The following is a 115343-nucleotide window of genomic DNA, read 5'->3' as shown; positions in this document are numbered from 1 at the left end:
TTTTATGGTGCTCTTTATCAATTATTTCAAAGCGTAAATCGATTTAATCCTGAAAATGTTTTGTTTATATCACATGCTAAAATAGGTAATGAATTTTTTGAAGAAGTTAATTCACTTGGACTTCATCAAATTGACTATGAAAAAGCTATACACAAGATGACATGTGGATTCCATATAAACCACTTGAGCCTGTACGACAAATTGATTTCGGTGGTAATGATAGTAGTTTATCTGATGATAGCTTACATCCGAATGATAAAGGACAGAGATTTATTTATGGAGAGATATTGAATTATTTGAACGTGGTTATGCAATTTAAAAATGGGGTGGTCGAAAATGAAAGAAAAAATTGATTTAAACTATCAGAATACACAATTTGAAATAGATGGTTATTGGCTGGATGATGCTGATAATGATGCTCTTGAAGAAGTTAATTTAAGTAAGAAGCCATTGGTCATAATATGCCCTGGTGGTGGATTTACTTATTTATCAGATTTTGAATCACAACCCGTAGCTATGCGATACGCAGCTGAAGGAATGCATTCGTTGGTATTCAATTATCAATTGACCGATGATGAAAATTCTACATATCCTTTAGCAATGCAAGAATTAGCTGTAACATTGAACTGGGTATATGATCATGCAGAAGAAAAGAATATTGATATATCTAAGGTTGTATTGTTAGGATTTTCTGCAGGAGGTCACGTTGTTGCTAACTTTAATTCATATATGATGGACAAAAATTTACGTGAAGTAATTTTTGATCAAGAGCTTAAACTAGAACCAGCAGGTATAATGTTGTCATATCCTGTTGTTGATATGGGACTTGGTTGGCCTAATGATGAAAATTTAGCAAAAAAAATAGACCCAACAGAAAAATTCTATCAAGCTCAAAAAAATATCAATAGTAACTCAAAACCTACGTATTTGTGGACAACTATGACAGATAGTCTAGTTCCTGCTAAGAATCCTCTTGTTTATGTGGATGAACTTGATAAAAACGCAATACCTTATGAGGTTCATGCATTTGGTATTGGATAACATGGAATGTCTCTAGCAGATAGATCCACAATTAATGTTAAAGCAGGTAATTACGGAAATACTCATGTAGCTAAATGGGTCGATTTATCTGTTGATTGGTTGAATATTATTGGTGTACTTAAATAAAGATTATTAGGATGATTCCGCTTGCCAGTGTTATATAGGGGATGAATCCAAATGATCTTTTTTTATTTGTCAAAAAATGTAGTATACACAAACCGCAACTAATTAATAAGATGAATAAACAAATTCTGTATCCAAAGAATAAAGCTAATATTGCACACAGTTCTACATCTCCCAGACCTAAGCCATTAGATATAATACTGAACAATAGAAGAAAAATATAAACCAAAATACAATCCAACATATATTTATGATTATTTGAAAATAATGCTGGAATAAATCCTAAATAGTAAATTGTGTAGATGTGTTTGTAGAAAAAGTCAGAATAAGATAGCAAAATAAGTGTTAGAAGAATAGGGATGTACATCAAAGTATCCATGTGTTTGTAAAATATAATAAAAAGGAACACACCACTAAAGATTTCACCTATAATAGTGTTATATGGAATTCTTACTTTACTGTTTGAACATTTCCCCAATAGAAATAGATAGCTGAAAACGGGAATTAAATCTAATATTGATAAAGTTTTATTACAATTAGAGCAAGATGAACGACGAGTCAAACTTACATTTGGAAAATCTTGTGCGGTGACAGCTAAAAAAGAAGCACAGCATGCACCGAGAAAAAAGATAATCACATAAAATAAAAAAAGTATCATATATAGTACCTCCTAATTTATATTACGATAATCAATGGACAAAAATTTCCTATCGGAATTGTTGGAAACTTGATTGACAATAGATTTTTAGGATGATATGCTTAAGGACGTGCTTTTATTAGCAGCAAGATTATTTGTTATTAAATACAAGCCAATGTGTACACCACATTTAGTGGTTTATTATTTTTCGAAAAAAATGAACCACCTGGATGTGTGTACTTAAATAATCAGGAGGAACCTTGAATGCCTACAATTAATCAATTAGTTCGTAAAGGTCGTAAGAGCTTGACATCAAAATCAAATGCTCCTGCCTTGAACTTTGGATACAACAGTATGAAGAAAGAAACAACTAACAATCCAGCACCTCAAAAACGTGGTGTTGCTACTCGTGTTGGTACTATGACACCTAAGAAACCTAACTCTGCCCTACGTAAGTATGCCCGTGTTAGATTGTCAAACCTTATCGAAGTTACTGCATATATTCCTGGTGAAGGACATAATCTACAAGAACATAGTGTTGTTCTTGTTCGTGGTGGTCGTGTAAAAGATCTACCCGGTGTTCGTTATCACGTTGTCCGTGGTGCTTTGGATACAGCCGGTGTTGATGGCCGTATGAAGAGCCGTTCAAAATATGGTACAAAGAGACCTAAATAATCTTAATAAATTAATATATAAAATAAACATGACATATAGTCACAATATCTACGGAGGAAATAAATATGCCTAGAAAAGGTCCAGCTCCAAAACGCGAAGTTTTGCCTGATCCAATTTACAACTCAAAAATCGTTACTCGTCTAATTAACCACTTAATGTATGACGGTAAAAGAGGTACTGCCTCAACAATTCTATATAGTGCCTTTGACATTATTAGAGAACAAACAGGAAACGAACCTATTGAAGTCTTTGAAGAAGCAATGAACAATGTTATGCCTGTTCTTGAAGTTAAAGCTCGCCGTATCGGTGGTTCTAACTACCAAATTCCTATCGAAGTTCGTCCAGATCGTCGTACAACACTAGGTTTACGTTGGATCGTAAGTTATTCACGTATGCGTGGTGAACACACAATGGATCAAAGATTAGCTAACGAAATCATGGAAGCTGCTCAAAACACTGGTGCAGCTGTTAAGAAACGTGAAGATACACATAAGATGGCTGATGCCAACCGTGCTTTCGCTCACTATCGCTGGTAATCAATGGATAGAAAAATCAAAGGAGAACATTTTTAATGGCTAACAAACGTGAATTTCCATTAGAAGAAACTCGTAATATCGGTATCATGGCTCATATTGATGCTGGTAAAACAACAACTACAGAACGTATCTTGTACTATACTGGTAAAATCCACAAAATCGGTGAAACACATGATGGTGCTTCACAAATGGACTGGATGGAACAAGAACAAGAACGTGGTATTACAATCACATCAGCTGCTACAACAGCTGAATGGAAAGATCACCGTATCAATATTATTGATACACCAGGACACGTGGATTTCACTATTGAAGTTGAACGTTCACTTCGTGTTCTTGATGGTGCTATCACAGTTCTTGATGCACAATCAGGTGTTGAACCACAAACTGAAAATGTTTGGCGTCAAGCTACAACATACTCAGTTCCTCGTATCGTATTCGTAAACAAGATGGATAAAATTGGTGCTGACTTTGACTTCTCTGTAAGTACATTACACGATCGTCTACAAGCTAACGCCCATGCTATCCAAATGCCTATTGGTGCAGAAGACAATTTCGAAGGTGTTATTGACCTTATCGAAATGAAAGCTGATATTTACGATGAAGATGAATTAGGTTCAAAATGGGATACAGTTGATGTTCCAGAAGAATACCGTGAGGAAGCTCAAGCTAAGCGTGTAGAACTTATTGAAGCACTTGCTGAAGTTGATGATGCAATCATGGACAAATATCTTGATGGTGAAGAAGTAAGCAATGATGAAATCAAAGCTGCTATTCGTCAATCAACAATCGACTTGAAGTTCTTCCCAGTTCTTGCTGGTTCAGCCTTCAAAAACAAAGGTGTTCAAATGTTAATGGATGCCGTTGTAGATTACCTACCATCTCCATTAGATGTTAAACCTTACAACGCTACTGATCCTAAAGACGATAGTGAAATTGAAATCAAAGCTGACGATAGCAAACCATTTGCTGGTCTAGCATTTAAGATTGCAACAGATCCATTCGTTGGACGTCTAACATACATCCGTGTATATAGAGGTATTCTAGAATCAGGTTCATACGTATTGAACTCAACAAAAGACAAACGTGAACGTGTTGGACGTTTGCTACAAATGCACTCTAATCACCGTAATGAAATTCCTGAAGTTTTCTCTGGTGATATTGCTGCTGTTATCGGACTTAAGAATACAACAACAGGTGATTCTCTAACAGATCCTGATCACCCACTTATTCTTGAATCACTTGATATTCCAGAACCAGTTATCCAAGTTTCTGTTGAACCAGAATCTAAAGAAGATAGAAACAAGATGGATGAAGCTATCCAAAAACTATCTGAAGAAGATCCTACTTTCCAAGCAGAAACAAACCCTGAAACAGGTGAAACATTGATCTCAGGAATGGGAGAACTTCACTTGGATATCATGGTTGACCGTATGAAACGTGAATTTAAAGTTTCAGCTAAAGTTGGTGAACCACAAGTTGCTTACCGTGAAACATTCACTAAGTCAACACAAGCTCAAGGTAAGTTCGTTCGTCAATCTGGTGGTAAAGGTCAATATGGTGACGTTTGGGTTGAATTTACTCCTAATGAAGAGGGTAAAGGATTCGAATTCGAAGACGCTATCGTCGGTGGTGTAGTTCCTCGTGAATACATTCCTTCAGTTGAACAAGGACTAGAAGAAGCAATGGAAAATGGTGTTCTTGCTGGATATCCATTGATCGATGTTAAGGCAAAACTATATGATGGTTCATACCATGATGTCGATTCTAATGAATCAGCCTTTAAGATTGCTGCTTCAATGTCTCTACGTAATGCTGCTAAGAGTGCTGGTGCTGTTATTCTTGAACCTATCATGAAGGTTGAAGTTGTTGCTCCAGAAGATTACCTTGGTGATGTTATGGGACAAATCAATGCTCGTCGTGGACGTGTTGATGGAATGGAAGCTCGTGGTAATGCACAAGTTGTTAATGCATATGTTCCTCTATCAGAAATGTTTGGATATGCAACAACACTTCGTTCAGCAACACAAGGACGTGGTACATTTACAATGACATTTGATCACTACGAAAAAGTACCTAAGGGTATTCAAGAAGAAATTATTGCTAAAAATGGTGGAAAGCCAGTTGAAGATTAATTTTTGAATTAAAACAGACAACTTTAAAGAGTTGTCTGTTTTTTTGTTTTCAAAATTATAATAGATAAAAGTATAAAAAAGCCTTGATATGAAAGCTGAATTCGGGTAATATGATAGGAGTGTTATTTCTCAGGGAGAAGTACGCGCTTTTGGTATTAAAATAATACCGACGGCAACGAAATGAGAGGTTGCGACACGCCCGGCCGCTTTGCCACGGCAGAGCGTGACGGATATTTTCATTGAGCCGGTCATCTTGAAAGAGACAAAAAGGAGGTAACCCCATGGCAAGTCAAAAAATTCGCATTCGCTTGAAAGCTTACGAACATCGTATCTTAGATCAATCAGCTGACAAGATTGTGGAAACAGCAAAGAGAACTGGAGCAAAAATTTCAGGTCCAATTCCATTGCCAACAGAACGTTCACTATATACAGTGTTGAGTTCACCACATAAGCATAAAGATTCTAGAGAACAATTCGAAATGCGTACACATAAGAGACTTATCGACATCGTTGATCCATCACCTAAGACAGTTGATTCATTGATGAAGTTAGATCTACCATCTGGTGTGGACATCGAAATTAAATTGTAATAAATAAATATTTAAAAAAATTATTGGAGGTGCAAACATGGCCAGAAAAGGAATTCTTGGTAAAAAAGTCGGAATGACACAAATTTTCACTGACAACGGCGAACTAGTTCCCGTAACAGTTGTTGAAGTAACACCTAATGTTGTTATGCAACTGAAAACAGTTGAAAATGATGGTTACGAAGCCGTACAACTTGGTTTGGAAGACCGTCGTGAAGTTCTAACAAACAAACCTGCCAAAGGTCATGCTGAGAAAGCAAATACAACTCCTAAGCACTACATTCGCGAGTTCCGCGATGTAGAAATGGGAGACTACGAAATGGGTGGCGAAGTTAAAGTAGATATCTTTAACGAAGGCGACATCGTAGATGTAACAGGAACAAGTAAGGGACATGGTTTCCAAGGTAACATTAAGAGACATGGTCAATCACGTGGACCTGAAACTCACGGTTCAAGATATCACAGAAGACCTGGTTCAATGGGTGCTGTTATCAACCGTGTATTCAAAGGTAAAGCATTACCTGGACGTATGGGTAACGATCGTATTACTACACAAAACCTTACAGTTGTAAAAGTTGATGCAGAACGCAACGCTATTATGATCAAGGGTAATGTGCCTGGTGCAAACAAGTCACTAGTTAAAATTCAATCAACAATTAAAGTTAAAAAAGAAAAATAGGAAGGGAGGACATTAGTTATGACTAAAGTCACAGCTTACAAAGACAGTGGCGCTAAAGGCGCTGAAGTTGAAGTAAATGACGCAGTTTTTGGTATTGAACCAAATAACAGTGTTGTTACAGATGCAGTTATCATGCAACGTGCAGCATTACGTCAAGGAACACATGCAGTTAAGAACCGTTCAGCTGTTCGTGGTGGTGGTAGAAAACCATGGCGTCAAAAGGGTACAGGTCGTGCTCGTCAAGGTTCTATCAGATCACCACAATGGGTTGGTGGTGGAGTGGTATTTGGTCCTACACCAAGATCATACGCATACCACATTCCAAAGAAAGTTAGTCGTTTAGCATTGAAGTCAGTTCTTTCACAAAAAGCAGCTGATAATAACCTAGTTGTTATTGATTCAATTTCTTACGACAAACCAAGTACAAAATCATTCAAACAACTTCTTGAAAAAGTAGGTGTTGGTAAAAAAGTACTTGTAGTTATAGAAGATGGAAATGATAACGTTGCTTTATCAGCAAGAAATATTGAAAACGTTCAAGTGATCTCACCAGAAGGTGTTAACCCACTAGATGTTATCAATGCAAAAACACTTGTTGTAACTCAAGCAGCACTTTCTAAGATTGAGGAGGTACTTGGATAATGAACGCAAGAGACGTAATTATTCGACCTGTAATCACTGAAAGTTCAATGGACGCAATGGCAGACAAGAAATATACTTTCGAAGTTGCTGTTGATGCCAACAAAGTGCTTGTAAGACAAGCAATTGAAGAAGTATTCGGTGTTCAAGTTAAAAAAGTAAATATCATGAATATTGCTGGTAAGAAGAAACGTGTTGGTCGTTATGTTGGATTAACTAACAAACGCCGTAAAGCAATCATTACTCTTACAGAAGATTCAGACGAAATTAAGATTTTCGACGAAGAATAAATTAAGGAGGATCACATAAATGGCGATTATCAAGTATAAACCAACCACAAATGGTCGTCGTAATATGACGGGTTCTGATTTTTCAGAGATTACAAAAACTACTCCTGAAAAAACATTATTAGAATCACAAAGCCATACAGCTGGTCGTAACTCATACGGTCATATTACTGTTCGTCACCGTGGTGGTGGTCACAAACAAAAATATCGTGTAATCGATTTTAAACGTAATAAAGATGGTGTTAAAGCTTTAGTTAAAGCTATTGAATACGATCCAAATCGTACAGCAAATATTGCATTGCTACACTATACTGATGGTGTTAAAGCATACATCCTAGCACCTAAAGGTCTAGAAGTAGGACAAACTGTTGAATCAGGTGTTGGTGCAGATATCAAACCTGGTAATGCATTACCACTAGAAAATATTCCAGTTGGTACAGTTATCCATAATGTTGAAATGAAACCTGGTAAAGGTGGACAACTTGGACGTTCTGCTGGTACATCAATTCAACTACTTGGTAGAGACGGTAAGTATTCATTGCTTCGTCTTCCATCAGGTGAAGTACGTATGATTCTTTCAACATGTCGTGCTACTGTTGGTGCTATCGGTAATGAACAACATGATCTAATCAAGATTGGTAAAGCTGGACGTAAACGTTGGTTGGGTATTAGACCTACAGTTCGTGGATCAGTTATGAACCCTAACGATCACCCACACGGTGGTGGTGAAGGTAAAGCTCCTATCGGACACCCATCACCAATGTCTCCATGGGGTAAGAAAACTCTTGGTAAGAAGACTCGTTCATCACATGCCAAATCTGAAAAACTTATCGTTCGTCACAGAAAAGGTAAGTAATTATTTATTAAAAATAATAAGAAGGAGAACATAAGATGAGTCGTAGTTTAAAAAAGGGACCATTTGCTGACGCACATCTTCTAAAAAAGATTGAAGCACAAGCAGATACTGAAAATAAATCAGTTATCAAAACTTGGTCAAGACGTTCAACAATCTTCCCTACATTCGTAGGATATACAATCGCTGTTCATGACGGACGTAAACATGTCCCAGTTTATATTCAAGAAGATATGGTTGGACACAAGTTGGGCGAATTCGTACCAACACGTACTTTCCGTGGTCATGGCGGAGACGATAAGAAAACTAAGTAATAAGAAGGGAGACTAAATTATGGCAGAACAAATTACATCAGCAACTGCAGTTGTAAAAAATGTTCGTATTGCACCTCGCAAGGCTCGTATGGTCATTGACTTAGTCAGAGGCAGAAATGCAGCCGAAGCACTTGCAATTTTGCAATTCACACCTAGAGCAGGCTCTCCAATTGTTGCCAAAGCTCTTAAATCTGCTATTGCAAACGCAGAACATAACTTTGATTTAGATGCTCAAAACCTATACGTTAGTGAAGCTTTCGTAGACGAAGGACCAACTCTAAAACGTTTCCGTCCTCGTGCTAAGGGTTCAGCATCACCAATTAACAAAAGAACTAGTCATATTACAGTAGTAGTAAAAGAAAAATAAGTATTGGAGGTAATTTGAGTGGGTCAAAAAATTAATCCAATTGGATTCCGTGTCGGAGTTATCCGCGATTGGGATTCAAAATGGTACGCAGAAAAAGATTTTTCAACATTTTTACACGAAGACCTTAAGATCCGTAAGTATATTGAAGACAAACTTTCAAGTGCTTCTGTATCAAGAATCGAAATCGAACGTACTGCAAAGAACGTTACAGTTTCAATTCATACCGCAAAACCTGGATTGGTTATCGGTAAAGGTGGTTCTGAAGTTGAAAAATTACGTAATGAACTAAATAGACTTGTTAATAGAAATATTCATATTAACATTATTGAAATCAAGAAACCTGATTTAGATGCAAAACTAGTAGGTGAAAGTATTGCTCGTCAACTAGAAGCTCGTATTGCTTTTAGACGTGCACAACGCCAAGCAGTTACTCGTTCAAGAAGAGCTGGTGCTAAAGGTGTTAAAGTTCAACTATCTGGTCGTCTAAACGGTGCAGATATGGCTCGTAAAGAATGGCATACAGAAGGAACTGTTCCTTTGCACACTCTTAGAGCAGATATCGATTATGCATGGGTTGAAGCAGTTACAACTTACGGTAATATCGGTGTTAAAACATGGATTTATCGTGGAGAAGTTCTACCTGCTAAACCAGTTGCAAATGATGCTAAAACTGAAGGGAAAGGAGAATAATCTATGCTAGTACCAAAACGTGTAAAACACCGTCGTGAATTCCGTGGAAAGATGCGTGGAGAAGCTAAAGGTGGAAAGAATGTTGATTTTGGAGAATTTGGTTTGAAAGCAACAACATCAAGCTGGATCTCAAATAGACAAATCGAAGCAGCTCGTGTTGCTATGACTCGTTACATGAAGCGTGGTGGTAAGGTTTGGATTAAAATCTTCCCTCATAAATCATACACTGCAAAAGGTGTAGGTGTTCGTATGGGTAACGGTAAAGGTGCTCCTGCAGGTTGGGTAGCCCCAGTTAAACGCGAAAAAGTAATGTTTGAAGTAGCTGGTGTTCCTGAAGAAGTCGCTCGTGAAGCACTAAGACTTGCAGCACACAAGTTACCAGTTAAAACAAAAATTGTTAAACGTGAGGTAGGTGGCGATAATGAAGGCTAATGAAATGACAAAGCTAACTGCTACTGAACTACAAGACAAAGTTAATACATATAAAGAAGAATTGTTTAACTTACGTTTCCAACAAGCTACTGGCCAATTGGAAAATACTGCTCGCCTAAGAACAGTTCGTAAGAACATCGCAAGATTAAAAACAGTTCAAATTCAAATGAATAACGAAAAATAATAAACGTGAAGGGAGATATCAAGTTGAGCGAAGAAACTCGTAACCGTCGTAAAGTATATCAAGGCCGTGTTGTTTCAGATAAAATGGATCAAACAATTGTAGTAGTTGTTGAAACATATAAGAAACACCCAGTTTATGGAAAACGTGTAAGATATTCTAAAAAGTACTACGTTCAAGATACTAACAACGAAGCTAAGATTGGCGATATTGTCCGTATCATGGAAACTCGACCTTTGTCTAAGACAAAGCGCTTCCGTTTATTAGAAATCGTCGAAAAAGCAGTTATTATCTAAAAATTAATTATCGATGAGAGGAGGACCAACAAGTGATTCAACAAGAAAGTCGTTTAAAAGTTGCAGATAACTCTGGAGCTCGTGAAATTCTAACAATTAAAGTTCTTGGTGGTTCAGGTCGCAAGACAGCTAATATCGGTGACATTATCGTTGCTACTGTCAAACAAGCAACACCCGGTGGCGTTGTTAAAAAAGGTGATGTTGTAAAAGCTGTTATCGTAAGAACAGTTTCAGGAGCACATCGTCCAGATGGTTCATACATCAGATTTGACGAAAATGCTGCGGTAATTATCAATGCTGATAAAACACCTAGAGGAACTCGTATCTTTGGACCAGTTGCTCGTGAGCTACGTGATAGTGATTTTATGAAGATCGTATCTCTAGCACCAGAAGTACTATAAAACCTAACAAATCAGGAGGTGCTGAATAGTGTTCGTAAAAACTGGAGACAATGTTCAAATCCTAGCCGGTGATGACAAGGGTAAACAAGGTTTAGTTAAAAAAGCTATGCCAAGTACAAACCAAGTTATTGTTGCGGGTATGAATATCGTTAAAAAACACTCAAAGCCAAGTAACACACAGCCTCAAGGCGGAATCATTGATGTTGAAATGCCAATTTCAGCAACAAATGTAAAAGTAGTTAAAGGTTCAGCAAAAGCTGCAACTAAAGAAACAGAAGATAAATAGTGAAAGGAGAAAACTAAATGGTTAACGCACTAAAAACAAGATATGTAGATGAAATCACACCAGCATTGGTAGAAAAATTCAACTATACATCAGTTATGCAAACACCTAAGATCGAAAAAATCGTTCTAAACATGGGTGTTGGTGATGCTATTTCTAACTCAAAGAATTTAGACGAAGCCGTTGAAGAATTAGGACTAATTTCTGGTCAAAAACCATTAATTACAAAAGCTAAGAAATCAATCGCTGGATTTAGACTTCGTGAAGGAATGTCAATCGGTGCTAAAGTTACCCTACGTGGTGACCGTATGTATGATTTTCTTGACAAACTAATCAATGTTGCATTGCCTCGTGTTCGTGATTTCCGTGGTGTTGGTACTCGCTCATTTGATGGACGTGGTAACTATACATTAGGTATCAAAGAACAATTGGTTTTCCCAGAAATTGATTACGATAAAGTAAACAAAATTCGTGGCTTGGACATCGTTATTGTTACAACAGCAAACACAGATGAAGAATCTCGTGAACTATTGTCACAATTCGGAATGCCATTTACAAAATAAATTAGGAGGACAATTCATTGGCTAAGACATCACAAGTAGTACGGAATCATAGACCAGCAAAATTCTCATCACAAGAATACACAAGATGCCAACGTTGTGGTCGTCCACATTCTGTATATCGTAAGTTCAAACTTTGCCGTGTTTGCCTTCGCGAATTGGCTCACAAAGGTCAAATCCCTGGCATGAAGAAAGCTAGTTGGTAAAATATAACAACTTTAAGGAGGTAAAATAAATGGTAATGACTGATCCTATTGCAGATTACTTAACACGTATTCGTAATGCAAATATGGTAAGACATGATTCTCTAGAAGTGCCTGCATCAAACATGAAAAAAAGCATTTCAGAAATCTTAAAGAACGAAGGATTTATCAAAGATTACGAAGTTATTGAAGATAACAAACAAGGCGTAATCCGTATTTACATGAAGTACGGAAGAGATCAACAACGTGTTATTTCTGGTTTGAAACGTATTTCAAAACCAGGTCTACGTAGCTATGTTGACTCTGACAATGTACCTAAGGTTCTTAATGGATTAGGTATCGCTCTTCTATCAACTTCAAAAGGTGTAATTACAGACAAAGAAGCTCGTGCTCAACACGTAGGTGGCGAAGTACTAGCATACATCTGGTAATTAATTTAAAAGAATAAGGAGGTGCACAAATGAGTCGTATTGGTTATAAAGTGATTGAAATTCCAGCAGGAGTAGAAATTACACAAAAAGATAACGATATTACTGTTAAAGGCCCAAAGGGTGAATTAACAAGAACTTTTAGCGATAAGATTAAGTTAGTTATCGAAGGTAACGAAGCTAAATTTGAACGTGAAAGTGACAATGACAAAGCTATGCACGGAACAATGCGTGCTAACTTAAATAACATGGTTGTTGGTGTAACAGAAGGTTTCGAAAAGAAACTTGAACTACGTGGTGTTGGTTACCGTGCACAAGTTAAAGGTAACACTCTAACACTTAACGTTGGTTACTCACACCCTGTTGACATGGACGCACCAGAAGGTGTATCAATCGAAGCTCCATCAACTACAGAATTAACTATCTCAGGAATCAGTAAGCAACTTGTTGGTCAATTTGCTGCTGTTATCCGCGATGTACGTCCACCAGAACCTTATAAAGGTAAAGGTATTCGTTATGTTGACGAATATGTACGTCGTAAAGAAGGTAAAACTGGTAAATAATTAAAGTAAAAAATTTATGAGGTGAAAATTGTGATCACAAAACCAGACAAGAACAAAGCACGTCAAAAACGTCAAAGACGTGTACGTGGAAAAATCTCTGGTACTGCTGAGCGCCCACGCTTAAACGTATTCCGTTCTAATAAAAACATTTACGCTCAAGTAATTGATGACGTAAAGGGTGTAACGCTAGCAAGTGCCTCAACTCTTGATAAAGAAGTTAAAGACAGTTCAAAAGTTGAACAAGCAGCGGCTGTTGGTGCATTAGTTGCCCAAAGAGCCAAAGCAGCAAAAGTTGAAGACGTAGTCTTTGATCGTGGTGGATACATTTATCATGGTCGTGTACAAAGTCTTGCCGAAGCAGCTCGTGAAAACGGACTAAAATTCTAAAAGGAGGAAACCAAACATATGACTTATATCGATCCAAATCAATTCGAATTAGAAGATCGCGTTGTTTCTATCAACCGTGTTACAAAAGTTGTTAAAGGTGGACGTCGTCTACGTTTTGCTGCAATTGTAATTGTTGGTGATAAAAATGGTCACGTAGGTTTCGGAACTGGTAAAGCTCAAGAAGTTCCTGAAGCTATTCGTAAAGCGGTTGAAGATGCTAAGAAGAACCTAATCGAAGTACCAATGGTTGGTTCAACTATTCCGCATGAAATTATCGGTAAATATGGTGCTGGTAACATCCTACTTAAACCTGCTATCGAAGGTTCAGGAATTGCCGCTGGTGGTTCAGTTCGTGCCGTATTAGAATTAGCTGGTGTTGGTGATATTACAAGTAAATCACTTGGAAGAAATACACCAATTAACGTTATCCGTGCTACAATCGATGGATTAAAGAATCTAAAAACAGCTGAAGGTGTTTCTGAAATGCGTGGAATCCCAGCTGAAAACTTGCTTAACTAGAAGAAAGGTGTGTAATAATGGCTAAACTTAAAGTTACTCTTATCAGAAGTGCAGCTCACCGCCTTCCTGCTCAACGTAAAATTGTTAAAGAACTAGGACTTGGAAGAGTTAATAGTTCAGTTGTTAAGCCGGATGATCCAGCAACACGCGGTGCTGTATTGAAAATTGCTCATTTAGTGAGCGTTGAAGAAGTAAAAGATTAATATTTAAAAGATTAGGAGGTGCAATCAATGGAACTTCATGAACTTAAACCAACCGCAGGTTCAAGACATTCAAGAAAACGTCTAGGACGTGGAACTTCAAGTGGTACAGGTAAGACTGCTGGTCGTGGTCAAAAAGGTCAACTAGCAAGATCTGGTGGTAAAACACGTATAGGTTTTGAAGGTGGACAAATGCCATTGTTCCGTCGTATGCCAAAACGTGGATTTAATAACATTAACCGCAAGGAATACGCAATTGTAAATCTAAGTGATTTAAGTACTTTTAAAGATGGCTCTGAAATTAATGTACAAACATTAAAAGAAGCAGGCATCATTAAGAAAGAACTAAACGGTGTAAAATTACTTGCTAACGGCGAAGTTAAAGCTAAGCTAACTGTTAAAGTTGCTAAGAGCTCTGATGCTGCTACAAAAGCAATCGAAGCTGCTGGTGGAACTGTAGAGGTTATCTAATATGTTTAAAACTCTTAGAGAGGCATTCAAAGTAAAAGAAATTCGATCAAAGATGCTATTTACTTTAATGCTACTAGTTATTTATAGATTAGGTACACAAATAACAGTGCCCGGTATTAATGCCTCAGCTTTATCAAGTGTTGCTAACACTGGTTTGGTATCATTTCTTGATACTGTTACCGGTGGTGGACTTGCAAGTTACTCAATCTTTTCTATGGGTGTTTCACCATTCATTACTGCACAGATTGTTGTTCAACTTTTACAAATGGACATTGTTCCTAAGTTTGTAGAGTGGAGTAAACAAGGCGAAGTAGGACGTAGAAAACTTAATCAAGTAACTCGTTATCTAACAATTGTGTTAGGACTTGTTCAGGCCATCGGTATTACAGCTGGATTTAACCAACTTAGTGGTTTAGGTCTAGTTAAATCACCAAATGTCTCTGCTTATGTTTCTATCAGTATTATTCTTACTGGTGGTACAATGCTTCTAACTTGGATCGGTGAACAAATCACTGATAAGGGTCTTGGTAATGGTGTCTCAGTAATTATCTTTGCTGGTATCATTTCAAGACTTCCAAACCAAATTCAAGGCTTGTATCAAACATATATTGGACAAGCTAATCAATCAGATTTAGCTAAAAATATTGGTTGGATGATTCTTCTTGTAATTGTTATATTACTTGTAATTCAATTCGTTACTTATGTACAACAAGCAAGTAGAAGAATTCCAATTCAATACACAAGACGTGCAGCTGGAAGTGGTAGCGAAAGTTTCCTACCATTGAAAGTTAACGTTGCTGGTGTTATTCCTGTTATCTTTGCCAGTTCGTTTATTGTTACACCTCAAACAATTTTGATGGCGTTCCAAAACTCACATGGTACAGAAACATGGTATAAAGTATTAGCAGAAATTTTTAGTTTGACTACATATACAGGTATTGCAATTTATACATTGTTAATTGTTCTATTTACATTCTTTTACGCTTTTGTTCAAGTTAACCCTGAAAAACTTTCAGAAAACTTGCAAAAGCAAGGGGCATATATCCCTGGTATATGGCCTGGTAATGAAACTATTAGTTTTATGAACGGTGTTCTAATGAGACTTTCAACAGTCGGTTCAGTATTCTTAGGTATTGTTGCTCTTATTCCATTATTAGCAACTAAATTATTCTCACTACCTCAATCCATCGGATTAGGTGGTACAAGTTTACTAATCGTTGTTGGTGTTACTCTAGAAATGGACCGTCAACTAAAAGGATTATTGAAGAAACGTGAATACGTTGGCTTCATTAGATAATGGGAGATTAAACCATGAATATTGTATTGATGGGGTTACCCGGTGCCGGTAAAGGTACACAAGCTGAAAGAATCGTTGAAGATTTTAGTGTTATTCACATCTCAACAGGTGATATGTTTAGACAAGCAATGTCTGAAAAGACAGAAGTTGGACTAAACGCCAAAAGTTTTATTGATAAAGGTGAACTAGTTCCTGATGAAGTCACTGAAGCTGTTGTTCAAGAACGACTAGCAAAAGATGACGTGCAAAAGAATGGATATATGCTAGATGGTTTTCCAAGAACTATTGCGCAGGCTGAAGCTTTACAGACAATTGCAAAGAATGTAAACAAGCCAATCGATGGTGTAATATTAATTGATGTTAAACCTGAAGTACTAGTTGAAAGATTATCTGGAAGATATATTTGTTCAAATTGTGGAGCAACTTATCATAAGATGTTTAAGCCAACTAAGGTTGAAGGTACTTGTGATGTCTGTGGATCTCACGATTTCTATCAACGTGAAGATGATAAACCAGAAACTGTTAAAAACAGATTGAAAGTTAACATCGAAATGAATACACCATTAATCGATTTTTATAGTGACTTAGGTCTTCTATATAAAGTCGATGGTGAACAAGAAATTGATGAAGTTTATAGCAAAGTTAAATCAATATTACAAAATCTATAATAGTTACTGATTTGGATTTGTTTACAATACCAGAGAAATATTATATAATTTTGCGATATGGTGATGAATTTCATCCCGATGGAGGTCAAATCTTTGGCAAAAGAAGATGTCATTGAAGTAGAAGGTACAATTTCAGAAACAATGCCTAATGCAATGTTTAAGGTAGAACTTGAAAATGGAGCAACAATTCTTGCTCATGTTTCAGGTAAGATTCGTATGCACTATATTAAAATCTTGCCTGGTGATAAAGTTACCGTGGAATTATCCCCTTATGATTTAACCAAGGGAAGAATTACATATAGATATAGATAAAAAGTAATTTAATGGAATGGAGGTTCCGACATGAAAGTAAGACCATCCGTTAAACCTATGTGTGAGCACTGCAAAGTAATCAAGAGACGTGGACGCGTTATGGTTATTTGTTCTGCAGATCCAAAGCACAAACAAAGACAAGGATAATTTTAATAGGAGGTAGTGTTCAATGGCTCGTATAGCAGGTATAGATTTACCTCGTGATAAGAGAATAGTTGTTGCACTTACATACATTTTTGGTATTGGTGATACAACTGCTCGTAAAGTACTTAGTGCAGCTAATGTTTCAGAAGATATTCGTACAAGAGATTTAACTCCTGAACAAGAAGATGCTATTCGTTCACAAGTCGATTCAATTCGTGTTGAAGGTGACTTGCGTCGTGAAGTAAGTATGGATATTAAGAGACTTCAAGAAATTGGTTCATACCGTGGAATGAGACATAGACGTGGTTTGCCAGTTAGAGGTCAAAATACCAAGAACAATGCAAGAACTCGTAAGGGTAAAAAAGTTGCAATTGCTGGTAAGAAGAAGTAATAAGAATACGATAGGAGGTTAATTCATGGCACAAAATAAAGGTCGCAAACGCCGTGTTAAGAAACATATCGAATCTGGTGTTGCCCACATTCACTCAACATTTAATAACACTTTAGTTATGATCACAGATGTTAACGGAAACGCTATTTCATGGTCATCAGCTGGTGCTCTTGGATTCAAAGGTAGCCGTAAGTCAACACCATTTGCCGCACAAATGGCTGGTGAAGCAGCTGCTAAGGATGCAATGGAACATGGTATGAAGACTGTTGAAGTTTCAGTAAAAGGACCTGGTTCAGGTCGTGAAGCTGCAATCCGTTCATTACAAGCAACAGGTTTGGAAATTACAGCTATTCGTGATGTGACTCCAGTTCCACATAACGGATCTCGTCCTCCAAAGCGTCGTCGTGTATAGAATGGTTTTTTATACCCGTATGAAATTTACTACGCACAGTTCGTTTTGAAAGGGGAAATAACCGTATGATCGAATTTGAAAAACCAACAATTACCGCAGTTGAAGAATCTAAAGACTTCGGTAAATATATTATCGAACCGCTAGAAAGAGGTTATGGTACAACACTAGGTAATTCATTACGTCGTGTTCTATTAACATCTCTTCCAGGTACAGCGGTATCAGATATTCAAATTGATGGTGTACTACATGAATTTTCAGCAGTTGAAGGTGTAATTGAAGATGTTACACAAATTGTGCTTAACATTAAAAAATTAGACTTAAAGTCATTTGCTGAAGATGACATAAAAGCTGAAATCGATGTAGTTGGTCCAGCTGTAGTTACTGCAAAAGATATTAAAGCAGACGCTGATTTGGAAATCCTTGACCCTGAACAATATATTTGTACAGTGGCTGATGGTGGACACTTCAACATGCAAATATCAGTTAAAAATGGTCGTGGATATAATCCTGCAGAACAAAATAAATCTGAAAGTTCACCTATTGGTGTACTACCAGTTGACTCAATTTTCACTCCGGTAGATAAAGTAAACTACCAAGTTGAAAATACTCGTGTGGGTAAGAGAAACGACTTCGATAAACTTACAATCGATATCTGGACTAATGGTTCAATTGGCCCTAGAGAAGCTATTAGTTTATCTGCAAAGATCCTTACAGAACATCTAACTAGTTTTGTAAATCTTACAGAAGAAGCTAAATCTGCTGATATGATGATTGAAAAAGAGGAAACTCAAAAAGAGAAGAAGCTAGAAATGACAATTGAAGAACTTGACCTTTCAGTTCGTTCATATAATTGTCTAAAACGTGCAGGAATTAATACTGTGCAAGAACTTACAGAGAAATCTGAAGCAGACATGATGCGCGTGCGTAATCTAGGTCGTAAATCACTTGTCGAAGTTCGTGAAAAGCTAGCTGATCTTGGATTATCATTGAAACAAGAAGATTAATAACTTATTCCAACAGGAGGTAAAAACATGGGTTACCGTAAATTAGGACGTAACAGCTCTCAAAGAAAAGCTATGTTACGTGATTTAACTACTGATTTAATTATTAATGAACGCATTATTACTACTGAAACACGTGCAAAAGAAATCAGACGTACTACTGAGAAAATGATTACTCTTGGTAAACGTGGAGATCTTCATGCTCGTCGTCAAGCTGCTACATATGTTAGAAACGAAGTTGCTAACATTGTTGAAGATGGCGATTCAGTTGTAGTACAATCTGCATTACAAAAACTATTCAGTGATGTTGCACCTCGTTATGCAGAACGTAATGGTGGTTACACACGCATTATGAAGACTGCACCTCGTCGTGGAGACGCAGCACCAATGGTTATTATTGAATTAGTTTAATAAATAAGTTTCATTAAAAATCAGTCATTCTGATATATTAGTGAGTGTTAAGATGTTGGCTATTTGCTAGCTAAGTCTATCTCTGAGATCTCTTGAGAAAGGGACACTAATATATCGAATGATTTTTTTTTTGCCCAAAATTAAAGTTTTAGTTATTATATAGTGTAATAACTTTTGAGGAGCAACAGATTATGGCTAATATTATTTCTATAGAAAATTTAAGTTATACCTATCCAGAAAGCAAATCATCCGCTGTTGATAATGTTAGTTTAGAAATTAATAAAGGTGAGTGGATATCTATTGTCGGGAAAAACGGAAGTGGAAAATCTACTCTTACTAGATTGATAGATGGATTGTTAGAAGCCAGTTCTGGAACAATATCTGTTGCTGGTCAAAAGTTGACTGAAGAAAGTCTTTGGGATATAAGGGAAAAAATTGGAATCGTATTTCAAAATCCTGACCATCAATTCGTGGGAGCAACTGTTGAAGATGATGTTGCTTTTGGATTGGAAAATCAAGGAATTGAAAGAGACCAGATGGTAAAAGAAGTCGATCAAGCATTGAAACTTGTCGACATGCAAGATTTTAAAAATAGAGATCCCCAATCTTTGTCTGGTGGTCAAAAACAGAGAGTAGCTATTGCAGGGGTGTTAGCTGTAAATCCTGAAATTATTATTTTAGATGAATCAACTAGTATGTTGGATCCTGAAGGACGCGAGACAGTACTTAGTTTGGTGAAGGACCTTTGGCAAAATAAAGGAATGACTATTATATCTATCACTCATGATATTCAGGAAACTGCTTTATCGCAGAGAGTTGTTATTATGAAAAACGGTCACTTAGTAGAAGATGTCACTCCAGCACAATTATTTGTAATGGATGATCTTAAACAATATGGGCTGGATAAGCCTTTTACTACACTGTTAAAAGAGAAATTGAATTTTGATCCTGAATATCAAGATGAGGAGGAACTTATTAGTAAATTATGGAAATTAAACTAAATAATGTATCTCACTCTTATGAGTCACAAAATCCTGATGTAGGGTTGGGATTAGATGATGTCTCTCTCACGATAAGAGACAAATCCTTTACAGCGTTGATAGGAAAAACTGGTAGTGGAAAATCTACATTAGTAAAACATATCAATGCACTCCTTAAACCGACTTCAGGAACTATTAAAATTGGAGATCGAGAAATTGATTCCAAGACCAATAATAAAAACCTAAAACCTTTGCGACAAAAAATAGGCATGGTTTTTCAATTTCCTGAGAGTCAATTATTTGAGGAAACTGTGGAAAAGGATATTATGTTCGGACCTATGAATTTTGGTGCAACTGAAGAAGAAGCACGAGAATCTGCAAAAGATGCACTCAAATTGGTAGGAATTGAAGAGAGTTATCTACAACAGTCTCCATTTGACCTTTCTGGTGGGCAGATGCGTCGTGTAGCGATTGCTGGTGTACTTGCCAGTAATCCTGAAACAATCATCTTAGATGAGCCAACAGCAGGCTTAGATCCAGTGGGAAGAATTGAAATTATGGATTTATTTAAGAAGTTGAATAAACAAGGAAAAACAATTATTTTGGTCACACACAATATGGATGACGTTGCTGACTATGCCGAGTATACTTATGTTATGCAAAATTCCAAGTTAGTTGGCCAAGGTACGCCTAAAGAAATTTTCAACAATAAAGAATTGGTAGATAGTGGGATTGTAAGTTTACCCCAAAGTGCCAGTTTTGCTAAAAAGTTAGCAGAGAAAAAGTATGTATTTGATCAATTACCAATTACTATAGATGAACTTTCAAATATGATTAAAGAGCAATTGGAGAATAATGGATAAATTAATTTTCGGAAGATATTTACCTGGGGATTCGATTATTTATCGATTAGACCCTCGTGGTAAATTTTTAATTACATTTTATTTTATAGGTATCGTTTTTTTAGCAAATAACGTTGCAAGTTATGCCTTATTGCTCGCATTTGTTTTATTTAGTGTGTATTTATCTGAAATTAATATTGGCTTTTTCATAAAGGGTCTTAGACCGATGCTGTTCTTAATCGTATTCACGGTGTTATTGCAGATGTTCTTTACTCCATCGACAGATCCACTATGGAAATTTGGAGTATTGCAATTGTCCACGGATGGTATGGTTATTGCAGGATATATCTTATTAAGATTTGTTGTAATTATTTTTATCTCAACGCTATTAACTTTAACTACTACTCCGATTGAAATATCTGATTCAATTGAGAGTATTTTGAAACCATTGAGATATGTGAAGTTTCCTGTCACTCAGGTGGCACTTAGTTTATCCATAGCGCTTAGATTTGTTCCGTTGCTAATAGATGAAACTGTCAAAATTATGGACGCTCAGAGAGCTCGTGGTGTCGATTTTGGTGAAGGTGGTCTTTTGAAAAGAATTAAGTCATTTGTTCCAATTTTGATTCCACTATTTGTAAGCAGTTTTTCTATTGCTTACGATTTAGCAATAGCTATGGAGTCACGTGGTTACAAAGATGGTGAAGGTAGAACAAAGTATCGTCAACTTCACTGGAAAAAAATCGATAACTATACAGTGTTAGTAATAGCTTTATTGACGGTATGTTTATTACTAGTTAGGAGTTATTAGATGACTAGATATAAATTAAAAATATCGTATGATGGAACAAGATTTCATGGTTTCCAACGACAGACAGATTTAAGAACTGTGCAGGGAGTCATTGAACAATCTCTAGAAAAGATGACTAAGGGACAACATGTTGATATATTTGGCTCTGGGAGAACTGATGCAGGAGTTCATGCTCTCGGTCAGATAATTCACTTTGATTATCCAGGTGAAATTCCTGCGGAGAATATGTTGCGTGCGATGAATTCTCTAATGCCACTGGATATATTGATCTTAGAATCTGAAATAGTCGATGAAGAATTCCATGCAAGATTTGGAGTTAAGAAGAAGACCTACCAGTATCGAGTAGATTGTGGACATTATACTGATCCGTTTAAGAGATTTTATACTGGTCACTATCCATATCCATTTGAGCTAGAGAAAATTGAGACTGCTATCAAGGATTTGATAGGAACACATGACTTTACTAGTTTTGCAGCTAGTGGTGGTGTGATAGAAGATAAGGTCAGAACCATCTATGAAGCAACGGTTAGATTTGATGAAAAATCCAGTGAACTAGTATTTGAGTTCACTGGAAATGGATTCTTGTATAACATGGTTAGGATACTAGTTGCGACGTTGCTAGAAATAGGTAATGGACGCCGAGATGTACATGATTTGTTAAGGCTGTATGAGGTTAAAGATCGTGAACAGGCGAGGGGATGTGCTCCTGCTAGTGGACTGTATTTAAAAGAAGTTTTTTATTAAAAAATAAGACAAATACCATTGACTAGAAGGTCAAATCCATGTAATATGGACGTTGGTATTGTTTGCCCCACGATAAGCCCCGGAAACTTATTGTAGTCAAACAAAGATCATGGAGGAAATTGTAATGCGTACAACACCATTAGCAAAAGCAAGTGAAGTTGAACGTAAGTGGTATGTTATTGATGCTACTGATGTAGTTCTTGGTAGACTATCATCTGTAGTTGCTTCAATCCTAAGAGGAAAGAACAAACCTACATACACACCAAACGTTGATACAGGTGATAATGTTATTATCATCAATGCAGAAAAAATTAAACTAACAGGTAAAAAAGCTAAGGATAAGATTTATTATCATCATACAAATCATCCTGGTGGAATCAAGAGTATTTCAGCTGGTGAAAAATTAGCTACAAAACCTGAAATGTTTATCGAAGATTCAATCCGTGGAATGCTTCCACATAACAGTCTTGGTCGTAAGCAAATCATGAAATTGCATGTATATGCAGGTTCAGAACACAACAACCAAGCACAAAATCCAGAAATGTTGGATATCAACAAACTAATCTAAGGAGGAAAACAATTTGGCACAAGTAGCATACGCTGGAACAGGCCGTCGCAAAGATTCAGTTGCACGTGTTAGACTAGTTCCAGGAAACGGTAAAATTACTATTAATGACCGCGACGTCAAAGATTATATTCCTTTCGACAATTTGATTGCTGATATGAAACAACCTTTGGACGTAACAGAAACAGGATCAAGCTATGACATTTTAGTTAATGTTAATGGTGGTGGATTCTCAGGACAAGCAGGAGCTATCAGACATGGTATCTCTCGTGCACTACTAGAAGTAGATCCTGACTTTAGATCAGCTCTTAAATCAGCTGGTTTATTGACACGTGACCCTCGTATGAAGGAACGTAAGAAACCAGGTCTTAAGAAAGCCCGTAAAGCTTCACAATTCTCAAAACGTTAATATATACTTATATATCAACACTTCTAAGCACTTCACAGTCAGCCCTGTGAGGTGTTTTTTTGTGGATTTGACACCATTGTTGACACCACTTTGACACCATTGTTTTTTGATAATTCATTTAATGTTAGTTGGCCTGCTGTCATTTGGATAACATCGGGTGTATTAACATAAGTTTTTGTTGTTTCTGTATCGCTATGTGTGAGTGCATTAGATATTGCTTCTAATGATGCACCAGACTGTTTGGCAAGAGTAGCCCCAGTGTGTCGTAATTTATGTGGAGTGGCATGTGCGAGCTCTGGATGTCTTCTTTCAATTGATTTCATACGATAGTTTAAGTAATCAGTGTGTAGAGGCTGATTAATATTGCCTTTTCTATCACAATACGAAAATAATAATTGTTCGTTTGTTTGGTTAATATTGAAAGTTGATAACTCTACTTGTTGCAATTTTTTATATTCACGCAAAGATGACAACAAATCCTCTGAGAGTCTAAAAATCGTAATCTTGTTTGCCTTTGTGGATTTTTCATCTCCGTAGCGATTTAAAGCTTTTTCTATAGTGACCTGTTTATTGTCAAAATCAATGTTCTTCCACTTTAAAGCATATGTTTCAGACTTCCTATCTGATAAAAATAGAGTTAGTTGAAATAGAAGATAATCCTGAAAAGAAAGTAGATTATTTGATAAATCTGAATTAACCGCATTTATCCAATCTTTTAACTGTTCAAAAGAAAGAAATAAGTCTTCCTCATTCTTTGATGATTGTAATTGAATCTTCTTGACTGGTTTAATACGTTTAAGTGACTTATTCAACTTATTATGGTCAATGTACTCAAGTTCCTCTGCCCAATCGAATATCGAATTAACATAACTTCTTAAAGTTTTGAAGTTAGCATACTCAGAGGCTTTTTTCGCCATCAATCGTAATACGATATTCTTATTATTATTTAAATAGTTAAGAGTATAGTTACTAAACATTGGAAGAATATGTAAACGAAACATTTTTGTAGTATTATCGATTGTCGCTCTTGTTGGTGGAGTCGGATAGAACGATGTTAAACCAGATTTGTAGTCATTAAGCCAAGTTTCTTCATAGAAATCTTTTATCGTAGAATCGCCTTTAAGTTCCAGACTATTCATTTCTTTCTTATCACGAATTTCCTTGATTTTAAGGTGAAAGTCAAGGTCGTCTGCCTTTGCCTCCTTTTGTGTTTTAAACGTCTTAGAATATAATTTTGAAACTCCTAAAGTGTCCTGTATATCCTTTGGGTAATACAGCCGAAGACGATAAGTATTGCTTTTTGTTTTAGTAATTGTCATAGTAAATGACCTCCTGATTGCGAACCGAAATCAAATACTATAACTTGATTATAGTGGGCCTACGATATTTTTGCTATATCATTCATCCATTTGTCTATTGCGAATACATCAAATCTAATGGAATTATTTAACTCTATCTTTGGTAATCCCTGTTTGATCCACTTATCCAAGGTATTATTAGTGACGTTTAAATAGGAACAGGTCTGCTTTTTGTTCAGATATCGGTTCTTTTTGAATGTTTGGTTTCTTATTGTGTCTATTTCTTCTGAAATTAATTTAAATATTTGCTTTCTTAAATACTCAAGTTGAGTATCACTTAACATAATTTCAATTTTGTCCATGAATTACTATTCCTTTCTTGTTATTAGAGATTGAAGACTCACATGATTATTGGTTTGGTTCATTGAGAAAGTATTCTTTTCTTTTTCATCGTAGTTCTTTGTAAAAATTGAATTTTCAACACTATAAGTGGTGGGAAATATAAAGTCGGCTTGTACTTCTAATATCAGTGATAGTCTGCGTAGTAGTTGATTGAATGAATCAATTTTGTTGTTAAAGATACGTTGGTAGAACTGAAGAGGATTATACGGTGTAGTAACAATAATAATGTCTGCCATTAAATGCATATTTTTATATCGAGCACTAGTCATTGAGTCATATGCCCAAGGGTCTAACATTCTTAATAAATCCTCGTAATTAAATGTAGTAGGACGTAATTCATCTAATATTACGCAAGACTGGCCTTCATATCCTTGAAACGGGTCGTTTGATGAGCCTGATATAAAACTGTCGCTTGAGTTCATTGAGGCAATATTTCTTGCAAGCTTAGTTTTACCAGTGCCGGATTTTCCATAAATCCAAATAATTTCAATAGGTTCTTTTTGTTCGATTTTATTAGATATCCATTCTTCGTATTTAATGTTAGATAACTCTTTGAATAATCTATCTATTTTTAAACTATATTGAGCCAAAGTCTTAGCGGATATATTTAACAATTCTTGTCTTGTTTGATTAATTGATAATAATCCTACTCCGGCTTTTTGAAATATATCATTAACTTGTTGAGATTCTCTAATTCGAGAGCCTTTCTTAGATGAAGACACTTCGTTTTCAATTTTTTTAAGTTCTTTAATGTAATCAAAGTTGGCAATTACTTCTGCTGGATCATATTGATATTTATCAATTGAACCAGTTGAATGATGAACTAAATACGAAATAGAATTATTAAAGCCATTACTACCATATTTTGACATGTTAGTAATTTGTGTTTCTCTATCGTTTAATTTTTTCGCAATACTTGATAATGAACGTGGATTTTTGAAATTCATGATTAAGTGAATGTGTGGTTCAGATTTTATACCATCTTTTAAATCCTTGTCATGAATAATATATGCATACTTATCAGACATAAGTTCTGCTTGGTGTTTTAATTCATTAATAGGATACGGTAGCCTATTTAGTTGTTGAACGTACATTATATTTCGAGATTTCATGGAACACCTACCTTAACTAAGTGGAACAGTACTTTTTATAAAAGACCACAACATAGGTAATTGATTATCTTTTGGAACACCAATACTGGAGGTGATAACAAGCCCCACCTCCAGTAAATAAACAGTTTTGTGAAGAAATGGAACATTTCTTCATTCAAATTCATTTTTAATATCTTCGCCATCGTCAGAAAATGAATTTTCTTCCTCATACTCATCAATTATCATGAATTTGAATATTAATTTTTAACTAGTATTAACTGATTCGGTTGTTATACCACAGTATTTTGAATAATCATTTATTAGTCTTTTTAAAAGAACTATCTAGTTAATAAGCACTTCCATATATTCGATATAATTCCCATATAGTAACTACAGGATTATATCCAAATTGGATAGCATTACCATATTTTTTTAAAACGAAGTCCTTATAAATGGAGTCGTTGAATTCGGTCTTAAGTAACAAACGTAATTCATCAATAACCACATGTGATACAGGAACACTATCTTGGTCTACATTCAGATTGATATAACCTGAATACGATTTTAATGTTTTTAAAAATTTATCTCTCAAAGCACCTTTTTCGATGTCAGCTATCATTTTTTTATAGGAAGATTTCTGTAAATAGTTCGTTGCTGTGAAGTGTTGGTCTTCCCAATCATGGATAAGGCCATTCAACACATTCTCTTTGACTGATATCATGTGAAATTGAGTCTTAAGTTCTTCAGACTTTGTTTGAATATTGTTTTTATCAAGTAATAAAAGTTTTCTCCGCTCCTTAAAATCGCGTTCAGCTTCTGATATTTGTAATTCTCTTTCATTCATTGATTTAATCTTGAAAATCCAATGTTCGCCTATTGTTTCCCTGAAGTAGTTATTAATTCCAATATATGTACCGACTAACAAGCATCCAACTCCCCCATAAATGGGAATTGCTATCATCCAATGTAAGATTGTTAATATGATATTCCACATATTAATTACCTCCTTTTTCAGAAAGTAGGGCGATTGAGCCAGTTAGGCTTAACTCTACAGTGGCGAATTCAGTATTTCTCTGGCTACGTGCATATACTTTGGAATCTTCTATCTTTAATTTGGCCTTGTTACCAACGTTGATATTATTCGCAGAATCTACTTTAATAGAAATTTCTTTTCCTGCTAATTCTCCATCAATAATAATTCCTCGAACAGAAAATCCGTCTGTCTTATCTGTCCTATTACCATCTTCATACACTACTTTTTCACGTACTGCAGTTAATACAACCACACCACTTTCGATTTTTTGCTTACTTTCTGGTAGTAAACCGACCATTTGAATTTCTTTATTCATAAGAAATCCTCCTTAATTTTATTATCAACTAGAATTTCTTCTTGATTGATAAGACTAGTGTATAATTTGCTTTAAATAGAGTCGTTGGGATAAATTATTAAGAAATTATTAAGGAGAATTAATTTGGCAATTATTGATAATTACGGAAGAATTGACCTATCAAAAGATATTAAAGATGAATTTGTAGAAAAGTTGGATCATACATTACGATTTCAGTATATTGGAGCTAGTAAAAAGAAAATTAGAAAATATGGTCGTGAGAAGTTATCTAATGGAACTAGTTTTCGTAAAGAATTAAGTGATTTTTTAAATGGAAAAATTCGTAATAATACCATTCAACAACCTAGAATAAATGAGGAGTTCAAAAAAATTGGAGTTCATGATATAAGTGATCCAAACTTTAATGCCTTGTGGCTAACATCATATGCATATGAATTTTTCATGATAATTATGGTTCAAAAAGAAATGGATGAAACAAAAGGAATTTTGGAAAAAGAATTAATAGGAATTGATAACTTGACTGACTCTTTTAGTGATTTACGAAAAGGATTTTCTTTATTAAACGCACAGTTAGCGTTGGCAATTTCCAGTAAAGATTTTGGTAATGTCATACATTTTAAAAAGTTAAGTGATGCTTCTGAAAATGAGTATCAAAGCATTCTTCAAACTGAGAAATTTCCCACTATATTGTGGACCAAAAAATATCCAGAAAATCTTATTCAGAATACTAATTTTGTAATATTGTTTGCTGATATGGCAAAGAAAATAATTATTGATAACAATTATGATTTTTCCAAAAATACGCATAAATTATCAGTGAGAGAAAATCCATTATTAAAATTTATGGTGAAAGACTTTATGCCAGAAGTTATTAATAAAATTTCTGGGTATCTAAGGGTAAGCGAAAGTGGTTTTGGATATAATGTATATAAAATGATTTCCGACATACAGAAAAACACTAAATTTAGAGGAAATGAACCAATATACAATTCCGATGGTGCACAGCAAAAAGCTCGATTAATGAAATATTATAGTGACAATGCAGTTCTCTGGGAGAACTGGTATAGTAAAGTTTTTAACGAAGGCCAAATATATTTGGAATGGAGAAGAAATGTTAAATCAAATAATTCCGAATTTTATAATACATTTGACTATGTTATAACTGCCGATGAATTATTAAATGATATTTTCACGGATTATAGGAACAATAAAATTTAGTATTTAAAAAGCTAGTTGCTATTGCAACTAGCTTTTTAAATTGTTTATTATTTCTAAGAAATTTTTGCTTAAATTGTCAGCATTTTCTTTATCTAAAGAGTTCAGTTTTTCAAATAGTAAGTGTGTATTCAAAGTATATTTTTCATCATCTGTGATTTTGAGGTTTAATAACTCATCAATGGAGATGTCTAAAGCTTTTGTGATGGATATAAGGTTGGACAGACTAATATCTTTTGTACTGTCACGTTCTAGTTTAGAGATGAAATTTGAAGATAGTCCACTTAATTCAGCCAATTTTTCTTGTGTGATTCCTCGATTAGTCCGAATGATTTGTATTTTTGAGCCGATTTTTATATCTTCTGCCATGTCTGAACCCTTTCAAATAGTAGTTAACATGACAATATATGTTTATTATCATCAAATGAACGTAATCAATTACTAAATTTAACTAGTATAGGTATACTAGTTAATGATAAAATTATTATGAAATAATTTATTTAAAAGGGGAATTATTAATTATGAGTAGGAATGACGTTGAAATGTTAAATTATGCATACTCGTTTTTTGAGAAATATGAGCAAATCTTAAAAAGTAATAGGGAATATAGAAATAAAGTGATTGAATTACAGTTATCTAAGATAACATGGGGTAATATTTTAATTCCGTTTACAACAAATAAAATCGTAATTGCTTTGATATATATTTTTCTTATTTATCTTATTTTGGGGTTGTTATCATCATTTACGGGACTAGTAGAATTTCTAGTTATTTTTGGAATATATTTTTATTTTATGCGTAAACACATGATTAAAAAAAATAACAATAATGATTTACAATCTGAACTAATCAAAGACAAAATTAAAGATAATGATGATGATAAAAGATCATTAGTTCATAAAATGAACGAGGAATATCCTGATATTCTTAAAATTCCTGAAGAATATCAGACATCAAATGCTGTATCTAAGATAAAAGGATATATAGATTCTTATCAAGCTAATAATTTACAGGAAGCATACGCAATTATGAGAGAAGAAACATTTAGGGAAAAACAAGAACAAAGAGTCATTGATAACCAAAAACGTAATGAGCAGCAAATGAGAGAATTAAAAGAGTCGAAAAACCGAGCAAATAAAAAACTTCAAAAATCACAAGATAAATCTAATAGAGAGATGAATGAAATACTTGGGAGCATTAATAATAATTTGACCGATATGAGATATCGTAGAAAATAAATATAAATGGTAGTTGAATAACAGAGGAGAGAACATGAAAAACAAAAAAATTATTGCTGGTATAATTGCAATTATTGTACTTATTATTGTAATTTTTATTTTTAAGGGATTTAATTCTACTAATTTTATGAAAGACGTAAAAGTAGAATATTCAGGATATGAAAATCGTGGGACTGCTACTGTGTCCTCTGAATCAAAATTAGCTGCACTAAAAAAAGTGGCAAATTATGAAGGCAAGAAGGCAAAAGTTGATTCAAAAACGATGAATGCAATCATCGATAAAGCTGAATCTGTTAGCGATTTAAATAATGAGGATAACTTTAATACTGCTACTATGTCTTCAGAGGAAGTTATCAATGCAGGTAATTACTTAGAACATATGAAAGAGACTTATTTTACTTTCAACAAATCCTATAATTTGAAAAACGGACAAACAATAAGGCTACGAATTAGCGATTTTAGCGATAAACCATATTTTAAAGCAATTACTAAGACGTATAAAGTTTCTGAATTGAAAAAAGTTGAATCTATTAATGTTAGTTCTATTGAAAAGAATTTGGTCTTGGAACCCAAAGGAACCAATCATCATGGAGACGTAACTATTAAATATTCAAAAGATGCGACACCAAATTTACGTAGTATTAATTGGAATGAAATATTTGATATGCCAGTTGATAAATCATTTATGAATGGTGATAAAATCACAATATCTGAAAAGAAATTAGCTAGCGAATTGAATAATAAAAAAGATAAGTACCATTTTGTTGGAGATAAGAACAAGAAAGTCACTTTAAAAGTTGAAAACTTAAAGAATAACATTGGAAGGGCTGATAATTTATCTGCAGTTATTAAAGAAGTAACAAGAAGTGGTGCTGATGAGAAAGTTATTAGTATCTGCTATGTTGAAGATCACAAAGAATTACAAGTTATATCTAAAACGGAAAAGGGAATATATTATCAATATTCATATGATAACTGTATACTTAAGAACAACAAAATAATGGCTTACGGTCCTGGAAATGAAAAATTGGTTAATTTTGAAGACATTACTTGGATGACAATGCCCATGATTACTGATATTAAAACTGATGCTGAAGCAACACAACCATCTGGAAAAGGTAATGTTATAGATTTTGAAATATAATAAAGTGCTTGTTAATTTAAAATGATATCAAGTATAAATAGTATTGAGAAAGAGTCTTGATTAAGTTTGAGACTCTTTTAATTTGTTATAATATGAATAGTAAAAAAAGTAACTATATAAAGTGGGCTTACTAAATGAATCGAGTTAAATATTATAGTAATCAAGATGTTTCTATTGGATTTTATATGGATAGAATTTCTCAAATAATTAAGAATGCGAATATCAATACGGAAGACAATAATGTTTTAGATATATTGGAGAAATTTAATGTAACTAAATATTTAAAGAATAAACTCTATCCAATAAATGTTCCAATTGACGAAGTTTTAACTGCAGAAAAACAAATTAATAAACAAGTATCAATTTTTTTTAATAGTAAAAATGAGACTGAAATATTAGATGATATGAGCGAAATTTTCACTAGTGACGATGGAATACAGTATAGGGAAGATTTCCTTAAATGTTTTATAAAGTATCAACTGTATAAAAAAGTGGAAGAAAATAACTTAAATAGAATAGTTAAGAAATCGAACATTCCAATATGGTATTTTTTAAAAGTAAATGACTTTTATTTGCAATATCCAGACATGATGAAGATGATGTTTTTACAAAAATCTAAAAATGTAGAATTGGTGATTAGTAAATACACGAAGAATGGAAAAAAATACTTTATTCCTAGTAACATTTCTAAGAATGAAATGTATAGTTTGTTTTCTGATTATATATCTGAATCATCGCCTAATGTCAATTATCTTAAATTAATTGAAAATGGAATAAAAGGTATTGAGGAAGTTAAAATTGAGCCTCGAATGAAATTAAATGCTAAAAGAAAATATAACCAATTGATGAAAGAATTATCACATAAAGAGGGCACATTTAATGGTAACCCGTATAGTATGGAGATATTTTTTAATTATCAAAAATACAAAGAAAATAATAGCGATTTGAAGTTATTATTAGATGAAGAGTGGATGATTGAAAATAATGATCCTGAAAGCTTATTGAACAATTTTAGATTCTTAGATTTTTACTTTACGGAGAATGGAATATTGAATTTATGCAGCTTTCCAAATTTAGAAAGCGGAAGCTTATCAATGTTTTTTACTGGTCCACAAACAAATAAGTATTATGAAGAAAGTTACTTGTTTTCTATGAAAAATTGGATTGTTCGCAAAGCATTTTTAATCTATCAGGAAAGAATAAGTTCAAAAACTGAATATAGAGTAGAAGAACTAATAAACTATTTTTTCACTGATTATTGTTTAAGTAACTTTCAAATAAAATGGTTACCATTTTATTTCTCGAAAAAAAATGAAAATCTTAATATACAAACAAGAACACTATCTACTATAGAAGAACAGATAAGAAAACAGTGGAAGCTGCTAACTGAGGATGGTGATATTGATGCTGAACTATTCGAGTTGGAAACAAATATTAACGTTAAAGAATTACCAAGTATGTTAGATAAAAAGTACATCTACTTAAACGAAAAAAATACTGATATGTTGGCACTTAATACTTTATTGTTTTCTGACCAAAGCTTGTTGAACTACATAGATGAAAATAAACAAGAAAGCACATTTTTTGATTTATTATTTCGGCATAGACTAAAAATGTCAGAATTTCGTCCCTGTCAACAACAGCAACTTCAAAAATTAATGGATAAAAATATAATTTCAATTAATGATAATGATGTCATATGTACTTCTGAAAGCCAAAAATTAAGACTTTATATATTACAAAATATTTATAATTATGGTGTCATGCACTATTATCACGGATTAAATGGATTTGATACTAAAAATATCTCACTAATTTGTCAACGAGAGATAGACAAAATGATTTCTGATGATTTAGTAATTTCAAAAAGCACATTATTTTCTAAACCTGAATCTGATTATTTGAATTTTGTTTTGAATGATACTGAATTCGATAATGCTTTGGGCATAAGAAATAAAAATTCCCACGGCGCTGTTTTAAAAGAAAATAAAGATATTTATGCTTATAGTTTAGTTATCCTTATGTTATATGTAATGAAAATAAATGAAGAACTAGAATTGGCAGAGCAAATTAAAAAGAATAGTTAAACTATTCTTTTTAAGTATTTAATTTCGGCTCGCATATTTTATAAAAATTGACACCATTCATTTGAAATGTATTGAAATCCATTCAAACTATAGTGTGATGAAAGTTTTTAAAAGACTGATATTGAATCATTTTGATATCTATTCAATAATCGAATAAACAAACCAGGTCTTAAGAAAGCTCGTAAAGCTTCACAATTCTCAAAACGTTAATATATATTATTCGTTTATACAAACACTCTACTGTCAAGGTGGGGTGTTTTTTTGTGAAAATATAACAAGTTAAATTAGTTATTATTATATAATAATATTAATTAAATTATTGAGAGGTATTATATATGGCAAATCTAAAATAATTCCTATTAGAAGTATTAGAGAATTACCAAACAGAAAAGAAACATCCAATTAAAGATAATAAATTAGCAAAATACATTATTGAAGAATGGCCTAAAACTTATGAAAATTTTGATGTTAGTAATTACAAATTGAGCTCATCGGTTGGAATGGGGAACTGGGCTCAGGTACCTTGGGCGGGTATTTTTAATAAAAAAATTAGTACATCTGCTGTAGAAGGATATTACACTGTATATTTATTTAATGCTATAGTAGCGGGGTTTATATATCTTTAATCCAGGGTTTTACTTGGTATAAAAAAATGTTTAAAGTTAAAAACAAATATGAGGATCAATTGTTGAAAGTAAATAAATATTGGGCAGAAAAAATTAGTTCAATAAGGGAAAAAGGTTACAGGAATTTTACTACTCAGAAAATAAATTTACATTCAAAATCCATAAATACAGATTTGCCTGAAGGTTATGAGCTGAGCAATATTTATAGTAAGTACTATAGTCTAGATGAACTAAGGTTAATAGATAATGAAGAATTATATGAAGATTTAAGTTATATTAAAATGATATATGATGAACTTAGTGGTTCTATTATTGGTGATTTTAAAACTTTTAATAATGACATAATTCGTAATAACTCCATTGAAGAATTAAATGAATTAAATATTGATAAAAACTATGATATTAGTTTAAAAATTAGTAAACTAAATAATGAAAAAGACGTGCCAAGAGAACTTAAATTTGATGAAAATTATTTTAACAAAAAAAATCATATAAAGTAAATTATATGAAGGACTTAGATAGAAATACAAAACAAGGTTTAGAAGCTGAGAAATTAGTATTTGAGAAAGAAAAGGGAATATTAAATTCTGATAAACGATTAGCAAATTTTCAAGATAGATTAAGGCATGTTTTTAGAGAAGATGGAGATGGAGATGGCTATGACATCATTTCCTGTGAATATGATGAAAAGACTAATGAAGTTATTGATCGATATGTTGAAGTAAAGTCTACTAGGCATGATAAAAACTCACCGTTTTATTTAACAGAAAATGAACTAAATGTAGCAAAAAAGGAGGGAAAACTTTATCATATTTATAGACTTTATAAAAATGATGATGATAATTGGGATTATTATGTTATTGATGATGTATACAAAAACATTCAGTGTAAACCTATTAAGTATAGGGCGATACCTAAGAATTAATAATTTAAATTATTGAAAAACATATAACAAAACGTACAAATATATATATTTAAAATAATAATTAACAGCATTTAATATATAAAAATCCCCCAAAACAAATATTTGACTTAAAAATTATATAGAATTATTATGATCAATGCTTTCATCATTAATAATTTAAGGGGTATATAATTATGTCATATAAAGCAAGTAACGCGGAAGAACACATTAAAATTGTTAATCTAAAATCATTAGAAAAAGAAGTCAAAGATAGAATGGAACCAGGTGCTTTTGGTTACATTCGTGGTGGTTCAGAAGATGAATGGACAATGGATCAAAATACTGAGTCATTCAATTCTAAAAAGATCGTTCCTAGAGTTTTTCAAGGAATCGACCATGCTGACTTGAGTACTAAATTATGGGACGTTGATTTGAAGACACCTATCATTCAAGCACCTTCCGCAGCTCAAGGTTTATCGCATGAAAAGGGTGAGATTAATACTGCCATTGGTATGGCAAAGGCTGGCTCAATCTTCTCTATCAGTACTTATGCCAACACTTTAATCAAGGATGCAGCCGCAGCTGCTCCTGATGCACCACAATTTTTCCAATTGTATATGAGTAAAGATGATGGATTCAATGAATTCATCATCAAAAAAGCTATTGAAGCAAAGGTTAAAGCTATTGTTCTAACTGTTGATTCAACACTAGGTGGATATCGTGAAGAAGATGTAATTAATGACTTTGAATTTCCACTACCAATGCCTAATTTAGCTGAATATAGTCAAACTGATGGAACAGGTAAAGGTATCGGAGAAATTTATGCATCTGCTAAACAAAACTTTGTGCCTGAAGATATTCAAAAAATTAAAGACCTAAGTGGCTTACCTGTTATTGTTAAGGGAATCCAATCTCCAGATGACGCTGAAGCAGCTATTCAAGCTGGTGCAGATGGAATCTGGGTATCAAATCATGGTGGTCGTCAACTCGACGGTGGTCCTGCATCATTTGAAGTTCTTCCACTTATTGCTGAAAAAGTCGCTAAAAGAGTACCAGTTATTTTTGACAGTGGTATCAGACGTGGAGAACATGTTTTCAAAGCTCTTGCTAGTGGTGCTGACTTAGTTGCTATTGGTCGTCCAATCATTTATGGTTTAAACCTAGGTGGTTCACAAGGTGTATATGATGTCATGGAACATATCAATATGGAACTTTCTATTACTATGCAACTTGCTGGAACAAAAACAGTTGAAGACGTTAAAAATAATAAACTAATGGATTAGTATTAAAATAATAGAAATTTGTTAAAAACATCACATAACAGTGGTGTTTTTTTATATTCAAGAATTGTATACTTAAACCAAACAGAGTATTGGGGGATTAGATATGCAAGCTGTAAATGAGGTTAGAAATAAACCAAGAAAGAGAAAAACTTTCCGAATGCCAGGAGCTTTTGTTATTTTATTTATTTTGACGATACTGGCGGTTATAGCGACGTGGACAATCCCTTCGGGTTCTTATTCAAAACTATCTTATGAGTCTAGTTCATCGGAGTTGAAAATTGTAAATCCACATGGGGATGTTAGTAAAGTTCCTGCTACTCAAAAGGAATTAGACAAATTAGGTGTAAAAATTGATATCAAACAATTTAAATCTGGAAGCATTAGTTCTGCTGTTTCCGTGCCAAATACTTATGAACGTCTGAAACAACATCCTGCTGGGATTCAGGCAATTCCTAACAGCATGGTAAATGGTACGATTCAAGCTGTAGATATCATGGTATTTATTTTGGTTCTTGGTGGTTTGATTGGAGTTGTTAAAGCCAGTGGTGCTTTTGAATCTGGTTTAATGGCACTGACTAAGAAAACTAAGGGTCATGAGTTTGTGCTGATCATGTTAGTAACTATCTTGATGATGCTAGGAGGTACTCTATGTGGAATAGAGGAGGAAGCAGTGGCTTTCTATCCTATTTTGGTACCGGTATTCATAGCGATGGGTTATGATTCGATAGTCTCAGTTGGAGCAATATTCTTAGCTAGTTCAGTTGGTACAACATTTTCAACAATTAATCCGTTTTCTGCAGTTATTGCGTCCAATGCTGCGGGAACTAATTTCACACAAGGATTGAATTTTAGAATTTTTGGATTAATAGTAGCTGGGATCTGTTTAATTATTTATCTTCACTGGTATTCAAAGAAGGTAAAAAACAATCCAGAATTTTCTTATTCCTATGATGATCATGAAGAGTTTGACAATATGTGGTCAGTCTCAGATGAAAAGGATAAAGAAAAGAATATATTTACAACTAGAAAGAAATTAATTTTAGTTCTATTCGTAGTTACTTTTCCTATAATGGTTTGGGGTGTTATGTCACAAGGATGGTGGTTTCCAACTATGGCATCGTCATTCTTAACTTTTGCCATTATTATCATGTTTTTGACTGCCACTGGTAAAAACGGTATTGGTGAAAAAGGTGTAGTAGATGCTTTTGTTAATGGTGCTTCGAGTTTGGTCGGTGTATCGCTAATTATCGGATTAGCAAGAGGAATCAATATTATTTTGAATGATGGTTTGATTTCTGACACTATTCTTCATTTCTTCTCACAAATGGTGACAAATGTTAGTGGACCAGTGTTCATAATCTTGATGATGGTTATATTCTTCATCTTAGGATTTATTGTGCCATCGTCTTCTGGTTTGGCAGTATTATCAATGCCAATCCTTGCCCCACTTGCAGATACAGCCAATGTACCAAGATTTGCAGTTGTATCAGCCTATCAATTCGGTCAATATGCAATGCTATTCTTAGCACCAACAGGGCTAGTTATGGCTACGTTACAAATGCTAAATATGAAATACTCCCACTGGGTAAGATTTGTTTGGCCAGTAGTTGTATTTGTATTGGTATTTGGTGGAGCAATATTAGTTGCAGAAGTTTTAATATAAAAAATTAAATAAACTGTTGACAATAGTTTGGTACCTAACTATAATTCTTTTACATAAAGAAAGTTAGGTACCGAACTTTCTTATTTTGGAGGCAAAATAATGAGTGAATTAACAGATAAAATTATTAAACAATTAGAATTTATTGGAATTGCAAGTCATTCCTACATGTATATGAATCGACCACCTATGACTGGTCAAAATCGTGTCCTAAGTATCTTAAGTAAAGAAGATGGATTGATTCAAAGTCAGTTAGCTGAAATAATTGATATTAGACCGAGTTCTTTGGCAGAATTACTTAAAAAAATGGAAGATAACAATTTAGTAACCCGATCTGAATCTGAAGAAGATAAACGCATTAAGCATGTTTATCTAACGGATGAAGGTAAAGAAATGGCTAAAGGATTATCAGCAGAAGCAACAGAATCTGAAATGTTTTTCCAAGGATTATCTGATGAAGAGAAACAACAGTTTAGTGATATTCTTGAAAAGATTCCTAATGGTTGGGATGATGAATTCAAGAAACAATCAGATCAATTTGTAAATCCTATGGAACGCTTGCAACGAATGCAAGAATTTAGAAATAACACTGCCCATCATCACGGATTTGATTGGCATGAAATGTCACGAGACGACAAGCGTAAATTTAGAGAAGAGATGCGCAAGGGCAATTTTGGTCCAGGACATGGTTTTAGAAAAGATTTTCGAAATGACTTTTGGGACGATAGAAATATCTAGATTTAGGAGAATAGGATAAATGGATCGACGTGGAATTGAAGAGCGCCCAGATGCTTCTTCAAAAATAAAATTTAGAGATTTTATGAAATTAATCAATCAGTCTAGTCCTAAGAAATTAATATTCATAATTGGATTGTTGTTCAGTTTGGTTACAAGTATCGCCAGTTTGATTGTTCCACAATTGACTAAAGGCTTAGTCGATACTAGTCAATTAGCAAAAATTGATATGAGTATGTTGTGGGTTCTTGCAGTAGCATTTGCTGCACAACTAGGATTTGGAACTTTTGGTAGTTACTTTTTAAGGTATGCAGGTGAAAGTGCTGTAAAGAACTTGCGTGAGAATGTCTGGAGCCATCTATTGAAGTTGCCTGTAGGCTATTATGATGACAATAAATCTGGTGAAATAAGTTCCCGACTAGTAAATGACACCAATGTTATCAAGGATTTGGTGAGTTCTCAATTTCCTAACTTTATTACAGGAGCTATTCAACTAATTGGTTCAGTTATAATCTTGTTCGTTATGGATTGGAAAATGGCTGCCATAATGTTTTCTATCGTGCCTGTTGTTGTAATTATCATGGTCCCAATTGGACGTATAATGTCTAAACTAGGACGTCAATTACAAGCAGGGACAGCTGAATTTAACGCTGAAGCTAGTGAAAAATTATCAGAAATTCGTTTGATCAAATCTAGTAATGGTGAAACTCACGAAGTAAAAACTGGTAATCAATTAATTAAGAAGATTTTTTCATTGAGTATAAAAGATGCCAAGGTAGAAGCAGCATTGCAACCTGTTATGACTACTTTAATGCTAGTTGTTTTCGTAGGTATTCTAGGTTACGGAGCTGTTAGAGTTCAAGCTGGTACATTGACTAGTGGATCATTAGTAGCTTTCTTACTATATCTATTTAATATCATTACCCCAGTTGCTAGTTTTGCAACGTTCTTCTCACAAGTTCAAAAAGCTATGGGTGCAACTGAACGTGTTGAACAAATACTAGAAACTGAAGTTGAACCAACAGGTACAGATAAAAAAGTAGATGTTGTTGGAAAAACTATCGAAGTTAACAATATTGATTTTTATTATGATGAATCAAAACCAATTTTAAAAAATGTTTCCTTTGAGGCAAAACCTAATACAGTTGTTGCTTTTGCGGGACCAAGTGGTGGCGGTAAATCAACAATCTTTTCACTCATGGAAAGATTTTACAAACCTGTATCAGGTTCTATGTTGGTAGATGGTCAGAACATTGAAGAAATAGATTTAAATGACTGGCGTTCACAAATAGGATTTGTTTCTCAAGACAGTGCTGTTTTTGCTGGAACAATAAGGGACAATCTACAATATGGATTGGACAAAGAATTAACAGAGGATGAAATGTGGCATGGATTGTCATTAGCATATGCTGAAAACTTTGTTAAAGAATTTCCAGATCAATTGGACACTGAAATTGGTGAAAAAGGTGTCAAATTGTCAGGTGGCCAAAAACAAAGAATTGCTATAGCTAGAGCATTCCTACGTAATCCTAAAATTTTGATGTTAGACGAAGCAACAGCCAGTCTAGACTCACAGTCAGAAGAGAAAGTTCAAAAGGCTCTCGAGCAACTTATGGAGGGTAGAACAACATTTGTAATTGCCCACAGATTATCAACCATTGTTGACGCTGATCAAATATACTTCATAGAAAATGGTGAAGTTACTGGAAAGGGAACACATAGTGAATTGATGTCTAACCATGCATTATATGCAGAGTATGTTCATGAACAGATAGTAAATTAAATAAAAAACATCCCCAACAGTGAAAACTTTTGAGGATGTTTTTTATTTATAAGTTTCAGAAAGTGCATGCACACTTTCTTTAATAGAGTCACGAACTTCTCTGAATGTATTTAGAATTTCTTCATCAGTTCCTGTAGCTCTTGCAGGATCAATTAAATTCCAGTGCATGTTTTCCACACCGTTTGGAATTCTAGGACACTTATCTCTTGCATCACCACACAAGGTAACTATTAAATCAGAGTTATTAAAGTAATCCATATCTATGAGATCAGATGTTTGTTGAGAAATATCGATACCATCTTCTTTCATAACTTGAACTGCCTTAGGATTTAGACCATGTTTTTCGATTCCAGCACTTCTGATTTCAAATTTATCACTGTCTAAAAATTGATGAGCATACCCTTCAGCTATTTGGCTTCGGCAGGAGTTTCCAGTACATAGAAAGTATATTTTTTGCATTATTATCTCCTTTTCAAATCAATATAGAGAATATAAAATAATCTGTCAAATTTTATATAAAAAAAGCTCATTCAGTAATATAACTGAATGAGCTTTAATTAAATATCTTCATCGTCATCATCTAATTGTTGATCAATTTGAATATCACGAGCAGCAGCGGCGTCTTTACGTACTAGACGCAATCTGTGTCTTGATACTTTACCTAGTATCAATGGAACACGCTCTTCAACTACATCACTGTATGATAATCCAAACCAGTTAGCTGGTGTAATGAATTTTTGAAGTTTCAATCTAGCAAGAATAATGTTCTTACTGATAGCATTGATCTTTGTATCTGGAGAAAGAACTTCTTTTATTAGAACGAATGAGAAGTCTCCAACTTTGCGATCTGGGATTGTTGTGTACTGTTGTGGTTGTGGTTTGATTTCACCATTTGCCATCATGTCATTAACAATCTGTCTTAAGTAAACATTGATCTTTTGGTCAACTCTAAATCCTAGATATAATTGAACACTGACCATGTAGTCTGTTCCAAATGTTTCAACACTATAGGCTGCTGTATAAGGTTCATCAGTAACGTTAACTGTAACAAACCAATATACTCCAGCTTTCTTAGGTCGCTTATCAAGAATAGAGTACATTATATCTTTTTTGATTCTGTAACCATCTTTGATTTTTGTTAGGTATATCAAGTTAGAAGCATACAATGGATAACTTTCATCATGTCTCAAATCGTTAAGCTGCTTCTTAAAGGCAAGTAGCGAAACGAAGTGACTTCGATAAGTATTGTCATCCATAATATGATCACCGAATCTCCAAATGAACATAACTGCAATAAGTACAGCAGCGATGAACATTGTGATATAGGCACCATGGATGAATTTAACACTGTTTGTAATGAAGAAGATTATTTCTAGAACGAAGAAGAATGAAACAATAATATTTGGTAGCAATCTAGATTTCATCTTTTCTAACAACCACTGTTGTAGAAGAATCGTAGTCATTAACATTGTGATAGTAATTTCTAGACCGTAAACGTTAGCCATTCTTTCTGAATTCTGGAAGTAAACAACTAAGAACAAACAAACTATCCAAATAATTGAGTTAACTGTAGGGATGTATAGTTGTCCCTTGAAGTTAGTAGGGTAATAAGTTTTTAGTCTTGGGAAAATCTTTAGTCTAGTAGCTTCTGATACAAGTGTAAATGAACCTGATATCAATGCTTGAGAAGCAATAATAGCTGCAAAAGCTGACAAGATAATTCCAAACAATCTAAATGGTTCTGGTATTGATTGATAGAATGGGTTCATTGCTGGTCCCATGTTAATCAAATCTATATTGTCATTTGCTTTTATCAACCAAACAGCTTGTCCAAGATAACTAAGCAATAGACAAATCTTGACGAAAGGCCAACTTGTATAGATATTTGGTCGACCAACATGTCCCATGTCTGAGTAAAGAGCTTCGGCACCTGTTGTAGCAAGGAAGACACTACCTAAAATAAATATTCCACGAATATTGTAAGGTCCAACCAATAATTTGAATGCATAATAAGGATTAAATGCCTTCAAAATTGATAAGTCACCCATCATATTATAAATACCGACAATACCGAGGAATCCGAACCAAACTAGCATAATAGGTCCGAAAGCTTTACCGATAAATTGAGTACCAAACTTTTGAATAAAGAATAGTACTGACAAAATAATCAAAGTAAGTATGATAACTTGTGTTTGATTGTGAATAAAGATCTTATTGTTGATAGCGATACCCTTAAGACCTTCGATAGCTGCGGTAACTGTAACAGCAGGTGTCATCATACCATCAGCTAAGAAAGTAGCTCCACCAATCATCGCAGGAATGATTAGCCATCTGGCACGCTTTCTAACTAAGGTATATAAGGCAAAAATTCCACCTTCACCGTGGTTATCTGCACGAAGGGCAATAAGAACGTATTTGACTGTAGTTACTAAAGTCATTGTCCAAAAAATCAAAGACACACTACCCAAAATAAACTCGTCTGACATGTGGGCAAGGCCACCATTACCAAGCATTAGTGAATGCATTACATATAATGGAGAAGTACCAATGTCCCCATAAACAATACCTAAAGCAATCAAAAATCCCGCTATACTCATACGAGAATGAGCACTCTTTTTAATTAAATTTAAATCATTAGTTTCCATTAATTTCAATTCTCCAATTTTAACAATTCAATTGCGATTATAACACTTGATACATGACGTTGTAACCAGTGAATTAAATGTTAATGATAATATATTATTTTTTTGAAAATTTACTTGTGAATAGGAATAGATATTGACGAATTATTTAGACTGATACTGTAGGTAATGTCTTGATTTCCACGAACAGTCATTCCAAAATCTGTGGCATAAATAACAAGTCCTAATTGTCGTCCTTTAGGAATTCCATACATAGTAGGCTGCAATTGTAACGAGATTTGATATCTTTTACCAGCGTTAAGCTCATCATTTTTGAAAGAGTTTTTACGATTTTGTAAATTAATGTGACCTTTAGTAATCATCTTGTATTTTGTGGTTTTTCCTAGAGTAAATTCACGTAAATCGTCCTCACGCCAGTTGTAAGCTCCAGATAACCTATTCTTTGCTATTAATGACGGAGTAATGTTTAATCTACGCGCTTCGCCATAGTCTATCAGTTGTGCACTAATAAGACCTACATTTTCACTAGAAGATACTTCAAGTGAAATATTAACGTTGCCATCGATAACCAAATCTTCTTTTAGTGGATCTGTTTTAAATACTAGACGGTTATTGTAATTGCTATCTGAATTTATCAAATCATTTTGCCATGTTGCTATATTTTTTGTATAAAAATCAAATTTTTCAGATGGCAACTGATCATTAAAAATTAGAACTTCTGAACTTTTTTCATTTGATAGTTTGTCAGGTAGTAAATAGAAATTTTTGATTTCATTTTTGTCTGATGCCCAGCTATCAAATTTGTTCCAAGTTTCAGGTTTTACGTTATCTTGAATAATCACTGGAGGTAAAATTTCTTGAGCATTATTTTGTTGATCTAGTAGTTTGTGGCTCAACCAAAGGTTAATGATATCTGTGTAATCAAATGATTGAAAATTGTTGATGTAGATATGTTCACCTTGGTGGAGGATAAGTTTTGATTTTATTCCCAATTGGTTCAAACCTTGATATAATTTTTCAACTTGTGTTGGTTTAACATTCCAGTCATTTAATCCATGCACCATGAAGACATCAGCTTTAATATTTTTAAGATCTTTACGATAGTTACGAGCATCCCAAAATTCATTGTAGTTTCCGGTCAAACGATCTTGTCTATCGGTGATACTTTGTAATTGTTTTTTCCAATTATTTTTTATTTTAAGGAAGTCACCAGGTTGTAGTCTGCAACTAAAAGTTTCTTCTGCTAAAACATCAGCGTCTTCACCAGGGAAACCTCCGGGAGCAATCACTAAACCATTTTCACGATAGTAATCATACCAACTAGAGATAGCTGCCTCAGAGATGATAGTTTCTAGACCCTCAACACCTGTAGTAGCTGCTGCAGTTGCTAAGGTACCCAAATAAGATCTACCCGTCATTGCTACTTTGTGATTTGACCAATTGGCTTCTATCGCTATATTGTCTGTTCGGTTGGTAAAAGCAACACGGTTACCTGCTAACCATTCAATAGTAGCAATTGTTGATATAGTTTCCTCTTTATCTCCTGTTGTTCTGAAACCGTCAGAATCCTTAGTTCCAATTCCGGCAGAGTAAGCAACGGCAAATCCACGTGCTAAGAAATAATCATTCATAGTATAAGAACTTTCACGTGAAAATGTTTGAGTAGCTATATCAGTCTGACCATTTATTTTACGAGGAGCTGGTAATTTTGCATCTGTCACTTTATATTCAATATCTTCGTAGCTGGTTTCTGTTGGTTCTTTGTGAGCCAACGGAATATTAACGTTGTGCATCAATTTATCACCAGTTTCGTCGTTAGTTCCCTGATTATATGGGCTAGCTGTATATAGGGTAGGGACTTTTTGACTAGTTTTAGGACGAATAATTTCCACTTTTAATAAATCTAATTTTCCGTCTAGATCACTGTCTTGGTTTGATTCCACATAAACGACTTCACGAATTGCTTCGTTAGGATCGAAGACTGGCATAGATTTTCCATTGAAATATAAATGGTTGTCTAGATTATAAAACGGAACGAAATAACCCTGACTAGCAAGTTTATCAATAAACATTTGTCCAAACTTATTGTGAGTAGTTAGTAACCAGTACCAAGCACTGATTAATTCATTTGTAGATAAATATTGTGATTGGTGATCTACAACTTTTAGTTGAATAGTCTTCATAGCCTCTAGTGGTTTGCTAAATGTAAAATCAACATCAGGATTAAATTCTAATAACTGCAACGAAACATTATAAAAAACGTTGATATCTAATTCTGAATTTTCATCTAGATAGGTTTTTAAATCAGATTCTAGATTTGCTTGATATGTTGACAATTTTTCATTCAGATCAGATTTGCCAGTCATATTTATAAAAGTTTTTTGCAAAAGTCTTCTAAATAACTGGGTAGGATTATCTGACAAACTATTTTCATCGATAAATCTGATATCGATTAGTTCTTTTACTTGCTGATCAAAATTAGTGGGAATGGTTGCAAATTGATTTATTTTCATAATGAACTCCTTTGATATTGTCTACTAAAAAAGCATTCCACTAAGTGAAATGCTTTTATATTTATTAGGCTAAAGCCCCCATTGGATCCCAAGGAGCTAAAACTTTAGGATTTTTTGCTCCATTTTCAAAGATTTCTTTTTGAGTATCAGTTAGGTATTTTTTACTGATAACTAATTGATAAACGAATTCGTCAAACCATTCATCACTCATTACAAAGTATCCTTTAGAACCAACTTTTTCACCCCATGAATTTTCAACTTTCCATTTTAGAGGTTTGTCATTGTCATCTAGATCAACACCTGTGATAACCATAGCGTGTGTCATCATACTGTCGATGTAATCTAATCTTTCTGCCTTAGTTAGTGTTAGATCAGTAGCTAGTAAACCAGATAGATCATAAAGTTTTGTATCCATAATACCTAGTTTAGAGTTTGAGCTTTGTCCAACATCACTACCAAACCAAACACCTTCGCCGGCTTGCAATTGTTTAACTGCAAGTGATTTGAAGTCTTCAATTTCAAGGTTCAAGTGGCGAACTTCGCGACCGCCAACAACATTTCCTAACATTTCAACTGTATAAACTTCATTGTAGGGTTTGTCTTTTGTAGGAGCATTGATTGTTGAGATATAGTTTTCTAAATCCCAGCCGATATATTTATTAAAGAATTCTTTTGGTGTAATTTGAGTTTCTTTGTGGAAATTTTTATCATCGTCACGATATGACCAATCAAATTTTGTAGGTGGAACACCAACTGAATAAACAAGAATCTTGTAAATTTCACTAAGCATTTCATTTTTAATACGTTGAATATCGTCATCTGATTTGTTTTGATCAACTAAATCACGAAGTACGATAGCATCTTTACGTAATTTTGCGTTAAGAACTTTGTTTAATTGTGCAGATTGTGTACGACTGAATGTGTCAGGCATCACACTCTTAGGAACAACACCATATTTTTGTACAAGTGCCATGATCATATCCCATTGGCCACCATCTTGTTGAGGTGTAGCCATTAGGAAGTCTACTTTACGGTCTCCAGTAGGTAGGGCGGCTGTATTGATAGCATTTTCTAGGAAGTAGTTGGATTTTTCTAATTTATCCCAGAACATCATATATCCTTGTGATAGTTCAAAACCTTTTATTTTGAATTTGTCTTGGAGTGGGTGTCTCATTGTATTCAGTGCTGCAAAGACCCAGCATAGACCAGATTGTTTTTGGTCAGCAACTTTACCAGTCTCAATTTCTACTGAAAATGTTTGATCCATTTCCACTTGAGAATTCATTGTTCTACTAGCGTTATACAAACCATTTGTAGCAATAGCATTGTTGATTGCACTTGATGCAGGTGTATCTTTAAAATTTTGTTCAAATTGAGCTAATTCTTGATTTGTTATTTCTTTTGTCATAGTAGACTCCTTATCTAATATTATTTATTACTTTAGGACCGTCATCTTCACCAACTACTACAGTATTAACAATGTCTAGGAATAGACCGTGTGCAACGATACCGACTTGTTTATCCAACCAATCAGCCAATAGGTGAGGATGTGGAATTGAACCGACATATAAATCTATGATGTAGTTTTTATTGTGAGTTAAAACTTTGTTGCCATTATCATCTAATCTAAATTTTGGTTTTAGTTTTTCTTTATCAAGATCTTGGAAAGTTTTTTCACAGCCAAATGGGATAACTTCCAATGGAAGAGGGAAGCTACCAAGTTCATCTGCCATCTTTGATTTATCAACAATCCAGATGTTTTTTGTTGAGTTAGTAGCAACCATTTTTTCTAGTAAGTGAGCGGCACCGCCACCTTTGATACCTTGAAAGTTTTTGTCAATTTGATCAGCGCCGTCGATAGTTACGTCGATGTGATCAACATCGTTCAAGTCTTTCATAGGAATGCCTAGTTCTTTTGCTTGTTTTGAAGATCTGGAAGAAGTAGAGACACCAACGATATTTTTGATTTCTCCATTTTGATAACGTCGGCCTAGTTCTTCAATCATGAAATAAACAGTAGAACCAGTACCTAGTCCGACGATTGAGTCACTTTCGATGAAATCAACTGACTTAATACCAACTGCTTTCTTTAGTTCATCTTGATTCATAATTAATTCTCCTTCTCCAAATTTTCAAGATATTCAGGTGTTAAAACATCATGAAGTTCTGGATCTTCTTTTATTTTTCTCTTAGCAAATGGACAGATAGGAATGATTTTTAAATCATTTTCTCGAGAAAATTGAATAACTTTATCCAATAATTGCATAGCTAATCCTTGTCCACGATAAGCTGGATCTACAACGGTATGATTGATAGAAATTGTATGATCATTGACATATGTAAAGTCAATTTCACCAATTAATTCACCATCATCTTCAAAGAAGTATCTTAGTTCATCTTGTTTTAATTCCATGAAATACCTCCATATTTTATTTATATCAATATATTACAATATTATAAGAATAAAGTCAGGGGATGTAATAGTTTTATAAATGTTTAAATATGCTATTATTTTAATATTATGAATATAGAGGTGAGTACTTTGTCTAAGACACGTGGATTTGAAGTTGTAACTAAGTTTCAAGATCAGAATATAAATTTACCAAAGCGCCAAACAAAGAATGCTGCTGGTTATGATATTGAGTGTGCTAAAGATACGGTAGTTCCTTCTATTTGGAAAAATGGTGTGTTCAACGTCATCAAACTTCTTTTAAACAAAAAGGAAATTCAAGAAGATAATTTGGCAAAATCGATCAAACCAGTATTAGTACCCACGGGACTAAAATCTTATATGCAAGAAGACGAAGTTTTGATTCTAGCTTGTCGCTCAAGTAATCCTTTAAAAAGAGGACTATCCTTGCCAAATGGTATTGGTGTGATTGATTCAGATTATTATAATAATGAATCCAATGAGGGCGAAATTTTTGTACAATTGATTAACTTTTTCCCCAAAGATGTAACAATCAAAAAGGGTGAACGTATTGCTCAAGGTATTTTTATTAAGTATTTAAAAACAGATAACGATTTAAATGATGGAGACGATAGAACTGGTGGTTTTGGTTCATCCGGTTTAAATTAGAAAGGATCAATGAATGGCAAAAGCAAAAAATAAATTTGTTTGTCAAAGTTGTGGATATGTTTCTCCAAAGTATTTGGGAAGATGTCCTAATTGTGGAGCTTGGAATCAAATGATTGAAGAGGTCGAAAGACCGGTAGATTCTAGTGCTACTCCTAGTAGAAGAACAAGTGACACATCAGTAAAAGCTGTCAAGCTACATGATGTCAGTTTTGAAGAAGAACCAAGAGTACAGACACAGCTCTCTGAGCTTAATCGTGTTCTAGGTGGTGGAGTGGTTCAAGGTTCATTGGTATTGATCGGTGGAGATCCAGGTATTGGAAAATCAACACTACTCATGCAGGTATCTGGACAGCTTCAAAAGACTGGTGGCAAAGTATTATACGTATCTGGTGAGGAAAGTGCATCACAAATTAAGATGCGTGCTACAAGATTAGGTATCGAAGGCGATGAATTATACATCTATCCTCAAACTGACATGAGTTACATTAGAAATACAATAGAAGAAATCAAGCCCAATTATCTAATCATTGATTCAGTTCAAACTATGGACGAACCAGAAATATCATCAGCTGTTGGATCAGTGTCACAAATTCGTGAAGTTACCGCAGAATTGATGAATATTGCTAAACAACAAAATATTACAGTTTTTGTTGTAGGTCACGTTACCAAAGGTGGAGCTATCGCTGGTCCTAAAGTATTAGAGCATATGGTTGATACTGTTTTGTATTTTGAAGGTGACACACACCACAGTTACAGAATACTTAGATCAGTCAAAAATCGTTTTGGTTCGACAAATGAAATAGGTATTTTTGAAATGCAAAATGAAGGTTTAGAGGAAGTATCTAATCCTTCAGAGATATTTTTAGAAGAACGATTGAAAGATTCTAATGGTTCAGCGGTTGTTGTTTCTATGGAAGGTACTAGACCGATTTTGGTTGAAGTTCAATCCTTGATTGCTCCAACTATTTTTGGAAATGCTAAACGAACTGCTACAGGATTAGATCATAATCGAGTATCCGTTATTATGGCAGTTCTGGAAAAACGTGGAAACTTGATGCTTCAAAATCAAGATGCATATCTAAAATCAACCGGTGGTGTGAGATTGGACGAACCAGCAATTGATTTGGCATTGGCTATGTCTATTGCTTCCAGCTACAAGAATCAAGGAATTAAGCCAGACGATTGTTTTGTTGGTGAAGTTGGTTTAACTGGAGAGATTCGCCGAGTAGATCGTATTCAACAACGAGTTCAAGAAGCTGAAAAATTGGGCTTTAAGAGAATATTTGTACCAAAAAATAATATTGGTAAATGGACTTCGGAAAATAGTATTCAAGTTATAGGTGTTGATACAATATCGGATGCGATGAATAAAATTTTCGGTTAATCCTATAAAATTTAATGATTAATAGTATAATTTACAGTAATTGTTTGTAATTTAAGATATTAAGGGGTAAATATAATGGCATCAAATTCAGATAATAAAGTTCGAGTAAGATATGCTCCAAGTCCTACAGGACATTTACATATTGGAAATGCTAGAACTGCTATTTTTAACTACTTGTTTGCAAGACACCTAAAAGGAACATTTGTTATTCGTATCGAAGATACAGATACAAAGCGTAATGTAGAGGGTGGAGAAGAGAGTCAACTAGATAATCTAAAGTGGCTTGGCGTTGATTGGGATGAAGGTCCAGATAAGGGTGGTGACTTTGGTCCCTACCGTCAATCAGAAAGAAAAGATATCTACCAGAAATATATTCAAGAGTTGTTAGACAAGGGTCTAGCATACGAATCATATCTATCTGAAGAAGAATTAGCTCAAATGCGTGAAGATCAAGAATCTCGCGGAGAAATGCCACATTATGAATATGAATTTGCAGGAATGTCTGAAGATGAAAAAGCTTCTAAAATTGCTGCTGCTAAGGAAGCAGGCATCAAACCTGTAGTAAGAATTCACATACCAGAAGGCAAGACATACGTATGGGATGACATCGTAAAAGGTGAGGTTTCAATCGATGGTGATACTATCGGAGGAGATTGGGTTATCCAAAAACGTGACGGTATGCCAACATATAATTTTGCGGTAGTAATTGATGATCATCTGATGGAAATCAGTCACGTTCTTCGTGGTGATGATCACGTAGCCAACACTCCAAAACAATTGATGATTTATGAAGCTCTAGGTTGGGAAGCTCCTCAGTTTGGACACATGACACTTATCATCAACACAGAAACAGGTAAAAAATTAAGTAAACGTGATGAGTCAATACTTCAATTTATTGAACAATATCGTTCATTGGGCTACTTACCAGAAGCAATGTTCAACTTCATTACATTGCTAGGCTGGTCACCAGTAGGTGAGGAAGAAATTTTCAATAAGAAACAATTCATTAAAATATTTGATGAAAAACGTTTGAGTAAATCACCTGCTAAATTCGATCAAAAGAAATTAGAATGGGTAAATAATCAATACGTTAAAACTGCTGACGTAAGTGAAATTACTGATTTGGTTTTAATAAACCTTATTGAAGCTGGACGTGTTGAAAAAAATCCTTCAAATGAAACAATTCAATGGATTAGACATATGGTTGAGCTATACATGCCTCAAATGTCTTACACACAAGAGATTGTTGAACTTTCCGATATCTTCTTTGAACAACCAGAACAATTAACAGATGATGAACAAGCTGAATTACAAAATGATGATGCTAAAGCTGTGATTGAAGATTTAGCTAAGAAGTTAGAAGAGTTAGATCGATTTACTGCTACTCAAATCATGAAAGCTATCAATTCTGTTAAAGAAGATGTTGGTGTTAAGGGACGTAAGTTATTTATGCCTGCCAGAATAGCTGCTACACGTACAATGCATGGTCCAGCTATTGGAGAAACAATTGAATTATTTGGAAAAGAACAAGTACTCAAGAATATTAAAAAGACTCTTGAACAAATGAAATAGGAAAAAGGTTCGAGGTAATTGCCTCAAACCTTTTTTTATAGGTAAAAGATATGCTAAAAATGTATAATACGCTAACTCGTGAAAAAGAAGAATTTCATAGTATTGAAGAAAATAAAATCAGTATGTATGTCTGTGGACCAACAGTTTACAATTATATTCATATTGGAAATGCTCGTTCGATAGTTTCTTTTGATACAATCAGAAAATATCTAGAACACATTGGTTATGATGTAAACTTTGTATCTAATTTTACAGATGTTGATGACAAAATTATTAATGCTGCTAATTCTGAAGGTATAACTACACAAGAATTATCTGATAAATACATCAAGGCCTTTTATGAAGATATTGACGCAATAAATGTTGATCATGCCACTATGAACCCACGCGCGACAGAGCACATTGGAGATATTATTTCATTCATTGAAGGATTGATTGAAAAAGAATACGCCTATGTTTCTGATGGGGATGTTTTTTATCGTGCTAGAAAATTTAGTAATTATGGTCAGCTTTCTGATCAAAATATTGATGAATTAGAACAAGGTGCCAGTGATCATATTTCTTCTGATGAATTTTCTAAGAAGGAAGATCCTATCGATTTTGCTCTTTGGAAAAGTGCCAAAGATGGAGAAGTCAGTTGGGAATCTCCATGGGGAAATGGTAGACCAGGTTGGCATATCGAATGTTCAGTAATGTCTACTAAATATCTCGGTAAAACATTTGATATTCATGGTGGTGGACAAGATCTAGAGTTTCCACATCATGAGAATGAAATTGCTCAAAGTGAGGCATTAACAGGACAAAAATTCGTTAATTATTGGCTACACAATGGTTTTGTGACGGTTGAAAATAACGAAAAAATGAGTAAGTCATTAGGAAACTTTGTAACTGTTCATGATCTTGTTCAAGAGATGGATCCACAAGTTTTGAGATTCTTCTTATCATCTACACATTATCGCCGTCCAGTAGAATATTCCAAAGCAAACTTGGAAAAAGCAAGTGATAATTTGGATAAAATCAAGACTTCATACAGCAATTTGAAGTTTAGATTAGATAAATCTCAAGAAATTGCTGCAAAATTGGATCAACAATTATTTGATGTAAAAACAAAATTCGTGGAATCCATGAATGATGATTTTAATGTTCAAAATGCTCTGACGGCAATATTTGACTTAGTATCCATTTCAAATAATTATATTGATGGCTCAGAAGTTTCTAAAACAGATATTGAAAACTTAATGAATTTAATGCAAGAAATGATGAATATTTTTGGAATCAAGTTAAATTCTGAAGAATCCTTGTCAGATGATATTCAGACAATGGTAGATCAAAGAGATGAAGCGCGTGCAAATAAAGATTTTGCAACAAGTGATTTATTACGAGACAAACTAAAGGATATGGGTGTAATTCTTGAAGATACACCACAAGGAACTCGGTGGAGAATAGATGGTTAATGTTAAACAGTTAAATGGCGTAACTCTTGCATACCTTGGTGACGCGGTTTACGAAGTTTTAATTAGAGAGTATCTAATTAGTCAAAATTTTGTAAAAGTAAATGATTTGCAGAGGAAAGCTACTCATTTTGTTTCGGCTAAAGCTCAAGCATCATTGATAAACTTGATGTTAGAAGAAGGTATTTTAACCGAGGAAGAAGAGCGTGTTTATAAAAATGGTCGCAATTCTAAAAAATATACAAAAGCAAAAAACACAAGTGTAGTAACTTATCATATGTCAACGGGCTTTGAAGCTGTCTATGGGTATTTGGATGTTACTGAACAAAAAGATCGTATTAAAGAATTAACAAACTGGTGTATAAAAAAAGTTGAAGGAGGGGAAACAGATGAACAATAACGAACCCAATGAAACAGAATTAATATTCGGACATCATGCGGTTGTAGAATTATTAAAAGCAGCTACAGCAAGTCAACGTGTAAACAAAGTATTGGTTCAAAAGGATCTCTCTAGTGACAATATCAATGAAGTTAAGGCACTTGCCAAAAGAAGTAAATTAATTGTCCAAGAAGTTCCTAAAAACAAGTTGGATATGATTACTGATAATGGTATTCATCAAGGAATTGCTGCCTATGTTGCGGCGTATGAATATGCAGAATTAGATGATATATTCAAAATAGCTGAATCTAAAAATGAAGATCCATTTATTTTGATACTAGATAAGATAGAAGATCCTCATAATTTAGGATCAATCTTGCGTACAGCTGATGCGGTTGGTGTCCATGGGGTAATCATTCCTAAACATCGCTCTTCAGGTTTAACATCTGTCGTAGCAAAAACCTCAACAGGAGCTATTGAGCATGTTCCGGTAGTCAGAGTGACTAATCTAGTCAACACAATAAATGATTTGAAAAAGAAAAATATTTGGATTTTTGGTACAGCCATGGAAGGCGATAATTACCGTCAATGGAATGCAAAGGGTGGCATTGCTTTGATCATTGGTAACGAGGGTAAGGGTATTTCTCCACTTGTTTTGAAACAGGTAGATCAGACCTTGAGTATTCCAATGGTAGGACATGTTCAAAGTTTGAATGCCTCAGTAGCAACAGGAGTATTGTTGTATCAAGCGTTTGCCTCGCGTAATTCATAAAACTGTTTAAAAAGATAGATACTATAAAATAGTATCTATCTTTTTATATATACGATTTTTGATAGGGATAATAATTTCATTATGATAAATTGAATTTAGATAAGTTGTTCATAAAAGAGAAGGACTTTTATGAATACAGAAGAATTATGTTTAATAGATTCAGTTAAAAAATGGAATTGTTCGGGTTCATTAGAAAAACTGGTTTGCAAATACAAACCAATGATCGAGAGTTTGTATCAAAGTTATAATATTAATGGTTTTGATAAAGATGATTGGTACCAAGAGGCCTTTATAGTTTGTCATCAGACATGTATTAGTTTCAACGGTGACAATGGTTCTAAATTCGGTAGTTTCTTCAAATTGAAATTTAAGCACCATATTATTGATATGATTCGTAAAGAAAATGCTAACAAGAGAGTGGCTAATCAAGGTACATCATCTTACGATATGCTGACAGAAGATAATATTCCGTCACCAGTTATCAGAGTATCGCATGAAGAATCCAGAGGATTTACACCTCAGTTTGAAAAAGCATTAGAAAAATTAAGTGATGTAGAATTGATCTCATTCAACTATCTTCTAGGTGATATTGCCTTTGAAGATGCTTGCAAAAAGGCACGTTGCACAGAAGATCAGATGCACCGAGCAATAAATAGATGCCAAATCAAATTGAAAAATATGATATTTGATAACAAATAATAAAGATTGTGATAGACTTTTTTGCCGATTCGAATTACAATATAAAAGATATATTTCAGTTCTATACAGGAGAGTAAGATGTCACTTAGAAAAGTAGCTTTAGCATGTAGCATCTGCGGCTCTAGAAATTATTCCATTACTGAGAATAAGGATAGAACTGCTAGGCTAGAAGTTAAAAAGTTTTGCAAACATTGTGGAAAGCACACTTTGCATAAAGAAACACGATAGTGGAGGATCACATGAGATTATTTAAGTTTTTTGGAAGTGTAATAGATGAAATGAAGTTGGTTGTTTGGCCAACATACAAAGAAAATAGAAGAGATACAACAACAGTTATCGCAACATCTGTTATGTATGGAATTTTCTTTGCAATTATCGATTGGATACTATTGTTTGTACTTCAACACCTAATTATGGGTAAATAATTACAATTGAAAAGATTAGCAAAATTTGCTATTATAAAGAACAAGCGAGAAAACTTCGAATATATTCGAAGTTTTTTTTATTTTGATTTTTTCGGAGGAAAGTTATGTCAGATGCAGCTTCAAAAAACTGGTATGTTCTTCATACATATTCAGGATATGAAAACAAAGTTAAAGAAAATCTAGAGTCTCGTGCTCAATCAATGGGTATGGAAGATTACATCTTCCGTACAGCAGTTCCTGAAGAGGAAGAGACAGAAGTAAAAAATGGTAAAACAAAAACAGAAATGAAAAAAACATTTCCCGGTTATGTTTTAGTTGAAATGGTTATGTCAGATGAATCATGGTTCGTTGTTCGTAATACACCGGGTGTTACTGGATTTGTTGGTAGTCACGGATCAGGTAGTAAACCAGCACCACTACTTCCAGAAGAAGTAGATCACATTCTAAATGACTTAGGCGTAAACAAAGTAGCTAACACTGACTTTGAAGAAGGCGAAACTGTCACAATTAAAGACGGTGCATTCGCTAACATGTCTGGTAAAATCACAGAAGTTGATCAAGAACACAGCAAGTTAAAAGTTGACGTTGATATGTTTGGACGTATGACTAGTGCTGAAGTTGATTTTGATTCAGTAGAAAAATAATAAATAGCATTGATAATAAAAACATACCATGATAAACTTATCAGGTATGTTTTTTGTACATGTGGGAGAGGAAATTTCTATCCTCATCGGAACCACATCACGGAATAAGGAGGTATGCACCGTGGCTAAAAAAGTTGCTAACGTTGTTAAATTACAAATTCCTGCAGGACAAGCTACTCCAGCTCCACCAGTAGGTCCAGCTCTAGGTCAAGCTGGTATTAATATTGTTGAATTCACAAAAGATTTCAACGCACGTACACAAGACCAAAACGGAATGTTAATTCCAGTTGTTATCTCAGTATATGAAGATCGTTCATTTGACTTCATTACTAAGACACCACCAGCTGCAGTTCTATTGAAGAAAGCTGCTGGCGTACAAAGTGGTTCAGGTGAACCTAACACAAAGAAAGTTGCTACTGTAACTTCTGACCAAGTTCGCGAAATTGCCGAAACCAAAATGAAAGACCTAAACGCAGGTAGCGTTGAAGCTGCTATGAGTATGGTCGCTGGTACTGCAAGAAGTATGGGCTTCGAAGTCGAAGGCTAGACTTTAAACAATCGCAGATACAAAGTATGTGAAAGCATTCTTAACAAGTGGGAGGGGTAAAACCCAATGGACCACTACGCAAGGAGGAACTTAGCATGGCTAAGCATGGAAAAAAATATAATGAAGCGCTTAAACAAGTAGATAAGGCAAAAACTTATGATACTGTTGAAGCAATTGACTTACTTAAAAAAGTAGATTACGCAAAATTCGACGCAACAGTCGAAGTTGCTATTAACTTGGATGTAGATCCAAAACAAGCAGACCAACAAATTCGTGGAGCTATCGTACTACCAAATGGTACTGGTAAAACTTCTCGTGTTGTTGTTTTTGCTGAAGGTGATCAAGCTAAGGCTGCAGAAGCAGCTGGTGCTGATGTTGTTGGTTCTGACGATCTTGTTGACAGAATCAAAGATGGTTGGCTAGACTTTGATGTTGCTGTTGCAACACCACCAATGATGGCCAAAGTTGGTGCTTTAGGACGTGTTCTTGGACCTAAAGGACTAATGCCTAACCCTAAGACTGGTACAGTTACAATGGACGTTACAAAAGCTGTTAACGACATCAAAGCTGGACAAGTTGCTTACCGTGTAGATCCTAATGGATTAATCCATGCACCTATTGGTAAGATTTCATTTGATTCTGCTAAACTAGCAGAAAACTACACAGCTATCTATGAAGCAGTGCTTAAAGCACGTCCAGCTTCATTGAAGGGTACATATATTGAAAGTGTATCAATGACATCAACATTTGGACCTGGTCTAAAATTAAACTTCTAATTGACGGACAGTTTCAAAAATGTTAAATTTATATAGTTAATTTCTACCTAAGACTCAGGTGACTTATGTCTTAATATCCTGCCGAGGCCAGAAGATTGTTAGTTAATCTCTGTGTCTTTGGGCACAGAGATTTTATTTTTTCCGCCCATTTAATGTAGAATTGACTAAATAATAATGGAGGTAAAATTGAATATGAATGAAGCAAATCTTTCTAAGAAACAAGCTCAAGTTGAAGAAGTTGCAGAAATCTTAAAAAGTTCAAAATCACTAATTATTGTTGATTATCTTGGACTTACTGTAGAAGAAGTAACTAACATGCGTGCTGAATTGCGCGAATCAGATTCTTCAATGCTTGTTGTAAAGAATACTATTCTTATAAGAGCAGCTGAAAAAGCTGGTATTGAAGGTCTTTCAGAACACTTTGTTGGACCTACAGCCATTGCATTTTCTTCAGAAGATGCAGTTGCACCAGCTAAAGTATCTGCTAAGTATGCCAACGATGTTGAAGCTCTTGAAATCAAGGGTGGACTTATCGAAGGTAAAGTTGCTGGTCTTGACGAAATTCAAGCTCTTGCAACACTACCAAGCAAAGATGGTCTATTGTCTATGCTTGCATCTGTACTACAAGCTCCAGTTCGCGACTTTGCTATGGTTGTTAAAGCCGTTGCAGAAAAAGGCGACGAACCAGCTGCTTAATTAACAAAAATTATAAAAAATAAACTTTAAATATTTTGGAGGACAAAATAATGGCTTTAGATACAAACAAAATTATCGAAGATTTAAAAACAGCTACAATCCTTGAACTTAACGATCTAGTTAAGGCTATCGAAGAAGAATTTGACGTTACTGCTGCTGCTCCAGTTGCTGCAGGTGCTGCTGCTGCTGATGCAGGTGCAGACAAGGACGAATTTGATGTTGAACTTACTGAAGTAGGTGGCGAAAAAGTTAAGGTTATCAAAGAAGTTCGTGGAATCACAGGTCTTGGTCTAAAAGACGCTAAAGACCTTGTTGATGGTGCACCTAGTGTAATCCAAGAAGGCGTTGCTAAAGATGCTGCTGACGAAATGAAAGCTAAGCTTGAAGAAGTTGGCGCAACTGTAACACTTAAATAATTACCTTTTAAAATCCTCTTTTAGAGGATTTTTTTTTTGCCTAAATGTTATAATTAAAGGACTTATTTAAGGGAGATCAAGATGTCAAATCAATATTTTGAAAATAGCAATTTAGAGCATGAATATAAAGAATTTAGTTTTGATTTGAGAGGCAATAGTTTCAAGTTCACTTCTGATAGTGGTGTATTCTCTCGACAAACAGTTGATTATGGTTCCAGAGTATTGATAGATTCTGTAGATTTTACTGAAGTGCCAGATGGAGCTATCTTGGATGTAGGTTGTGGCTATGGACCTATTGGGTTAGCTTTGGCAAAAGATCAGACTAAGCGTAAAGTAGTCATGTCAGATGTCAATCTAAGGGCTATGGAGCTTGCTCAGAAGAATGCAGACGATAACCAAGTGAACAACATAGAAATAATTGAATCTAGTGTCTATGATGCTATAACTGGCAGTTATGCTGTTGTGGTTTCCAATCCACCCATTAGAGCTGGGAAAAATATAGTCTCTGAAATTATTTCTGGTGCAAAAGATCATCTTTTAGAAAATGGTCATTTGTACATAGTTATTCAAAAGAAGCAAGGTGCTCCTTCCGCTAAAAAGTTGATGAAAGAAACATATGGAAATGTTGAGATTGTCAAGAAGGATAAGGGATACTACATTCTTAGGAGTGTGAGATAGATCATGTTTTCAGAATTAGAAAATATCCAGTTCATGAAATTGGCAATTGATGAGGCAAATAAAGCAAAAGATAAGTTAGAAGTTCCTATCGGCTGTGTGATTATAGATAATAACAGTAAAGAGATTATTTCTACTGGGTACAACGAAAGAGAAGAAACTCAAAATGCACTCAAACATGCAGAACTAATTGCGATAGAGAACGCTTGTAGGTTAAAGAAAAACTGGCGATTAGAAAATACAACTCTGTACGTGACACTTGAACCTTGTCCAATGTGTGCTGGAGCTATAATTAATAGTAGAATTCCAAATGTAGTTTTTGGTGCAAGTGATCCTAAAGCTGGATCAGTAGGAACAATCAATAATTTATTAGCTGAGCCAAAGTATAATCATCATGCTGAATATACTTCTGGTGTTCTTGAAGATGAGTGTGCAGATTTGTTGAGAAACTTTTTTAAAAATATACGCTCTAAAAAGTAGCAATATAGAATGTAGTATAGTATTATATAAGTTGCCGCAAGGCCTTGGGGCAATGGCTCTCTTATGAATCGTGTCAGATTCGGAAGAAAGCAGCACTAAGTAAGTGGAACCATGTGCTCTTTGTTTATGAATATTAACACTCCTAATCTTTTAGATTAGGAGTTTTTTTGTGGTAAAATTTAACTATTATACAAAAAAAGAGGATACAAAATGTCATATCAAGCTCTTTATCGTGTTTGGCGTCCACAGGTATTTTCTGATGTTATCGGACAAGATGTTATAACACAGACATTAAAAAATGCAGTAGCTAATAATATGACCAGTCACGCATATTTATTCAGTGGACCTAGAGGAACTGGAAAAACTTCCTGTGCCAAGATTTTGGCAAAAGCTGTTAACTGTTTGAATCCAAAAGATGGCGAACCTTGTAATGAATGTCAAATTTGTTTGGAAGCAAACGAAAATAGATTAAATGATGTTATCGAAATTGATGCTGCTTCTAATAATGGTGTCGAAGAAATTAGAGATATCCGAGACAAGGTAAAATATGCTCCTACAGAAGCAAAGTTCAAAGTTTATATTATTGATGAGGTACATATGTTATCTCAAGGAGCTTTCAATGCATTATTGAAAACATTGGAAGAACCACCTGCAAACGTAATATTTATTCTGGCAACAACTGAACCACAGAAAATACCAGCAACTATTATGTCTAGAACTCAAAATTTTGAGTTCAGAAGAATCTCTAATCGTTCAATTTTAGAACGAATGAAATTTATATTAGATGACAAAAATATAGATTACGATTCTCAAGCCTTAGAAATTATTTCAGAAGCTGCAGAAGGTGGAATGCGTGATGCATTGAGTATTTTGGATCAAGCATTATCGCTTGGCGATGACAAAGTAACATTGAGTAATGCTCAAGAAGTCACTGGAGCCTTGAGTAATGAACAAATATTTACATATATGGAATCTATTGCAAATGCAGATACATCACAAGCACTGAAATCTATGTACTCTATTCTAGAGAGTGGTAGATCGCCATTACGATTTACTGAAATGATTATTAAAGTATGTCGTAATATGATTTTAAAGAATTCCAACACAGATTTAGAGGGAATATCTTCAAATTCACTTGAAAATGAATTAGAACCTTTAAATAACAAGTTTGATAATAATCAGCTATTTTATATAGTTGATCAAGTCAGTCAAACACAAAAGAATCTCAAAAATTCCAATCAAACTGATATTTATATGGAGATTTTGACAGTAAAAATATCTAAACCACATTTAGAAGAACCACAAAAAGTATCTAGTGAACCAGTTGATAATAAAGAAATTGAATCTTTGATTAATCAAGTATCAAAACTAGAAAAACAATTAAGCGAAATTTCCAATAACTCCAATATTCAACCAGTAAAAACTGTTAAAACTGTTACATCCAAACCAAAATCAAAACGCAATGCACTTAATAGAACCGCAATGTATAAAATATTAGGTGACGCAAGTAAGGAAGATCTAACAGAAATTAAAGAAATATGGGTTGATCTACTTACAATGTTGGCACCTTCTAAAAAAGCAATGATGCAAGTTTCAGAACCTGTTGCAGCTTCAAAATCAGGTGTGGTTGTGCAGTTTGACTATGCTATGTGGTATGAACAAGTTCGAGAGGATGATGAGTTAATGGCATCATTAAGCGACAATGTTGCCAAGCTACTAAAAAAAGATTTGGAAATTGTTTTAGTGCCAAGAGATGATTGGCCAACTATTCGTGAAGAATATATTAAAAATAATATTGATTTATCTAGTGGTAAAAATGTAAAATCTAAGGTAGACGAAACAAACACAACTGATACTGTTGTCGATGAAGCTTTGAATCTTTTTGGAGATGGAATAGTTGAAGTTAGTGATGACTAGGAGGATATAACTATGGCAAAAATGCCTAATATGGGTGGCATGGGAAACATGGCCAACATGATGAAACAAGCACAAAAAATGCAAAAACAAATGATGGATGCTCAAGAACAGATGAAAAATGCTGAATACACAGGTTCATCATCTCAAGATCTTGTAGTTGCCAAAGTGAATGGTGAACACAAACTTCTTGATCTAAAAATTGATCCAAAGATAATCGATCCAGAAGATCCAGATCTATTACAAGATATGATTGTTGATGCTGTTGGAAATGCTATTAACAAAGCGCTTAAGGAACAAGAATCTGCACTAGGACAATATACTAACGGTTTATTCTAATGAAATATCCAGAACCCATTAATAAATTAATTGAAAGTTATAGTTTATTACCAGGTATTGGAATAAAAACCGCTACACGTATGGCTTTTTATACGTTAGGAATGACTGAAACTTCAGTAAAAGAATTTGCTGATAACTTGGTTTCTGCGAAGACAAATATTCACAGTTGCAGTATTTGTGGAAATATCACTACTGAAGATACATGTGAGATTTGTCAGGATGCTACTAGAGATCAGAATACTATTTTGGTAGTAGAACAAGTGAAAGATATTATTGCTATCGATGATATGAATACGTATAACGGTTTGTACCATGTATTAGGTGGTGTTATGTCTCCCGTGGATGGAATTGGTCCAGACGACCTTAATATTAAGTTATTGATCAATCGTTTAAGAGAACATAGTGAAGTGAAAGAACTTATTATTGCAACTAATGCTACTCCAGAAGGTGAGTCAACAGCTCAATATTTAGCTAAATTAGTTAAACCTTCAGGAATAAAAGTAACAAGATTAGCTCACGGATTATCTGTTGGGTCTGATATTGAATATGCTGATGAAATGACACTAAAAAGTGCTGTTTTAGGTCGTAGGGAGTTATAATGTTTGGACGAAAATTGAATGTTCATAAATTGGAAAATGATAGATTGTTGGATTATATTCATCAGTTACAAAATCAAATTTCATATCAAAAACGTATCAATGATGCCTCAATTGAGTTGAGTCAAGAGTCAATGCTAAAGTATCGTTTAGATAAAATGAAACACCAATATTTATATTTGGAAGCGCGTCGTAGAAATGCTAAGGCAAAAGAGACATCAAATATTATTTATGGTGATTCAGATACTTTCTTTCAACAACCTAATCAATACGATAAACATTGGTAAAAAAGAAAACGCCTATTTATAAAAAACAAATAGGTGTTTTTTTGTACCGTTTTCCTTTAAAATATAAACTATTAACTTAAGAGGTATTAGAAATGACAGGTATTTTTATTTCTTTCGAAGGTCCAGATGGAGCGGGAAAGACCACAGCATTAAATAATTTATTACCATTATTAAAATCCAAGACTGATCAAGAAATTGTATTATCTCGTGAACCCGGTGGTAGTGAAATTGCCGAAAAAATTCGAGAGATTATTTTAACAATTCATGATGAGCAGATGGATGCTAGAACTGAGGCATTATTGTATGCTGCATCTAGAAGACAGCATTTGGTAGATGTAATCTTACCTGCGATTGAGCAAAATAAGATTATGCTTAGTGATCGATTCGTTGATAGCTCTATTGCATATCAGGGAGCTGGAAGAATGATAGGTACCAAAGAAGTTGCTGAAATCAATGATTTTGCAATTGATGGACAACTACCAGATTTAACGATATATTTTGATATTTCACCTGAGATAGGACTTTCTAGAATAAAAAAAGATCACCAAGAACAAATGGATAGATTAGAACAAGAAAAGCTGCCTTTCCATGAAAGAGTTCATGAAGCTTATCTAGAATTACTTAAGAATAATCCCGAAAGAATCAAAAAAATCGATGCTACCCAATCACTAGATAAAGTTGTTGCTGATACTTTAAAAGTTATTACTGATAGATTTCCAAGTGAATTTAATTTAGGAGGATAGAATTATGAAAGTTATTTTAGCAATTGTTCAAGATAAAGATAGCCAAGATCTTCAAAAAGGCCTAGTTGATGGAGGCTTTCGATCAACTAAATTAAATACTACAGGAAACTTTTTAAGATCAGGAAATACAACATTCATCATTGGTGTTGAAGAAGATCAAGTTGAGCCTGCTTTGGACGTTATCAGAGATAACTGTCACACAAGAACACAATTTGTTACCTCATCATTTATTCTTCCAGAAGATGCTATTAATAGTTCAGTGGAAGTACAAGTCGGTGGAGCAACATGCTTTGTATTACCAGTAGATAAATTTGTGAGATTCTAATGACAACAATTACCGAAGAGCAACCTAAGCTTGTTGAAGAATTTCAAAATATCATCAATACTAATATGCTTTCACATGCGTATTTGATTGATCAAGCGTCATCAGCCGTTAGAAAAAATATGGCTATCTGGATTGCCCAAAGTCAGTTTTGTCCTAATTGTACTGATGGTTTGCCAGATCAAACTTGTGATAGGTGTGTAGCTATTGCTGAAATGGATAATCCAGATGTACTTGTATTATCAACTGATAAACAAAGTATTGGTGTAGATGATGTTCAATTTTTTAAAAGAGAAGCTAACATGAGTTCTACTCAAGGTGCTTATAAATTTTTAATTATAGAAGAAGCACAAAAACTTACTAATGCAGCTAGCAATAAACTTTTAAAGACTATTGAGGAACCAGAAGGTAGCTTGGTCGTCATACTGTTGGCGCAGAATGCTAACCAACTACTTCCAACAATTATTTCTAGAGTTCAGATTTTTCATCTCTCCAATGAATCAAGTAATTCAGAACTTACATATCTAGTTGAGATGGGATACAATGAACAACTTGCTGAAAAGTTGTTGTCTTTTGTAGATATTAATACGTTATCTAATATTGAACCTGAAGATTGTCAGAAGCTTTTGACAGCAATTATTAATTACCTAAAGCAGTTAAACTCTAAAGATTTGACTGCCTTTATTAGTGTTCAAAAAGATATTATGCCTTTAATAAATAATAAAAATGAACAAGAATTTGTATTTGATGTTTTAAATCAAATCTTTAGCGATATACTTTCTATAAGGTTCAATTTTAAAAATAGTGTCTTAACAAATCAGGATTATTTAGAATCGATTAATATTGATGATATTGTTAGAGACTCAGAGTTTTTATTCATGGCAAAAGAAAAATGGCAAAGTAATGTAGCATTTCAAGCTGCTATGGAAGATTTAACTTTAAAATTATTAGAATAGCAGGTGAGAAGATGGCTCAAAATGATCTATATGATGAATTTGAAACCATTTCTAATGAGCTAGATGACCTAACTAAAAGAATTGCTTCTTTAAAAGAAAGATTATCTATTGATTTAGAAGAAAAGGAAGAATTAAAACTTGAGAATAAAAATCTTCGTTCTCATTTGATTAATTCAGGTTTAGATGAAAAGAAAGTTGATAAAAAAACGTTATCAACTTCTCGAAAAAATTTGGAAAAATTATATCAGCAAGGATTTCATGTGTGCCAACAGTTTTATGGCTCACATCGTGATCAAAGTGAAGAGTGTGTTTTTTGCTATGGTGTTATCTATGGTGGACAACCTAAGAATATTAATGAATAAAGGGAGCTTATAGATTGGAAGAACAAAAAAGTTTTGTTGATAATTCTATAGGCTGTCTTTTTTTGGTTCCAACACCTATTGGTAATTTGGAAGATATGACCTATAGAGCAGTGAATACTTTGAATGAAGTTAATTTAATTGCTGCAGAAGATACTAGAAATACTAAAAAATTATTAAATCATTTTGAAATAGAAACTGATCTAATTAGTTTTCACGAGCATAATACCGCACAAAGAATTCCAGAACTCATTGAAAAAATGCAAACTGGAATTAAAATTGCACAAGTAAGTGATGCGGGAACTCCGTCAATTAGCGATCCGGGAAAAGAATTAGTAAAGGCAGCTGTTGAAAATGATATTCCAGTTGTACCATTACCAGGAGCTACGGCTTCTATAACGGCGCTAATAGCTTCAGGATTAAACCCAGAGCACTTCTATTTTTATGGGTTTTTACCACGAAAAGGTAAAGAACGTACAGAACTATTAAATGAAATAGAAAAACGCATAGAACCGACAATTATTTATGAGTCACCATATCGTGTGAAGAAAACAATAGAAGATTTTGTTGAATATTTTGGAGAAAATAGGCAGGTTTCTTTGGCACGTGAACTTACCAAGCTTCATGAAGCTTTTTTAAGAGGTAGTGTTCAAGAAGTTTCTGAATACTATAAAGAGCACGAACCTAAAGGTGAATATGTTATCGTAATCGCAGGAAAGACAGCCGTTGAAGTAAAAGAAAAACCTAACGATGCGCTTATTAAAGATGTTCAAGAGCTTATCGATGATGGTTTGAAGCCTAATCAAGCAATCAAACAAGTAGCTAATCAGAATAATCTAAAAAAACAATTTGTTTATAACTTGTTCCATGAGATTGGAGAATAAAATGACCGAAGTAGTATATACAGAAGAGATAGTACCACCATTTTATGCATTTGATTTTGCAGGTAATATGAAAATTTCATCACTGATTGATACGATGATATTAGCGTCTGAGCATCAGTTGCATGCAGGAAATGCAGGTAGCGATGATATGGTTGAAAAAGGCTTTGGATGGGTTGTTGTCCAGTATCATATGGATATTATAAAGATGCCCCAAAAGGATCAAAAGCTAGTAGTCTCTACTCAAGCAGAAAGTTATAATAAATTTTTCTTGTATCGTAATTTTTGGATTGACGACGAAGAGGGAAATAGATTAGTTACATTGGAAAGTTCTTTCGTAATTTTAGATATCAATCAAAGAAAAATAATTAGTGCTGCCGAAAGTCTTGATAATTTCTTTGGTGCCGAACAAACATCTAAGATTAAGCGATTTGCAAGGTTACCCAAAGTATCTAAAGATGAGTCTGATAACACTAGAGATCAACATATTGGTTATTACAATATTGATATCAATGGTCATGTAAATAACTCGTACTACTTTGATTGGATGTTAGATTCATTAGATATGGAATTTTTAAGCAGCCATCAAGTTGGGAGCGTCGATATAAAATATGAAAAAGAGCTAGATATTGATAGTACTCCAACGGTCTACTCAACATACAATCCTGAGGATATGACAAGTATCCACTGGATTGAAAGTGACAATCAAGAAAATGTCATAGCAAAGATCAGTTGGGAAGATATACCAAGCTAATTTCTATGTAAAGAGTATCTTATGTGGTACTCTTGCTAAGTAAAAAAATATTTGGAGTAGGATTCTAAGCGTTAAGTGCCGATGGAACGGAATGTGAACATTGGACAAAGACACTAGTCGCGACTTAGTTTCCGCATTCGCCAATGTATATATAATAATATTATTTGTGCGTGCTCCTATTTGGAGATGATTAAATATGTCAAAGGGATTAAAGATACAAGAGTTAACATGGATGGCTGTATTAATTGCCATGAACGTGGTATTGAGCAAGTTGGTTATTGGGGTTAGCAACATTATGCAAATCGGTTTTGGATTTGTTGCCTTAGCATTGATAGGTTACTATTTTGGCCCCTTCAAAGCAGCAATTGCCAATGTATTAGCAGATATTATTGCTAACACAGTGTTTCCATCTGTGGGAGGATTCTTTTGGGGATTCACACTTTCAGCGTTAGTAGCTGGAGTTATTTATGGATTGATGTTGCACAATAGAAAAGTAACATTGTTGAATTCATTTTTAACTACATTATTGGTAGTAGTAATTATCAATTTGGGTATGAATACATTATGGATTCATATGATGTATCAGACACCTGTTACAGCTTTATTAGCATCAAGACTTCCTAAGGAAGCACTAAGTTTGATTTACCAAACTGCATTTATATACATAATTTTGCGTTGGGTACAGAATTCAAGATTTAACAAGATAGGCCGTTAGGCCTTTTTTTTGTTTCATGATAATGTGGTAGAATGTTTTTTAGGAAATGTGAGGGATGCATATGAAAGTATTGGCATTTGATACATCTAATAAATTATCGTCAATCGCAATTGTAGAAAATCAGCTGTCTTTAGCTGAAATAAATACTGACGATAAGTTGACGCACAGTATTAATTTATTACCCAATATACAAAAATTGTTGGATGATACAGATTTAGATTTGTCTGATATTGATCGAGTTGTTGTGGCGCAAGGTCCGGGTTCGTATACTGGGCTTAGAATTGCAGTTACAGTGGCTAAAACATTGGCTTATACACTTGAAAAAGAATTAGTAGGAATATCTAGTCTGAAGTTATTGGCTGCAAATGCCAAAGAAGGCCATATTTCAGTGGCACTTATGGATGCAAGAAACGATAATGTTTTTGCAGGAGTATATCAGTCAAAAGATGGTAGTTTGGATAATTTAATTGAAGACCAACATGTTTCTATATATGATCTATTAGACAAATTAAAAATATATCGTGAAGAAGAAATTGATTTCGTCAATGTCAGTGATAATTTGCTAGAAATTATAAAAGAAGCAATGCCTAAAGCAAACATCCTCGATTATGCCAATTCAAAGCCAGATGCTGTGAAATTAGCAAAACTAGGAGAAGTTGAGTCTCCAGTTGCTGATGTAAATACTTTCGTACCGACATACCTTAGAGTTACACAAGCCGAATATGATTGGTTACAAAAAGACAATCATACAGAAAATGGAAATATTTCTTATGTTGAAGAAATTTAGAGAATTATTAGTACCCAATAATACTAAAAATTTAGATTTTACTGAAAAAACGGTAACAGTTAAACAAAATGAACTGATATTACGTAAATCTCGTGTAACCGATACACTTGATTTTATGAGCTTACAAAAAGAAGTTTATGACTATCAACCTTGGCCTGCTCAAATAGTGCAGATGGAATTAAGAAATAAAAAAGCACTTTATCTTTCATTAGAACATAGTAAGAAATTAGTGGGCTTCATTGGTGTTTCGATAGTTAATGATGTAGAAGTTCATATTACTAATATAGCTGTTTCTCCAGACTTCCAAAGACAAGGCATAGGGCATCTATTAATCAATCAAGTTATGGATTATTTTAGAAACCTAGGTTACAAGCAAATGTCTCTTGAAGTTGATACAACAAATACAGATGCTATTCGACTATATGAAGCATTCTCTTTTAATGTTCGTAAATTACAAGAGAAATACTACGTGAAAAATAACCATGATGCTTATGAAATGATTACAGATTTGTAAGGAGTAAAAAGTGCAAAAAGATACAATAATTATGGCGTTTGAAAGTAGCTGTGATGAAACAAGTGTTGCAGTTATTAAAAATGGAAAAGAAATAATGTCAAATATAATTGCTACACAAATCAAGAGTCATCAAAGGTTTGGTGGAGTTGTTCCTGAAGTTGCAAGTAGACATCATGTTGAGCAAATAACTTATTGTATTGATTTGGCAATGGAGGAAGCAGATGTAACCTATGATGATTTAGATGCTGTGGCAGTTACTTATGGGCCAGGATTGGTTGGCTCATTGCTCATTGGAATTATGGCAGCCAAAACTATTGCGTTTGCACATAACTTACCTCTAATACCTGTTAATCATTTAGCAGGACATATTTATTCGGCACAATTTGTGACTGATCTACAATACCCATTTATGTCATTATTAGTATCTGGTGGACACACAGAGATTGTTTTAGTGAAAGCACCAGGTGAGTTTGAAACTCTAGGAGATACTAGGGATGACGCAGTAGGTGAGGCATACGATAAAATAGGTCGTGTCTTAGGCTTGCAGTACCCAGCAGGTAAAACTGTTGATCAAATGTCTGCAAAGGGAAATGACGTCTATGATTTCCCCAGAGCAATGGTTAAAGAAGATAATTTAGACTTTAGTTTTAGTGGCATCAAGAGTGCTTTTATAAATAAGGTGCACAATGCTGAACAAAAAAATGAAGAGTTAAATCAAAATGATCTAGCAGCCAGTTTTCAATCTGCGGTTTTGGATATTTTATCAAATAAATTATTTAGAGCTGTTGAAAAAAATCCTGTCAAACAAATAGTTGTGGCTGGTGGGGTTGCAGCTAATCAAGGACTTAGGAATAGATTGGCAAAAGATATCAAAGATAAAAATCTTGATATAGAATTAGTATTCCCTCCATTGAGATTGTGTGGAGATAACGCTGCTATGATTGGTGCTATTGCACAAATACAATACGAAAAAGGTGACTTTGCTGGTTTAGATTTGAATTCTGATCCAAGCTTAGACTTCTAAAAAGGACAGTACACAATATGTGTACTGTCCTTTTTTTTAAATGCTTTCTAATTCCATTGATTTTTCGGTCCACTCTTCTTCAAGTGAATCTTTTTCGAGATTATTTTCATCAATTTCTTTTTGAATTTCACCAAGTTTTGTATATGAACTGACAATTTCATCTTCAGTCATTTTTTGCTGAAGTTCAGAATTTTTTATTTCAATTTTTTCAATCTGTTCTTCTAAACTTTGAATTTCACGTGTTATTTTACGAATATATTTCTGATCCTCTTTTGACTTTTGATATTCTTCCTTTTTGATACTAACTTTTGGAGCACTTTCTTCTTCGTTAGTTTCTTTATCACTATTAATTTTTTCCAAATAATAGTCATAGTTTCCAAGATACAGAGTGCCTCCGGATTTTGAGATTTCAATTATTTTATCTGCAAGGGTATTAAGTAAGTATCTATCATGGGATACGAAAATAATAGTTCCGGCAAAATTATTCAATGCTTCTTCAAGAACTTCCTTACTATCGATGTCCAAGTGGTTAGTGGGCTCATCCATTATCAATAAATTGTTGTTTTCCATTGATAATTTAGTGAGCGTTAAACGAGCTTTTTCTCCACCAGATAACCCACTGATAGGTTTATTAACATCATCACCACTGAATAAAAATGCACCCAAGGTATTTCTAATAACCTGTTCATCTAACAACGGATGTAAGTCCCAAATTTCGTGTAATACATCTTTTTTAGGATTTAAGTTGGTAAGATTTTGGTCATAGTAACCTATCTGAGTATTAGCACCAAATTTATACGTACCATCTAGCAATTTGATTTCGCCGAGAATTGATTTTAGGAAGGTAGATTTACCAACGCCGTTTGGTCCGATAATACCAATTCTGTCACCACGCTTTATATCCATGTTTACAGGATAAGACATTATTTCATCGTCTTCATATCCAATTGCTGCATTTTGAACAAGTAAGACATCATTACCGCTTTCTCTATCAATATTAAAAGAGAAGTGAGCTGATCCTTGATCAGACTGAGGTTTTTCCAATCTGTCCATTTTTTCCAGCTTCTTGCGGCGACTTTGTGCCATTTTTGTAGTCGAAGCACGAACAATATTTTTTTGAATATATTCTTCTTCTTTTTTAATTTCAGCTTGTTGTTCTTCGTAGTGCTTAAGAGCAACTTCTTGATTCTTTTTCTTTTCTTGAAGATAAAAAGAATAATTTCCTGAGTAGTGGGTTGAAGAATGTTGATTTATTTCAACTATTTCATTAGTAACTTTGTCTAAGAAATATTGATCGTGGGAAACAATTACTAGAGCACCCTTATATCCGCGTAGATAGTTTTCTAGCCATTCGACTGTATCTATATCCAAATGATTGGTAGGCTCATCTAACAGCAAAATATCGTTATTTTCAAGCAATAGTTTGACCATGGCAAGACGTGACTTTTCTCCACCAGACAAAGTGCTTATTTTGACATTCCAGTATTCTTCGTCAAATCCGAATCCCTTAAGAACACTGCGAATTTCAGATTGATACCCATATCCATTATTTTCTTTGAAATCATTTTGAATTTGGTCATATTGATTTAAAATATCTTGATAGTTATCAGCATCAGTATCTCCGAGTTTTGCCTCAACCTCATGAAGTTTTTTCTCCATAATTTTTAAATCATCAAAAACGTGTTCCATTTCATCGAATACTAGATTATCCAAATTTAATCCACTATCTTGAGCTAAATAGCCAATTGAAGTATCCTTTTTTATGGAAATAGTTCCATCAGTATATGGTTCTTCCTGAGAAATTATTTTTAGAAGAGTAGATTTACCAACGCCATTTCTACCAACTAATCCAATTCTAGAATGATCTTGAACTTCTAAGTTAACATTTGAGAATAAATTTTCAGTACCAAAGTTTTTAGTTATATTGTTTGCTTGTAGTAGTATCAAAATTATCTCCTTTATTTATTCACAATTTTAACATTTTTTATAAAATTAATCTTTTAAATTACTTATTAATATTGCGTTTTACTTCGATATTCATTAGTATATAATATAGTGAAAATACGCACATGGTGGGAATGAAATGACAGAAAATATTGTACCAAATGCAACAATAAAAAGATTACCAATTTACTACAGATACTTTCAATTTTTAAAGGATGAAGGAACTAAGAAGATATCATCTGGTGAACTAGCTGAAGGTATCAAGATTGACAGTGCGACAATTCGTCGTGACTTTTCTTATCTAGGGGCTCTTGGAAAAAGAGGATATGGATATGACGTCAATGAACTAGTTGATTTCTTCAAAAAATTACTAAATCAAGATCGCAGAACTAATGTTGCGCTTGTTGGTGTTGGTAATTTGGGTAACGCTCTTTTGAATTATAACTTCTCAAGAACAAACAACGTTCGAATTGCAGCAGCGTTTGACATTGATCCTGAGATTGTAGGAACAGTCAAAAGTGGTGTTCCTGTTTATAATATGAATGAAATTAAAGAGCAATTGGAATTACAACAGATCGATGTATGTATTCTAACTGTATCTTCAAATGCTGCTCAAAAAACAGCCAATATGCTAGTTGATGCAGGTGTTAAGGGAATTCTTAACTTCACACCAATTATCGTTAATGTTCCAAATAACGTAAGAGTTCACTATGTGGATCTTGCCAATGAGTTACAAACATTGATTTATTTCTTAGATCATGACAGCTCATTAGACCACGAATAATAGGAGGGGAAGTTACTATGGCAGAGCCATTATTTTTAAAACCAGTTTTCCATGAAAAAATATGGGGTGGTCGTAAACTATCTGAATCTTTTGGTTATGATTTGCCTGATGGAGATATTGGTGAGTGCTGGGCAATATCAGGGCACAAGAATGGAACTTCTATCGTAGAAAACGGAACTTTTTCTGGGCAAAAATTAGATCAATTGTGGACTAACCATCCTGAATTATTTGGAAATCCTAAAGGTAGTGTATTCCCACTACTGACGAAGATTTTAGATGCAGAGGATAGCCTTTCTGTACAAGTGCATCCTGATAATGATTATGCTATGAAGCATGAAGGAGAACTTGGCAAGACAGAATGTTGGTATGTAATCGATGCCGAACCAGATTCATATTTAATTTATGGACATAATGCCAAAACTAAAGAAGAGCTTGATCAAATGATTGATTCAGGTGACTGGGATCACTTGTTAACCAAGGTTCCAGTTAAATCTGGTGATTTCTTCTATGTTCCTAGTGGTACAGTTCATGCCTTAAATAAGGGAATATTGGTCTTAGAAACACAGCAGAGTAGTGACACTACATATCGTCTTTATGACTATGACCGAGTAGACAAAACTACTGGTAAGATGCGTGAACTACACTTAGAACAGTCCAAAGATACAATCACTGTTCCTTACAAGAGACCACAGTTGGATATAGAGACTGTTGAAAAAAATGGCAATAAATATACGACATTTGTACAGCCACCATTGTCTCCTTACTTCGCAGTATACAAATGGGAAATAAATAATTCTGATGATTTTAAACATGAAGTTGGAAGCTATACTTTAATTTCTGTTTTGTCTGGTGAAGGTCAAATTACTATTGATAATAAAGATTACTCTTTATCAAAGGGACAACACTTAATTGTTCCTGCAACAGTTAATAGTTGGAAATTATCTGGAAATTTAAACATCATTGCCTCAGAATCTGGGGAAAAATAAAAGCGTTGAAACATTTAAAGTTTCAACGCTTTTTTATTATGCAAAATTAATCAATATAACAATTAAGTTCATTAAAATATGTGCCATCATATTTATGTAAATGTTCTTTGTTCTACTGTATATGAAGCATAAGAACAGTCCAATAAAGAAATATACTAAGAAGAAACTATCTTGATGTAAAAAGGCAAATAACAAGCTAGATAGTGCTGCAGACATACCAAAGCCTATGTATTGATTTAAATCAGTAAACATAAGTTTTCTGAATATTATTTCTTCCATGATTGGTGCACATACTAAGGGGTATATGACATAATATGGGGCAAATTTCATATATGTTATAAGATCTTGTGTGTTGGCAGATAATGAAACATTGAAGAATTGAACTAATATCTCAGATATCACAAGTTGAATAACTATAATTCCCAAAGTAGTAGCAATTATCCAAAGGAAAGATCTAGTAGGACTTAATCGTCTTTCTGTAATATCTAAAGTTCTAGATTTGGCTAATATATAGCTAGTTGCAATGATTGTGACTACAGTCATTGTTATAAAGTAAGGAGTTCCCACTATTTTGAATCCGAGTAATATAGTTGCGATAATACTAATACCCAAATATGTAAGAAAAATAGGTATCTGTTTTCTAAAATTATCCATGAAATACTCCTAAAATTATTTGTTTATACTTGAATCTTATCTGTAAAATGATATCATAAAAATTGTGATTAGCACATTGAACTTGAGAGTGCTAAAAAAGATATCATAAAATCTGGAGGTATTAAAATTGTTAAAACCACTTGGAGATAGAGTTATTGTATCAGTCGATCAAGAAGAAGAAAAGACTGTCGGAGGTATTGTTCTAGCTAATAACGCAAAAGAAAAACCTCAAACTGCCGAAGTTATTGCTGTTGGTGAAGGACTAGTTTCTGATAACGGAACAAAAGTTGCTTTAACAGTTAAAAATGGAGATAAGGTTTTATTCGATAAATATGCAGGATCAGAAGTTACATTTGATGATCAAAAATACCTAATTCTTCACGAAAAAGATATTATGGCAATCGTTGAAAAATAAAAAATACTAATACTAAAAGAGGATTTGTGAAATGGCAAAGGAAATTAAATTTTCAGAAGACGCACGTTCAAAGATGATGGACGGTGTTAATAAATTAGCGGATACTGTTAAAACTACAATTGGACCAAAGGGTCGTAATGTTGTTATTGAAAAATCATATGGTTCACCTGAAATTACAAATGATGGTGTTACAATTGCAAAAAGTATCGAACTAGAAGATCACTTTGAAGATATGGGAGCAAAATTAGTTGCTGAAGTTTCTTCAAAAACAAATGATATCGCTGGTGATGGTACAACAACAGCTACAGTTCTTGCCCAAGCATTACTTAATGAAGGTATGAAGAACGTGACTGCAGGAGCTAACCCAGTAGGTATCCGTAATGGTATCGAAATGGCAACTAAAGCAGGTGTTGAAGAGTTAAGCAAGATTTCACACAAGGTTGCTGGTAAGAAAGATATTGCTCAAGTTGCTTCAGTTTCTTCAGCAAGTGAAGAAATCGGTGATTTAATCGCTGATGCAATGGAAAAAGTTGGTAATGATGGTGTTATCACAATTGAAGAATCAAAAGGAATCGATACAACACTTGATGTTGTAGAAGGTATGCAATTTGATCGTGGGTACTTGTCACAATACATGGTAACTGATAACGATAAAATGCAAGCTGATCTAGAAAATCCATATGTATTGATTACAGATAAGAAAATTTCAAATATCCAAGATATCTTGCCAATGTTACAAGAAATTGTTCAACAAGGAAAATCACTTTTGATTATTGCCGATGATATTGATGGTGAAGCCTTGCCAACACTTGTATTGAATAAGATTCGTGGAACATTCAATGTTGTAGCTGTCAAAGCTCCAGGATTTGGTGATCGTCGTAAGGAACAACTACAAGATATTGCAATCCTAACTGGTGGTACAGTTATTACAAGTGACTTGGGTCTTGAATTGAAAGACACAACACTAGAACAACTTGGACAAGCTGGTCGTATTACAGTTACAAAAGATAATACAACTATTGTCGAAGGTTCTGGAGACGCAACACAAATTTCAGAACGTGTTGAAACAATTAAGAAGCAAGTTGAAGAAACAACATCAGACTTTGATCGTGAAAAAATGCAAGAACGTCTTGCAAAATTAGCTGGTGGTGTTGCTGTAATCAAAGTTGGTGCCGCAACAGAAACAGAATTAAAAGAACGTAAATATAGAATTGAAGATGCACTAAATGCCACACGTGCCGCTGTTGAAGAAGGATACGTTGCTGGTGGTGGAACAGCATTGATGAACATTATCTCAGGTGTTAGCTCTGTCAAAGGAGAGGGAGATGTTCAAACAGGAATTAACATAGTTGTTCGTGCCCTTGAAGAACCACTACGTCAAATTGCTGAAAATGCTGGTCTTGAAGGATCAGTAATTGTTGAAAGATTGAGACAACAAGAAAATGAAGTTGGATACAATGCTGCTACCGGTGAATGGGTAAACATGATTGAATCAGGTATTATCGATCCAACTAAAGTTACAAGATCTGCACTTCAAAACGCAGCCAGTGTATCAGCACTATTATTAACAACAGAAGCAGTTGTTGCTGATAAGACAGAACCAAATGATTCAGCCGATCCAATGCAAGCACCAGGTGCTGGTATGGGACCAATGATGTAATTTAATAAAATAAAAAACACTTCAGAATAAACTCTGAAGTGTTTTTATTTTTTGAAAATCGAAATAATTAAACTGTCCATTATTATTAATGTTGAAAATAGTAATCCCAAACCTAGTGCAATCTTAGTACCTGTTATAAGAAAGACAACTAGGAAAGCTAAAGCTAATACAATTCCAGTAAAGTTTAGTATTCTAATAATACTGTTCTTTTGACTGGTCACTCTCATTAGAGGCATTAATAATGCGACTTCAAGGATTATGACAGATGGATATATAATAGTCCAGTTACTAAAGTTATCAAATAGATTGAAGTAGATCATGGAAGTAAGATAAACAATAATTAATGCTACTGGTAAAACATAATAACTAATGGTTTTATTTTTCATAATGTAACCCCCCCAGGAAATATTATTATAATAATTTACATTATACATTAAAATAAATATACAAAATATTTTTTATTTGAACTGATTTTAGCTTATTTCATTCCAAATAAGATTTTTAGATTATCAAAAATAAAGTAAGAAGTACTATTTTTATTTTTCATAAAATACCCTTTTGACTAAAATATTTTATATAATAGATAAAGTATATACTATAAGTAGCTTTATTGGAGAAGTACATAATGAAAATTCTATTTGTTGGCGACGTAGTAGGTAATATCGGGTTAAAATCTTTGGACGAATATTTACCTCAAATAAAAAGAAAAGTAAAACCACAGTTAACTATCGTTAATGGTGAGAATTCTTTGAATGGTAAGGGTATTAGTGAAGATACATTCCAACAAATTTTGCATTCAGGTGCTGATGTTGTTACAGGTGGTAATCATGTTTGGGATCGTCGTGAGGTTCTAGAATTTATTAATAACAAAGATAAAAATATGGTCCGCCCTTACAATTTTCCAGGTGACAACGTTCCTGGCCAAGGCTACTTAAGCTTAAATATTAATCAAAAAAAGGTATACGTCATCGATTTACAAGGTACTGCTTTGATGCAACCATTGGACAACCCTTTTTTAGAAGTAGATAATTTGCTAAAAAATTTGGATGATGATTCGATCAAATTTGTAGACATGCACGCTGAGACAACTAGTGAGAAGATTGCTATGGGTCGCTATTTGGAAGGTCGTGTTTCTGCTGTGGTTGGTACGCACACTCATGTACAGACAAATGATGCACAAGTAATTAACAAGACTACCGCGTATCTTACCGATGTAGGGATGACAGGTTCATATGATGGAATTTTGGGAGTTAAAAAAGAACCAGTTATCAATCGTTTTTTGACTCAACGACCTGAGAGATTTCTAGTAGACGAAGACGGTAGAATGCAGATAAATTTTTGTGTAATTAATGTTAACGATAGTAATAATTGTGCTACTTCAATTCAAAATTATGTCATAACACCAGATAATCAAAGATACTTAAATTAGTGGAGGAAAGATATGCCACAAAAAAATAAAGAAACACCTATGATGCAACAATACGTCGAGATGAAAAAAAATTATCCCGACGCTTTTTTGATGTATCGTGTAGGTGATTTCTATGAAATGTTCTACGAAGATGCTGTTAAGGCATCTCAAATATTGGAACTAACATTAACATCTAGAAATAAGAACTCTGATAACAATATTCCAATGTGTGGTGTACCTCATCATGCTGTACAAGGATATATCGATACACTTATTGAAAAAGGTTACAAAGTAGCTATCTGTGATCAACTAGAGGATCCTAGTATGGCAGATGGAATGGTTAAACGTGGCATTACCAGAGTTGTAACGCCGGGAACTATTATGGACGAGTCTGCTAATAATTCCAATGAAAATAACTACATAACTGCTGTTACAAATCAAAAGCAGCGTTTTGGACTAGCTTATGCTGACCTATCTACTGGTGAGGTTAAGGTTACATCATTTGATTCATATGACGAATTAGTAAATGAGTTACAAAATTTAAATACAAGAGAAACTATTGTTTCAAATACTTTCGCGCTTAAATATCAAGAACCTATTATTAAGCGTGGCATATTAATTTCAACTGCTAAGGATAATGATGAAAATCTAGATTATAACTTTGACAATTTGACTGAAGAGCTGCAAATAAATACTGTTCAGATATTGATAAATTATTTTCAAGAGACACAATTACGTGCATTGGATCATTTGAAACCCGCACAATCCTACAAACCATCATCATATTTACAGATGGATTATAATGTCCAAAGTAATTTGGAATTATTTAAAAATATCCGTACTAACAAAAAATCAGGTACACTTCTTTGGTTACTTGATGAAACTCAAACTGCTATGGGTGGCAGACTTTTGAAACAGTGGATTTCCAGACCATTAGTTGATAAAAATGAATTATTAGATCGTCAACATATTTTGCAATTATTCTTGGATAATTTTTTCCAAAGATCTTCGTTACAAGACTATTTGACTAAAGTATATGATTTAGAGAGATTAGCTGGGCGTGTTGCATATGGAACAGTTAATGGGCGAGATTTGATACAACTTAAATCTTCTTTGGAACAAATACCTAAGATTAAAGAAATTCTATTAGACATAGGTGATGAGGCATTAACAAGAGAGGTCGATGCTATCGATGCCTGTGATGATATATACGGTATTATCGATGATGCAATTGTTGATGATCCTCCGATATCAGTAACTTCCGGAGGTTTGATTAAAACAGGTTACAATGATCAGCTAGATGAGTATATTGACGCTTCAAAAAATGGAAAAAATTGGATTGCCCAGTTATTAAAAAAGGAACAAGAAGTAACTGGAATTAGTAATCTAAAGGTTGGATATAATAAAGTATTTGGATACTATATTGAAGTTTCTAAGGGTAACGTAGGCAAGGTTCCTGAAGATCGCTATCAAAGAAAGCAAACTTTAACCAACGCAGAACGCTACATTACTCCTGAACTTAAAGAAAAAGAAACTCTTATTTTAGAAGCTGATGATAAATCTCAAGCTCTAGAATATGAATTATTTGACGGAATTAGACAAACAATCAAAAAAGAAATACGCCGTATTCAAGAACTAGCAACTATTATTTCTAGATTGGATGTCCTACAGAGCTTTGCCGTAGTTAGTGAAAACTACCATTATACTAAGCCAAATTTTGTCGATAAAAGAACTTTGAATATTGTTGATGGACGACATCCAGTAGTCGAAAAAGTTTTGTCTAATAATAGTTATATTCCTAATGATGTTGAATTTGATGAAAAAACAGATGTTGCACTTATTACTGGTCCCAATATGTCTGGTAAGAGTACATACATGCGTCAACTAGCTCTTTCTGTTGTGATGGCACAAATTGGTTGTTACATACCTGCGGAAAAAGCTGACATGCCTATATTTGATCGTATCTTCACTAGAATTGGTGCTGCAGATGATCTTATTTCAGGTGATAGTACTTTCATGGTTGAGATGAGAGAAGCAAACGACGCCCTTAAAAATGCAACAGAACATAGTTTGATAATTTTTGATGAAATAGGACGTGGAACAGCAACTTATGATGGTATGGCACTTGCACAATCTATTATCGAATACATTGTCAAAAACGTTCATGCAATAACTATGTTTTCTACGCATTATCATGAACTAACTGAGTTAACAGAAGAATTACCAGGTGTAAAGAATGTTCATGTTGATGCTTCAGAAGAAAATGGAACTCTAGTCTTTCTACACAAGGTATTACCTGGTCCTGCTGATAAATCATATGGTATTCATGTCGCAAAGCTTGCAGGATTGCCAACTCAAGTTTTGAAAAGAGCAGACAGTATTTTAATTAATTTAGAGAACCAAGAAAAACATGTTGAAGTATCTAATGATACTCCAGAATTAAAAATAGAAGAATCACAGTTATCATTATTTGAACCTAACGATGATGAAAATGAAGTTTTAACTGATATTAGAAATCAAGATTTGATGGATATGACACCTATGGAAGCTATGAACTTGCTCTATAAGTGGCAAAAATCTATAAGATAGAGAGGTGAGTCATTTGGGCAAAATACATCAGTTACCAGTTGAATTGAGTAATCAGATAGCGGCTGGAGAAGTTATTGAAAGACCTTCTTCTGTAGTTAAAGAATTATTAGAAAATTCCATTGATGCTCAAGCAGATCAAATTATTATAACGGTCGAAGATGCTGGTTTAAAGTTAATTGAAATTAATGACAATGGAACTGGTATTGCATCAGATGATGTAGAAAATGCTTTTCAACCTCACTCTACAAGTAAAATAAGTGATAATCACGATTTATTTAATATTTCTACCCTTGGTTTTCGTGGTGAAGCGCTAGCTAGTATAGCTTCAGTATCAAAAGTTGAAATGATTACCAGTGACGATGGGTTATCAGCTGTTAAAGCAAATTTTGAAGGTAATGAATTACTATCAAGAGAAACTTCAGCTAGACCACAAGGAACTACTGTTAAAGTAAGGGATCTGTTCTTTAATACCCCCGCACGATTGAAATATGTTAAATCATTACAGACTGAATTAAATAAAATCGTTGATATTGTTGATAGAATTGCTATCGGTCATCCGGAATTATCAATTAGATTGATAAATAACGGTAAAGATTTGATTTGGACTTCAGGAAATAGTAACCTGCCACAAACTATATCAGGTATATACGGCAGAACAATTGCAAGTAGTTTATTAAAGTTTGAAAATTCTGATGATGATTATCAAATAAGTGGTTATTTTTCTAAACCAGAAGTTACTAGGTCAAATCGCTCATACATTTCAATTATTTTGAATGGTCGTTATATAAAAAATTATGCTTTAAATAACGCTATTATAAAAGGCTATGGATCTAAACTAATGATTGGAAGATTTCCAATTGCAATTATAAAAATAGATTTAGCCCCATCACTAGTAGATATTAATGTTCATCCAACTAAGCAAGAAGTAAGATTGACCAATGAAGGTCACATTGCTGAAATGATCAGAGCTGGTATTGAAAATGCCTTGGGGAAAGAAAATTTAATTCCTGATGCACTAACAAACCTTAATCGTACAAATCTCAATACGAATAAACCAATATTTAAGCAACATTCTGAACAAATTAGTTTTGATGAAATTTCTGCAATTGAACAAATATCTGAGCCAGAAATTAAAGATATTCCGATGGAAACTCCATCTAGTGAATACTCATTTGATAATGGAGCTTCAGAAAAATCAATTTTTGAAAATCCGGATAAGTTAAAAGAGTGGGATGAAAGACTTCAAAATGAAGATGAAGTTAATACATCTGAAATTTCAACTTTTCCAGAGTTACGTTATGTTGGTCAAGCACATGGTACATATCTAATAGCAGATACAGAGAAGTCAATTTACTTTGTGGATCAACATGCTGCACAAGAACGTGTTAATTATGAATTTTATCGTGAAGAGATTGCAAAGGTTGACCATTCACAACAACCTCTATTGGTGCCCATAGTTTTGGACTATCAAAATACAGAAAGTATTCTGATTAAAGAAAGAATGGATTTGTTGAACAGTTTAGGACTATATTTAGAAGAATTTGGTCAAAATAGTTTTGTAGTTAATTCTCATCCAACTTGGTTTGTTAAGGGACAAGAAGAATCGACAATTAGAGAAATGATTGATTATGTATTAAATGACAAAAATATAACTCTTGCAGATTATCTAGAAAAAAATGCAATTATGATGAGTTGTAAAAGAGCTATTAAAGCTAATCAACATTTAGATGAAAAGCAAGCAAGATATTTACTAGAAAAATTATCTAAAGCAAAAAATCCATATAATTGCCCACATGGTAGACCTGTTTTGGTAGAATTTAGTGATAAAGATTTAGAAAAAATGTTCAAGAGAATTCAAGATTCTCATGACACAAGAGAAAGTGAATAGATATGTTTGAATATTTAACTGGTAAAATTTCTATAATTAATCCTTCATATATAGTTGTTGATGTTAATGGAGTGGGTTATAAGATAAATGTTTCTAATCCGTATCGTTATGAAGTAGATCAAGTAGCACAAGTTTTTGTTGAACAAATTGTTAGAGAAAATGAGCAGGCACTTTATGGTTTTTATGATCTGAATGAGAAAAAAATATTCTTAGATCTTATAAGTGTTTCTGGAATAGGACCAAAAAGTGCTTTGGCAATTTTAGCTAGTCAAGATGTTAACGGATTGATTACTGCAATTGAAAACAACGATGCTAAATTTTTGACCAAGTTCCCTAAGATTGGAAAGAAAACAGCACAACAAATTATTTTGGATTTATCTGGTAAAGTTGGCGTATCTAAACAATTATCAATTGACTTTATTCCTGTTCAAACAGAAGATTTATCTGAAGAATTAAGAGATGGGTTAGCTGCTTTGGAATCACTTGGTTATTCAGCTAAAGAAGTCAAAAAAGTAAAAGAACAACTTAAAATAGAGAACTTAAAATCAGCGGATGAGTATCTTCGTGCAGGTCTAAAATTACTTACTAAATAACAAAGGAGAGCAAAATGGATGATGATTTTGTAACTGATCAGAACATAATTGACGACGATGAACAAAGATCTGAGTTTACATTACGTCCAAGTTCATTTGATCAGTATCTAGGTCAAGACAAAGTAAAAAAAGAGTTAGATATATTTATCCAAGCTGCTAAGCAGAGAGAACAGACACTTGACCATACTCTATTGTATGGTCCTCCTGGTTTGGGTAAGACTACACTTGCAATGATTATTGCAAATGAGATGGGAGTGGACATTCATACAACCACTGGACCATCAATTGAAAAATCTGGAGATTTGGTTGCCGTTTTAGATGAGTTAAATCCTGGGGATATTCTATTTATCGATGAAATTCATCGCATGCCGAAGAATGTGGAAGAAGTTCTCTATTCAGCTATGGAAGATTTTTATATCGATATAATAGTTGGCCAAGGTAGCGAATCTAGATCACTACATCATGAGCTCGCACCGTATACATTAATAGGTGCAACGACTACAGCAGGTAAATTATCTGCACCACTAAGAGACCGTTTTGGAATCGTTGAACACATGGAATACTATTCTGAAAAAGAATTAGCAAGTATTGTTAAAAGATCTTCAAATGTATTAGATATAGCAGTTGATGAAGATGGTGCACATGAACTTGCACGAAGATCACGTGGAACTCCAAGAATTGCCAATCGATTGTTAAAAAGGGTACGCGATTTTGCTCAAGTAGCAGATCAATCGATGATTGATTACAAGATAGCTAAATCTGCACTTGATCAACTTCAAGTCGATGAAGCTGGATTGGATCAAGTTGATCGTAGAATTTTATCAATGATGATAGAAATTTATAACGGTGGACCCGTAGGAATAAAAGTTATTGCTGCAAATATTGGAGAAGATCAGGAAACAATTGAATCGGTATATGAACCTTATCTAATGCAACAAGGATTTTTGAAACGTACAGCAAGAGGACGAGTTGTAACGCCTAAAGGATATCAACATATGGGATTCCCATATCCAAAAGAGGAGAATTAGTATGACATTAACAACTGAAGATTTTGATTATAATTTACCAGAAGAATTAATAGCTCAAACACCTATATTAGATCGTGATCACTCAAGAATGCTAGTTTTAGACCACAAAACTGGTGAATACGAAGACAAGCATTTTTATGATATTTTGGATTATATGAATCCTGGAGATGCTCTAGTAATGAATAATTCACGTGTTTTACCGGCACGTTTATACGGTGTTAAAGAAGATACACATGCTCACTTAGAAGTTTTGCTTTTGAATAATATCGAAGGTGACAAGTGGGAAGTTTTGATGAAACCAGCTAAGAAAGCCCCAGTTGGAACTAAGGTATCTTTTGGTGATGGCAAACTTGAAGCTGAAGTTTTAGAAGAGTTGGAACATGGTGGAAAAATTATTGAATTTCACTATGAAGGTATTTTCTTAGAAATTATTGAATCACTAGGTGAAATGCCTTTACCACCATATATCAAAGAAAAGCTGGATGATCCTGATAGATATCAGACAGTTTACGCAAAAGAAAATGGGTCAGCTGCAGCACCAACTGCAGGACTTCACTGGACTGAGGATTTATTAAAAAAAGTAGAAGAAAAAGGAATTAAATTAGTATACTTAACATTACATGTAGGTTTAGGAACTTTTAGACCGGTTAGTGAATCAGATATTAATAAGCATGTTATGCATTCAGAATTCTATAGACTAGATGAAGATGCTGCAAAGACTTTAAATGAAGTAAAAACTAACGGTGGTAAAATAATCGCTACAGGAACAACTTCAATTCGCACATTAGAAACAATTGGTACAAAATATAACGGTGAAATTAAAGCTGATAGTGGTTGGACTGATATATTTATCAACCCAGGATATGAATGGAAAGTTGTCGACGAATTTATCACCAACTTCCACTTACCTAAGTCAACACTTGTTATGCTAGTGGCTGCCTTTACAGGTCGTGAAAATATTTTAAACGCTTATCAACATGCAATCGATGAAAAATATCGTTTCTTCAGTTTTGGAGATGCAATGTTTGTCAAATAAAGGAGAACTATGGAACCTGCAATTAAATATACATTATTAAAAAAAGAGAAGCATACTGGTGCTAGATTAGGTCTTCTAGAGACTCCTCATGGTACTTTTGAGACACCTATGTTTATGCCAGTTGGAACAGAAGCAACAGTCAAAAACATAGCTCCTGAAGATTTAGATACCATGGGTGCTTCAATAATTCTTTCTAATACTTATCATCTATGGCTAAGACCTGGTGAAGATATTGTCAAAGAAGCCGGTGGTCTTCATAAATTTATGAATTGGGACAAAGGTATTTTAACTGATTCGGGTGGTTTTCAGGTATTCTCACTTGCTAACAGTCGAGACATTACAGAGGCAGGAGTACATTTCAAAAATCATTTGAATGGTCAACGTGAATTTTTATCACCTGAAAAAGCAATTCAAATTGAAAATGATTTGGGTCCAGATATTATGATGAGTCTGGACGAATGTCCACCATTTGATGAAAGCTATGAATATATTAAACAATCAGTGGCTAGAACATCTAGATGGGCTGAAAGAGGATTGAGAGCTCACAGAAATCCAGAAACTCAAGGACTGTTTGGAATAGTTCAAGGTGCTGGATTTGAAGATTTGAGAAGACAAAGTGCTCAAGATCTTGTTAGTATGGATTTTCCAGGATATTCAATCGGTGGATTATCAGTTGGCGAATCTAAAGAAGAGATGAACAATGTTCTAGATTTTACAACACCAATGTTGCCTGAAAATAAACCTCGTTACCTAATGGGGGTTGGTACAGCAGATTCATTGATAGATGGTGTTATTCGTGGAATTGATATGTTTGATTGTGTTCTTCCAACAAGAATTGCTCGTAACGGAACTTGTATGACAAGTAAGGGACGTCTGGTTGTAAAAAATAGTAAGTACGCTCGTGATTTCCGACCAATTGATGAAAATTGTCAATGTTATACATGTCGAAACTATAGTCGTGCTTATATCCGTCATTTGATAAATGCAGATGAATTATTTGGAATACATCTAACTAGTTATCACAATCTTTATTTCCTACTTAACTTGATGAAGGGTGTTCGTCAGGCAATCAGAGATGATAATTTGTTAGAATTTAGAGAATCTGTATTTGAAGATTATGGATTTAATCAAGCAAATGCCCGCAATTTTTAAGAAGTTATTTAGTTACAAATAATAAATACTTTGATATCCTATAAGGTATCAAATATATGAGGTGAACAAATTGTCTAACTTAGTATTACTTGCACAAAAAAACAATGGTAGTAGTCAATATACAACACTAATAATTTTAGCAATTTTACTTATTGGTATGTATTTCCTAATTATGAGACCACAAAAGAAGAATCAACAAAAGCGTCAAGAAATGATTTCTCAAATGAAACCTGGTGATAGAGTTGTAACTGTTAGTGGACTTAAAGGTGTAATTGATAAAGTAAATAACGATAAAAAGGAAGTTGTTCTTGATTGTGATGGAATTTATCTAACATTTGATATGAATGCTATTCGTCATATAGCTGCTAATACAACTCCTTCATCATCAGCAAACGATGACCGATATGCAAAACCAAAAACTTCAGAAGAAACTGAAGATGCTACAGAAGATAAAAAAGAAGATTCAGATAATAAATAGTAACAAAGATTGAAACATAAATATGTTTCAATCTTTTTTAGTTTAAATAGTTATAATTTAGTATTTATTGTGCGATAATGCAGTAAAATATTCTTATTAGAATAAAAGGAGTTTAGTAATGTCAGAAGAAAAATCAGCTGTTTTTATTATCTTTGGTGCGTCAGGTGATTTGGCACATCGTAAGCTTTACCCTGCACTATTTAGACTTTATAAATCAGGATACTTGAAAGATCATTTTGCTGTTATTGGAACAGCTAGAAGACCTTGGACTGACGATTATTTCCGTGAAACTATAGAAGAATCATTAAATAACGAAATTGGAAATATCAATTCAAATGATATTTCTGAATTTGTTAAGCACTTCTTCTATATGTCACATGATGTTAATGATGCTGCACATTATATAGCTCTAAAAGAGCTAGCAGCTAGTTTAGATGAGCAATTTGAAACAAATAGTAACCGAGTTTACTACATGGCAATTGCACCTAGATTCTTTGGAACGGTTGCTGAACATATCAATAGTGAAGGGTTGAAGACAGAAGGATTCAATCGTCTTGTTATTGAAAAACCATTTGGTCGTGACTACGCAAGTGCTGAAGAGCTAAATAACGATATCTCTCAAGCATTTACTGAAGAAGAAATTTATCGTATAGACCACTATCTTGGTAAAAAGATGGTTCAAGAAATAGCTAATATTCGTGAGAAAAACACCACTTTTGAGAAAATTTTGAATAATAAGTATGTGTCAAATATCCAAGTTACATTAGCTGAATCATTAGGTGTTGAAGAACGTGGAGGCTACTACGAAACATCTGGTGTTCTACGTGATATGGTTCAAAATCATATAATGCAAATCATTGGTTCACTTGCAGTTAATCATCCTGAAATTAAAAAGGATAGTGAAGTTCATGAATTAAAGAATGAATTATTTGCTAGTTTGAAAATATTAACTCCCGAGACGGTTGATGATAATTTCATTCGTGGACAATATGATACTGATGAAAAAGGTCAAATGAAGGCATATCGTCAAGAAGACAATGTTGATCCTAATTCAAATATTGATACATATGCTGCTGGTAAAATGGAATTTGCTATTGATCGTTGGGAAAACGTACCGTTCTACGTTAGATCAGGTAAGAGACTAGTTGATAAGTCTTCTCGTATTGATATTGTTTTCAATGAAAAAGTAACTGAATTTGGAATTGATGCTAATACAGTAGTAACCTTATACATTGAACCTAGTGAAGGATCAAATATACAGGTTAATGGAAAAGATTACTTAGAAGGTGATCAAAACTTGATCAAATTCCCGGAACAAGCTGATTACTTTGATAATGCTCGTGAAGCATACGAAAGTTTAATCATTGATATTCTTTCAGGAAACAAAGTTAACTTCACTTTCTGGAATGAATTACAAAGTACTTGGAAATATATTGATGTTATTCGTCAAAAATGGGATAGTGAAGAACCTGATTTCCCTAACTATTTAAGTATGACCAGAGGACCAGCGTTGTCTGATCTACTATTGGCACAAGATAATAATAAATGGGTGTGGTAATATTACATTTTTAAAAATACCAACTAAAATAGATTCATCGAGAAAAGTCATCCATGTTGACATGGATGCTTTTTTCGCGTCTGTAGAAGAAAGAGAGAATCCTCAATATAAAAAGAAGGCACTTGTGGTTGCACCTGATCCTAGGAAACATAATCATCATGGTGTTGTTACAACTGCTAACTATAACGCTAGAAAATATGGTGTCCATTCTGCTATGCCAGCTCAAAAAGCCTTAGATTTAATACCTTCTAGTGAATTAGTATTGAAAGATCCAAACTTTACTTTATATCAAGAAGTTTCGCAGCAAATTCACGATATATTTTTGGATGTTACTGATGTTTATGAATCTGTCGCTCTAGATGAAGCATATCTAGATGTTACTGAAAATAAGTTGGATGAAACAAACACAATTAAAATAGCTAATTATATACAACAAAGAATTCTAAAAGAGACTGGATTAACATCTTCAGTAGGCATTTCTTACAATAAATTTTTAGCTAAAATTGCGTCAGGATACCGAAAACCATTTGGTAGAACAATCGTTTTGAAAGAATATGCACTGGAGTTTATGAGTAATATTCCCATTGAAAAGTTTAATGGTATTGGAAAAGTTATGCAGGAAAAATTGCATTCGATGGATGTGTATACAGGTGCTGATTTACAGGATTTATCACAGGACAAATTCCTTAATACTTTCGGTAAAATGGGCTATATCATGTATCGGAGAATTAACGGAATTGATGAAGCACCCGTTAATAATTTACGAGAACGAAAATCCATAGGACGTGAAAGAACTTTCACACAAAATTTGGTAACTGATGAACAGATATTTAAGGAGTTGAAACGGATATCTGAGATGGTAAGCGCTGATTTGTCTAAAAAAAGACTTCACGGCAAAACAATTGTTTTAAAAGTTCGTGATGATCAATTTGAAACGACTACCAAAAGAATGACATTTCAAGATTATATTTACGAGCAAGACGATATTTATAGAATTGCACTAGAGATATATGATAAATTAGACATTGTAGATAAAAAAATTCGTTTGCTAGGGATAACTTTGACAAATCTTGATTCATTATCATTTGAAGAGTTGTCATTAAATTTGTTTTCGAAAGAGGATAACTAATGAATACATTTCAAGAAATAGACAATACAATCAAGAAATATCAAAAAATTATAATTTTGAGACATCAGAATCCGGATCCTGATGCACTAGGATCACAGGGAGGGTTAGCAGTTGCTATTCGCCAAGCATATCCAGATAAGGAAGTTTTGATCGGTGGACAGAACTCCAAGGGCTTAATTTGGTTATCAGAAATGCAAGATATCAAAGGCAGCGATTTTGAAGGTAGTTTAGTTATTGTGACAGATACAGCTAACCAACCAAGAGTTGATGACGATCGTTTTAACAACGGTGATTTTTTAATTAAAATAGATCATCACCCAAATGATGATTCATATGGTGATATGCTATACGTTGATGATGGGGCAAGCTCTAGTTCTGAAATTATTTCTGATTTAATTGAAAGTTCTGATGAAATGAAGTTATCCAAAGAAATAGCTTACTATCTATACGCAGGTATAGTTGGGGATACAGGTAGATTCCTATATCCAGCAACTACTTCACATACCTTACAAACTGCAGGTAAATTCTTAGATTTGGGACTAGATACAAGTTCTATTAATCAAAAAATGAATGAGATTACCTTGGCCCAAGCCAAACTTCAAAGTGAGGTTTTCAATGTAATTAAAATCGATCCAAGTGGAGCAGCACTTGTTATCATTGATAAAGAAATGATGTCAAAAATTGGTCTAAATCAGGAACAAGCTAACTCAGCTGTTTCAACACCAGGAAGACTAAAAGAAGTAACTAGTTGGGTTGAAGCTGTCGAGAAAGATGATGGAACTTTTAGAATGCATTTCCGTTCGCAAGGACCTGTGATAAATGAAATTGCTAAACTACATGATGGCGGTGGTCACCCACTTGCTAGTGGAGCAAATGCTAAGGATCGAAATGAAATTGACCAAATTTTCAAGGAATTGATTGCTGCAGTTAACGAATACAAATTAAAGGAAAAATAAATGACAAAATTTTCACAGTATAATTTCCGTGATGAAATTAACGAATCACTGAAAGATATCGGATTTGATGAACCAACTGAGGTTCAAGAAGCGGTTATTTCATTGATTAATAAAAGGAAAGATATTATAGTCCAGTCAGAAACTGGTTCTGGTAAGACGCATGCTTTCTTATTACCAATAATGAACGCTATAACACCTGATCAACAAGTTCAGACTGTTATTGCTACTCCAAGTAGAGAATTAGCCTATCAAATTTATAACGATACAAAAGATATTTTGAAGAATTTTTCTTCAGAATATCAAGCTTCTATTTTTGTAGGTGGGGCAGATCGTGATCGCCAAAAGAAAAAATTATCATCATCACAACCACAAATTGTTATTGGTACACCAGGTAGAATCTGGGATCTTATAAGAGATAACTATCTAAGAGTTGATACTGCCTCTAGATTTGTAGTTGATGAAGCCGATATGACTTTGGACATGGGATTCTTAGATGATGTAGAACATATTTCTTCAAAGATGCCGGATACAGTAGAAATGATGGTCTTCTCTGCTACTATTCCTCAAAAGTTAGAGCCATTTTTAAAGAAATATATGAATGCTCCTAAAAAAGTTGAGATTAAAACTGGTTCAGTTACTGCAAAAAATGTTGAAAATTGGTTGATATCAACAAAAGGTAAAGACAAAAATAAATTAATATATCAATTATTAACAATAGGATCTCCATATCTTGCTTTGATATTTGCTAATACCAAAAGCTCTGTAGATGATATTCATAGTTATTTGCGTGGTCAAGGGTTAAAAGTTGCAAAAATTCATGGTGGATTAACACCTAGAGAACGTAAACGTGTTATGAAGCAAATTGAAAATATGGAATACCAATATGTTGTGGCTACTGATTTAGCTGCACGTGGTATTGATATAACAGGTATTTCACATGTAATTAATGCTGAAATACCAGATGATTTGGACTTCTTTATTCATCGTGTAGGACGTACTGGTCGTAATAAGTTAAGCGGTATTGCAATTACACTTTACCGTCCAGGTGAAGAAAATAAGATCGATGCTATTGAAAAATTAGGCATCATGTTTGCACCTAAGGATTTGCGAAAAGATGAAATTGTTGATGTTCAAGAACGTGATCGACGTCAAAATCGTAATGCATCACAAGAAAAACTAGAGCCAAAACTTGTTGGTTTTGTTAAAAAGCAAAAAAACAAGAAAAAGCCTGGTTATAAAAAGAAAATCAAACAAGCTATTACTACTGAACGTAAGAGAAAGACAAGAATTAATAATCGTCAAGAAGCTAAACAAGATCGAGTTCGTCGTAAAGAAAATAATAATCATAGATAAATTAATGATATTGACAAATGCTTGATATCTCGCTATATTTTTAGAAGGATATATCAAATAGATTCGCTATCAAAAGAGAGGGCTAACTGCTGAGAAAGCCTGATAGTAGAATATTTGATGCTACCAATTCAAAGTGTAATCAAATTATAGATTTATTTAATAAAGAGGCTAACGAAAATCGTTGCAATCAAGGTGGTACCGCGCATAGGCGTCCTTGAATTTGCAGCGATTTTTTTAATTTATTTTGGGAGAATATATTATGAAAGAATTATCTAGTGCAGAAATAAGACAAATGTTCTTAGACTTTTTTAAATCAAAAAAACACAGTGTAGAACCCAGTGTATCTTTAATACCAAAAGATGATCCAACATTGTTGTGGATTAACTCAGGTGTTGCTACATTGAAAAAATATTTTGATGGAAGTGTTATTCCTGAAAATCCAAGAATTACAAATGCTCAAAAATGTATCAGAACAAATGATATTGAAAATGTTGGGCATACTGCTCGACACCAAACTTTTTTCGAAATGCTTGGTAATTTTTCAGTAGGTGATTATTTTAAAGAAGATGCTATTCCTTGGGCATACGAATTTTTAACAAGTCCAGAATGGATTGATATGAATGAAGAAAAAATCTATGTCACAGTTTATCCTAAAGATAAGTTAGCCAAAGAAATATGGTTAAAAACAGGAGTAGCTGAAGATCATATCATCGAAGAAGAAGATAACTTCTGGGATATTGGTGAAGGCCCATGTGGACCTGATTCAGAAATTTTTTATGATCGAGGACAAGAATTCAATAATATTTCTGAAGATGATCCAGAAAACAGACCTGGTGGAGAAAATGAACGCTATCTAGAAGTCTGGAATATTGTTTTTTCTGAATTAAATCATTTACCAGATGGTAGCTATGTTGAACAACCACATAAAAATATTGATACGGGTATGGGACTAGAAAGACTAGTTTCTATCATCCAAGGAACAAAAACTAATTTTGAAACAGATTTATTTATGCCATTAATTGAAAATGTTTCTAAAATTTCTGATAATCGTTCATACGGAAAAACCCCAGAAGACGATGTCTCATTTAAAATAATTGCTGATCATGCTCGTACAGTTTCTTTTGCTGTATCTGATGGAGCATTACCTTCTAATGAAGGACGTGGATATGTTATTAGACGTCTTATTAGAAGAGCAGTATTAAACGGTAAAAAATTGGGTATAGATGGAGCTTTCTTGTATAAACTAGTTCCAATAGTTGGCGATATTATGAAGAGCTACTATCCTAACGTCAGTGAACAAAGTGAGTTCGTTGCTGAAACTATAAAAAATGAGGAAGATCGTTTTTCTGAAACATTGGATGCAGGTTTGACACTTCTAAATGATGTTATTGCTCAACTTAAGTCTTCAAATGATAGCACAATAGATGGTGCGACAGCTTTCAAACTATATGATACATATGGATTCCCACTAGAAATGACTGTAGAATATGCCAATGACGAAGGTTTGAAAGTAGATCAAGATGGATTCCAAGATCATATGGAACAACAAAAACAACGTGCTCGTTCAGCTAGAGGTAATATGCAATCAATGGGTATGCAAGATGAAACATTGATGGATATCGAAACTAAGAGTGAGTTTGTCGGATATACAGAAAATGAAACAAATTCTGTATTGAAGGATATCGTTGTATCAGATTCTTTAGTTGATTCAGTTTCAGAAGGACAAGCACAATTAATATTTGATAAAACTCCATTCTATGCAGAAATGGGTGGACAAGTTGCCGATAAAGGATTTATTTATGATTCAAAGGACAACAAAGTATCAGAAGTCATCGATGTTCAACACGCACCTAATGGCCAAAATATCCATTTGGTAAATGTACTTGCTGATCTATCAAAAGATCAAAATTATTTGTTGAAGATTGATGTAGATTTCCGTGAGGGAGTCCGCCATAATCACACAGCCACACATTTGTTGGATCAAGCTTTGAGGGATGTTGTTAATGAGAATACTCATCAAGCTGGATCATTGGTTGAAGAAGGATATTTACGTTTTGACTTTAACAGTAACAAGGGTCTGTCATCTGAAGAACTTTCTAACTTGGAAAAAATTGTTAATGAAAAGATATGGCAAGCTATTCCTGTTGTAACTGAAGAATTACCAATTGAAGAAGCTCAAAAGAAGGGTGCTATTGCAATGTTTGGAGACAAATATGGTGATATAGTTCGTGTTGTTGAAGTTGATGATTACTCAATGGAATTCTGTGGTGGTACTCATGTTTCAAATACTTCTGAAATTGGATTATTCAAAATAATTTCTGAATCAGCCGTTGGTTCTGGTGTTCGTAGAATTGAAGCAGTTACTGGTAAGGAAGCATTTGAATATTTGAATAATAATTTAAGCTTACTTCAAGAAACAGCTGATAACATGAAAGTAAATCAAGTAAAAGATTTACCAAAACAAGCAAGTCAAATAGTTAATGATGTGAAAACATTAAAACGTGAGAATCAAAAATTAAAAGATCAAATTACAAGTCAAAAATCTGGTCAAGTGTTCGAGAATGTTGATATAATTAACGACCTTAGAGTAGTAGCAACTATCGTTCCTGGTTCTGATATGGGTTCTCTACGTAAGTTAGCAGATACTTGGAAGAACAATAATAGTTCTGATGTATTGGTACTTGGAACAGGTGCTGACGATAAGGCAAGTCTTGTTGTTGCAGTAAATGATGAAGCACAGTCTAAAGGAATCAAGGCTGGAGATTTAATAAAACAAATTTCTGGAGAAATTAAAGGTGGCGGCGGTGGTCGCTCTGATATGGCTCAAGCAGGGGGAAAAGATCCTGCTGGACTACAAAAAGCTATCCAAATGTCGAAAGAAATTATTAAATCTAACTAATTTAAGTTATAATGTATCTATTAGTTTAGCTTATTTTTAGATTGTGCCCAATGGAGGTGTCGATATGAGTTCACTAGATAAAACTATGAGCTTCGATTTTAATAATAATAAAGGCAAAGATGTCAAAGAAACTTTGCAAAGTGTATACCAATCTCTTGAGGAAAAAGGTTATAATCCTATTAACCAAATAGTAGGTTATCTTCTTTCTGGAGATCCGGCTTATATTCCTCGTTACAATGATGCGAGAAATCTTATACTAAAACATGAAAGAGATGAGATAGTTGAAGAAATTGTTAAAGACTATCTTAATAAGAATGTTTAGATGAGATTATTAGGACTGGATGTTGGGTCAAGAACAGTAGGTGTTTCAGTGAGTGATTTACTAGGCTGGACTGCCCAAGGTGTAGAAATAATCCGTATCAATGAAGATAAAGATGACTTTGGCTTAGATAGACTAGGTGAAATCATCAAAGAAAAACAAGTTACAGGTGTCGTCATTGGCCTACCTAAAAATATGAATAATACCGAAGGACCTCGTGTGGAAAAATCACGCGAATATGGTCAGATGGTTGAAGACAAATTTAATTTACCAGTTGATTACATTGATGAACGCTTAACAACTGTTCAAGCTGAAAGAATGCTGATTGATGAGGGTAATGTTTCTAGAAATAAGCGAAAACAAGTCATAGATAAAGTAGCGTCTGAGATGATTCTACAAAACTATTTAGACGCAAAAGGAAAGCTCACAAAGGAGTAATTTTTAATGGCAGATAACAACATACAACCACCTCATGGTGATTTAGATGAAGTATTATTAAGTGACGATCAAGGAAATGAAGAAACATTTAAAATCCTTTTTACATTTGATTCAGATGACTATGGTAAATCATATGTCTTCTTATATCCTAAGGTGGATGAAGATTCAGATGAAATTGAAATACAGGCTTTTTCATTCCAACCAGATGCAAATGGTGATATAGATGCAGGAGAACTAAACCCAGTTGAAGATGATGAAGAATGGGAAATGGTTCAAGAAGTATTAAATACATTTATATCAGATGACGAAGAGTAGTTTTATTCAAAAATCATGAATCATATCAGATTCATGGTTTGTTTTATATAAAAAACACTCACGTAATAAGGGGAAGAAATGCTAAGTCTATTAATTATCTTGGTACTCATATATGGATTTTATATTGGTGCAAGACGAGGCTTAATGATGCAATTGTTCTATACAGCCGGTTATGCAGTATTTTTTGTTATAGCAGCACTTTCATTTAAATCATTAGGTCCAAAATTTGAAATGTTAATACCATATCCATCAGCCACTCTAGATAGTAAGTTTGCGTTTTTCTCAAACTCACTAGGAATTAAACTAGATAGTGTATTTTATAGTGCATTTGGATTTGTCTTTGTATGTTTTGTTGGTTGGGTTGTTATGCGAATAGCTGGCCTATACTTTAAACGATTAACATATTTTCCAATGACAAATGACGTAAATGTTCTGAGTGGTGGAATCTTAGGACTTATTGTAAATTATATTGGAATATTTCTTATCTTACTTTTAATGGCTCTTATTCCAGTAGCTGGTTTGCAAGATGCTATGAAACATTCATTTTTAGCATCGTCAATAATTACTAGTACACCGATATTAACTCATAACATTACTAATTTATGGTTGAGTGTACTTTAAGAATAAAAGACTAAGGCATAATAATGCCTTAGTCTTTATTAATTTGAATTTAAAAAGAGGAAATACTAATGAACAAAAAGGCTTTAAATATTTTAGAGTTTGGAAAAATCAAAGAAGAGATTTCTAAATATCTAATTACAGCAAGAGGCCAAAGTCTGTTAAAAAAATTAATGCCAATGTCAAAAGAATCAATTGTTCAAACATTAATTGATCAGACAAAAGATGGATTAGAAATTGCTAGACTAAAAGGAGAAATACCACTTAGAAAATTAAACGATTTGAGTGACCAAGCCAATCGTTTGAAAAAAGATGGTAACCTGAATGGAACTGAACTAGCAGAGATTGGTAAAGTGCTTCAAACAACACATGATTTAAAAGAATTTTTTGAAGATTTACAAGTTGATCAAGTTGAGTTGAAAGTTCTTTATCAAATGAATGACGAACTTATAGATAATCCAGATTTGACCAAAAAATTACACGATTCTCTCGATGAAACTGGGCGAGTATTAGATTCTGCTTCAGAAGAATTGAAATACTTACGTGATCAAATAGGAAAACTAAATGATCAAATACGAGAATCTATGGAGAAATATACACGAGGTAATAACACCAAGTATCTAACTGAAGCTATCGTTACCATGAGGGATAATCGATTTGTTGTGCCTGTTAAAGTGGAGTATAGATCCAAATTTGGTGGGGTAGTCCATGATCAAAGTGCTAGTGGGCAAACGTTATATATTGAGCCATCAGAGGTTGTAGATTTAAATAATAAATTACATGATGCTCAAACTTCCGAAAGATTAGAAGAAATCAGAATTCTTAATAGTTTATCTGACATGGTCAGACCTGACATCGATCGTATTGTAGAGAATAATGATATTTTAGCTCAACTAGATTTGATTAATGCTAAGGCACGCTATGCAAGACAAATTAAGGCAACAGAGCCAATTATTTCTGAAAAGCATGTAGTTAATCTAAAGCAAGCAAAACATCCCTTAATCGACCCTGCTAAGGTCGTAGCGAACGACATAGTATTAGGCGATGACTATAAAACAATGTTAATCACTGGACCTAACACTGGTGGTAAAACTATTACCATGAAAACTTTAGGCTTAATTCAAATGATGGCACAGGCTGGTATATTTATTCCAGCACATGAAGAAAGTGAAATTGCTATATTTGATGAGGTTTTTGTGGATATTGGTGATGAACAATCTATCGAGCAAAACTTGAGTACATTCTCATCTCATATGGATAATATTATCAATATTATGGACAAAGCCACTGAAGACAGTCTGGTTTTAATCGATGAATTAGGAGCCGGAACTGATCCTCAAGAAGGTGCGGCAATTGCCATTTCTATTTTGGAAAAACTATCTGAAAAAGATTGTCTAATTGTAGCAACAACTCACTATCCTGAATTGAAAATTTTTGCTTATAATACTACAGATACAATCAATTCTAGTATGGAATTTGATGAACAATCACTACGACCAACCTATCGATTGTTGATAGGAATTCCAGGATCAAGTAATGCCTTCAATATCACTGCTCGTTTGGGCATGCAGGATTCGGTTGTTCAACGAGCTAAGTCGTTAATGAGTGGAGAGAGCCAAGATCTCAACAAGATGATTACTGATCTTGAAAATAGTCGAAAAGAGTTTGAAGATAAAACTGTCAAACTTGATGAACAATTATCTCAAAATAAAAAAATAGAAGATGAATACGAAGATAAGCTAACTAAGTTAGATAACTCTAAAGAAAGTGAATTACAAGCTGCTAAAATTAGAGCTAATCAGCTAGTTGCTAATGCTAAAAAAGAATCTGAAAAAATAATTTCAGAATTACATCGTTTGCAACGAGAAGGCGCAACTGTCAAAGAAGACAAAATTATAAGTGCCAGAACTGGGTTGAATAATCTTCACGAAGAAGAGCTATCTAAGAATCGTGTTCTAAAGAGAAGTAAAAAACGTCAGAAAATTAAAGTTGGCGATTCAGTAAGATCACTAACGTATGGTCAAATTGGAACAGTTACACAGATTGATAAAAATCAAAAATATGAAGTTCAACTTGGTATTTTGAAAATGCAATTCAATCGTGATGATCTTGAAAAAGTTGATACAGAGCCAGAAATAGAAGAAAAGAAAACCTTTGTGAAACGTACAAAGAGTGCCACGGTTTCTAATAAACTAGACCTACGTGGTAAGAGATATGAAGAGGCTATGAATGAGTTAGATCAATTTATTGATTCTGCTTTGTTATCAAATTATAATCAAGTAACAATCATCCATGGATTTGGTACTGGAGCTATTCGCAATGGTGTTAAGGAATATTTACAAAGTAATCCTAGAGTAAAATCATTTGAATATGCTCCAGCCAGTTCAGGTGGTTCAGGCGCTACAATAGTTAATTTATAAAATGAGCTAAAACGTTTGTATATAAAAATAAAAGTGGTAATATCATTCTATCGATAGAAAAGGAGATCTTATTATGGTTGATGAACTAACAGATAAGACTTTTAAAGAAGAAACATCAGAAGGTGTTGTATTAACTGACTTTTGGGCAACTTGGTGTGGTCCTTGTCGTATGCAATCACCTGTTATTGAAGAACTTGCTGACGAAAATGATGCAGTTAAGTTTACAAAAATGGATGTTGATGAAAATCCAAATACTCCAGAAGAATTCGGAATAATGGCAATCCCAACATTAGTTATCAAAAAAGATGGCGAAGTAGTGGAGAAATTGACAGGCTTTCATAGCAAAGGTCAACTAGAAAAAATTCTTGATGGATATTTAGCAAAATAAAAAATAACCTCTAAAGTTTAATTACTTTAGAGGTTATTTTTTTGTATAAGTAGGTTATTATTAACGGTAATAATAATTGGTAATGGGGTGATAATTATGTTGGTTTATACTTCATATGATGGTGATTTAATTCCAAAAATAGATAATTTTATAGCATTTGCACTATATCGTGGTTACACACCTTTAAATCCCACAAAATTATTAGGATACTATATTTCTACTGTAGCACATGGAAATTCTAAAAAATCTGCTTTAGAAGATTGTATCTCTGTGGAACAATTGGCAGATGAATTTTGGTTATTTGTTGATTCAGATGAAATACAAGAATTACCTGAAGGGGTAATCATGGAACTAATATTTTGGCTTCACAATAACAATGGACCAGTGAGAATTATAAAAACTTCAGATGTTGACGATGTTTTATTAAAAAATATTTCTTCAGTGGATATAGATAAATTTCAAGTAGATCCTACAGAATATTTATCTAGTTTCAATCAGCAGAAAGTACTTGAAATAGCTAATAAAGAGATAAAAATCAATGATTTACGAGAGACGGTATTTATTGATTTGAAGAATAAATATTCTAAATATATTGATTGGATTAAGCTATATGCATTTTCAAGAAAATTAGTGCCTATAGATGTTAGTTCTGCTATCAGCGAATTAATGATAAATACATATTCAAAAAGAACGGAAAATGAAATAGAAGATGAAATAAAGAAAAAAGTGTCAAATATTGTAAAGATTACAGAATATGAATCTGGTGAAAATCTTTGGAGTTTAAAAGAAGCAGGAGTTCTCAAATTTTCTGATAATAGTTGGGCAATAACTGATTCGGAAAGAACAAAATAAAAAAGACCAGCATATGCTGGTCTTCTATATTTTATGCACGTTCAACGTGAATTTTAATTGAAACAGATTTATCATTTTTATTAATTGAGTATGTTCCCATACAATAGGCGCTTATTGTTCGCTCGATAGTTTCTGAGATAAGTCCAGCTTCTAGGGAATACTCTAAGTGTTTAACGTCAGAGTGGTCAAATCGTTCGGCTACTTCGGTACCTTGGAGCTTGTATTGGAAGTTACTTGTAGTTTGCTTCATGATTCTCAAGTCTCCCAATCCAGCTTCTTTGAATAGGGTAGGAAGACCTTCAATCTTGGAATCTAGTGTTCTGGCAAGATTCTTACCTGCCCAATACAGTATTTCAATGGTATCATTGTCTAACAAATCAGGTATTACGTTATCACGCAATATAGATATAGCAAATGCGGGGTTAACTGTTACTTCAGTATTTTGAACTTCATTTTCTGACATTTTAAGCTCCTTTTTTCAACAATTTATTATATCATTAAGAATAGAGATATTTAAGGATAAAAGAGGCAATTATGAAAAAAAATCAACCTATCGGATTATTAGATTCTGGCTTGGGTGGACTCACTGTGGCTCGAGAACTCAAAGAAAAATTACCCAATGAAAATATTGTTTTTATTGGCGATGAATTAAACATGCCTTACGGAACAAAAACAGCACAAGAAATAATAGATTATTGTCGTGAATCAGTAGAATTTTTGATAAAGAATGATTCTAAGATTATTGTATTTGCTTGTAATACTGCGACTGCATTGGCAATGCCTATTCTTCAAGAAGAATATGATATTCCAATGATAGGAGTAATTGAATCTGGTGCACAAGCTGCTGTAGCTGTAACTAAGAACAACAATGTTGCAGTTATTGCCACTGAGGGAACAATCAAAAATGAAAGTTATACTAAGGCAATTTCAAAAATAAAAAATGATGTCGAAGTTAATGGTATAGCAGCACAGTCATTTGTTAAAATCGTTGAAGATGATTTATCAGAATCACCGTTAGCTCAAACGATGATTCATGATGTTTTACAAAATGTCATTGATTCTAAAAGTGATACATTGGTATTAGGATGTACTCATTTTCCTATGTTGAAACCAATAATTGCTGATATTTTAGGTAAAGATATTGTTCTTGTTGATCCAGGAGTTGAGACTGTGAACAAGATCAAAGCATTTTTGAAAGAAAATGATATGCTAAATGATGGACTGAACAGAACAATTGAATTGAATACTACTGCTAATTTTGAGAATTTTTCCAAGCTAGCATTGAAATGGTTAAACAATGATATTGACGAAATTAATCTAGTATAAATGGAGATGAATGATGCCAGAAATAATTATTGCTACCAAGAATCCTAATAAGGCAAAAGAGTTTCAAAAAATATTTGAGGATACTCAATACGAAGTAAAAACGTTATTTGATTTTCCAGATGCACCTAATATTATCGAAAATGGCACAACTTTTGAGGAAAATGCAAAACTAAAAGCACATACAATTTCTGAAAAATATAATGTTCCAGTGATTGCAGATGATTCAGGATTATGTGTTGATGCTTTACATGGCAAACCTGGTGTTTATTCTGCTCGTTTCGCAGGAGATCACAATGATGCGGCTAATAACGCAAAGCTATTATCAGAATTAGGTGGAGTTGCTCTTCAAGATAGAACAGCAACTTTCATGACTACGCTAGTTTTTACTGATCCTGAAAAGAGTGATGATTTAGTTGTTACTGGTGAACTAAAGGGATTAATTGCAATATTCCCTAATGGTGACAATGGTTTTGGATATGATCCACTTTTCTACGTACCTGAACTAGAGAAAACATTGGCACAATTGTCTATGGATGAGAAAAATGAAATTTCACATCGTGGTAGGGCAATTAGTGAACTAGAGAAAAGTTGGCAGGATTGGCTTAATAAATAAAAATATTGCTGTATAATATTCATTAAATATAAAAATCTCAGGAGGATTCATTATGACAGTTGGACAAATTGCAGGATTAATAGCTGCTATCGCTTTTGTAGTATTAGTTATTTTTTTAGGAATGGCACTAGTACAAACGGTAAAAGTTCTTCAAGAACTTCAAAAAACAGTTGCTGAATCAACAGAACTTTTGAAAGTTTCTACAGATAAAGCAGAAAAAATAATGGAAGAATCATCAGAACTTGTGTCAAAGACAAACGAGTTGATGGATGACGTTAACTACAAAGCAAGTAAATTGAACCCATTATTTGATACAGTTGAAAACATCGGAACAAAAACAGCAAATGCTACTTCAAATAATCCAGAAGAGAGCAATGCATTCGGTATTTCTAACATGCTAAAGATGGCAAAAATAGCTACAAGTACTGCTAAAATCTTTTCTCGTAGAGGTAGAAAATAATCATGAAGATGAAATTTACTTTAGGACTTGTTGTTGGTAGTGCAGTTGGATATGTAGCATCAAAATACCTTACAAGTGAAGATGGCCAAAAAGTTATAGAAAACATCAAAGAAATCCGTGCTGATTTTAACAATGGTGGCGTAGGTTTGGCTAATCGTGATGAACTTGTTAGTTCATTCAATGAACGTACAGGTGCTTTAAAAGATTACATGAAATCTTCAGTTATTGATTTGGATACATCAGATATAGTTTTCAATGAAGACGATATTAAAAAATAAAAAAACCTCTCATATTGAGAGGTTTTTTTATTTGATATATTTAAGTTCTTTATTTGTATGTGTGAATGGCTTGCATCCATCTTCAGTGATGTAAACACAATCTTCAATACGTACTCCAGCTTCATTAGGTATATAAATACCTGGTTCAATTGAGAAGCACATACCTGGTTTAAGTACCATATCATTTCCTTCCATGATAGAAGGGAATTCATGTTCAGAAGTACCCATACCATGACCCAGACGATGGATAAAGTACTCACCATATCCAGCCTTAGTTATAATATCACGAGCTACAGCATCTAATTCAGCTGCTGTTATGCCAGGTTTAGCAGCTTCCATAGCTGCCAGTTGAGCCTCGAGTGTAACATTGTATATATCGATAGCTTTTTCATTTGGTTTACCAAAAGCAACAGTACGTGAGGCATCACTGATGTATCCATTATGAACAGTACCTAAATCGAATAGAATTAGTTCATCACGAGTAATTGGATTTTTTTCTGGTCCACCGTGAGGATTTGCAGCATTTGCTCCAGCTTGAACAATAGTGTCAAAACTCATTTCCATGACACCTTTTTTCATCATACCGTATTCTATTTCTGCAACGATGTCTTGTTCTGTACGACCTTCTTTAATTGCATTGAAAGCAATCTCAAAAGCTTCATCAGCTTCATTACCAGCAGCAATCAATTCAGATATTTCTTCGTCAGTTTTGATTAGTTTTGCGTTTTCCATGTATCTGGAAATATTTCCAGGGAACTCTGCATCAGGAAATTGTGAGCGAATGGCTTCAAATCTATCAACTGAAAGACTATCTTTTTCAATACCCCAGATTTTAATATCAGTATTACGATCAATGATATGTTGTCTTATTAGTTTAAATGGATTTTCATGATCAAGATAGCCATAAACGTCATTTTCCCAACCAACTTTTTTAACGGAATCTACTTCTAGAGCAGGTGCGAAAATAAAAGGATCTTTATCTTTAAACACGATAAGTGCCAAAATTCTTTCAATAGGATCACTATAAAATCCAGTGAAGTAATTTATGTCTGAAGGATCAGAGATATATGCCAGATCATAATTATTTTCGGCCAGATAATTTTGTAATTCTAATAATTGTTTTTTCAAGATATGTACTCCTTTGTTTTTTCTTTAGTATAGCACTGAAAACTGTTTTCTTTATGAAAAAAGAATGAAAACATGTTTAATCAAATAAGGAAACGCTTGCAAAGTATCCTGTAATTTGATACCTTTAATGTTAGTAAAATGTAATATTTGTGAAAAGAGTGGTTCATATGGATAAAAAAGTAATTACTATATATGATGTGGCTGAAGAAGCCAATGTTTCTATGGCAACCATTTCAAGAGTTGTTAACGGAAATGCTAATGTAAAAGAAGAAACTAGAAAAAAAGTAATGGAAGTTATTGATCGATTAAATTATCGACCAAACGCTGTTGCTCGTGGTCTTGCAAGCAAAAAAAGTACAACTATTGGTGTAATTATTCCTAATATCACTGATTTATACTATGCTTCTCTGGCTAAGGGTGTTGATGATGTTGCTTCCATGTACAAGTACAACATCATCTTGACTAGTTTAGAAGAATCAGTAGGGGATGAGGAACAGATTATCAATAACCTATTGTCTAAGCAAGTGGATGGCTTAATCTACATGGGTAAGCAAATTTCCAAGAAACTCAAACGAGTATTTATGCATTCAAAGACCCCTCTAGTATTAGCAGGTTCTGTAGATAAGAACAATGAAACTGCTAGTGTACATATTGATTTTGTAGAAGCTGTAAATAATGTTGTTACTCAACTTATTCATAATTCACACAAAAAAATTGCCTTTGTAGGTGGTAATTTAGAAAATCCTATCGATGGCAAGTATCGATTAGATGGTTACAAGAAGGCACTTAAGAATGCTAATATTAATTTTTCATCTGATTTAGTTTTTGAAGCTGAAAATTCAGTGAGAGCAGGGGAAGCAATTTTTGATGTTATCAAAAATACAAATGCCACTGCAGTGTATGTTACAGATGATTTATTAGCTGCTGGTATTCTTAATTCTGCTGTTAGATCCGGAATTAGTATTCCTGAAGATTTTGAGATAATTACAAGTAACGATACAATTCTTTGTGAAGTAACTAATCCTAAGATGAGTTCTATTGAAGAACCTCTATATGATATTGGTGCCGTTGCTATGAGACTTTTGACTAAGATGATGAATCAGGAACAGATTGACGAAAACGTTGTTAAACTTCCTTATAGCATCGTTAAAAGAGAATCTACACGTTAAATATTAATTCAACAAAAAAAGACCAAGCTAGAAAAATTCTAGCTTGGTCTTTTTATATTATTCAGATCCAGTAGCACCACCAGGAGTGGTACCACCAGTTCCACCACCAATATTTCCAGTAGATGTTCCGCCACCGCCAGTTCCGGCACCAGAAGAACCACTTCCTGAACCAGCACCAGATGATCCTGTACCAGTCTCAGATGTTCCATTATTGGTTGTTGAATTAGTTCCGCTTGTTGTAGAAGAGTTTGTAGTAACTTCAGATGATCCGCTGTTGTCACTACTATTACTAAACCCAGTAGTTCTACCACTACCATTTTCTGCTAATACTTCAGCAGCTGATTTAGATGAATTTCCTTTTGTTGTAACTACGCCATATCCATTAGATTTTCCGAAATAGTTATCCCAGAATAGTTTGTAGTTGCTAGATTTAGCACCAATTGCAAAATTCTTGGATGACATGTCATCAGGACTACCTTTGTAATATAGCGAGGTAGTTGTATGTTGGTTAACGTGAGTATTGATACCATTGTATTCAATATAACCAGTCTTAGTACCAGTTTCTTTGTCAATTCTGTACTTCTTAACGCCACTTGGTTTACTAAATGATGTATCTTCATCAACCACATTAGGATCAACTTTGTAGATAGCATTTGCCATCCGTGACCATAATTCTTGATTAATATCGGTTGAGTTGGATTCCAAATTGTAGTTGTTACCGTAGAAGTTGTCATAACCTATCCATGAAGCCAAAGTCATACCGTTAGTACTTCCGATAAACCAGTTATCACGGTAGTCATTTGAGGTACCAGTTTTACCAAATAGATTATCTGTGTTGAAGTTTGTTTCATATGATAATGCAGAGGCAGTACCTTTTGTAACTACACCATGTAGCATATTTTGAATGATGTATGAGGTCTCTTTTGAGAAGACCTTAGTTTTCTTGGCAGCATCTTTATGCTTGTAAATTGATTTACCAGTTGGAGCTGTAATTTTCTTGATTACATATGGTTCAACGTGTTCACCTTTGTTAGCAAATGTAGAGAAGGCACTTGCTTGTTGAAGAACAGTCACACCGGTAGAAGTACCACCAAGAGTAATACCTAATTGATCATATTCTTTTTGAGAAAGATCAATTCCCATCTTAGACATATACTTTTTAGAAGAAATACCCTTGTCCTTCATATGTTTGTATAAGTTAACTGTAGGGATATTGTATGATTCTTCCAGAGTTTCACGTGCAGATACAAATCTATTTTGGATTGTATTACCGTAATCTGTAGGAGAATAATTTCCATATTTGACTTTGAAATCGGATAATTGTGTTTGAGTACCTATTAGTCCGTTTTCAATTGCTGGAGCAAACGTGATAAGCGGTTTAATTGAAGATCCAGGTGATCTTTGTGTATCAAAAACGTGATTCAATTGAGAATCATCAAAGTCAACACCACCAACAAATCCTAATACTTGACCAGAGGCATTATCTAGCAAGACAGAACCATTTTGAACAGGCTCTTTCACATTGATAGTTTTTCCGGTATTTGAGTCGGTAGCAGTGTCACTATGAGTAGTACCAAGATTTGACTTGAATGAATCTACTTGAGTATTCATAGAATTGTAAATATCTTTGTTGATTGTACTATCAATCTTGTAGTTCTTACTATGTAGCTCAGTGTCAGCTTGTTCATAGTATTTTTGGTATATGTTCTCATCCTTTTTCAATTCTGAATAAGGGATATTATCTTCTTTTGCCAAGTTTTTGATAAGTATAGTTCTAGCTTGACTTGTTAGAGAATTATATAGATAACCATATTTGATTTCTTCAGTTGTTTGTTTTTGAGGTTTAAGGAAATCCTTTTTCAAATCAAAATTAGAAGCTTCGTTGTATTGTGATTTGGAAATTTGATTATTACGGTACATACGGTAAAGAACGACTTTCATACGTTTTTTACCAAGACTTAAATCATCTTTGAGCTTACCACCGTTATCGTATGGAGTATAAACAGATGGACTTTGAGGTAGACCTGCAATATATGCAGACTCGGCTAAATTAAGCTCACTAGGTGTTTTACCAAATAGTCCTTTGGAAGCAGCGTATACACCTTGAATGTTTTGTCCCTTATTGTTGCGGCCTAAAGTAGCAGCATTCAAGTAATCTTCAAGAATTTCATCTTTTGTAAAATATTTGTCAACACGCATAGCTAGGAAAATTTCCACTGCTTTACGTTTCCAAGTTGTTTCAGATGATAACATCTGCATTTTTACAGTTTGTTGGGTAAGGGTAGATCCACCAGTTTGGGTACCAATACCAGCAACATCTGAGATTACAGCACGTACGACAGATTTTGGAAGCACACCGTTGTGTTTGTAGAAGTCTTCATCTTCTGTAGCAACGATAGCTTTCTTAAGATATGGTGACATATCGTTCAATGAAGTTCTTTGACCGTAAAGATTTTTTTGAAGACTTTCAATTTTTTTGTTACCAGCAAAGTATAATGTAGCAGAATTATTAGTGTCTTGTAGTTCTGCTTTCATTTCTGTTTTGGTAGGTACATCAACTTGATTAGTCAATGCTGATACATAACCAAGTCCTAGACCAATTAGAAGACTTAGTATAATGAAAATACCAGCTATTGAATACAAGACTATTCGACGGATTACAGCAATAGTTAAGTTGGCACGTTCTGCTAAGTCAGACCAGCTATCAATACTATTGAAGAATTCCTTGATAGAGTTCCATAGATTTTTCAAGATTAATAAACCCCTTTAAAAAGTTACATGTGATAATTATATAATAAAATCGGGTTTATAACTTATAAAAACAAAAAGTTCTGTAGATTTATTCTACAGAACTTTTTATATTATTTTATTAAACGGTAAATTGCATCTGCATAAATTGCTGCAGCTTTTAATAATTTATCGATTTCGATGTATTCATTAGCTTGGTGCATAACATTTTCATCACCAGGGAACATGGCTCCAAAAGCAATACCTTTTTTAAGGATACGTCCGTATGTTCCACCACCAATTGTGTATGGATTATTTTCCACATCACCAGTATGGTCACGATATGCTTGAACAAGATTTTGAACTAATGGATCATTTGCATCAACAAAGTGAGGCATTTCATTGTATCCATATAGTTTAACTGAGCCACTTTCGGGAAGTGTTGCGGCTATTTTACTTGAAAGTGTTTTGTCATCGTCACCCTTAGGATAACGAATGTTGATTACAATTGATCCTTCTTTTGCGTCAAATTTCAAAATACTTGCTGAAACTGTAAGTTCTCCCATGACTTCATCAGAAGCCTCTATTCCAATTCCCTTACCAGCAAAATCCATGTGAAGTTGTTTTTCAATGAAGTTGAAGTAAACTTTTTCTTCATCCGCAAGTTCAAGTGAGTTTAGGAATACTGCTAAGTATGTAGCTGCATTGATACCATTGAATGGTGCCATTGCGTGTGAAGCTTTACCAATTAATTCAATGTGGGCAACATCACCTTCAGATTCGATAGTACCTTTAAGTGAAGGATTTGAATTTAAAAATTCTTCAAATTTAGATGAAAGTTCATCATTTTGAACTTTATTTAAATCAATATCAGCGGTAGCTGATTGAGGAACCATATTAGGTCTTAGACCACTATCAAAAGATTTTACAGTTCCTTTATCTGAACCGGCAAAATTTATTTCAAATGAGACAATACCCTTTTCACCATTGATAGCAGGAAATTCTGCATCTGGAGAAAAACCAACTTCTGGCATTTCTTCAAGTTCCATATATCTATTGATACCAACCCAGTCACTTTCTTCGTCAGTACCGATAATAAAGTGAATTTTCTTTGATACAGGTAATTTAAGTTCTTTGATAATTTTTAGACCATAGTAGGCAGCAAGACCTGGTCCTTTATCATCACTAGCACCACGTGCATATAATTTGCCGTCTTTTATTGTTGGCTCAAAGGGATTAGTATCCCAACCTGGTCCTTCAGGTACAACGTCGACGTGTGATAGAATACCGATTACTTCAGAACCTTCACCAAATTCGATTCTTCCGGCAACATTTTCAATATTTTTTGTAGTAAAACCATCACGTTCAGCCATTCCTAAGAAAGTCTTTAGTGCCTTGGCAGGTCCTGGTCCTAGTGGGTAATCACTAGTTTTGTGTTCAACATCTCGTTGACTATTGATGCTTACTAATTCTGAGACATCATTAATCAGTTCATCTGAACGAAGTGATACCTCTTTTTCCCAATCAATTGACATATTGAATCCTCCATAAGTAGTTAATAATGAAATATTTTATCAAATATACATTCTGATAGCTAATAATTAAATATCATTTATCGAATTATCTAAACCAGAATTATCGAAAAGAACGCTGTAAAGATTTGGTACGTTTTTTATTATTTTTGTGCTTTTAACTGATTTTTTATGTTCAGTATATAAGAAAGAATTCATTTGTAGCAGGTCGATATTGGTCAACTTTTGACTATCATCAGTTGTATTGTATCTGTCCAAAGTACTGTTACCATTTAACTTCTGACTATTCAATTGCACGAGAACATCATCAGAATTTACCCAACCTTGGTCAATTTTTAACCATATAGAAGTACCTATTCTTTGAACGCCAATGACCTGTTCAGGCGAGTTCCAATTTAGGTAATTAATCAATGAATCTCTATCACCAGGTTTTTTAAAGACACGGTTGTCATAGTTTTGACCACGATAAACTATGTTAGCTCCATAATATTGAAGTAATTGTGGAGTTGTATCTGCGGTATTAAAGCCTGTTGATTCAACAAACTGATTAGTACCGATTTGGAAATAATTTTTATCTCCAAATTTGATGGATTTCGTTACGTGGTAACCGTAGAGAGGTTCTACTTTTGTTTTGCGTTTTATAAATTTATAGGGATTCTCGTATATAGTTTTATTGGTTGAACCAATATAGAAATAATCTTTATCTAGCGTTTGATTTTTGGACAAATCTTTCAAATCACGATAACTGGCACCAGTTTCAGGATAGTTAGTAACAACTCCATCTATCGGTTTATTAATTAATGTGTTCCATTTTTTTGCGTTCTCATTCATTTCATCCCAAGCATATACTGATTTACCTGCACCATGGAGTTCATCAACGATATCTTCAGTGACAATTTTAGAAGATAGATTAACTCCGGTTACATATTGCAAGATTTCGAAATTAATCTTTTTTAAAGTTTTTGCAATATAGATTCGAGGAATATCAGGCATTATCTCAGATTCTTTTTTCAAACTCTTTGTATAAAAAGAATGAAACATTACTCTGTCTTGCATATGATACTTATCGATAGATACTTTTAAATTATCTTCCATATCAGTGGGTACGTTATTTTTTAACTTTTTTGTTTCAATTAAGAATTTAGCATTGGGATTATCTTGATAGTGTTCAAAAACTTCATCCAAGCTATGGACGGGTTCTCCGTTTTGTTGAGTTAACTTTTGGATATTTGCAAAGGTCTGTTCATTAACATTAACGTTAGATCCAGTGATTCTTTCTAGGTTGATATCATGAGATACAACTAGAACACCATCACTTGATTCATGGACGTCTAATTCTACATAATCAGCACCCTCATTAAAAGCTGTATCAAAACTTTGAAAAGTTTCTTCAGGTGCTTTTATTGGATCACCGCGATGACCAACAACTGTAAATCCACTTGTCAGTATGAAAATAAAAAATGTTAAAATTACTACAGGTAGCTTCTTTTTATTAAAGTACATAATATACCCCGCTAAATACTTAATATATAATAATGATAATGGAATCTAAATTGAGGTGCAAAATGGATAATCAAGTTTTAGATATGATAGAACAAATTACTTTGGACGATGGAACAAAGTATTATGAAATTGCAAATATTCTAATGAATGGACGAGCAGAGAAAGCAGTGGAACTGGGACTAATCAAAGAGGTTAAAATCTTGAAATTAAATATCCCACATTCTTCTGCAGTTTCTGTCTATGAAGAATATATTAACAGTAATTATACAGTACCTGATTGGGAAATGTCAGAATGGGTAGTCTATGATAAGCCAGAAGGCAAGATAAAGGACGCATTTGACAGCATTTTAAAAGCAAATAAAATTATTGAGAAGAATGAAGATGATAAATAATGAACTACTTTATTTCAGATACACATTTTTACCATGATAGTTTATTAGGTCAAAATGATTTTGCACCCAGACTTTTTGATAGTGTCGAAGAGATGAATGAAAAACTAATCAAATCTTGGAATGAACGTGTAACTGACCATGATACCGTTTATCATTTGGGGGATGTTGCTATGCGACCAAAGCATTACCCAACTGAAAAAGAAACATTTGATATGTTAGAACGTTTAAATGGTCATATTATTTTGATTAAGGGAAATCATGATTATCGTAGCTTGTTAAAATACTTAATGAAAAATAATAGAGTATTAGAAGACGGTGGCTTAAAATATCAGACCGAAGATGTCGGATCCTTATTAAAATTTGATCATCATCAATTTTATTGCACTCATTATCCAATGTTGTTGGGAGAAGTTGATCAGATTCTCAATTTGCACGGTCATATACATCATTATTCAGTAGGTATCGCTGAAAATATCAATGTTGGAGTAGATTCTCCAGAGCTGCAGTATTTGGAAAATCCTGTTGAGTTTGGAACACCATTACGTGGTGAAGAAATACTGGAGATATATGATAAGAAAAAGCAAGATTTAATGAAGAGGAGTTAGATTATGGAGAAAATTCAAATTGTACATACAAATGATTTACATTCTCACTATGAAAACTTTCCTCATATTAAAAGATACATAAACGATAGTAAGAAAGAATCTAAAGCAGATGATTTTTTATTATTCGATATTGGTGATTCTATGGATCGTGCACATCCACTGACTGAAGCAACCAACGGACACAGCAATATAGAGTGGATGAATCAATTTAATTACGAGGCTGTTACGATTGGAAATAATGAAGGTCTAGGAAATAGTCACGAAGAATTATCTCATTTATATGATGACGCCAATTTTCCAGTACTAGTTGGAAATTTGTTTGATGAGAGAACACATAAATTAGCAAAATTTTCAAAACCATACAAAATTATCGAAACTACTAAGGGTACCAGAATAGGTGTTATAGGACTAACAGCACCATATATATTGACCTATCCACTGATAGATTGGGATATTAGAATGATTCGTGACACTTTAAATCCTATTCTAGACGAGCTAGCAGGTAAGACGGATGTTATTATTTTGTTGTCACATCTGGGAATTTCTATGGATCGATCTTTAGCAAAAGAATATGATCAATTAGATCTAATCTTAGGTTCACATACTCATCATTTGTTTGAAAAAGGTGAATTAGATGAAGGAACATTATTGTGTGCAGCTGGTAAGTATGGTCAAAATATTGGCAATGCTGATTTAGTGATCGATGATAATCATCAAATAGTTAGCAAGAAAGCTTGGACAGTTAAAACTTCCGAACTAAGTGTAAAAAAAGATGATGATAAGTGGATAAAAGATCAGTTTGATCAAGGAGAGCAACTTTTGGATTTGAAAAAGGTTGCTAAATTACCTAAGAATCTTAGCACAGATGTAAATAGCAAAAATAGAATTATTGATATTGCGCTTGATGCTTTACAAGAGAATACTGGTGCCGAAGTCGCAGTTTTAAGTACAGGATTATTCTTAGAAGATTTACCAAAAGGCATTATTTCTGAAAAAAATCTTCATGACTGCATGCCACATGCTATTCACGCTATGAAAACAGTTCTTAGTGGTCGAGATGTTTGGCGTTTAGTTATGGAAATGGAAAAAAATCGTCCAATTTTAAGAAATCACCATCAAAGAGGTATGGGTTTTCGTGGTATTATATTTGGCGAGCTTGTCTATAAAGGAATTACTGTTGATGAAAAAAGAAATGTATATATCAATGGTAAGGCACTTGAAGAAAGTAAAATGTATACTTTAGGATTATTGGATCACTATTTATTCATTCCTTATTTTCCAACTATAGAAATTGTTGGTGATAATGAAATTATGTATCCTAATTTTATACGAACTGTAATTGGAAATTATTTAAAAGTTAAATATCCTATTGAGGTGTAAAGTTGCAAGAAGTTGAAGAAAAAAAAGTTAATCAAGCTGAGGTAACGATGCTTGAAGAAAATTTGATATCAATAAATGGTGTTAAATACAGAATTGTTGAAAACTATGAAAATGGCTTTAATCAGGAATCTTTGGCATTAAGATATAATACCGTTCTTGATAAGTATGATTATATTGTTGGAGACTGGGGTTATGATCAGTTAAGATTCAAAGGTTTTTTTGATAACGATAGAGCAGAAAGTACTATGGATAATCGCTTAGCATATCTAACTGATTATTTGGTTGAGTATTGTAATTTTGGTTGTGCCTATTTTGTTTTGGAAAAAGTAGATAAACCGAAGGTAAAGAAGAAAACTAGTTCCAATAAGAAGCAACATACCGCTAAAAATGGCAATAAACCCAACGTAAGAAAAAAGAATACTTCTAATAAAAAGAATGACAGTAAGAAACAGAATATATCTAAAAATAATAATTCTAATTCTGCCAAAAATAATAGTACTCGCAAACTTAAAAATAATAAGCCAAAGAAAGCAACTAATGATGTCAAAAATAAGCAAACAGCCAAATCACCAAAAGTTGCTAAAAAGCCAAGTTTTAAAATTAGAAAAGTAGGAAACGATAAATGAAAAAGTACCAAACATATTTAATTGACTTAGACGGAACTATGTATCGTGGAAAAGAAAAAATTCCTGAAGCTAAAATATTTATAGATAAAATCCGTGATGCAGGTCTAGATTATTACTTTGTCACTAACAACACTACTAAGACACCACAACAAGTGGCAGATAATCTGACCATAAACCATGACATACCAGCAGATGTAGAACATATTGTGACACCTTCAATGGCTACGGCTGGCTACATAGAAAATATGTTTGAAGATTCGCTATCAAATCATAGTGCTTATGTTATTGGTGAATTCGGATTGAAGAATGCAATTTATTCTACGGGTATAAAAATGAATGAAGTTGATCCAGATGTAGTCGTAGTTGGTTTGGATTATGATGTAACTTATCATAAATTTGAGTTGGCAACATTGGCAATTAAAAGAGGTGCATTTTTCATAGGAACAAATGCCGATACAAATTTGCCAAATGAACGTGGATTAGTTCCTGGCGCTGGTTCAGTTATATCTCTTGTAGAAACATCGACTCAACAAAAGGCAAAGTATATTGGTAAACCTGAAAAGGACATTATTGAATATACTGTTTCTGAAAAAGGGATAGATCCTGAAAATGCAATTATGGTTGGAGATAACTATAATACAGATATCAAATGTGGTATCAATACGGGTATTGATTCATTATTAGTTTATTCGGGTGTAAGCACACATGATGATATTGCCAATGAAAATATTAAACCTACTTATGAAGTAGAAAGTTTGGATGAATGGGATGTCTAGTACTCAAAAAGATACTGTCTACACAATAGCTAGCATTTTGTTTTTATTCACACTCTCTATTACTTTAGCAATAGTTGTTAGTTTTGCTTTTTTTAGATATGACATTGGTGCATATTATCTGTCTGATGAAGTACATCTGACATCACAGCAATTGATGCACAATTATAATCAGATGCTGAATTATCTAGTTAATCCATTCGCTCATAATTTTAAATTGGATAACTTTCCATCATCAGCCTCAGGTATCAGACACTTTTCCGATTGTAAAAATTTATTTATGTTAAATTTTATAGTTATGATTTTTACAGGAATATATTATTTTGTGCAACGTAAAGTTAGAGCGGTATTTCCTAAAGTTTATCTATATACAGCAGGTGTATTTATAATTTTGGCTATTTTAATGACAGTCAATTTTGACGGATTTTTTGTGATGTTCCATGAGATCTTGTTCAGAAATAGTGATTGGTTGTTTGATCCTAATTTAGATCCAATTATAAATGTCTTACCAGAAGAATTTTTCACGCAGTGCTTGGTATTCTTTTTTGTATTATTTGAAGGATTATTATTGTATAAATATTGGCAAACAAAAAGAGCTAGAACATAATGTTCTAGCTCTTTTCTGTATCTTTTTTGCGTCCTCTTAAACTTGCTATAATGACAGGTATCAGAGAAACAATAACAATTCCGAGTATGATAAGTGTGAAATGCTCTTGCACCGCAGGTATGTTACCAAACCAGTGTCCGGCTAAAGCACAAATACCGACCCAACTGAATGCACCTATAACGTTGTATGTAAGGAAGTGACGATAGCTCATAGTACCACTTCCGGCTACGAATGGGACAAAAGTTCTAATTATAGGGATGAAGCGTCCAAAGGCGATTGTCTTTCCACCATGTTTTTCAAAGAATTCATGTGCTTCATCAAGATTCTCTTTCTTAATGAGCTTTTTCAGGTGTTTCTGCTCAGTAGCAAACTGACCAAGATGTTCTCCAATTTCATAGTTAAGAGAATCGCCCAAGACTGCTGCTAAGAAAAATATGAAGAATAGTAGTAACGGATGCAGATTGTATGCTGGATTAGCAGCCAATGCAGCAGAAGCAAAGATCAATGAATCTCCAGGTAGGAATGGCATGATAACCAATCCTGTTTCTATAAAGACAATTAAGAACAATATTAAGTATGTCCAATCGCCAAAGTTATTCACGATATTAACCATATGTGAGTCAATATGTAGAATAAAATTAATAAGGCCCATAACGTAACTCAAATAATCAACTCCATTCGATATTATGAAACTTAATTATACCAACAAATCTTAAAAATAGATTAAAAAATAA

Annotated in this window: 135 protein-coding genes, 1 other RNA gene, 1 pseudogene, 1 riboswitch and 1 other annotated feature; of the genes and pseudogenes, 115 read left to right on the top strand and 22 right to left on the bottom strand. The window is 33.8% G+C overall.

Annotated features, from left to right (window positions below; genetic code table 11):
- Positions 1-336 precede the first annotated feature (336 nt).
- On the top strand, positions 337-1041 hold the full coding sequence (locus CS873_RS07520) for an alpha/beta hydrolase (protein ID WP_169922467.1): 705 nt from the start codon (positions 337-339) through the stop codon (positions 1039-1041).
- Positions 1042-1159: 118 nt separating this feature from the next.
- On the opposite strand, the gene CS873_RS08365 is transcribed toward CS873_RS07520, so the two are convergent.
- Positions 1160-1822, bottom strand: a complete 663-nt coding sequence (locus tag CS873_RS08365) for a prepilin peptidase (RefSeq protein WP_099975217.1) — start codon at positions 1820-1822, stop codon at positions 1160-1162.
- A 243-nt stretch (positions 1823-2065) separates the two neighbouring features.
- Between CS873_RS08365 and rpsL the strand changes: the two genes are divergently transcribed.
- From rpsL to rpsI, 38 genes are all read left to right on the top strand, one after another.
- A complete protein-coding gene (gene rpsL / locus CS873_RS07510) occupies positions 2066-2476 on the top strand; it encodes a 30S ribosomal protein S12 (RefSeq protein WP_099975216.1) in 411 nt (136 codons plus the stop codon).
- A 65-nt stretch (positions 2477-2541) separates the two neighbouring features.
- Positions 2542-3012 (top strand): 30S ribosomal protein S7, encoded by a 471-nt coding sequence (gene rpsG, locus CS873_RS07505; protein WP_099975215.1) that lies wholly within the window; start codon positions 2542-2544, stop codon positions 3010-3012.
- A gap of 35 nt (positions 3013-3047) precedes the next feature.
- On the top strand, positions 3048-5147 hold the full coding sequence (gene fusA / locus CS873_RS07500; RefSeq protein WP_099975214.1) for an elongation factor G: 2100 nt from the start codon (positions 3048-3050) through the stop codon (positions 5145-5147).
- A gap of 281 nt (positions 5148-5428) precedes the next feature.
- Positions 5429-5737 carry a 30S ribosomal protein S10 gene (gene rpsJ / locus CS873_RS07495; protein WP_099975213.1) on the top strand — a complete coding sequence of 103 codons (309 nt, stop codon included), beginning with the start codon at positions 5429-5431 and terminating at the stop codon, positions 5735-5737.
- Positions 5738-5774: 37 nt separating this feature from the next.
- Positions 5775-6413: a 50S ribosomal protein L3 gene (rplC, locus tag CS873_RS07490; protein ID WP_099975212.1), complete on the top strand. Its 639-nt coding sequence runs from the start codon at positions 5775-5777 to the stop codon at positions 6411-6413.
- 18 nt (positions 6414-6431) lie between these two features.
- Positions 6432-7055 carry a 50S ribosomal protein L4 gene (gene rplD / locus CS873_RS07485; protein ID WP_099975211.1) on the top strand — a complete coding sequence of 208 codons (624 nt, stop codon included), beginning with the start codon at positions 6432-6434 and terminating at the stop codon, positions 7053-7055.
- Positions 7055-7342 carry a 50S ribosomal protein L23 gene (rplW, locus tag CS873_RS07480; protein WP_099975210.1) on the top strand — a complete coding sequence of 96 codons (288 nt, stop codon included), beginning with the start codon at positions 7055-7057 and terminating at the stop codon, positions 7340-7342. The genes rplD and rplW overlap by 1 nt, the downstream gene beginning before the upstream one ends.
- A 19-nt stretch (positions 7343-7361) precedes the next feature.
- Positions 7362-8195, top strand: a complete 834-nt coding sequence (gene rplB, locus CS873_RS07475; RefSeq protein WP_099975209.1) for a 50S ribosomal protein L2 — start codon at positions 7362-7364, stop codon at positions 8193-8195.
- Between the two features lie 35 nt (positions 8196-8230).
- On the top strand, positions 8231-8506 hold the full coding sequence (gene rpsS, locus CS873_RS07470) for a 30S ribosomal protein S19 (protein ID WP_099975208.1): 276 nt from the start codon (positions 8231-8233) through the stop codon (positions 8504-8506).
- 19 nt (positions 8507-8525) lie between these two features.
- Positions 8526-8873, top strand: coding sequence for a 50S ribosomal protein L22 (gene rplV, locus CS873_RS07465; RefSeq protein WP_099975207.1), 348 nt, complete (start codon positions 8526-8528; stop codon positions 8871-8873).
- A gap of 18 nt (positions 8874-8891) precedes the next feature.
- Complete coding sequence (rpsC, locus tag CS873_RS07460; RefSeq protein ID WP_099975206.1) at positions 8892-9563, top strand: 30S ribosomal protein S3; 672 nt, start codon at positions 8892-8894, stop codon at positions 9561-9563.
- A gap of 3 nt (positions 9564-9566) precedes the next feature.
- Entirely contained in the window at positions 9567-9995 is a 429-nt protein-coding gene (gene rplP / locus CS873_RS07455) for a 50S ribosomal protein L16 (protein ID WP_099975205.1), read from the top strand.
- Positions 9985-10179 carry a 50S ribosomal protein L29 gene (gene rpmC, locus CS873_RS07450; protein ID WP_099975204.1) on the top strand — a complete coding sequence of 65 codons (195 nt, stop codon included), beginning with the start codon at positions 9985-9987 and terminating at the stop codon, positions 10177-10179. Before rplP ends, rpmC begins: the two co-directional genes overlap by 11 nt.
- Positions 10180-10202: 23 nt before the next feature.
- Positions 10203-10472 carry a 30S ribosomal protein S17 gene (rpsQ, locus tag CS873_RS07445; protein ID WP_099975203.1) on the top strand — a complete coding sequence of 90 codons (270 nt, stop codon included), beginning with the start codon at positions 10203-10205 and terminating at the stop codon, positions 10470-10472.
- 32 nt (positions 10473-10504) lie between these two features.
- Positions 10505-10873: a 50S ribosomal protein L14 gene (rplN, locus tag CS873_RS07440; RefSeq protein WP_099975202.1), complete on the top strand. Its 369-nt coding sequence runs from the start codon at positions 10505-10507 to the stop codon at positions 10871-10873.
- 28 nt (positions 10874-10901) lie between these two features.
- Positions 10902-11159 (top strand): 50S ribosomal protein L24, encoded by a 258-nt coding sequence (rplX, locus tag CS873_RS07435; RefSeq protein WP_099975201.1) that lies wholly within the window; start codon positions 10902-10904, stop codon positions 11157-11159.
- Between the two features lie 17 nt (positions 11160-11176).
- Complete coding sequence (rplE, locus tag CS873_RS07430) at positions 11177-11719, top strand: 50S ribosomal protein L5 (protein ID WP_099975200.1); 543 nt, start codon at positions 11177-11179, stop codon at positions 11717-11719.
- A 17-nt stretch (positions 11720-11736) separates the two neighbouring features.
- Positions 11737-11922 carry a type Z 30S ribosomal protein S14 gene (locus CS873_RS07425; RefSeq protein WP_099975199.1) on the top strand — a complete coding sequence of 62 codons (186 nt, stop codon included), beginning with the start codon at positions 11737-11739 and terminating at the stop codon, positions 11920-11922.
- 29 nt (positions 11923-11951) lie between these two features.
- On the top strand, positions 11952-12350 hold the full coding sequence (rpsH, locus tag CS873_RS07420) for a 30S ribosomal protein S8 (protein WP_099975198.1): 399 nt from the start codon (positions 11952-11954) through the stop codon (positions 12348-12350).
- Positions 12351-12379: 29 nt separating this feature from the next.
- Positions 12380-12910, top strand: a complete 531-nt coding sequence (rplF, locus tag CS873_RS07415) for a 50S ribosomal protein L6 (RefSeq protein WP_099975197.1) — start codon at positions 12380-12382, stop codon at positions 12908-12910.
- Positions 12911-12931: 21 nt separating this feature from the next.
- A complete protein-coding gene (rplR, locus tag CS873_RS07410; protein ID WP_277750447.1) occupies positions 12932-13297 on the top strand; it encodes a 50S ribosomal protein L18 in 366 nt (121 codons plus the stop codon).
- Positions 13298-13315: 18 nt separating this feature from the next.
- Entirely contained in the window at positions 13316-13816 is a 501-nt protein-coding gene (gene rpsE, locus CS873_RS07405) for a 30S ribosomal protein S5 (RefSeq protein WP_099975195.1), read from the top strand.
- A gap of 17 nt (positions 13817-13833) precedes the next feature.
- Entirely contained in the window at positions 13834-14019 is a 186-nt protein-coding gene (gene rpmD, locus CS873_RS07400; protein WP_099975194.1) for a 50S ribosomal protein L30, read from the top strand.
- A gap of 27 nt (positions 14020-14046) precedes the next feature.
- Entirely contained in the window at positions 14047-14487 is a 441-nt protein-coding gene (gene rplO / locus CS873_RS07395) for a 50S ribosomal protein L15 (protein WP_099975193.1), read from the top strand.
- Position 14488: 1 nt separating this feature from the next.
- Entirely contained in the window at positions 14489-15784 is a 1296-nt protein-coding gene (gene secY / locus CS873_RS07390; RefSeq protein WP_099975192.1) for a preprotein translocase subunit SecY, read from the top strand.
- Positions 15785-15798: 14 nt separating this feature from the next.
- The gene (locus tag CS873_RS07385) at positions 15799-16452 is read left to right on the top strand and encodes an adenylate kinase (RefSeq protein WP_099975191.1); all 654 of its coding nucleotides are present in this window, start codon (positions 15799-15801) and stop codon (positions 16450-16452) included.
- Positions 16453-16545: 93 nt separating this feature from the next.
- On the top strand, positions 16546-16764 hold the full coding sequence (gene infA / locus CS873_RS07380) for a translation initiation factor IF-1 (protein WP_099975190.1): 219 nt from the start codon (positions 16546-16548) through the stop codon (positions 16762-16764).
- Positions 16765-16794: 30 nt separating this feature from the next.
- Positions 16795-16911 carry a 50S ribosomal protein L36 gene (rpmJ, locus tag CS873_RS07375; RefSeq protein ID WP_010018546.1) on the top strand — a complete coding sequence of 39 codons (117 nt, stop codon included), beginning with the start codon at positions 16795-16797 and terminating at the stop codon, positions 16909-16911.
- A 22-nt stretch (positions 16912-16933) separates the two neighbouring features.
- Positions 16934-17299 (top strand): 30S ribosomal protein S13, encoded by a 366-nt coding sequence (gene rpsM, locus CS873_RS07370; RefSeq protein WP_099975189.1) that lies wholly within the window; start codon positions 16934-16936, stop codon positions 17297-17299.
- Between the two features lie 25 nt (positions 17300-17324).
- The gene (gene rpsK, locus CS873_RS07365; RefSeq protein ID WP_099975188.1) at positions 17325-17711 is read left to right on the top strand and encodes a 30S ribosomal protein S11; all 387 of its coding nucleotides are present in this window, start codon (positions 17325-17327) and stop codon (positions 17709-17711) included.
- Positions 17712-17776: 65 nt separating this feature from the next.
- The gene (locus CS873_RS07360) at positions 17777-18715 is read left to right on the top strand and encodes a DNA-directed RNA polymerase subunit alpha (protein WP_099975187.1); all 939 of its coding nucleotides are present in this window, start codon (positions 17777-17779) and stop codon (positions 18713-18715) included.
- 27 nt (positions 18716-18742) lie between these two features.
- Positions 18743-19123, top strand: coding sequence for a 50S ribosomal protein L17 (gene rplQ / locus CS873_RS07355; protein ID WP_099975186.1), 381 nt, complete (start codon positions 18743-18745; stop codon positions 19121-19123).
- 191 nt (positions 19124-19314) lie between these two features.
- Positions 19315-20124, top strand: a complete 810-nt coding sequence (locus CS873_RS07350) for an energy-coupling factor transporter ATPase (RefSeq protein WP_099975185.1) — start codon at positions 19315-19317, stop codon at positions 20122-20124.
- Positions 20109-20966 carry an energy-coupling factor transporter ATPase gene (locus CS873_RS07345; RefSeq protein ID WP_099975184.1) on the top strand — a complete coding sequence of 286 codons (858 nt, stop codon included), beginning with the start codon at positions 20109-20111 and terminating at the stop codon, positions 20964-20966. The genes CS873_RS07350 and CS873_RS07345 overlap by 16 nt, the downstream gene beginning before the upstream one ends.
- Positions 20956-21756, top strand: coding sequence for an energy-coupling factor transporter transmembrane component T family protein (locus CS873_RS07340; protein WP_099975183.1), 801 nt, complete (start codon positions 20956-20958; stop codon positions 21754-21756). The genes CS873_RS07345 and CS873_RS07340 overlap by 11 nt, the downstream gene beginning before the upstream one ends.
- The gene (gene truA, locus CS873_RS07335; RefSeq protein WP_099975182.1) at positions 21757-22500 is read left to right on the top strand and encodes a tRNA pseudouridine(38-40) synthase TruA; all 744 of its coding nucleotides are present in this window, start codon (positions 21757-21759) and stop codon (positions 22498-22500) included. It begins immediately after the preceding gene.
- A 124-nt stretch (positions 22501-22624) separates the two neighbouring features.
- Positions 22625-23068: a 50S ribosomal protein L13 gene (gene rplM / locus CS873_RS07330; protein ID WP_099975181.1), complete on the top strand. Its 444-nt coding sequence runs from the start codon at positions 22625-22627 to the stop codon at positions 23066-23068.
- Positions 23069-23081: 13 nt separating this feature from the next.
- Entirely contained in the window at positions 23082-23474 is a 393-nt protein-coding gene (gene rpsI / locus CS873_RS07325) for a 30S ribosomal protein S9 (RefSeq protein ID WP_099975180.1), read from the top strand.
- A gap of 38 nt (positions 23475-23512) precedes the next feature.
- Here rpsI and CS873_RS07320 read toward each other — a convergent pair whose 3' ends face one another.
- The 5 genes from CS873_RS07320 to CS873_RS07300 all read right to left on the bottom strand — a co-directional run bounded on the left by CS873_RS07320 (position 23513) and on the right by CS873_RS07300 (position 27614).
- Positions 23513-24793: a tyrosine-type recombinase/integrase gene (locus CS873_RS07320; RefSeq protein ID WP_099975179.1), complete on the bottom strand. Its 1281-nt coding sequence runs from the start codon at positions 24791-24793 to the stop codon at positions 23513-23515.
- A 59-nt stretch (positions 24794-24852) separates the two neighbouring features.
- Positions 24853-25134: a helix-turn-helix transcriptional regulator gene (locus CS873_RS07315; RefSeq protein WP_099975178.1), complete on the bottom strand. Its 282-nt coding sequence runs from the start codon at positions 25132-25134 to the stop codon at positions 24853-24855.
- Positions 25135-25140: 6 nt separating this feature from the next.
- Complete coding sequence (locus CS873_RS07310; protein WP_099975177.1) at positions 25141-26286, bottom strand: Rep family protein; 1146 nt, start codon at positions 26284-26286, stop codon at positions 25141-25143.
- 325 nt (positions 26287-26611) lie between these two features.
- Entirely contained in the window at positions 26612-27259 is a 648-nt protein-coding gene (locus CS873_RS07305) for a hypothetical protein (RefSeq protein ID WP_099975176.1), read from the bottom strand.
- A gap of 1 nt (position 27260) precedes the next feature.
- On the bottom strand, positions 27261-27614 hold the full coding sequence (locus tag CS873_RS07300; protein ID WP_099975175.1) for a hypothetical protein: 354 nt from the start codon (positions 27612-27614) through the stop codon (positions 27261-27263).
- Between the two features lie 123 nt (positions 27615-27737).
- On the opposite strand from CS873_RS07300, the gene CS873_RS07295 reads away from it, so the two are divergent.
- Complete coding sequence (locus CS873_RS07295; RefSeq protein WP_099975174.1) at positions 27738-28832, top strand: hypothetical protein; 1095 nt, start codon at positions 27738-27740, stop codon at positions 28830-28832.
- Between the two features lie 27 nt (positions 28833-28859).
- On the opposite strand, the gene CS873_RS07290 is transcribed toward CS873_RS07295, so the two are convergent.
- Positions 28860-29198, bottom strand: coding sequence for a type II toxin-antitoxin system RelB family anti-toxin (locus CS873_RS07290; RefSeq protein ID WP_099975173.1), 339 nt, complete (start codon positions 29196-29198; stop codon positions 28860-28862).
- A gap of 152 nt (positions 29199-29350) precedes the next feature.
- On the opposite strand from CS873_RS07290, the gene CS873_RS07285 reads away from it, so the two are divergent.
- The 9 genes and pseudogenes from CS873_RS07285 (at position 29351) to CS873_RS07240 (ending at position 40289) form a co-directional block, all read left to right on the top strand.
- Entirely contained in the window at positions 29351-30067 is a 717-nt protein-coding gene (locus CS873_RS07285) for a hypothetical protein (protein WP_099975172.1), read from the top strand.
- A 34-nt stretch (positions 30068-30101) separates the two neighbouring features.
- On the top strand, positions 30102-31211 hold the full coding sequence (locus CS873_RS07280) for a hypothetical protein (RefSeq protein ID WP_099975171.1): 1110 nt from the start codon (positions 30102-30104) through the stop codon (positions 31209-31211).
- 134 nt (positions 31212-31345) lie between these two features.
- Entirely contained in the window at positions 31346-33298 is a 1953-nt protein-coding gene (locus CS873_RS07275) for a hypothetical protein (protein WP_099975170.1), read from the top strand.
- Positions 33299-33699: 401 nt separating this feature from the next.
- Positions 33700-34424, top strand: a pseudogene (locus CS873_RS07265) (MrcB family domain-containing protein).
- A 5-nt stretch (positions 34425-34429) separates the two neighbouring features.
- Positions 34430-34849, top strand: a complete 420-nt coding sequence (locus CS873_RS07260) for a protein NO VEIN domain-containing protein (RefSeq protein WP_099975167.1) — start codon at positions 34430-34432, stop codon at positions 34847-34849.
- Positions 34850-35022: 173 nt separating this feature from the next.
- A complete protein-coding gene (locus CS873_RS07255) occupies positions 35023-36111 on the top strand; it encodes a lactate oxidase (RefSeq protein ID WP_099975166.1) in 1089 nt (362 codons plus the stop codon).
- 103 nt (positions 36112-36214) lie between these two features.
- Positions 36215-37774, top strand: coding sequence for a YfcC family protein (locus CS873_RS07250; protein ID WP_099975165.1), 1560 nt, complete (start codon positions 36215-36217; stop codon positions 37772-37774).
- Positions 37775-37873: 99 nt separating this feature from the next.
- Positions 37874-38509 carry a MarR family winged helix-turn-helix transcriptional regulator gene (locus tag CS873_RS07245; RefSeq protein ID WP_099975164.1) on the top strand — a complete coding sequence of 212 codons (636 nt, stop codon included), beginning with the start codon at positions 37874-37876 and terminating at the stop codon, positions 38507-38509.
- A 19-nt stretch (positions 38510-38528) separates the two neighbouring features.
- A complete protein-coding gene (locus CS873_RS07240) occupies positions 38529-40289 on the top strand; it encodes an ABC transporter ATP-binding protein (RefSeq protein ID WP_099975163.1) in 1761 nt (586 codons plus the stop codon).
- Between the two features lie 42 nt (positions 40290-40331).
- Here the strand turns inward: CS873_RS07240 and arsC are convergent, their stop codons facing one another.
- The 6 genes from arsC to CS873_RS07210 form a co-directional block, all read right to left on the bottom strand.
- Complete coding sequence (gene arsC / locus CS873_RS07235) at positions 40332-40748, bottom strand: arsenate reductase (thioredoxin) (protein WP_099975162.1); 417 nt, start codon at positions 40746-40748, stop codon at positions 40332-40334.
- 98 nt (positions 40749-40846) lie between these two features.
- On the bottom strand, positions 40847-42934 hold the full coding sequence (locus CS873_RS07230) for a KUP/HAK/KT family potassium transporter (RefSeq protein WP_099975161.1): 2088 nt from the start codon (positions 42932-42934) through the stop codon (positions 40847-40849).
- A gap of 110 nt (positions 42935-43044) precedes the next feature.
- The gene (locus tag CS873_RS07225; protein ID WP_099975160.1) at positions 43045-45444 is read right to left on the bottom strand and encodes a Xaa-Pro dipeptidyl-peptidase; all 2400 of its coding nucleotides are present in this window, start codon (positions 45442-45444) and stop codon (positions 43045-43047) included.
- 64 nt (positions 45445-45508) lie between these two features.
- Positions 45509-46852, bottom strand: coding sequence for a C1 family peptidase (locus CS873_RS07220; RefSeq protein ID WP_099975159.1), 1344 nt, complete (start codon positions 46850-46852; stop codon positions 45509-45511).
- 10 nt (positions 46853-46862) lie between these two features.
- Positions 46863-47552 (bottom strand): ribose-5-phosphate isomerase RpiA, encoded by a 690-nt coding sequence (gene rpiA / locus CS873_RS07215; RefSeq protein WP_099975158.1) that lies wholly within the window; start codon positions 47550-47552, stop codon positions 46863-46865.
- Between the two features lie 2 nt (positions 47553-47554).
- On the bottom strand, positions 47555-47857 hold the full coding sequence (locus CS873_RS07210; RefSeq protein WP_099975157.1) for a GNAT family N-acetyltransferase: 303 nt from the start codon (positions 47855-47857) through the stop codon (positions 47555-47557).
- 129 nt (positions 47858-47986) lie between these two features.
- On the opposite strand from CS873_RS07210, the gene CS873_RS07205 reads away from it, so the two are divergent.
- The 31 genes from CS873_RS07205 (at position 47987) to tsaD (ending at position 69630) form a co-directional block, all read left to right on the top strand.
- Positions 47987-48523 (top strand): dCTP deaminase/dUTPase family protein, encoded by a 537-nt coding sequence (locus CS873_RS07205; RefSeq protein WP_241685259.1) that lies wholly within the window; start codon positions 47987-47989, stop codon positions 48521-48523.
- A 13-nt stretch (positions 48524-48536) separates the two neighbouring features.
- Positions 48537-49907 carry a DNA repair protein RadA gene (radA, locus tag CS873_RS07200; protein WP_099975155.1) on the top strand — a complete coding sequence of 457 codons (1371 nt, stop codon included), beginning with the start codon at positions 48537-48539 and terminating at the stop codon, positions 49905-49907.
- Between the two features lie 75 nt (positions 49908-49982).
- On the top strand, positions 49983-51479 hold the full coding sequence (gene gltX / locus CS873_RS07195; protein ID WP_099975154.1) for a glutamate--tRNA ligase: 1497 nt from the start codon (positions 49983-49985) through the stop codon (positions 51477-51479).
- A 50-nt stretch (positions 51480-51529) separates the two neighbouring features.
- Positions 51530-52933 (top strand): cysteine--tRNA ligase, encoded by a 1404-nt coding sequence (gene cysS / locus CS873_RS07190; RefSeq protein ID WP_099975153.1) that lies wholly within the window; start codon positions 51530-51532, stop codon positions 52931-52933.
- Positions 52926-53330, top strand: coding sequence for a Mini-ribonuclease 3 (locus CS873_RS07185; protein ID WP_099975152.1), 405 nt, complete (start codon positions 52926-52928; stop codon positions 53328-53330). The genes cysS and CS873_RS07185 overlap by 8 nt, the downstream gene beginning before the upstream one ends.
- Positions 53320-54081 carry a 23S rRNA (guanosine(2251)-2'-O)-methyltransferase RlmB gene (rlmB, locus tag CS873_RS07180; protein ID WP_099975151.1) on the top strand — a complete coding sequence of 254 codons (762 nt, stop codon included), beginning with the start codon at positions 53320-53322 and terminating at the stop codon, positions 54079-54081. Before CS873_RS07185 ends, rlmB begins: the two co-directional genes overlap by 11 nt.
- Before the next feature lie 129 nt (positions 54082-54210).
- The gene (locus CS873_RS07175) at positions 54211-54780 is read left to right on the top strand and encodes a sigma-70 family RNA polymerase sigma factor (RefSeq protein WP_099975150.1); all 570 of its coding nucleotides are present in this window, start codon (positions 54211-54213) and stop codon (positions 54778-54780) included.
- A gap of 78 nt (positions 54781-54858) precedes the next feature.
- Positions 54859-55008 carry a 50S ribosomal protein L33 gene (rpmG, locus tag CS873_RS07170; protein ID WP_099975149.1) on the top strand — a complete coding sequence of 50 codons (150 nt, stop codon included), beginning with the start codon at positions 54859-54861 and terminating at the stop codon, positions 55006-55008.
- Positions 55009-55019: 11 nt separating this feature from the next.
- Complete coding sequence (secE, locus tag CS873_RS07165) at positions 55020-55205, top strand: preprotein translocase subunit SecE (protein WP_099975148.1); 186 nt, start codon at positions 55020-55022, stop codon at positions 55203-55205.
- Positions 55206-55309: 104 nt separating this feature from the next.
- A complete protein-coding gene (gene nusG, locus CS873_RS07160) occupies positions 55310-55849 on the top strand; it encodes a transcription termination/antitermination protein NusG (protein ID WP_099975147.1) in 540 nt (179 codons plus the stop codon).
- 121 nt (positions 55850-55970) lie between these two features.
- A complete protein-coding gene (gene rplK, locus CS873_RS07155) occupies positions 55971-56396 on the top strand; it encodes a 50S ribosomal protein L11 (RefSeq protein ID WP_099975146.1) in 426 nt (141 codons plus the stop codon).
- 95 nt (positions 56397-56491) lie between these two features.
- On the top strand, positions 56492-57172 hold the full coding sequence (rplA, locus tag CS873_RS07150) for a 50S ribosomal protein L1 (RefSeq protein ID WP_099975145.1): 681 nt from the start codon (positions 56492-56494) through the stop codon (positions 57170-57172).
- 28 nt (positions 57173-57200) lie between these two features.
- Positions 57201-57317: a sequence feature (ribosomal protein L10 leader region), on the top strand.
- A gap of 47 nt (positions 57318-57364) precedes the next feature.
- Positions 57365-57868 (top strand): 50S ribosomal protein L10, encoded by a 504-nt coding sequence (rplJ, locus tag CS873_RS07145; RefSeq protein WP_099975144.1) that lies wholly within the window; start codon positions 57365-57367, stop codon positions 57866-57868.
- Between the two features lie 50 nt (positions 57869-57918).
- Positions 57919-58284 carry a 50S ribosomal protein L7/L12 gene (gene rplL / locus CS873_RS07140; RefSeq protein WP_099975143.1) on the top strand — a complete coding sequence of 122 codons (366 nt, stop codon included), beginning with the start codon at positions 57919-57921 and terminating at the stop codon, positions 58282-58284.
- A gap of 81 nt (positions 58285-58365) precedes the next feature.
- Entirely contained in the window at positions 58366-58962 is a 597-nt protein-coding gene (locus tag CS873_RS07135) for a class I SAM-dependent methyltransferase (protein WP_099975142.1), read from the top strand.
- Between the two features lie 3 nt (positions 58963-58965).
- Positions 58966-59439: a tRNA adenosine(34) deaminase TadA gene (gene tadA / locus CS873_RS07130; RefSeq protein ID WP_218924898.1), complete on the top strand. Its 474-nt coding sequence runs from the start codon at positions 58966-58968 to the stop codon at positions 59437-59439.
- 41 nt (positions 59440-59480) lie between these two features.
- An RNA gene (gene ffs / locus CS873_RS07125) (signal recognition particle sRNA small type) lies at positions 59481-59567 on the top strand.
- 82 nt (positions 59568-59649) lie between these two features.
- Entirely contained in the window at positions 59650-61356 is a 1707-nt protein-coding gene (dnaX, locus tag CS873_RS07120; RefSeq protein ID WP_099975141.1) for a DNA polymerase III subunit gamma/tau, read from the top strand.
- Positions 61357-61368: 12 nt separating this feature from the next.
- Complete coding sequence (locus tag CS873_RS07115; protein ID WP_099975140.1) at positions 61369-61692, top strand: YbaB/EbfC family nucleoid-associated protein; 324 nt, start codon at positions 61369-61371, stop codon at positions 61690-61692.
- Positions 61692-62291, top strand: a complete 600-nt coding sequence (gene recR, locus CS873_RS07110) for a recombination mediator RecR (protein ID WP_099975139.1) — start codon at positions 61692-61694, stop codon at positions 62289-62291. Before CS873_RS07115 ends, recR begins: the two co-directional genes overlap by 1 nt.
- The gene (locus CS873_RS07105) at positions 62291-62575 is read left to right on the top strand and encodes a YaaL family protein (protein ID WP_099975138.1); all 285 of its coding nucleotides are present in this window, start codon (positions 62291-62293) and stop codon (positions 62573-62575) included. Before recR ends, CS873_RS07105 begins: the two co-directional genes overlap by 1 nt.
- A 92-nt stretch (positions 62576-62667) precedes the next feature.
- A complete protein-coding gene (gene tmk / locus CS873_RS07100) occupies positions 62668-63318 on the top strand; it encodes a dTMP kinase (protein WP_099975137.1) in 651 nt (216 codons plus the stop codon).
- 4 nt (positions 63319-63322) lie between these two features.
- Positions 63323-63643, top strand: coding sequence for a cyclic di-AMP receptor DarA (locus CS873_RS07095; RefSeq protein ID WP_099975136.1), 321 nt, complete (start codon positions 63323-63325; stop codon positions 63641-63643).
- Complete coding sequence (locus tag CS873_RS07090) at positions 63643-64596, top strand: DNA polymerase III delta subunit-related protein (protein ID WP_099975135.1); 954 nt, start codon at positions 63643-63645, stop codon at positions 64594-64596. The genes CS873_RS07095 and CS873_RS07090 overlap by 1 nt, the downstream gene beginning before the upstream one ends.
- 11 nt (positions 64597-64607) lie before the next feature.
- Complete coding sequence (locus CS873_RS07085; protein WP_099975134.1) at positions 64608-64958, top strand: initiation control protein YabA; 351 nt, start codon at positions 64608-64610, stop codon at positions 64956-64958.
- Between the two features lie 14 nt (positions 64959-64972).
- Positions 64973-65839 carry a 16S rRNA (cytidine(1402)-2'-O)-methyltransferase gene (gene rsmI / locus CS873_RS07080; RefSeq protein WP_099975133.1) on the top strand — a complete coding sequence of 289 codons (867 nt, stop codon included), beginning with the start codon at positions 64973-64975 and terminating at the stop codon, positions 65837-65839.
- A 1-nt stretch (position 65840) separates the two neighbouring features.
- Complete coding sequence (locus CS873_RS07075) at positions 65841-66590, top strand: acyl-[acyl-carrier-protein] thioesterase (protein WP_099975132.1); 750 nt, start codon at positions 65841-65843, stop codon at positions 66588-66590.
- A gap of 50 nt (positions 66591-66640) precedes the next feature.
- Positions 66641-66735, top strand: a riboswitch (THF riboswitch).
- A gap of 51 nt (positions 66736-66786) precedes the next feature.
- Positions 66787-67305: a folate family ECF transporter S component gene (locus tag CS873_RS07070; protein WP_099975131.1), complete on the top strand. Its 519-nt coding sequence runs from the start codon at positions 66787-66789 to the stop codon at positions 67303-67305.
- 61 nt (positions 67306-67366) lie between these two features.
- Positions 67367-68092 carry a tRNA (adenosine(37)-N6)-threonylcarbamoyltransferase complex dimerization subunit type 1 TsaB gene (tsaB, locus tag CS873_RS07065; protein ID WP_099975130.1) on the top strand — a complete coding sequence of 242 codons (726 nt, stop codon included), beginning with the start codon at positions 67367-67369 and terminating at the stop codon, positions 68090-68092.
- A complete protein-coding gene (rimI, locus tag CS873_RS07060; RefSeq protein WP_169922466.1) occupies positions 68076-68606 on the top strand; it encodes a ribosomal protein S18-alanine N-acetyltransferase in 531 nt (176 codons plus the stop codon). Before tsaB ends, rimI begins: the two co-directional genes overlap by 17 nt.
- Before the next feature lie 10 nt (positions 68607-68616).
- Complete coding sequence (tsaD, locus tag CS873_RS07055) at positions 68617-69630, top strand: tRNA (adenosine(37)-N6)-threonylcarbamoyltransferase complex transferase subunit TsaD (protein WP_099975128.1); 1014 nt, start codon at positions 68617-68619, stop codon at positions 69628-69630.
- A 36-nt stretch (positions 69631-69666) separates the two neighbouring features.
- On the opposite strand, the gene CS873_RS07050 is transcribed toward tsaD, so the two are convergent.
- Positions 69667-71577 carry an ABC-F family ATP-binding cassette domain-containing protein gene (locus CS873_RS07050; protein ID WP_099975127.1) on the bottom strand — a complete coding sequence of 637 codons (1911 nt, stop codon included), beginning with the start codon at positions 71575-71577 and terminating at the stop codon, positions 69667-69669.
- A 136-nt stretch (positions 71578-71713) separates the two neighbouring features.
- Here CS873_RS07050 and CS873_RS07045 point away from each other — a divergent pair, with 136 nt between their 5' ends.
- Together CS873_RS07045 and manA are read left to right on the top strand one after the other, a co-directional pair.
- Entirely contained in the window at positions 71714-72358 is a 645-nt protein-coding gene (locus CS873_RS07045) for a redox-sensing transcriptional repressor Rex (protein ID WP_099975126.1), read from the top strand.
- A 17-nt stretch (positions 72359-72375) separates the two neighbouring features.
- Complete coding sequence (manA, locus tag CS873_RS07040; protein ID WP_099975125.1) at positions 72376-73344, top strand: mannose-6-phosphate isomerase, class I; 969 nt, start codon at positions 72376-72378, stop codon at positions 73342-73344.
- A gap of 36 nt (positions 73345-73380) precedes the next feature.
- On the opposite strand, the gene CS873_RS07035 is transcribed toward manA, so the two are convergent.
- Positions 73381-73998 (bottom strand): CPBP family intramembrane glutamic endopeptidase, encoded by a 618-nt coding sequence (locus CS873_RS07035; RefSeq protein WP_099975124.1) that lies wholly within the window; start codon positions 73996-73998, stop codon positions 73381-73383.
- Between the two features lie 127 nt (positions 73999-74125).
- On the opposite strand from CS873_RS07035, the gene groES reads away from it, so the two are divergent.
- Both groES and groL read left to right on the top strand, forming a co-directional pair.
- A complete protein-coding gene (gene groES, locus CS873_RS07030) occupies positions 74126-74413 on the top strand; it encodes a co-chaperone GroES (RefSeq protein ID WP_099975123.1) in 288 nt (95 codons plus the stop codon).
- A gap of 31 nt (positions 74414-74444) precedes the next feature.
- Complete coding sequence (groL, locus tag CS873_RS07025) at positions 74445-76073, top strand: chaperonin GroEL (protein WP_099975122.1); 1629 nt, start codon at positions 74445-74447, stop codon at positions 76071-76073.
- Positions 76074-76117: 44 nt separating this feature from the next.
- Here the strand turns inward: groL and CS873_RS07020 are convergent, their stop codons facing one another.
- Complete coding sequence (locus CS873_RS07020; protein WP_099975121.1) at positions 76118-76459, bottom strand: hypothetical protein; 342 nt, start codon at positions 76457-76459, stop codon at positions 76118-76120.
- A gap of 239 nt (positions 76460-76698) precedes the next feature.
- On the opposite strand from CS873_RS07020, the gene CS873_RS07015 reads away from it, so the two are divergent.
- The 20 genes from CS873_RS07015 (at position 76699) to CS873_RS06920 (ending at position 99490) form a co-directional block, all read left to right on the top strand.
- Positions 76699-77502, top strand: a complete 804-nt coding sequence (locus CS873_RS07015; protein ID WP_099975120.1) for a TIGR00282 family metallophosphoesterase — start codon at positions 76699-76701, stop codon at positions 77500-77502.
- A 12-nt stretch (positions 77503-77514) separates the two neighbouring features.
- On the top strand, positions 77515-80070 hold the full coding sequence (mutS, locus tag CS873_RS07010) for a DNA mismatch repair protein MutS (RefSeq protein ID WP_099975119.1): 2556 nt from the start codon (positions 77515-77517) through the stop codon (positions 80068-80070).
- A 13-nt stretch (positions 80071-80083) separates the two neighbouring features.
- Positions 80084-81958 (top strand): DNA mismatch repair endonuclease MutL, encoded by a 1875-nt coding sequence (gene mutL, locus CS873_RS07005; RefSeq protein ID WP_099975118.1) that lies wholly within the window; start codon positions 80084-80086, stop codon positions 81956-81958.
- Between the two features lie 2 nt (positions 81959-81960).
- The gene (gene ruvA, locus CS873_RS07000; protein ID WP_099975117.1) at positions 81961-82551 is read left to right on the top strand and encodes a Holliday junction branch migration protein RuvA; all 591 of its coding nucleotides are present in this window, start codon (positions 81961-81963) and stop codon (positions 82549-82551) included.
- A 14-nt stretch (positions 82552-82565) separates the two neighbouring features.
- Entirely contained in the window at positions 82566-83579 is a 1014-nt protein-coding gene (gene ruvB / locus CS873_RS06995; RefSeq protein ID WP_099975116.1) for a Holliday junction branch migration DNA helicase RuvB, read from the top strand.
- 1 nt (position 83580) lies between these two features.
- Positions 83581-84615 (top strand): tRNA preQ1(34) S-adenosylmethionine ribosyltransferase-isomerase QueA, encoded by a 1035-nt coding sequence (gene queA, locus CS873_RS06990; protein WP_099975115.1) that lies wholly within the window; start codon positions 83581-83583, stop codon positions 84613-84615.
- A 9-nt stretch (positions 84616-84624) separates the two neighbouring features.
- Positions 84625-85767: a tRNA guanosine(34) transglycosylase Tgt gene (tgt, locus tag CS873_RS06985; protein WP_099975114.1), complete on the top strand. Its 1143-nt coding sequence runs from the start codon at positions 84625-84627 to the stop codon at positions 85765-85767.
- Between the two features lie 70 nt (positions 85768-85837).
- Positions 85838-86245 (top strand): preprotein translocase subunit YajC, encoded by a 408-nt coding sequence (gene yajC, locus CS873_RS06980; protein ID WP_099975113.1) that lies wholly within the window; start codon positions 85838-85840, stop codon positions 86243-86245.
- Between the two features lie 118 nt (positions 86246-86363).
- Positions 86364-87803 carry a glucose-6-phosphate dehydrogenase gene (zwf, locus tag CS873_RS06975; RefSeq protein WP_099975112.1) on the top strand — a complete coding sequence of 480 codons (1440 nt, stop codon included), beginning with the start codon at positions 86364-86366 and terminating at the stop codon, positions 87801-87803.
- Entirely contained in the window at positions 87760-88932 is a 1173-nt protein-coding gene (gene dinB / locus CS873_RS06970) for a DNA polymerase IV (RefSeq protein ID WP_342743851.1), read from the top strand. The genes zwf and dinB overlap by 44 nt, the downstream gene beginning before the upstream one ends.
- Positions 88932-89888, top strand: coding sequence for a DHH family phosphoesterase (locus tag CS873_RS06965; protein ID WP_099975110.1), 957 nt, complete (start codon positions 88932-88934; stop codon positions 89886-89888). The genes dinB and CS873_RS06965 overlap by 1 nt, the downstream gene beginning before the upstream one ends.
- Positions 89889-91241 carry a DEAD/DEAH box helicase gene (locus CS873_RS06960; RefSeq protein ID WP_099975109.1) on the top strand — a complete coding sequence of 451 codons (1353 nt, stop codon included), beginning with the start codon at positions 89889-89891 and terminating at the stop codon, positions 91239-91241.
- A 259-nt stretch (positions 91242-91500) separates the two neighbouring features.
- On the top strand, positions 91501-94140 hold the full coding sequence (alaS, locus tag CS873_RS06955; protein WP_099975108.1) for an alanine--tRNA ligase: 2640 nt from the start codon (positions 91501-91503) through the stop codon (positions 94138-94140).
- 64 nt (positions 94141-94204) lie between these two features.
- Positions 94205-94462: an IreB family regulatory phosphoprotein gene (locus CS873_RS06950; protein ID WP_099975107.1), complete on the top strand. Its 258-nt coding sequence runs from the start codon at positions 94205-94207 to the stop codon at positions 94460-94462.
- Positions 94463-94897 carry a Holliday junction resolvase RuvX gene (gene ruvX / locus CS873_RS06945; protein WP_099975106.1) on the top strand — a complete coding sequence of 145 codons (435 nt, stop codon included), beginning with the start codon at positions 94463-94465 and terminating at the stop codon, positions 94895-94897.
- A 6-nt stretch (positions 94898-94903) separates the two neighbouring features.
- Positions 94904-95212 (top strand): DUF1292 domain-containing protein, encoded by a 309-nt coding sequence (locus CS873_RS06940; RefSeq protein WP_099975105.1) that lies wholly within the window; start codon positions 94904-94906, stop codon positions 95210-95212.
- 78 nt (positions 95213-95290) lie between these two features.
- Positions 95291-95833 (top strand): CvpA family protein, encoded by a 543-nt coding sequence (locus tag CS873_RS06935; protein WP_099975104.1) that lies wholly within the window; start codon positions 95291-95293, stop codon positions 95831-95833.
- 68 nt (positions 95834-95901) lie between these two features.
- Positions 95902-98250: an endonuclease MutS2 gene (locus CS873_RS06930; RefSeq protein WP_099975103.1), complete on the top strand. Its 2349-nt coding sequence runs from the start codon at positions 95902-95904 to the stop codon at positions 98248-98250.
- A gap of 73 nt (positions 98251-98323) precedes the next feature.
- Positions 98324-98638: a thioredoxin gene (gene trxA, locus CS873_RS06925; protein ID WP_099975102.1), complete on the top strand. Its 315-nt coding sequence runs from the start codon at positions 98324-98326 to the stop codon at positions 98636-98638.
- Positions 98639-98734: 96 nt separating this feature from the next.
- Positions 98735-99490 (top strand): hypothetical protein, encoded by a 756-nt coding sequence (locus tag CS873_RS06920; protein WP_099975101.1) that lies wholly within the window; start codon positions 98735-98737, stop codon positions 99488-99490.
- A 31-nt stretch (positions 99491-99521) separates the two neighbouring features.
- Here the strand turns inward: CS873_RS06920 and CS873_RS06915 are convergent, their stop codons facing one another.
- Positions 99522-99953: a DUF2507 domain-containing protein gene (locus tag CS873_RS06915; protein WP_099975100.1), complete on the bottom strand. Its 432-nt coding sequence runs from the start codon at positions 99951-99953 to the stop codon at positions 99522-99524.
- 71 nt (positions 99954-100024) lie between these two features.
- Here CS873_RS06915 and murI point away from each other — a divergent pair, with 71 nt between their 5' ends.
- From murI to CS873_RS06895, 4 genes are read left to right on the top strand one after another with little or no spacing between them, the layout of a single operon-like run.
- Positions 100025-100816: a glutamate racemase gene (murI, locus tag CS873_RS06910; protein WP_099975099.1), complete on the top strand. Its 792-nt coding sequence runs from the start codon at positions 100025-100027 to the stop codon at positions 100814-100816.
- A gap of 13 nt (positions 100817-100829) precedes the next feature.
- Positions 100830-101429, top strand: coding sequence for an XTP/dITP diphosphatase (locus CS873_RS06905; protein ID WP_099975098.1), 600 nt, complete (start codon positions 100830-100832; stop codon positions 101427-101429).
- Between the two features lie 52 nt (positions 101430-101481).
- Positions 101482-101889, top strand: a complete 408-nt coding sequence (locus CS873_RS06900; RefSeq protein ID WP_099975097.1) for a DUF948 domain-containing protein — start codon at positions 101482-101484, stop codon at positions 101887-101889.
- Positions 101890-101891: 2 nt separating this feature from the next.
- Positions 101892-102167 (top strand): hypothetical protein, encoded by a 276-nt coding sequence (locus tag CS873_RS06895; RefSeq protein ID WP_099975096.1) that lies wholly within the window; start codon positions 101892-101894, stop codon positions 102165-102167.
- Positions 102168-102194: 27 nt separating this feature from the next.
- Here CS873_RS06895 and CS873_RS06890 read toward each other — a convergent pair whose 3' ends face one another.
- Positions 102195-103295: a M24 family metallopeptidase gene (locus CS873_RS06890; RefSeq protein WP_099975095.1), complete on the bottom strand. Its 1101-nt coding sequence runs from the start codon at positions 103293-103295 to the stop codon at positions 102195-102197.
- 167 nt (positions 103296-103462) lie between these two features.
- Between CS873_RS06890 and ccpA the strand changes: the two genes are divergently transcribed.
- The gene (gene ccpA, locus CS873_RS06885) at positions 103463-104464 is read left to right on the top strand and encodes a catabolite control protein A (RefSeq protein ID WP_099975094.1); all 1002 of its coding nucleotides are present in this window, start codon (positions 103463-103465) and stop codon (positions 104462-104464) included.
- Between the two features lie 57 nt (positions 104465-104521).
- Here the strand turns inward: ccpA and CS873_RS06880 are convergent, their stop codons facing one another.
- The 3 genes from CS873_RS06880 to CS873_RS06870 all read right to left on the bottom strand — a co-directional run bounded on the left by CS873_RS06880 (position 104522) and on the right by CS873_RS06870 (position 110226).
- Complete coding sequence (locus CS873_RS06880; RefSeq protein ID WP_099975093.1) at positions 104522-107215, bottom strand: transglycosylase domain-containing protein; 2694 nt, start codon at positions 107213-107215, stop codon at positions 104522-104524.
- A 110-nt stretch (positions 107216-107325) separates the two neighbouring features.
- The gene (gene pepV, locus CS873_RS06875; RefSeq protein ID WP_099975092.1) at positions 107326-108726 is read right to left on the bottom strand and encodes a dipeptidase PepV; all 1401 of its coding nucleotides are present in this window, start codon (positions 108724-108726) and stop codon (positions 107326-107328) included.
- 66 nt (positions 108727-108792) lie between these two features.
- The gene (locus tag CS873_RS06870; RefSeq protein ID WP_099975091.1) at positions 108793-110226 is read right to left on the bottom strand and encodes a glycerophosphodiester phosphodiesterase; all 1434 of its coding nucleotides are present in this window, start codon (positions 110224-110226) and stop codon (positions 108793-108795) included.
- 62 nt (positions 110227-110288) lie between these two features.
- Between CS873_RS06870 and CS873_RS06865 the strand changes: the two genes are divergently transcribed.
- From CS873_RS06865 to CS873_RS06840, 6 genes are read left to right on the top strand one after another with little or no spacing between them, the layout of a single operon-like run.
- Complete coding sequence (locus CS873_RS06865; protein WP_099975090.1) at positions 110289-110618, top strand: hypothetical protein; 330 nt, start codon at positions 110289-110291, stop codon at positions 110616-110618.
- Positions 110618-111223 (top strand): metallophosphoesterase, encoded by a 606-nt coding sequence (locus CS873_RS06860; protein ID WP_099975089.1) that lies wholly within the window; start codon positions 110618-110620, stop codon positions 111221-111223. Before CS873_RS06865 ends, CS873_RS06860 begins: the two co-directional genes overlap by 1 nt.
- A 3-nt stretch (positions 111224-111226) precedes the next feature.
- Positions 111227-112603 (top strand): bifunctional metallophosphatase/5'-nucleotidase, encoded by a 1377-nt coding sequence (locus CS873_RS06855; protein WP_099975088.1) that lies wholly within the window; start codon positions 111227-111229, stop codon positions 112601-112603.
- A gap of 2 nt (positions 112604-112605) precedes the next feature.
- Positions 112606-113229 carry a YutD family protein gene (locus CS873_RS06850; RefSeq protein ID WP_245823051.1) on the top strand — a complete coding sequence of 208 codons (624 nt, stop codon included), beginning with the start codon at positions 112606-112608 and terminating at the stop codon, positions 113227-113229.
- Entirely contained in the window at positions 113226-114005 is a 780-nt protein-coding gene (locus CS873_RS06845) for a TIGR01457 family HAD-type hydrolase (protein ID WP_099975087.1), read from the top strand. The genes CS873_RS06850 and CS873_RS06845 overlap by 4 nt, the downstream gene beginning before the upstream one ends.
- Entirely contained in the window at positions 113998-114609 is a 612-nt protein-coding gene (locus tag CS873_RS06840; protein WP_099975086.1) for a TIGR01906 family membrane protein, read from the top strand. The genes CS873_RS06845 and CS873_RS06840 overlap by 8 nt, the downstream gene beginning before the upstream one ends.
- 4 nt (positions 114610-114613) lie before the next feature.
- Here the strand turns inward: CS873_RS06840 and CS873_RS06835 are convergent, their stop codons facing one another.
- Positions 114614-115261, bottom strand: coding sequence for a DedA family protein (locus tag CS873_RS06835; protein WP_099975356.1), 648 nt, complete (start codon positions 115259-115261; stop codon positions 114614-114616).
- Positions 115262-115343 lie beyond the last annotated feature (82 nt).

Source organism: Companilactobacillus metriopterae (assembly GCF_002762335.1).
In the GTDB taxonomy this organism is placed as follows: domain Bacteria; phylum Bacillota; class Bacilli; order Lactobacillales; family Lactobacillaceae; genus Companilactobacillus; species Companilactobacillus metriopterae.
The sequence above is the reverse complement of the archived record's forward strand: the minus strand, read 5'-3'. Positions and strand labels throughout refer to the sequence as shown.

Coding starts and splice junctions, on each gene's coding strand:
- CS873_RS07085 (WP_099975134.1), top strand. CDS start 64,608: ATGGCTCAAAATGATCTATATGATGAATTTGAAACCATTTCTAATGAG.
- rpmD (WP_099975194.1), top strand. CDS start 13,834: ATGGCTAAACTTAAAGTTACTCTTATCAGAAGTGCAGCTCACCGCCTT.
- rplE (WP_099975200.1), top strand. CDS start 11,177: ATGGTTAACGCACTAAAAACAAGATATGTAGATGAAATCACACCAGCA.
- CS873_RS08365 (WP_099975217.1), bottom strand. CDS start 1,822: ATGATACTTTTTTTATTTTATGTGATTATCTTTTTTCTCGGTGCATGC.
- rpsJ (WP_099975213.1), top strand. CDS start 5,429: ATGGCAAGTCAAAAAATTCGCATTCGCTTGAAAGCTTACGAACATCGT.
- CS873_RS06895 (WP_099975096.1), top strand. CDS start 101,892: ATGAAGATGAAATTTACTTTAGGACTTGTTGTTGGTAGTGCAGTTGGA.
- CS873_RS06915 (WP_099975100.1), bottom strand. CDS start 99,953: ATGTCAGAAAATGAAGTTCAAAATACTGAAGTAACAGTTAACCCCGCA.
- rpsS (WP_099975208.1), top strand. CDS start 8,231: ATGAGTCGTAGTTTAAAAAAGGGACCATTTGCTGACGCACATCTTCTA.
- gltX (WP_099975154.1), top strand. CDS start 49,983: ATGGCATCAAATTCAGATAATAAAGTTCGAGTAAGATATGCTCCAAGT.
- CS873_RS07290 (WP_099975173.1), bottom strand. CDS start 29,198: ATGGCAGAAGATATAAAAATCGGCTCAAAAATACAAATCATTCGGACT.
- CS873_RS06935 (WP_099975104.1), top strand. CDS start 95,291: ATGCTAAGTCTATTAATTATCTTGGTACTCATATATGGATTTTATATT.
- zwf (WP_099975112.1), top strand. CDS start 86,364: ATGTCAGAAGAAAAATCAGCTGTTTTTATTATCTTTGGTGCGTCAGGT.
- rpsL (WP_099975216.1), top strand. CDS start 2,066: ATGCCTACAATTAATCAATTAGTTCGTAAAGGTCGTAAGAGCTTGACA.
- CS873_RS07275 (WP_099975170.1), top strand. CDS start 31,346: ATGAATCGAGTTAAATATTATAGTAATCAAGATGTTTCTATTGGATTT.
- rpmC (WP_099975204.1), top strand. CDS start 9,985: ATGAAGGCTAATGAAATGACAAAGCTAACTGCTACTGAACTACAAGAC.
- secE (WP_099975148.1), top strand. CDS start 55,020: ATGAGATTATTTAAGTTTTTTGGAAGTGTAATAGATGAAATGAAGTTG.
- CS873_RS07300 (WP_099975175.1), bottom strand. CDS start 27,614: ATGAATAAAGAAATTCAAATGGTCGGTTTACTACCAGAAAGTAAGCAA.
- CS873_RS06905 (WP_099975098.1), top strand. CDS start 100,830: ATGCCAGAAATAATTATTGCTACCAAGAATCCTAATAAGGCAAAAGAG.
- rplV (WP_099975207.1), top strand. CDS start 8,526: ATGGCAGAACAAATTACATCAGCAACTGCAGTTGTAAAAAATGTTCGT.
- CS873_RS07320 (WP_099975179.1), bottom strand. CDS start 24,793: ATGACAATTACTAAAACAAAAAGCAATACTTATCGTCTTCGGCTGTAT.
- ruvB (WP_099975116.1), top strand. CDS start 82,566: ATGGATGATGATTTTGTAACTGATCAGAACATAATTGACGACGATGAA.
- CS873_RS07225 (WP_099975160.1), bottom strand. CDS start 45,444: ATGAAAATAAATCAATTTGCAACCATTCCCACTAATTTTGATCAGCAA.
- CS873_RS07090 (WP_099975135.1), top strand. CDS start 63,643: ATGACAACAATTACCGAAGAGCAACCTAAGCTTGTTGAAGAATTTCAA.
- rpsG (WP_099975215.1), top strand. CDS start 2,542: ATGCCTAGAAAAGGTCCAGCTCCAAAACGCGAAGTTTTGCCTGATCCA.
- CS873_RS07075 (WP_099975132.1), top strand. CDS start 65,841: ATGACCGAAGTAGTATATACAGAAGAGATAGTACCACCATTTTATGCA.
- rplB (WP_099975209.1), top strand. CDS start 7,362: ATGGCGATTATCAAGTATAAACCAACCACAAATGGTCGTCGTAATATG.
- CS873_RS07220 (WP_099975159.1), bottom strand. CDS start 46,852: ATGACAAAAGAAATAACAAATCAAGAATTAGCTCAATTTGAACAAAAT.
- CS873_RS07310 (WP_099975177.1), bottom strand. CDS start 26,286: ATGAAATCTCGAAATATAATGTACGTTCAACAACTAAATAGGCTACCG.
- tgt (WP_099975114.1), top strand. CDS start 84,625: ATGGAACCTGCAATTAAATATACATTATTAAAAAAAGAGAAGCATACT.
- tadA (WP_218924898.1), top strand. CDS start 58,966: ATGTTTTCAGAATTAGAAAATATCCAGTTCATGAAATTGGCAATTGAT.
- CS873_RS06930 (WP_099975103.1), top strand. CDS start 95,902: ATGAACAAAAAGGCTTTAAATATTTTAGAGTTTGGAAAAATCAAAGAA.
- CS873_RS07045 (WP_099975126.1), top strand. CDS start 71,714: ATGACAGAAAATATTGTACCAAATGCAACAATAAAAAGATTACCAATT.
- CS873_RS06920 (WP_099975101.1), top strand. CDS start 98,735: ATGTTGGTTTATACTTCATATGATGGTGATTTAATTCCAAAAATAGAT.
- mutS (WP_099975119.1), top strand. CDS start 77,515: ATGCCACAAAAAAATAAAGAAACACCTATGATGCAACAATACGTCGAG.
- nusG (WP_099975147.1), top strand. CDS start 55,310: ATGTCAGATGCAGCTTCAAAAAACTGGTATGTTCTTCATACATATTCA.
- rplD (WP_099975211.1), top strand. CDS start 6,432: ATGACTAAAGTCACAGCTTACAAAGACAGTGGCGCTAAAGGCGCTGAA.
- fusA (WP_099975214.1), top strand. CDS start 3,048: ATGGCTAACAAACGTGAATTTCCATTAGAAGAAACTCGTAATATCGGT.
- CS873_RS07250 (WP_099975165.1), top strand. CDS start 36,215: ATGCAAGCTGTAAATGAGGTTAGAAATAAACCAAGAAAGAGAAAAACT.
- arsC (WP_099975162.1), bottom strand. CDS start 40,748: ATGCAAAAAATATACTTTCTATGTACTGGAAACTCCTGCCGAAGCCAA.
- CS873_RS06965 (WP_099975110.1), top strand. CDS start 88,932: ATGAATACATTTCAAGAAATAGACAATACAATCAAGAAATATCAAAAA.
- CS873_RS07305 (WP_099975176.1), bottom strand. CDS start 27,259: ATGTGGAATATCATATTAACAATCTTACATTGGATGATAGCAATTCCC.
- rlmB (WP_099975151.1), top strand. CDS start 53,320: ATGAACAATAACGAACCCAATGAAACAGAATTAATATTCGGACATCAT.
- CS873_RS06865 (WP_099975090.1), top strand. CDS start 110,289: ATGGATAATCAAGTTTTAGATATGATAGAACAAATTACTTTGGACGAT.
- CS873_RS07135 (WP_099975142.1), top strand. CDS start 58,366: ATGTCAAATCAATATTTTGAAAATAGCAATTTAGAGCATGAATATAAA.
- pepV (WP_099975092.1), bottom strand. CDS start 108,726: ATGTCAATTGATTGGGAAAAAGAGGTATCACTTCGTTCAGATGAACTG.
- CS873_RS06940 (WP_099975105.1), top strand. CDS start 94,904: ATGGCAGATAACAACATACAACCACCTCATGGTGATTTAGATGAAGTA.
- CS873_RS07035 (WP_099975124.1), bottom strand. CDS start 73,998: ATGGATAATTTTAGAAAACAGATACCTATTTTTCTTACATATTTGGGT.
- CS873_RS07345 (WP_099975184.1), top strand. CDS start 20,109: ATGGAAATTAAACTAAATAATGTATCTCACTCTTATGAGTCACAAAAT.
- rplA (WP_099975145.1), top strand. CDS start 56,492: ATGGCTAAGCATGGAAAAAAATATAATGAAGCGCTTAAACAAGTAGAT.
- rimI (WP_169922466.1), top strand. CDS start 68,076: ATGTTGAAGAAATTTAGAGAATTATTAGTACCCAATAATACTAAAAAT.
- CS873_RS07210 (WP_099975157.1), bottom strand. CDS start 47,857: ATGGAATTAAAACAAGATGAACTAAGATACTTCTTTGAAGATGATGGT.
- rpsK (WP_099975188.1), top strand. CDS start 17,325: ATGGCACAAAATAAAGGTCGCAAACGCCGTGTTAAGAAACATATCGAA.
- rpmJ (WP_010018546.1), top strand. CDS start 16,795: ATGAAAGTAAGACCATCCGTTAAACCTATGTGTGAGCACTGCAAAGTA.
- CS873_RS06870 (WP_099975091.1), bottom strand. CDS start 110,226: ATGTACTTTAATAAAAAGAAGCTACCTGTAGTAATTTTAACATTTTTT.
- rplF (WP_099975197.1), top strand. CDS start 12,380: ATGAGTCGTATTGGTTATAAAGTGATTGAAATTCCAGCAGGAGTAGAA.
- trxA (WP_099975102.1), top strand. CDS start 98,324: ATGGTTGATGAACTAACAGATAAGACTTTTAAAGAAGAAACATCAGAA.
- CS873_RS07185 (WP_099975152.1), top strand. CDS start 52,926: ATGGTTAATGTTAAACAGTTAAATGGCGTAACTCTTGCATACCTTGGT.
- CS873_RS07285 (WP_099975172.1), top strand. CDS start 29,351: ATGAGTAGGAATGACGTTGAAATGTTAAATTATGCATACTCGTTTTTT.
- CS873_RS07360 (WP_099975187.1), top strand. CDS start 17,777: ATGATCGAATTTGAAAAACCAACAATTACCGCAGTTGAAGAATCTAAA.
- CS873_RS07245 (WP_099975164.1), top strand. CDS start 37,874: ATGAGTGAATTAACAGATAAAATTATTAAACAATTAGAATTTATTGGA.
- rpsE (WP_099975195.1), top strand. CDS start 13,316: ATGACTTATATCGATCCAAATCAATTCGAATTAGAAGATCGCGTTGTT.
- CS873_RS07230 (WP_099975161.1), bottom strand. CDS start 42,934: ATGGAAACTAATGATTTAAATTTAATTAAAAAGAGTGCTCATTCTCGT.
- groL (WP_099975122.1), top strand. CDS start 74,445: ATGGCAAAGGAAATTAAATTTTCAGAAGACGCACGTTCAAAGATGATG.
- rplW (WP_099975210.1), top strand. CDS start 7,055: ATGAACGCAAGAGACGTAATTATTCGACCTGTAATCACTGAAAGTTCA.
- CS873_RS07015 (WP_099975120.1), top strand. CDS start 76,699: ATGAAAATTCTATTTGTTGGCGACGTAGTAGGTAATATCGGGTTAAAA.
- tmk (WP_099975137.1), top strand. CDS start 62,668: ATGACAGGTATTTTTATTTCTTTCGAAGGTCCAGATGGAGCGGGAAAG.
- CS873_RS07175 (WP_099975150.1), top strand. CDS start 54,211: ATGAATACAGAAGAATTATGTTTAATAGATTCAGTTAAAAAATGGAAT.
- CS873_RS07385 (WP_099975191.1), top strand. CDS start 15,799: ATGAATATTGTATTGATGGGGTTACCCGGTGCCGGTAAAGGTACACAA.
- CS873_RS07260 (WP_099975167.1), top strand. CDS start 34,430: ATGAAGGACTTAGATAGAAATACAAAACAAGGTTTAGAAGCTGAGAAA.
- dnaX (WP_099975141.1), top strand. CDS start 59,650: ATGTCATATCAAGCTCTTTATCGTGTTTGGCGTCCACAGGTATTTTCT.
- rpsH (WP_099975198.1), top strand. CDS start 11,952: ATGGTAATGACTGATCCTATTGCAGATTACTTAACACGTATTCGTAAT.
- CS873_RS07255 (WP_099975166.1), top strand. CDS start 35,023: ATGTCATATAAAGCAAGTAACGCGGAAGAACACATTAAAATTGTTAAT.
- rpiA (WP_099975158.1), bottom strand. CDS start 47,552: ATGAATCAAGATGAACTAAAGAAAGCAGTTGGTATTAAGTCAGTTGAT.
- CS873_RS07115 (WP_099975140.1), top strand. CDS start 61,369: ATGGCAAAAATGCCTAATATGGGTGGCATGGGAAACATGGCCAACATG.
- tsaB (WP_099975130.1), top strand. CDS start 67,367: ATGAAAGTATTGGCATTTGATACATCTAATAAATTATCGTCAATCGCA.
- CS873_RS06950 (WP_099975107.1), top strand. CDS start 94,205: ATGAGTTCACTAGATAAAACTATGAGCTTCGATTTTAATAATAATAAA.
- CS873_RS06855 (WP_099975088.1), top strand. CDS start 111,227: ATGGAGAAAATTCAAATTGTACATACAAATGATTTACATTCTCACTAT.
- CS873_RS06835 (WP_099975356.1), bottom strand. CDS start 115,261: ATGGGCCTTATTAATTTTATTCTACATATTGACTCACATATGGTTAAT.
- secY (WP_099975192.1), top strand. CDS start 14,489: ATGTTTAAAACTCTTAGAGAGGCATTCAAAGTAAAAGAAATTCGATCA.
- ccpA (WP_099975094.1), top strand. CDS start 103,463: ATGGATAAAAAAGTAATTACTATATATGATGTGGCTGAAGAAGCCAAT.
- CS873_RS07095 (WP_099975136.1), top strand. CDS start 63,323: ATGAAAGTTATTTTAGCAATTGTTCAAGATAAAGATAGCCAAGATCTT.
- manA (WP_099975125.1), top strand. CDS start 72,376: ATGGCAGAGCCATTATTTTTAAAACCAGTTTTCCATGAAAAAATATGG.
- CS873_RS07020 (WP_099975121.1), bottom strand. CDS start 76,459: ATGAAAAATAAAACCATTAGTTATTATGTTTTACCAGTAGCATTAATT.
- rplL (WP_099975143.1), top strand. CDS start 57,919: ATGGCTTTAGATACAAACAAAATTATCGAAGATTTAAAAACAGCTACA.
- CS873_RS07070 (WP_099975131.1), top strand. CDS start 66,787: ATGTCAAAGGGATTAAAGATACAAGAGTTAACATGGATGGCTGTATTA.
- rplP (WP_099975205.1), top strand. CDS start 9,567: ATGCTAGTACCAAAACGTGTAAAACACCGTCGTGAATTCCGTGGAAAG.
- recR (WP_099975139.1), top strand. CDS start 61,692: ATGAAATATCCAGAACCCATTAATAAATTAATTGAAAGTTATAGTTTA.
- rplM (WP_099975181.1), top strand. CDS start 22,625: ATGCGTACAACACCATTAGCAAAAGCAAGTGAAGTTGAACGTAAGTGG.
- CS873_RS07105 (WP_099975138.1), top strand. CDS start 62,291: ATGTTTGGACGAAAATTGAATGTTCATAAATTGGAAAATGATAGATTG.
- queA (WP_099975115.1), top strand. CDS start 83,581: ATGACATTAACAACTGAAGATTTTGATTATAATTTACCAGAAGAATTA.
- rpmG (WP_099975149.1), top strand. CDS start 54,859: ATGTCACTTAGAAAAGTAGCTTTAGCATGTAGCATCTGCGGCTCTAGA.
- radA (WP_099975155.1), top strand. CDS start 48,537: ATGGCAAAAGCAAAAAATAAATTTGTTTGTCAAAGTTGTGGATATGTT.
- rplC (WP_099975212.1), top strand. CDS start 5,775: ATGGCCAGAAAAGGAATTCTTGGTAAAAAAGTCGGAATGACACAAATT.
- ruvX (WP_099975106.1), top strand. CDS start 94,463: ATGAGATTATTAGGACTGGATGTTGGGTCAAGAACAGTAGGTGTTTCA.
- rpsM (WP_099975189.1), top strand. CDS start 16,934: ATGGCTCGTATAGCAGGTATAGATTTACCTCGTGATAAGAGAATAGTT.
- CS873_RS06860 (WP_099975089.1), top strand. CDS start 110,618: ATGAACTACTTTATTTCAGATACACATTTTTACCATGATAGTTTATTA.
- CS873_RS07350 (WP_099975185.1), top strand. CDS start 19,315: ATGGCTAATATTATTTCTATAGAAAATTTAAGTTATACCTATCCAGAA.
- CS873_RS07280 (WP_099975171.1), top strand. CDS start 30,102: ATGAAAAACAAAAAAATTATTGCTGGTATAATTGCAATTATTGTACTT.
- CS873_RS06960 (WP_099975109.1), top strand. CDS start 89,889: ATGACAAAATTTTCACAGTATAATTTCCGTGATGAAATTAACGAATCA.
- CS873_RS06845 (WP_099975087.1), top strand. CDS start 113,226: ATGAAAAAGTACCAAACATATTTAATTGACTTAGACGGAACTATGTAT.
- truA (WP_099975182.1), top strand. CDS start 21,757: ATGACTAGATATAAATTAAAAATATCGTATGATGGAACAAGATTTCAT.
- CS873_RS07240 (WP_099975163.1), top strand. CDS start 38,529: ATGGATCGACGTGGAATTGAAGAGCGCCCAGATGCTTCTTCAAAAATA.
- CS873_RS06900 (WP_099975097.1), top strand. CDS start 101,482: ATGACAGTTGGACAAATTGCAGGATTAATAGCTGCTATCGCTTTTGTA.
- alaS (WP_099975108.1), top strand. CDS start 91,501: ATGAAAGAATTATCTAGTGCAGAAATAAGACAAATGTTCTTAGACTTT.
- rplO (WP_099975193.1), top strand. CDS start 14,047: ATGGAACTTCATGAACTTAAACCAACCGCAGGTTCAAGACATTCAAGA.
- ruvA (WP_099975117.1), top strand. CDS start 81,961: ATGTTTGAATATTTAACTGGTAAAATTTCTATAATTAATCCTTCATAT.
- CS873_RS07520 (WP_169922467.1), top strand. CDS start 337: ATGAAAGAAAAAATTGATTTAAACTATCAGAATACACAATTTGAAATA.
- rplQ (WP_099975186.1), top strand. CDS start 18,743: ATGGGTTACCGTAAATTAGGACGTAACAGCTCTCAAAGAAAAGCTATG.
- murI (WP_099975099.1), top strand. CDS start 100,025: ATGAAAAAAAATCAACCTATCGGATTATTAGATTCTGGCTTGGGTGGA.
- rplJ (WP_099975144.1), top strand. CDS start 57,365: ATGAATGAAGCAAATCTTTCTAAGAAACAAGCTCAAGTTGAAGAAGTT.
- cysS (WP_099975153.1), top strand. CDS start 51,530: ATGCTAAAAATGTATAATACGCTAACTCGTGAAAAAGAAGAATTTCAT.
- CS873_RS06840 (WP_099975086.1), top strand. CDS start 113,998: ATGTCTAGTACTCAAAAAGATACTGTCTACACAATAGCTAGCATTTTG.
- CS873_RS07315 (WP_099975178.1), bottom strand. CDS start 25,134: ATGGACAAAATTGAAATTATGTTAAGTGATACTCAACTTGAGTATTTA.